At 44.7% G+C, this 112,583-nt stretch carries 125 protein-coding genes, 1 tRNA gene, 3 pseudogenes, 3 riboswitches and 1 other annotated feature (2 of these 133 only partly in view); of the genes and pseudogenes, 49 read left to right on the forward strand and 80 right to left on the reverse strand.

Annotation, left to right across the window (positions count from 1 at the left end; all coding sequences use genetic code 11):
- From NZD81_RS09585 to NZD81_RS09595, 3 genes are all read right to left on the reverse strand, one after another.
- Positions 1-76: the 5' portion of a phage antirepressor KilAC domain-containing protein gene (locus tag NZD81_RS09585; RefSeq protein WP_289860323.1), read on the reverse strand. It extends 692 nt beyond the left edge of the window; only the first 76 of its 768 coding nucleotides appear in the window; its start codon is at positions 74-76; its stop codon lies off the left edge, out of view.
- A 64-nt stretch (positions 77-140) separates the two neighbouring features.
- Complete coding sequence (locus NZD81_RS09590; RefSeq protein ID WP_010329848.1) at positions 141-332, reverse strand: helix-turn-helix domain-containing protein; 192 nt, start codon at positions 330-332, stop codon at positions 141-143.
- A gap of 11 nt (positions 333-343) precedes the next feature.
- Entirely contained in the window at positions 344-571 is a 228-nt protein-coding gene (locus NZD81_RS09595) for a helix-turn-helix transcriptional regulator (protein WP_044445043.1), read from the reverse strand.
- A 165-nt stretch (positions 572-736) separates the two neighbouring features.
- On the opposite strand from NZD81_RS09595, the gene NZD81_RS09600 reads away from it, so the two are divergent.
- The 5 genes from NZD81_RS09600 (at position 737) to NZD81_RS09620 (ending at position 5,067) form a co-directional block, all read left to right on the forward strand.
- Positions 737-1,114: a helix-turn-helix domain-containing protein gene (locus NZD81_RS09600; protein ID WP_256766792.1), complete on the forward strand. Its 378-nt coding sequence runs from the start codon at positions 737-739 to the stop codon at positions 1,112-1,114.
- Positions 1,115-1,294: 180 nt separating this feature from the next.
- Positions 1,295-2,335, forward strand: coding sequence for an SHOCT domain-containing protein (locus tag NZD81_RS09605; RefSeq protein ID WP_289860329.1), 1,041 nt, complete (start codon positions 1,295-1,297; stop codon positions 2,333-2,335).
- A gap of 18 nt (positions 2,336-2,353) precedes the next feature.
- Positions 2,354-3,289 (forward strand): hypothetical protein, encoded by a 936-nt coding sequence (locus NZD81_RS09610; protein ID WP_289860332.1) that lies wholly within the window; start codon positions 2,354-2,356, stop codon positions 3,287-3,289.
- 69 nt (positions 3,290-3,358) lie between these two features.
- On the forward strand, positions 3,359-3,853 hold the full coding sequence (locus tag NZD81_RS09615; RefSeq protein ID WP_289860334.1) for an ImmA/IrrE family metallo-endopeptidase: 495 nt from the start codon (positions 3,359-3,361) through the stop codon (positions 3,851-3,853).
- Between the two features lie 2 nt (positions 3,854-3,855).
- Positions 3,856-5,067 (forward strand): tyrosine-type recombinase/integrase, encoded by a 1,212-nt coding sequence (locus NZD81_RS09620; protein WP_069703694.1) that lies wholly within the window; start codon positions 3,856-3,858, stop codon positions 5,065-5,067.
- A gap of 114 nt (positions 5,068-5,181) precedes the next feature.
- On the opposite strand, the gene NZD81_RS09625 is transcribed toward NZD81_RS09620, so the two are convergent.
- Positions 5,182-5,254: transfer RNA gene (locus NZD81_RS09625), tRNA-Val, on the reverse strand.
- A 172-nt stretch (positions 5,255-5,426) separates the two neighbouring features.
- On the opposite strand from NZD81_RS09625, the gene NZD81_RS09630 reads away from it, so the two are divergent.
- Positions 5,427-6,617 (forward strand): DUF819 family protein, encoded by a 1,191-nt coding sequence (locus NZD81_RS09630; protein ID WP_289860337.1) that lies wholly within the window; start codon positions 5,427-5,429, stop codon positions 6,615-6,617.
- A 68-nt stretch (positions 6,618-6,685) separates the two neighbouring features.
- Complete coding sequence (locus NZD81_RS09635) at positions 6,686-7,231, forward strand: GNAT family N-acetyltransferase (RefSeq protein WP_014663569.1); 546 nt, start codon at positions 6,686-6,688, stop codon at positions 7,229-7,231.
- Positions 7,232-7,457: 226 nt separating this feature from the next.
- On the opposite strand, the gene metC is transcribed toward NZD81_RS09635, so the two are convergent.
- Together metC and metI are read right to left on the reverse strand one after the other, a co-directional pair.
- Positions 7,458-8,630: a cystathionine beta-lyase gene (gene metC / locus NZD81_RS09640; RefSeq protein ID WP_014663568.1), complete on the reverse strand. Its 1,173-nt coding sequence runs from the start codon at positions 8,628-8,630 to the stop codon at positions 7,458-7,460.
- On the reverse strand, positions 8,623-9,744 hold the full coding sequence (gene metI, locus NZD81_RS09645) for a cystathionine gamma-synthase/O-acetylhomoserine thiolyase (protein ID WP_040083807.1): 1,122 nt from the start codon (positions 9,742-9,744) through the stop codon (positions 8,623-8,625). The genes metC and metI overlap by 8 nt, the downstream gene beginning before the upstream one ends.
- Before the next feature lie 67 nt (positions 9,745-9,811).
- Positions 9,812-9,932, reverse strand: a riboswitch (SAM riboswitch).
- A 167-nt stretch (positions 9,933-10,099) separates the two neighbouring features.
- On the opposite strand from metI, the gene NZD81_RS09650 reads away from it, so the two are divergent.
- Genes NZD81_RS09650 through NZD81_RS09660 form a run of 3 tightly spaced genes read left to right on the forward strand, consistent with a single transcriptional unit; the run spans position 10,100 to position 11,800 of the window.
- Complete coding sequence (locus tag NZD81_RS09650; RefSeq protein WP_014663565.1) at positions 10,100-10,822, forward strand: esterase family protein; 723 nt, start codon at positions 10,100-10,102, stop codon at positions 10,820-10,822.
- A gap of 36 nt (positions 10,823-10,858) precedes the next feature.
- Positions 10,859-11,374 (forward strand): YjcG family protein, encoded by a 516-nt coding sequence (locus NZD81_RS09655; protein WP_014663564.1) that lies wholly within the window; start codon positions 10,859-10,861, stop codon positions 11,372-11,374.
- A gap of 3 nt (positions 11,375-11,377) precedes the next feature.
- Positions 11,378-11,800: a GNAT family N-acetyltransferase gene (locus tag NZD81_RS09660; RefSeq protein WP_069838988.1), complete on the forward strand. Its 423-nt coding sequence runs from the start codon at positions 11,378-11,380 to the stop codon at positions 11,798-11,800.
- Positions 11,801-11,871: 71 nt separating this feature from the next.
- On the opposite strand, the gene NZD81_RS09665 is transcribed toward NZD81_RS09660, so the two are convergent.
- Positions 11,872-12,126 carry a hypothetical protein gene (locus NZD81_RS09665; RefSeq protein WP_289860343.1) on the reverse strand — a complete coding sequence of 85 codons (255 nt, stop codon included), beginning with the start codon at positions 12,124-12,126 and terminating at the stop codon, positions 11,872-11,874.
- 116 nt (positions 12,127-12,242) lie between these two features.
- On the opposite strand from NZD81_RS09665, the gene NZD81_RS09670 reads away from it, so the two are divergent.
- A complete protein-coding gene (locus tag NZD81_RS09670; protein WP_289860345.1) occupies positions 12,243-14,522 on the forward strand; it encodes an ATP-dependent helicase in 2,280 nt (759 codons plus the stop codon).
- Positions 14,523-14,595: 73 nt separating this feature from the next.
- Here NZD81_RS09670 and spoVIF read toward each other — a convergent pair whose 3' ends face one another.
- The 4 genes from spoVIF to yjcA all read right to left on the reverse strand — a co-directional run bounded on the left by spoVIF (position 14,596) and on the right by yjcA (position 16,076).
- A complete protein-coding gene (gene spoVIF / locus NZD81_RS09675) occupies positions 14,596-14,850 on the reverse strand; it encodes a sporulation-specific transcription regulator SpoVIF (RefSeq protein ID WP_014479471.1) in 255 nt (84 codons plus the stop codon).
- A 145-nt stretch (positions 14,851-14,995) separates the two neighbouring features.
- Positions 14,996-15,151 carry a YjcZ family sporulation protein gene (locus tag NZD81_RS09680; RefSeq protein ID WP_040083431.1) on the reverse strand — a complete coding sequence of 52 codons (156 nt, stop codon included), beginning with the start codon at positions 15,149-15,151 and terminating at the stop codon, positions 14,996-14,998.
- Between the two features lie 81 nt (positions 15,152-15,232).
- The gene (locus NZD81_RS09685) at positions 15,233-15,439 is read right to left on the reverse strand and encodes a hypothetical protein (protein ID WP_040083432.1); all 207 of its coding nucleotides are present in this window, start codon (positions 15,437-15,439) and stop codon (positions 15,233-15,235) included.
- A gap of 280 nt (positions 15,440-15,719) precedes the next feature.
- Positions 15,720-16,076: a sporulation protein YjcA gene (gene yjcA, locus NZD81_RS09690; protein ID WP_014476457.1), complete on the reverse strand. Its 357-nt coding sequence runs from the start codon at positions 16,074-16,076 to the stop codon at positions 15,720-15,722.
- Positions 16,077-16,235: 159 nt separating this feature from the next.
- Between yjcA and NZD81_RS09695 the strand changes: the two genes are divergently transcribed.
- The 5 genes from NZD81_RS09695 (at position 16,236) to cotZ (ending at position 18,809) form a co-directional block, all read left to right on the forward strand.
- Positions 16,236-16,622, forward strand: coding sequence for a spore coat protein (locus tag NZD81_RS09695; RefSeq protein WP_014663556.1), 387 nt, complete (start codon positions 16,236-16,238; stop codon positions 16,620-16,622).
- A 39-nt stretch (positions 16,623-16,661) separates the two neighbouring features.
- On the forward strand, positions 16,662-16,985 hold the full coding sequence (locus NZD81_RS09700) for a hypothetical protein (RefSeq protein WP_014663555.1): 324 nt from the start codon (positions 16,662-16,664) through the stop codon (positions 16,983-16,985).
- 94 nt (positions 16,986-17,079) lie between these two features.
- Positions 17,080-17,589, forward strand: coding sequence for a spore coat protein CotX (cotX, locus tag NZD81_RS09705; RefSeq protein ID WP_014663554.1), 510 nt, complete (start codon positions 17,080-17,082; stop codon positions 17,587-17,589).
- 151 nt (positions 17,590-17,740) lie between these two features.
- Entirely contained in the window at positions 17,741-18,229 is a 489-nt protein-coding gene (gene cotY, locus NZD81_RS09710; protein WP_014663553.1) for a spore coat protein CotY, read from the forward strand.
- Positions 18,230-18,356: 127 nt separating this feature from the next.
- The gene (cotZ, locus tag NZD81_RS09715) at positions 18,357-18,809 is read left to right on the forward strand and encodes a spore coat protein CotZ (protein ID WP_040083433.1); all 453 of its coding nucleotides are present in this window, start codon (positions 18,357-18,359) and stop codon (positions 18,807-18,809) included.
- Positions 18,810-18,905: 96 nt separating this feature from the next.
- Here the strand turns inward: cotZ and cotO are convergent, their stop codons facing one another.
- From cotO to NZD81_RS09765, 10 genes are all read right to left on the reverse strand, one after another.
- Entirely contained in the window at positions 18,906-19,589 is a 684-nt protein-coding gene (gene cotO / locus NZD81_RS09720) for a spore coat protein CotO (protein WP_289860357.1), read from the reverse strand.
- 100 nt (positions 19,590-19,689) lie between these two features.
- The gene (fabI, locus tag NZD81_RS09725; RefSeq protein ID WP_003232896.1) at positions 19,690-20,466 is read right to left on the reverse strand and encodes an enoyl-ACP reductase FabI; all 777 of its coding nucleotides are present in this window, start codon (positions 20,464-20,466) and stop codon (positions 19,690-19,692) included.
- Between the two features lie 134 nt (positions 20,467-20,600).
- Complete coding sequence (thiD, locus tag NZD81_RS09730; protein WP_069149385.1) at positions 20,601-21,416, reverse strand: bifunctional hydroxymethylpyrimidine kinase/phosphomethylpyrimidine kinase; 816 nt, start codon at positions 21,414-21,416, stop codon at positions 20,601-20,603.
- Positions 21,417-21,434: 18 nt separating this feature from the next.
- Entirely contained in the window at positions 21,435-22,445 is a 1,011-nt protein-coding gene (gene thiF, locus NZD81_RS09735) for a thiazole biosynthesis adenylyltransferase ThiF (RefSeq protein WP_289860369.1), read from the reverse strand.
- A complete protein-coding gene (gene thiG, locus NZD81_RS09740; protein ID WP_014663548.1) occupies positions 22,442-23,212 on the reverse strand; it encodes a thiazole synthase in 771 nt (256 codons plus the stop codon). The genes thiF and thiG overlap by 4 nt, the downstream gene beginning before the upstream one ends.
- A complete protein-coding gene (gene thiS / locus NZD81_RS09745) occupies positions 23,209-23,409 on the reverse strand; it encodes a sulfur carrier protein ThiS (RefSeq protein ID WP_289860551.1) in 201 nt (66 codons plus the stop codon). The genes thiG and thiS overlap by 4 nt, the downstream gene beginning before the upstream one ends.
- Positions 23,409-24,518 carry a glycine oxidase ThiO gene (thiO, locus tag NZD81_RS09750; protein WP_289860373.1) on the reverse strand — a complete coding sequence of 370 codons (1,110 nt, stop codon included), beginning with the start codon at positions 24,516-24,518 and terminating at the stop codon, positions 23,409-23,411. The genes thiS and thiO overlap by 1 nt, the downstream gene beginning before the upstream one ends.
- The gene (gene tenI / locus NZD81_RS09755) at positions 24,502-25,119 is read right to left on the reverse strand and encodes a thiazole tautomerase TenI (protein WP_289860375.1); all 618 of its coding nucleotides are present in this window, start codon (positions 25,117-25,119) and stop codon (positions 24,502-24,504) included. The genes thiO and tenI overlap by 17 nt, the downstream gene beginning before the upstream one ends.
- Positions 25,094-25,804: a thiaminase II gene (gene tenA, locus NZD81_RS09760; RefSeq protein WP_148342946.1), complete on the reverse strand. Its 711-nt coding sequence runs from the start codon at positions 25,802-25,804 to the stop codon at positions 25,094-25,096. Before tenA ends, tenI begins: the two co-directional genes overlap by 26 nt.
- Before the next feature lie 78 nt (positions 25,805-25,882).
- Positions 25,883-25,991: riboswitch (TPP riboswitch) on the reverse strand.
- 61 nt (positions 25,992-26,052) lie between these two features.
- Complete coding sequence (locus NZD81_RS09765) at positions 26,053-27,897, reverse strand: monovalent cation:proton antiporter family protein (protein WP_148342945.1); 1,845 nt, start codon at positions 27,895-27,897, stop codon at positions 26,053-26,055.
- Positions 27,898-28,131: 234 nt separating this feature from the next.
- On the opposite strand from NZD81_RS09765, the gene prpE reads away from it, so the two are divergent.
- Positions 28,132-28,866 carry a bis(5'-nucleosyl)-tetraphosphatase PrpE gene (gene prpE, locus NZD81_RS09770; RefSeq protein WP_289860378.1) on the forward strand — a complete coding sequence of 245 codons (735 nt, stop codon included), beginning with the start codon at positions 28,132-28,134 and terminating at the stop codon, positions 28,864-28,866.
- 11 nt (positions 28,867-28,877) lie between these two features.
- Here prpE and NZD81_RS09775 read toward each other — a convergent pair whose 3' ends face one another.
- Genes NZD81_RS09775 through NZD81_RS09790 form a run of 4 tightly spaced genes read right to left on the reverse strand, consistent with a single transcriptional unit; the run spans position 28,878 to position 31,643 of the window.
- Positions 28,878-29,777: an RluA family pseudouridine synthase gene (locus NZD81_RS09775; protein WP_282374186.1), complete on the reverse strand. Its 900-nt coding sequence runs from the start codon at positions 29,775-29,777 to the stop codon at positions 28,878-28,880.
- 14 nt (positions 29,778-29,791) lie between these two features.
- Positions 29,792-30,592, reverse strand: coding sequence for an NAD kinase (locus NZD81_RS09780; protein WP_003232918.1), 801 nt, complete (start codon positions 30,590-30,592; stop codon positions 29,792-29,794).
- 18 nt (positions 30,593-30,610) lie between these two features.
- Positions 30,611-31,246: a GTP diphosphokinase gene (gene yjbM / locus NZD81_RS09785; RefSeq protein ID WP_003245294.1), complete on the reverse strand. Its 636-nt coding sequence runs from the start codon at positions 31,244-31,246 to the stop codon at positions 30,611-30,613.
- A gap of 28 nt (positions 31,247-31,274) precedes the next feature.
- Positions 31,275-31,643: a UPF0738 family protein gene (locus NZD81_RS09790; protein ID WP_014663540.1), complete on the reverse strand. Its 369-nt coding sequence runs from the start codon at positions 31,641-31,643 to the stop codon at positions 31,275-31,277.
- A 123-nt stretch (positions 31,644-31,766) separates the two neighbouring features.
- On the opposite strand from NZD81_RS09790, the gene NZD81_RS09795 reads away from it, so the two are divergent.
- The 5 genes from NZD81_RS09795 to NZD81_RS09815 all read left to right on the forward strand — a co-directional run bounded on the left by NZD81_RS09795 (position 31,767) and on the right by NZD81_RS09815 (position 35,115).
- Complete coding sequence (locus tag NZD81_RS09795; RefSeq protein WP_289860387.1) at positions 31,767-32,339, forward strand: CYTH domain-containing protein; 573 nt, start codon at positions 31,767-31,769, stop codon at positions 32,337-32,339.
- A gap of 14 nt (positions 32,340-32,353) precedes the next feature.
- The gene (gene cwlQ / locus NZD81_RS09800; protein ID WP_289860389.1) at positions 32,354-33,088 is read left to right on the forward strand and encodes a bifunctional muramidase/murein lytic transglycosylase; all 735 of its coding nucleotides are present in this window, start codon (positions 32,354-32,356) and stop codon (positions 33,086-33,088) included.
- Positions 33,089-33,339: 251 nt separating this feature from the next.
- On the forward strand, positions 33,340-33,738 hold the full coding sequence (locus NZD81_RS09805) for a globin domain-containing protein (RefSeq protein ID WP_003232928.1): 399 nt from the start codon (positions 33,340-33,342) through the stop codon (positions 33,736-33,738).
- The gene (spxH, locus tag NZD81_RS09810; protein ID WP_041521296.1) at positions 33,735-34,634 is read left to right on the forward strand and encodes a protease adaptor protein SpxH; all 900 of its coding nucleotides are present in this window, start codon (positions 33,735-33,737) and stop codon (positions 34,632-34,634) included. Before NZD81_RS09805 ends, spxH begins: the two co-directional genes overlap by 4 nt.
- A gap of 313 nt (positions 34,635-34,947) precedes the next feature.
- Positions 34,948-35,115 carry a hypothetical protein gene (locus NZD81_RS09815; RefSeq protein WP_003244944.1) on the forward strand — a complete coding sequence of 56 codons (168 nt, stop codon included), beginning with the start codon at positions 34,948-34,950 and terminating at the stop codon, positions 35,113-35,115.
- 38 nt (positions 35,116-35,153) lie between these two features.
- Here NZD81_RS09815 and pepF read toward each other — a convergent pair whose 3' ends face one another.
- Both pepF and NZD81_RS09825 read right to left on the reverse strand, forming a co-directional pair.
- Entirely contained in the window at positions 35,154-36,983 is a 1,830-nt protein-coding gene (pepF, locus tag NZD81_RS09820) for an oligoendopeptidase F (RefSeq protein WP_289860400.1), read from the reverse strand.
- Between the two features lie 229 nt (positions 36,984-37,212).
- Positions 37,213-38,334 (reverse strand): competence protein CoiA, encoded by a 1,122-nt coding sequence (locus tag NZD81_RS09825; protein WP_483298465.1) that lies wholly within the window; start codon positions 38,332-38,334, stop codon positions 37,213-37,215.
- Positions 38,335-38,407: 73 nt separating this feature from the next.
- Between NZD81_RS09825 and NZD81_RS21265 the strand changes: the two are divergent.
- Positions 38,408-38,527, forward strand: a pseudogene (locus NZD81_RS21265) (hypothetical protein).
- Here the strand turns inward: NZD81_RS21265 and mecA are convergent.
- Positions 38,522-39,178 carry an adaptor protein MecA gene (gene mecA / locus NZD81_RS09830; RefSeq protein WP_069149371.1) on the reverse strand — a complete coding sequence of 219 codons (657 nt, stop codon included), beginning with the start codon at positions 39,176-39,178 and terminating at the stop codon, positions 38,522-38,524. The pseudogene NZD81_RS21265 and the gene mecA overlap by 6 nt on opposite strands.
- Positions 39,145-39,285, reverse strand: coding sequence for a hypothetical protein (locus tag NZD81_RS09835; protein WP_134975725.1), 141 nt, complete (start codon positions 39,283-39,285; stop codon positions 39,145-39,147). Before NZD81_RS09835 ends, mecA begins: the two co-directional genes overlap by 34 nt.
- Positions 39,286-39,454: 169 nt before the next feature.
- Here NZD81_RS09835 and NZD81_RS09840 point away from each other — a divergent pair, with 169 nt between their 5' ends.
- Positions 39,455-40,111 (forward strand): TerC family protein, encoded by a 657-nt coding sequence (locus NZD81_RS09840; protein WP_040083448.1) that lies wholly within the window; start codon positions 39,455-39,457, stop codon positions 40,109-40,111.
- A 42-nt stretch (positions 40,112-40,153) separates the two neighbouring features.
- On the opposite strand, the gene spx is transcribed toward NZD81_RS09840, so the two are convergent.
- The 8 genes from spx to oppA form a co-directional block, all read right to left on the reverse strand.
- Positions 40,154-40,549: a transcriptional regulator Spx gene (spx, locus tag NZD81_RS09845; protein ID WP_003245483.1), complete on the reverse strand. Its 396-nt coding sequence runs from the start codon at positions 40,547-40,549 to the stop codon at positions 40,154-40,156.
- Between the two features lie 180 nt (positions 40,550-40,729).
- Entirely contained in the window at positions 40,730-41,308 is a 579-nt protein-coding gene (locus NZD81_RS09850) for a GNAT family N-acetyltransferase (protein ID WP_003244921.1), read from the reverse strand.
- A 166-nt stretch (positions 41,309-41,474) separates the two neighbouring features.
- The gene (locus NZD81_RS09855; RefSeq protein ID WP_282374338.1) at positions 41,475-42,689 is read right to left on the reverse strand and encodes an MFS transporter; all 1,215 of its coding nucleotides are present in this window, start codon (positions 42,687-42,689) and stop codon (positions 41,475-41,477) included.
- Positions 42,690-42,794: 105 nt separating this feature from the next.
- Positions 42,795-43,712 (reverse strand): oligopeptide ABC transporter ATP-binding protein OppF, encoded by a 918-nt coding sequence (oppF, locus tag NZD81_RS09860; protein WP_103031877.1) that lies wholly within the window; start codon positions 43,710-43,712, stop codon positions 42,795-42,797.
- A 1-nt stretch (position 43,713) separates the two neighbouring features.
- Positions 43,714-44,790, reverse strand: coding sequence for an oligopeptide ABC transporter ATP-binding protein OppD (gene oppD, locus NZD81_RS09865; RefSeq protein WP_080488797.1), 1,077 nt, complete (start codon positions 44,788-44,790; stop codon positions 43,714-43,716).
- A gap of 4 nt (positions 44,791-44,794) precedes the next feature.
- The gene (gene oppC / locus NZD81_RS09870; protein ID WP_003232954.1) at positions 44,795-45,712 is read right to left on the reverse strand and encodes an oligopeptide ABC transporter permease OppC; all 918 of its coding nucleotides are present in this window, start codon (positions 45,710-45,712) and stop codon (positions 44,795-44,797) included.
- Between the two features lie 3 nt (positions 45,713-45,715).
- Positions 45,716-46,651 carry an oligopeptide ABC transporter permease OppB gene (oppB, locus tag NZD81_RS09875; RefSeq protein WP_003245554.1) on the reverse strand — a complete coding sequence of 312 codons (936 nt, stop codon included), beginning with the start codon at positions 46,649-46,651 and terminating at the stop codon, positions 45,716-45,718.
- Positions 46,652-46,758: 107 nt separating this feature from the next.
- On the reverse strand, positions 46,759-48,396 hold the full coding sequence (gene oppA, locus NZD81_RS09880) for an oligopeptide ABC transporter substrate-binding protein OppA (protein ID WP_289860413.1): 1,638 nt from the start codon (positions 48,394-48,396) through the stop codon (positions 46,759-46,761).
- Positions 48,397-48,867: 471 nt separating this feature from the next.
- Positions 48,868-49,082: a binding site (T-box leader), on the forward strand.
- A gap of 58 nt (positions 49,083-49,140) precedes the next feature.
- Here oppA and trpS point away from each other — a divergent pair.
- Positions 49,141-50,133, forward strand: coding sequence for a tryptophan--tRNA ligase (trpS, locus tag NZD81_RS09885; protein WP_289860414.1), 993 nt, complete (start codon positions 49,141-49,143; stop codon positions 50,131-50,133).
- A 37-nt stretch (positions 50,134-50,170) separates the two neighbouring features.
- Here trpS and NZD81_RS09890 read toward each other — a convergent pair whose 3' ends face one another.
- The 9 genes from NZD81_RS09890 to fabH all read right to left on the reverse strand — a co-directional run bounded on the left by NZD81_RS09890 (position 50,171) and on the right by fabH (position 60,027).
- Positions 50,171-50,923 (reverse strand): YjbA family protein, encoded by a 753-nt coding sequence (locus NZD81_RS09890; protein ID WP_014663526.1) that lies wholly within the window; start codon positions 50,921-50,923, stop codon positions 50,171-50,173.
- Positions 50,924-51,127: 204 nt separating this feature from the next.
- Positions 51,128-52,039: an oligopeptide ABC transporter permease AppC gene (appC, locus tag NZD81_RS09895; protein WP_014663525.1), complete on the reverse strand. Its 912-nt coding sequence runs from the start codon at positions 52,037-52,039 to the stop codon at positions 51,128-51,130.
- A 16-nt stretch (positions 52,040-52,055) separates the two neighbouring features.
- Positions 52,056-53,006 (reverse strand): oligopeptide ABC transporter permease AppB, encoded by a 951-nt coding sequence (gene appB / locus NZD81_RS09900; RefSeq protein WP_289860415.1) that lies wholly within the window; start codon positions 53,004-53,006, stop codon positions 52,056-52,058.
- A 75-nt stretch (positions 53,007-53,081) separates the two neighbouring features.
- Positions 53,082-54,713, reverse strand: coding sequence for a peptide-binding protein (locus NZD81_RS09905; protein ID WP_014663524.1), 1,632 nt, complete (start codon positions 54,711-54,713; stop codon positions 53,082-53,084).
- 87 nt (positions 54,714-54,800) lie between these two features.
- A complete protein-coding gene (appF, locus tag NZD81_RS09910) occupies positions 54,801-55,790 on the reverse strand; it encodes an oligopeptide ABC transporter ATP-binding protein AppF (protein WP_289860416.1) in 990 nt (329 codons plus the stop codon).
- A complete protein-coding gene (appD, locus tag NZD81_RS09915; protein WP_040083455.1) occupies positions 55,787-56,773 on the reverse strand; it encodes an oligopeptide ABC transporter ATP-binding protein AppD in 987 nt (328 codons plus the stop codon). Before appD ends, appF begins: the two co-directional genes overlap by 4 nt.
- A gap of 191 nt (positions 56,774-56,964) precedes the next feature.
- Positions 56,965-57,750, reverse strand: coding sequence for a DUF2268 domain-containing putative Zn-dependent protease (locus tag NZD81_RS09920; protein ID WP_289860417.1), 786 nt, complete (start codon positions 57,748-57,750; stop codon positions 56,965-56,967).
- A 74-nt stretch (positions 57,751-57,824) separates the two neighbouring features.
- Positions 57,825-59,066 carry a beta-ketoacyl-ACP synthase II gene (fabF, locus tag NZD81_RS09925; protein WP_014663520.1) on the reverse strand — a complete coding sequence of 414 codons (1,242 nt, stop codon included), beginning with the start codon at positions 59,064-59,066 and terminating at the stop codon, positions 57,825-57,827.
- Between the two features lie 22 nt (positions 59,067-59,088).
- On the reverse strand, positions 59,089-60,027 hold the full coding sequence (gene fabH / locus NZD81_RS09930; protein WP_014663519.1) for a beta-ketoacyl-ACP synthase III: 939 nt from the start codon (positions 60,025-60,027) through the stop codon (positions 59,089-59,091).
- A gap of 164 nt (positions 60,028-60,191) precedes the next feature.
- Here fabH and yjzB point away from each other — a divergent pair, with 164 nt between their 5' ends.
- The gene (gene yjzB / locus NZD81_RS09935) at positions 60,192-60,419 is read left to right on the forward strand and encodes a spore coat protein YjzB (RefSeq protein WP_080478200.1); all 228 of its coding nucleotides are present in this window, start codon (positions 60,192-60,194) and stop codon (positions 60,417-60,419) included.
- Between the two features lie 29 nt (positions 60,420-60,448).
- On the opposite strand, the gene comZ is transcribed toward yjzB, so the two are convergent.
- The 4 genes from comZ to NZD81_RS09955 form a co-directional block, all read right to left on the reverse strand.
- Positions 60,449-60,640: a ComG operon transcriptional repressor ComZ gene (gene comZ / locus NZD81_RS09940; RefSeq protein WP_003224559.1), complete on the reverse strand. Its 192-nt coding sequence runs from the start codon at positions 60,638-60,640 to the stop codon at positions 60,449-60,451.
- Between the two features lie 14 nt (positions 60,641-60,654).
- Positions 60,655-61,608: a transcriptional regulator Med gene (med, locus tag NZD81_RS09945; protein WP_069149366.1), complete on the reverse strand. Its 954-nt coding sequence runs from the start codon at positions 61,606-61,608 to the stop codon at positions 60,655-60,657.
- An 89-nt stretch (positions 61,609-61,697) separates the two neighbouring features.
- Positions 61,698-62,255 (reverse strand): hypothetical protein, encoded by a 558-nt coding sequence (locus tag NZD81_RS09950; protein WP_014663516.1) that lies wholly within the window; start codon positions 62,253-62,255, stop codon positions 61,698-61,700.
- Between the two features lie 81 nt (positions 62,256-62,336).
- Positions 62,337-63,071 carry a hypothetical protein gene (locus NZD81_RS09955; RefSeq protein ID WP_040083462.1) on the reverse strand — a complete coding sequence of 245 codons (735 nt, stop codon included), beginning with the start codon at positions 63,069-63,071 and terminating at the stop codon, positions 62,337-62,339.
- Between the two features lie 250 nt (positions 63,072-63,321).
- Here NZD81_RS09955 and NZD81_RS09960 point away from each other — a divergent pair, with 250 nt between their 5' ends.
- Entirely contained in the window at positions 63,322-63,507 is a 186-nt protein-coding gene (locus NZD81_RS09960) for a YjzD family protein (RefSeq protein WP_003245236.1), read from the forward strand.
- A 46-nt stretch (positions 63,508-63,553) separates the two neighbouring features.
- Here NZD81_RS09960 and NZD81_RS09965 read toward each other — a convergent pair whose 3' ends face one another.
- The 13 genes from NZD81_RS09965 to NZD81_RS10025 form a co-directional block, all read right to left on the reverse strand.
- A complete protein-coding gene (locus NZD81_RS09965; RefSeq protein WP_003245356.1) occupies positions 63,554-63,733 on the reverse strand; it encodes a YjzC family protein in 180 nt (59 codons plus the stop codon).
- An 85-nt stretch (positions 63,734-63,818) separates the two neighbouring features.
- A complete protein-coding gene (gene argF, locus NZD81_RS09970; RefSeq protein WP_069149363.1) occupies positions 63,819-64,778 on the reverse strand; it encodes an ornithine carbamoyltransferase in 960 nt (319 codons plus the stop codon).
- A complete protein-coding gene (locus NZD81_RS09975; protein ID WP_289860425.1) occupies positions 64,766-67,858 on the reverse strand; it encodes a carbamoyl-phosphate synthase (glutamine-hydrolyzing) large subunit in 3,093 nt (1,030 codons plus the stop codon). The genes argF and NZD81_RS09975 overlap by 13 nt, the downstream gene beginning before the upstream one ends.
- Positions 67,851-68,912, reverse strand: coding sequence for a carbamoyl phosphate synthase small subunit (locus NZD81_RS09980; RefSeq protein ID WP_289860426.1), 1,062 nt, complete (start codon positions 68,910-68,912; stop codon positions 67,851-67,853). The genes NZD81_RS09975 and NZD81_RS09980 overlap by 8 nt, the downstream gene beginning before the upstream one ends.
- Before the next feature lie 72 nt (positions 68,913-68,984).
- Positions 68,985-70,142 (reverse strand): acetylornithine transaminase, encoded by a 1,158-nt coding sequence (locus NZD81_RS09985; protein ID WP_289860427.1) that lies wholly within the window; start codon positions 70,140-70,142, stop codon positions 68,985-68,987.
- Positions 70,139-70,915, reverse strand: a complete 777-nt coding sequence (gene argB / locus NZD81_RS09990) for an acetylglutamate kinase (protein ID WP_289860428.1) — start codon at positions 70,913-70,915, stop codon at positions 70,139-70,141. Before argB ends, NZD81_RS09985 begins: the two co-directional genes overlap by 4 nt.
- Before the next feature lie 14 nt (positions 70,916-70,929).
- Positions 70,930-72,150 carry a bifunctional ornithine acetyltransferase/N-acetylglutamate synthase gene (gene argJ / locus NZD81_RS09995; protein ID WP_147771748.1) on the reverse strand — a complete coding sequence of 407 codons (1,221 nt, stop codon included), beginning with the start codon at positions 72,148-72,150 and terminating at the stop codon, positions 70,930-70,932.
- A 19-nt stretch (positions 72,151-72,169) separates the two neighbouring features.
- Complete coding sequence (gene argC, locus NZD81_RS10000; protein ID WP_069839024.1) at positions 72,170-73,207, reverse strand: N-acetyl-gamma-glutamyl-phosphate reductase; 1,038 nt, start codon at positions 73,205-73,207, stop codon at positions 72,170-72,172.
- Between the two features lie 204 nt (positions 73,208-73,411).
- Positions 73,412-73,951 (reverse strand): MFS transporter, encoded by a 540-nt coding sequence (locus tag NZD81_RS10005; protein WP_069149356.1) that lies wholly within the window; start codon positions 73,949-73,951, stop codon positions 73,412-73,414.
- Entirely contained in the window at positions 73,951-75,381 is a 1,431-nt protein-coding gene (locus tag NZD81_RS10010) for an FAD-binding oxidoreductase (protein ID WP_289860429.1), read from the reverse strand. The genes NZD81_RS10005 and NZD81_RS10010 overlap by 1 nt, the downstream gene beginning before the upstream one ends.
- Positions 75,382-75,443: 62 nt before the next feature.
- Complete coding sequence (locus tag NZD81_RS10015) at positions 75,444-75,614, reverse strand: YqaE/Pmp3 family membrane protein (protein WP_003232996.1); 171 nt, start codon at positions 75,612-75,614, stop codon at positions 75,444-75,446.
- 64 nt (positions 75,615-75,678) lie between these two features.
- Complete coding sequence (locus NZD81_RS10020) at positions 75,679-75,987, reverse strand: metal-sulfur cluster assembly factor (protein WP_014663505.1); 309 nt, start codon at positions 75,985-75,987, stop codon at positions 75,679-75,681.
- A 63-nt stretch (positions 75,988-76,050) separates the two neighbouring features.
- The gene (locus tag NZD81_RS10025) at positions 76,051-76,818 is read right to left on the reverse strand and encodes a prolyl oligopeptidase family serine peptidase (RefSeq protein ID WP_071582236.1); all 768 of its coding nucleotides are present in this window, start codon (positions 76,816-76,818) and stop codon (positions 76,051-76,053) included.
- A 119-nt stretch (positions 76,819-76,937) separates the two neighbouring features.
- On the opposite strand from NZD81_RS10025, the gene yitU reads away from it, so the two are divergent.
- The 3 genes from yitU to NZD81_RS10040 all read left to right on the forward strand — a co-directional run bounded on the left by yitU (position 76,938) and on the right by NZD81_RS10040 (position 78,204).
- Positions 76,938-77,750, forward strand: a complete 813-nt coding sequence (yitU, locus tag NZD81_RS10030) for a 5-amino-6-(5-phospho-D-ribitylamino)uracil phosphatase YitU (protein WP_282374173.1) — start codon at positions 76,938-76,940, stop codon at positions 77,748-77,750.
- Positions 77,751-77,853: 103 nt separating this feature from the next.
- The gene (locus tag NZD81_RS10035) at positions 77,854-78,006 is read left to right on the forward strand and encodes a hypothetical protein (RefSeq protein WP_003239346.1); all 153 of its coding nucleotides are present in this window, start codon (positions 77,854-77,856) and stop codon (positions 78,004-78,006) included.
- Positions 78,007-78,204 (forward strand): DUF3813 domain-containing protein, encoded by a 198-nt coding sequence (locus NZD81_RS10040; protein ID WP_003233010.1) that lies wholly within the window; start codon positions 78,007-78,009, stop codon positions 78,202-78,204.
- A gap of 30 nt (positions 78,205-78,234) precedes the next feature.
- On the opposite strand, the gene NZD81_RS10045 is transcribed toward NZD81_RS10040, so the two are convergent.
- Both NZD81_RS10045 and NZD81_RS10050 read right to left on the reverse strand, forming a co-directional pair.
- Positions 78,235-78,690, reverse strand: a complete 456-nt coding sequence (locus NZD81_RS10045) for a BsuPI-related putative proteinase inhibitor (protein ID WP_345774687.1) — start codon at positions 78,688-78,690, stop codon at positions 78,235-78,237.
- Positions 78,691-78,708: 18 nt separating this feature from the next.
- Positions 78,709-79,551: a YitT family protein gene (locus NZD81_RS10050; protein ID WP_003245017.1), complete on the reverse strand. Its 843-nt coding sequence runs from the start codon at positions 79,549-79,551 to the stop codon at positions 78,709-78,711.
- A 138-nt stretch (positions 79,552-79,689) separates the two neighbouring features.
- Here NZD81_RS10050 and NZD81_RS10055 point away from each other — a divergent pair, with 138 nt between their 5' ends.
- Positions 79,690-80,541 (forward strand): DegV family protein, encoded by an 852-nt coding sequence (locus NZD81_RS10055; protein ID WP_069149351.1) that lies wholly within the window; start codon positions 79,690-79,692, stop codon positions 80,539-80,541.
- 46 nt (positions 80,542-80,587) lie between these two features.
- Here the strand turns inward: NZD81_RS10055 and nprB are convergent, their stop codons facing one another.
- The 4 genes from nprB to NZD81_RS10075 form a co-directional block, all read right to left on the reverse strand.
- On the reverse strand, positions 80,588-82,204 hold the full coding sequence (gene nprB, locus NZD81_RS10060; protein WP_282374172.1) for a neutral protease NprB: 1,617 nt from the start codon (positions 82,202-82,204) through the stop codon (positions 80,588-80,590).
- 135 nt (positions 82,205-82,339) lie between these two features.
- Positions 82,340-82,633 (reverse strand): DUF3784 domain-containing protein, encoded by a 294-nt coding sequence (locus tag NZD81_RS10065; RefSeq protein WP_003233021.1) that lies wholly within the window; start codon positions 82,631-82,633, stop codon positions 82,340-82,342.
- A gap of 18 nt (positions 82,634-82,651) precedes the next feature.
- A complete protein-coding gene (locus NZD81_RS10070; RefSeq protein ID WP_103031860.1) occupies positions 82,652-83,239 on the reverse strand; it encodes an HAAS signaling domain-containing protein in 588 nt (195 codons plus the stop codon).
- On the reverse strand, positions 83,236-83,583 hold the full coding sequence (locus NZD81_RS10075) for a PadR family transcriptional regulator (protein ID WP_003245674.1): 348 nt from the start codon (positions 83,581-83,583) through the stop codon (positions 83,236-83,238). The genes NZD81_RS10070 and NZD81_RS10075 overlap by 4 nt, the downstream gene beginning before the upstream one ends.
- Before the next feature lie 177 nt (positions 83,584-83,760).
- Between NZD81_RS10075 and NZD81_RS10080 the strand changes: the two genes are divergently transcribed.
- From NZD81_RS10080 to NZD81_RS10090, 3 genes are read left to right on the forward strand one after another with little or no spacing between them, the layout of a single operon-like run.
- Positions 83,761-84,297 (forward strand): SdpA family antimicrobial peptide system protein, encoded by a 537-nt coding sequence (locus NZD81_RS10080; RefSeq protein ID WP_040083475.1) that lies wholly within the window; start codon positions 83,761-83,763, stop codon positions 84,295-84,297.
- Positions 84,282-85,211: a sporulation-delaying protein SdpB family protein gene (locus tag NZD81_RS10085; protein WP_040083476.1), complete on the forward strand. Its 930-nt coding sequence runs from the start codon at positions 84,282-84,284 to the stop codon at positions 85,209-85,211. Before NZD81_RS10080 ends, NZD81_RS10085 begins: the two co-directional genes overlap by 16 nt.
- A complete protein-coding gene (locus NZD81_RS10090) occupies positions 85,208-85,792 on the forward strand; it encodes a sporulation delaying protein family toxin (RefSeq protein WP_003244950.1) in 585 nt (194 codons plus the stop codon). Before NZD81_RS10085 ends, NZD81_RS10090 begins: the two co-directional genes overlap by 4 nt.
- Before the next feature lie 52 nt (positions 85,793-85,844).
- Here NZD81_RS10090 and NZD81_RS10095 read toward each other — a convergent pair whose 3' ends face one another.
- A complete protein-coding gene (locus tag NZD81_RS10095; RefSeq protein WP_040083477.1) occupies positions 85,845-86,693 on the reverse strand; it encodes a CvfB family protein in 849 nt (282 codons plus the stop codon).
- Positions 86,694-86,839: 146 nt separating this feature from the next.
- Here NZD81_RS10095 and NZD81_RS10100 point away from each other — a divergent pair, with 146 nt between their 5' ends.
- The 7 genes from NZD81_RS10100 (at position 86,840) to NZD81_RS10130 (ending at position 94,103) form a co-directional block, all read left to right on the forward strand.
- Complete coding sequence (locus tag NZD81_RS10100; RefSeq protein ID WP_014663495.1) at positions 86,840-87,331, forward strand: YajQ family cyclic di-GMP-binding protein; 492 nt, start codon at positions 86,840-86,842, stop codon at positions 87,329-87,331.
- 106 nt (positions 87,332-87,437) lie between these two features.
- Positions 87,438-87,555: riboswitch (SAM riboswitch) on the forward strand.
- An 89-nt stretch (positions 87,556-87,644) separates the two neighbouring features.
- Positions 87,645-89,483 (forward strand): bifunctional homocysteine S-methyltransferase/methylenetetrahydrofolate reductase, encoded by a 1,839-nt coding sequence (locus tag NZD81_RS10105; RefSeq protein WP_282374170.1) that lies wholly within the window; start codon positions 87,645-87,647, stop codon positions 89,481-89,483.
- Positions 89,484-89,572: 89 nt separating this feature from the next.
- Positions 89,573-90,022 (forward strand): GNAT family N-acetyltransferase, encoded by a 450-nt coding sequence (locus NZD81_RS10110; RefSeq protein WP_289860432.1) that lies wholly within the window; start codon positions 89,573-89,575, stop codon positions 90,020-90,022.
- 4 nt (positions 90,023-90,026) lie between these two features.
- Positions 90,027-90,875 carry a GNAT family N-acetyltransferase gene (locus tag NZD81_RS10115; RefSeq protein WP_282374169.1) on the forward strand — a complete coding sequence of 283 codons (849 nt, stop codon included), beginning with the start codon at positions 90,027-90,029 and terminating at the stop codon, positions 90,873-90,875.
- Between the two features lie 111 nt (positions 90,876-90,986).
- Positions 90,987-92,255, forward strand: coding sequence for an MFS transporter (locus tag NZD81_RS10120; RefSeq protein WP_134975713.1), 1,269 nt, complete (start codon positions 90,987-90,989; stop codon positions 92,253-92,255).
- A gap of 8 nt (positions 92,256-92,263) precedes the next feature.
- Entirely contained in the window at positions 92,264-93,379 is a 1,116-nt protein-coding gene (locus tag NZD81_RS10125) for a mandelate racemase/muconate lactonizing enzyme family protein (RefSeq protein ID WP_289860433.1), read from the forward strand.
- A gap of 94 nt (positions 93,380-93,473) precedes the next feature.
- Positions 93,474-94,103, forward strand: coding sequence for a YitT family protein (locus NZD81_RS10130; RefSeq protein ID WP_009966972.1), 630 nt, complete (start codon positions 93,474-93,476; stop codon positions 94,101-94,103).
- A gap of 44 nt (positions 94,104-94,147) precedes the next feature.
- Here the strand turns inward: NZD81_RS10130 and NZD81_RS10135 are convergent, their stop codons facing one another.
- Together NZD81_RS10135 and NZD81_RS10140 are read right to left on the reverse strand one after the other, a co-directional pair.
- Positions 94,148-94,906, reverse strand: coding sequence for a phosphosulfolactate synthase (locus NZD81_RS10135; RefSeq protein ID WP_014663488.1), 759 nt, complete (start codon positions 94,904-94,906; stop codon positions 94,148-94,150).
- Complete coding sequence (locus tag NZD81_RS10140) at positions 94,903-95,589, reverse strand: 2-phosphosulfolactate phosphatase (RefSeq protein WP_014663487.1); 687 nt, start codon at positions 95,587-95,589, stop codon at positions 94,903-94,905. The genes NZD81_RS10135 and NZD81_RS10140 overlap by 4 nt, the downstream gene beginning before the upstream one ends.
- A 185-nt stretch (positions 95,590-95,774) precedes the next feature.
- Between NZD81_RS10140 and NZD81_RS10145 the strand changes: the two genes are divergently transcribed.
- The 3 genes from NZD81_RS10145 (at position 95,775) to cysC (ending at position 98,364) form a co-directional block, all read left to right on the forward strand.
- Positions 95,775-96,485: a phosphoadenylyl-sulfate reductase gene (locus NZD81_RS10145; RefSeq protein WP_040083484.1), complete on the forward strand. Its 711-nt coding sequence runs from the start codon at positions 95,775-95,777 to the stop codon at positions 96,483-96,485.
- A gap of 113 nt (positions 96,486-96,598) precedes the next feature.
- Positions 96,599-97,768 (forward strand): sulfate adenylyltransferase, encoded by a 1,170-nt coding sequence (gene sat, locus NZD81_RS10150; RefSeq protein WP_014663485.1) that lies wholly within the window; start codon positions 96,599-96,601, stop codon positions 97,766-97,768.
- Entirely contained in the window at positions 97,765-98,364 is a 600-nt protein-coding gene (gene cysC / locus NZD81_RS10155) for an adenylyl-sulfate kinase (RefSeq protein WP_282374167.1), read from the forward strand. The genes sat and cysC overlap by 4 nt, the downstream gene beginning before the upstream one ends.
- A gap of 26 nt (positions 98,365-98,390) precedes the next feature.
- Here cysC and NZD81_RS10160 read toward each other — a convergent pair whose 3' ends face one another.
- On the reverse strand, positions 98,391-99,197 hold the full coding sequence (locus tag NZD81_RS10160; RefSeq protein ID WP_103031851.1) for an alpha/beta fold hydrolase: 807 nt from the start codon (positions 99,195-99,197) through the stop codon (positions 98,391-98,393).
- A 204-nt stretch (positions 99,198-99,401) separates the two neighbouring features.
- Between NZD81_RS10160 and NZD81_RS10165 the strand changes: the two genes are divergently transcribed.
- The gene (locus NZD81_RS10165) at positions 99,402-100,040 is read left to right on the forward strand and encodes a pentapeptide repeat-containing protein (protein WP_014663482.1); all 639 of its coding nucleotides are present in this window, start codon (positions 99,402-99,404) and stop codon (positions 100,038-100,040) included.
- A 7-nt stretch (positions 100,041-100,047) separates the two neighbouring features.
- Here NZD81_RS10165 and NZD81_RS10170 read toward each other — a convergent pair whose 3' ends face one another.
- Positions 100,048-101,502 carry an aminotransferase-like domain-containing protein gene (locus NZD81_RS10170; RefSeq protein WP_282374337.1) on the reverse strand — a complete coding sequence of 485 codons (1,455 nt, stop codon included), beginning with the start codon at positions 101,500-101,502 and terminating at the stop codon, positions 100,048-100,050.
- 79 nt (positions 101,503-101,581) lie between these two features.
- Between NZD81_RS10170 and NZD81_RS10175 the strand changes: the two are divergent.
- Positions 101,582-102,231, forward strand: a pseudogene (locus NZD81_RS10175) (LysE family transporter).
- Between the two features lie 49 nt (positions 102,232-102,280).
- The gene (locus NZD81_RS10180) at positions 102,281-102,790 is read left to right on the forward strand and encodes a DinB family protein (protein WP_282374164.1); all 510 of its coding nucleotides are present in this window, start codon (positions 102,281-102,283) and stop codon (positions 102,788-102,790) included.
- A 49-nt stretch (positions 102,791-102,839) separates the two neighbouring features.
- On the opposite strand, the gene iolX is transcribed toward NZD81_RS10180, so the two are convergent.
- The 3 genes from iolX to NZD81_RS10195 all read right to left on the reverse strand — a co-directional run bounded on the left by iolX (position 102,840) and on the right by NZD81_RS10195 (position 105,954).
- The gene (iolX, locus tag NZD81_RS10185; protein ID WP_282374162.1) at positions 102,840-103,868 is read right to left on the reverse strand and encodes a scyllo-inositol 2-dehydrogenase; all 1,029 of its coding nucleotides are present in this window, start codon (positions 103,866-103,868) and stop codon (positions 102,840-102,842) included.
- Between the two features lie 191 nt (positions 103,869-104,059).
- The gene (degA, locus tag NZD81_RS10190; protein WP_282374161.1) at positions 104,060-105,073 is read right to left on the reverse strand and encodes a transcriptional regulator DegA; all 1,014 of its coding nucleotides are present in this window, start codon (positions 105,071-105,073) and stop codon (positions 104,060-104,062) included.
- Positions 105,074-105,090: 17 nt separating this feature from the next.
- Complete coding sequence (locus NZD81_RS10195; protein WP_069149336.1) at positions 105,091-105,954, reverse strand: AraC family transcriptional regulator; 864 nt, start codon at positions 105,952-105,954, stop codon at positions 105,091-105,093.
- Between the two features lie 123 nt (positions 105,955-106,077).
- Between NZD81_RS10195 and NZD81_RS10200 the strand changes: the two genes are divergently transcribed.
- Positions 106,078-107,445 carry an MATE family efflux transporter gene (locus tag NZD81_RS10200; RefSeq protein ID WP_014663475.1) on the forward strand — a complete coding sequence of 456 codons (1,368 nt, stop codon included), beginning with the start codon at positions 106,078-106,080 and terminating at the stop codon, positions 107,443-107,445.
- Between the two features lie 30 nt (positions 107,446-107,475).
- Here the strand turns inward: NZD81_RS10200 and NZD81_RS10205 are convergent.
- Both NZD81_RS10205 and asnB read right to left on the reverse strand, forming a co-directional pair.
- A pseudogene (locus NZD81_RS10205) lies at positions 107,476-108,305 on the reverse strand (phytoene/squalene synthase family protein).
- Positions 108,306-108,386: 81 nt separating this feature from the next.
- Entirely contained in the window at positions 108,387-110,231 is a 1,845-nt protein-coding gene (asnB, locus tag NZD81_RS10210; RefSeq protein ID WP_282374157.1) for an asparagine synthase (glutamine-hydrolyzing), read from the reverse strand.
- Positions 110,232-110,376: 145 nt separating this feature from the next.
- Here asnB and NZD81_RS10215 point away from each other — a divergent pair, with 145 nt between their 5' ends.
- Entirely contained in the window at positions 110,377-110,958 is a 582-nt protein-coding gene (locus NZD81_RS10215) for a DUF2777 domain-containing protein (protein WP_147771727.1), read from the forward strand.
- 31 nt (positions 110,959-110,989) lie between these two features.
- Here NZD81_RS10215 and wprA read toward each other — a convergent pair whose 3' ends face one another.
- A protein-coding gene (wprA, locus tag NZD81_RS10220; RefSeq protein ID WP_147771726.1) for a cell wall-associated protease WprA crosses the window boundary here: on the reverse strand, positions 110,990-112,583 show its 3' portion. It continues 1,091 nt past the right edge of the window; the window shows 1,594 of its 2,685 coding nt (coding positions 1,092-2,685); its start codon lies off the right edge, out of view; the stop codon is at positions 110,990-110,992.

A 112,583-nucleotide genomic window follows, 5' to 3' on the forward strand; every position in this document is an offset into this window, starting at 1 on the left:
CAAAAAGGATTTGGTCATTTTCAATCTTGGCAGCAACTTCGAATAAATCATTCTTGAACGTTTGCAATTGATTCATTCATGAACCTCCTTAATAGAGTTGTCATTCACTAAACGGAAATTTTCGTTCAGTAGGTCCTTTGCTATTGCGCTTGTTTCATATTTGCTTGTTCCTGTGCTTCGATCCACGCATCTATGTTGTGCTTAGTGAAGAAAATACGTGTGCGTACTCGGAAGTGAGGAATTTCTTTTTCACGAACCATTGTGTAAATCGTGTCGTGGTGAACACCGAGGTATTCAGCAGCTTCCTGCACGGTCATTGTGTTACGCGTCATTTCTATGCCTCCTATGCTGTAGTCTTATTACTCATATCGTGTAACTTTTCGTCAAAAAAAAGCTCTTTTACATCTCCATTTAGCAGCTCAGAAATTTGTTGTGCTTTCTCTAAGCTTGGCTTAGTACGACCCATTTCGATATTCGCATAACCGCTGGCATATCTGTATCCCAATTGTTTAGCCATATATGTTTGTGTTTTTCCCTGAGAAATTCTAGCTGCTCGTAATTTTTCAAGCATTACTGTAACACCACCTTACTCTTTTTGTGTAACTCGTTGTTAAATCCATAATAATATACACATATAGGGTAAGTCAATAATATTTTATTCTTTTTGTGTAACTATTTATCTTCACTGTGTAAAACGTGATAAAATTTACACACCAAATGAAAAAGGTGTTTGAAAATGGAAAATATAACAGGAAAAATCTTAACTGAATTAAGAGAGAAAAAAGGTTGGAGTAAATCATTAGTTGCTAAAAAACTCGGCATTAAAACTATGTCCACCTATGCAAATTGGGAATATGGTTTAAGGAAACCTGATGGAGAAATGCTGGTTAAAATTGCTGAATTGTATGGAGTAACAACTGACTATATTCTAACTGGCAAAAAACCAAATGAATTTAATCATGACCTTTTTGACGATCCTGATTTGCAAATCGCCTTTAAAGAAGCTTCGGACTTTTCGGAAGAAAGTCGAAAGCAAGCTATCGATTTCATTAATTATTTGAAAGAGAAAGAAAAAGCAAAAGGTCGTAAATCTCCAAATGCGGAGAGCGATTGATATTGCTTCAAACAAAAGTATTGCAATGATTAATCTATATTGATTTAGTTACTCTTTAGTTATTTAGTTATTAATAGAAGTTTCCTAAAAAAGTCTAATGGTAACTAATGTAATTCCATCCGTATACCAATGTTAAAAATTACAAGTGGTTAACCCCTTCTGTATCAAGGGGTTGAAGAAATGCTCGTCTCCCAATGGTGTACCACTGGTTTCCCAACCGTATCCCATTGGTGTACCAAAAAACGGGTATCTTCTTTTAATTTTCTGATGACATTTTTTTATAAAAAGGGAAAATTACAGTTGGCATTTTTATTTGAAAATGGTGAAGTTTATAATTGTCAGTTTAAAAAAACGATGAAAGCCTCTAAAAACTTTGTGAAAACATATGAGGCAGTAAAAACCATTCTTGATGAAAAGAACGAGACTATTAATGAACTTGTATGCGGGTGCATGAAAGGTGACTCATCTTGGGGGCTTTTTGTCGCAACTGAAAACCTCGTATATTTCATTGTTTTGAAGAAAAAGCAACCTGTTGTAACGCAATGGTCATATGAAGAGATTATAAAGATTTCAATCAGCCGAAAACCTATGATTGGATATAAAATCGATTTACAAACAGTTGATGGCACTATAAACATAAATTCAATATCAGAAGGCGACATTGAAGGACTTCATAAGTTTGTGGAGTCAAAAATTGCTGGCAATGAAGAGAAACACCAACAGCAGCAAGAAGAACTCAAGAAGAACATTAAGGAATACTACTTTAAATCTGCCAAAACAACAGTTACTTTGGATGGCAACTTTATAAGAGTTGCCAGAAAAGGTGCAGTCAACACCATTACACGTGGTTACAGTGGTGAGAAATCATACAGAATTAGTGAATTAACGGGGATTCAAATTAAAAAACCTGGTTTAGTCACATCTGGTTATTTTCAATTTTTGACCCCGGCTGCAAATGAAACAAGTGGATTATGGGATGCTATTCAGGACGATAATTCTTTTGTATTTATAAAAGATGAATTACCAATGGTTTTAGAAATTCAAAAGTATATCGAGGAACATCAGTCTGCGCCAGCACAATCGGCAGCAACTGCGGCATCTGTACCATCACCAAGTATTTCAGCAGCCGATGAGTTGAAAAAATATAAAGAATTATTGGACATGGATGCTATCACTCAAGAAGAATATGAAATCAAAAAGAAACAGTTACTGAACCTATAATAAAAGGGTGGTATTCAAGTGTTAGAAGAAAATACAAAAGCCTTGGTTAGATATCATATGGAATTATATAGTGATATAATTGACTCCCTATTTCAAACAGCCTACTCTACTAATCCCGAAGCGTTTCGTTTAAAAGACCCTTTAAATATAAAAATATATGTTATTAAACTATCTTCAATTCTTGGGGATCTTAACACACTTCACCTTTACCTTGTACTAGATAAGAATAAGGAGTTAGATCTTGAAGTAATTGACTTAACGAATGAAAAGCATTATGAAGAATATTCGAAATTTAATACTACTAGCGACTTTGTTTTACACATCTTGCAAAAAAACGGGATTTTCACAAAAAGTGACTTAATTTATCACTACAACATGTCTGCAATAGAGGATAAATTATCTGAATGTGACTTACAAGAATTTTTAGAATTTATTAATGCAAAAACTTGGAGAAGAAACTTTTATTCTAATATGTTAGATCTGGCCTCTTTTGAAGGAAAAAGTTTTATTAAACACGTCAACCATCCAGTTAGTTATTATGCAAAAGATGCCGCAAAGAAATATGTTTATTCTCTTTTAGATTTGAAGGCAATTATAGAAAAAGTAAACGATGAGGATTTTAGTTACCAAATGGATCAAGCCATTGCAGCATACGAGAATTCTTTATACCTAGCCTCTTGTGCTACTTTAGGTGTATGTCTTGAAACACTATGTAAATTATTACTCAAAGATAATGGCGTAAAAGTAAAAGACAGTGATGGCACAATGTTAGACAAGCTCGGTGAACGTTTAAGAGAGCATAATATTATAAGCTATAAATTCAAAAGTCGCATAGACGTCTGTTATAAAGTAAGAAATCTCTCTTCTCATACAAGCCCGGGTAAAGTCTTGCAAGGAGATTGTCACTTTATTATTGCTACAATAAATGAAATTGTTGATACCTATTTCAAATGAGAAAGTCCGTTCAGGGCTTTTCTTTCACACCAAAAACAGAACATACATTCCCATACGGCGGTGTTTATTATGACAATCCAGTTATCGCATCTTGAAGAAGAAGTAAAAAAGATTTATACAAAATTAAATATGCTTACTCCTGAAAACATAGATCTTGAACGCATTGCCGCTGCTTTTAAGATATGGATTCATTATGAGAAAGCTAATAGCAGCATGTTTTGTATCAATGGTCTTTACAGCATGGTTTTGGATATTCGGGCTTCTCCACAAGAGCAATGGCAAGACTTCGTTCACGAACTCGCCCACGTGCTGAAGCATGCCGGAAACCAATTTAATATGAACAGAATGTTTAGAGAGCTTCAAGAATATCAAGCCAATAGTTTCATGTATCACTTTTGTGTACCGACATTTATGCTCGAAAAGATTTCGTTGCCGCGCATGCAATCGGAGGCTATAAAGTTAATTGGGGATACCTTTAACGTCACATACCTTTTTGCAGCTAAACGGCTTGAAATGTACAAAAGAAAACTGTTTTCAGAGAAACTTTATTTAGTGAGGTGTTAATCATGGGTCATTGGATGGCTAGAGGTCAAAAATCATTTTTATTAGTTGTTGAGAACGGTTATGATTCAAAAGGCAAACGCAATAGGAAGACTAAAACAATCAAAATTGAAGATCCAAAAATTCTAAACAGCGTTAGAAAGCGAGAAAAATATTTATCACAGCAACTCCTAATGTTCGAAATGGAAGTGACGTCTGGTGAATATATATCGCCCGAAAAAACAACCTTCGAGTCTTTTGCAAACGAATATAAAGAACGAATTTTATATAAGAAATTTGCCCACAGAACATCTGAAATGCATGAGAGTCATATTAAAAACTATATTCTTCCAGCGATCGGTCACAGGAGATTAGATCAGATCAAAACAATGCATATTGTTGACTTTATGGATTCACTTGAAAAAGACGGAATTCGAAAAGACGGCAAACCAGGAGGTTTATCAAGTTCAACCAGATACGACATATTCAAAGTTCTAAAGGCAATGTTCAAAGTTGCTGTTAAGCAATGGAAACTAATCAAAGTAGATCCAACCGAAGATTTAGATCCCCCTTCTGTTGAAACCAAAGAAATGCAATTTTATGATTCAGAAGCAGCTAAAGAATGCATTGAAGCTCTTTATCAGATTGATATAATGTGGAGATTATACTTTTTGGGTGCAATGATTGGCGGTCTAAGAAGAGCAGAAGGATTAGCCTTTGAATGGCATTTAGATGTTGATTGGGATGCAGGAGGTTTTTATGTAAATCGTTCAATTCCAAAAACAATTGACGGAAAACCACTTATCAAAGATCCTAAATCAAAAAAGTCCAAGCGCTTTGTAAAGATGCCTGATTGGTACATGGATGAGCTTGAGAAATACTATAGAATGTGGAAAAAAGAGAAACTAAGATTAGGTGATGCTTGGGAAGGTGGAGAACATCAATACATTTTCCATAGTGGGAAAGGTAAGCCCTATTATTACACAACCCCCACGGCAAAATGGTCCAAGTTCACTAAAAAGTATGGACTGAAAAAAATACGACTTCATGAGTTGCGTCATACAATGGTTACTTTATTAATCGAAGCTGGTGCAAATTATAGAGCGATTCAAGAACGAGTTGGACACGCTAGCTATCGAACTACATTCGATAGATATGGCCATGTAACAAAAAAATTAGCTGATGAGACAGCTGAACTATTCAACAATTTTGACCCTAAAAAGAGATACGGTCAATGAATTTCGAAGCCAAAAAATCAAGTTCGCCAACAGTTTGCCAACAACTCGCGAATTTGATAAACCGGCTTTATTAAAGTAAAGTAAAAAACCCTTGCTATGCAAGGGTTTAAGCTATGATTCCGACTGGGCTCGAACCAGCGACCTCTACCCTGTCAAGGTAGCGCTCTCCCAGCTGAGCTACGGAATCATGATATGTATGTGTTGCTGGGTATGCTGTTGTCTTTCTGACAAGTTCTATTATATAACCTTCCCTTCTATTCGTCAACTACTTTTTCAGAAAAACTTTTTTCGGACTTGCTGTTCCGTTCCCCGGCTATTATAATATGTCTTAATTTTCTAACAATAGGGGTGATGGGGTTTTGCATTCTTTGATTTCTTCTGATGATGTATGGGTATTATGGGGGTTTATTGCGGTATGGGCGGCAGTGAGCATCGGGCTGGAGCAGCGCTTTAAGTGGGCGTCCGCTGTGTCGGGCGCTATTATCGCGCTTGCAGGTGCTATGGTGTTTACAAATGTAGGAGTGCTTCCTGTTGAGTCACCTGTATATGATACCGTATGGTCTTATGTAGTGCCGTTGGCGATCCCTCTTTTGCTGTTTCAGATCAATGTGCGGCAGATTTTTAAGGAAAGCAGGCGTTTGCTGTTTATTTTTCTGATTAGCTCTGTCGGCACTGTGCTTGGGAGCATTCTTGCTTTTTTTCTTCTCAAACAGCATATTCCTTATCTCGATAAAATTGGCGGGATGATCAGCGCCTCTTATATCGGCGGCGGGGTCAACTTTGCGGCGATGGCGGCAAAATTTGAGACGCCTGGTGAATATGTGTCAGCTACCGTTGTGGCTGATAATTTTATGATGGCACTTTTGTTTTTTATTTTAATCAGCATTCCTGCACTCAAATGGTTTCAGCGGCATTATGCCATGCCGTTTGAAGAGAAGGTAAAAGCCGATGGAAACAGCGGAAACAGTGCTGAAAGCTATTGGAAACGGAAGGATATTTCCTTAAAGGACATTGCTTATAATGCCGGCGCTGCTTTTGCGCTTGTTGCGGTTAGTGTGAAGGTTTCCGGCTATTGTAAAAGCGTTTTTTCTCATCCACTGCTGACCGGTACGCTTGGCGATCAGTATCTAATGCTTACGTCTTTAACTGTTCTTATCATTTTTCTTTTCCCGCGTTTTTTTGAAAGGCTCAATGGATCTCAAGAGCTTGGAACCTTTTTGATTTATTTGTTTTTTGTGGTGATTGGCATTCCTGCAGATCTGCGCTTAATCGTTACCAATGCGCCTCTTATTCTATTATTTGTGTTTATCATTGCGATCAGCAATTTAGCGGTTTCCTTAGCTGTCGGAAAATTGTTCCGCGTTCGGCTTGAAGAAATTCTGCTCGCCGTCAACGCTGCTGTCGGGGGACCGACGACTGCGGCTGCGATGGCAATTGCCAAGGGATGGCGGGAGCTTGTCGCTCCGATCATGCTTGTCGGTACGCTCGGCTACTTAATCGGCAACTATGTTGGCACTTTTATGGGAAATTGGTTTTCTTCCTTCTTATAAAAAGGATATTTGCATTTCCCTGAGAATAATGTAAGAGGAATCTGACATGAGAACGGAGAGGTCACTGTATGCTAAAAGGAAAAACCATTTATGTTAGACCTTTAGAAGTAACGGATGCCGAAGAAAATCTGCGGCTGCAAAGCGAAAATCGAGATTTCTTCGAACAGTTTTCTATGATACGCGCAGACGATTATTATACGGTTGAGGGGCAAAGAAAACGAATAACCGAGTATCAGCAAAGACTTGAGAAAGATGAAGAATATCATTTTGGCATTTTTACAGTGTCAAACGAAAGATTAATCGGAACGGTTTCACTCTTTCAGATCCTCCGCGGATCGCTGCAAACTGCGTTCGTCGGGTATTTTTTAGACAAGGCTCATAACGGAAAGGGAATTATGACAGAGGCTGTCAGATTGGTTGTTGATTATGCGTTCCGCGAATTGAGACTTCATCGAATTGAAGCCGGTGTGATGCCCCGTAATCTCGGGTCCATGCGTGTTTTAGAAAAAGCGGGATTTCATAAAGAAGGCATCGCCCGAAAAAACGTAAAAATTAATGGCGTTTGGGAGGATCATCAAGTCCTCGCGGTTTTGAATCCTGATGATGAACAATAAAAGAAGCCGGGCCATCCCCGGCTTCTCAGCGTGTCGCCGAACCCTCGCATTCGTTGTCAGTCCTGCGCGTTAGTGCTCACGAATTATAACATTCGCTCCGCTCCAATGCTCGTCCTTCCTAGACTTCAAAGGTTTTCAATCACGCTGAAAAGATGACAAAATCCTAAAACAGAAACCGTTTTAGGACTTTGTCTACAATCTGAGAAGCCGGGCCACCGGCTTCTTTTTAACGAACTGCCACTGGTGCAATTTCTTTCAGCGCTTGTTCGAAATCGTGCTCTAAATCGTCTGCATGTTCGACTCCCACACTAAGACGGAGCAGGCCATCAGTAATGCCGCGTTTTTCACGCTCTTCCTTAGGCATTGCCGCATGAGACATCGTTGCCGGATAGGACAAAATCGATTCCACTGCGCCAAGGCTGACAGCGAAGACCGGAAGTGACACATTCTCGACTAATTTCTTAACGGCCTCTTTGCTTTCAAGCTCAAAAGATAGCACTGCTCCCGCTCCCTTCGACTGGCTTTTATGGGTTTCAGCGCCGGGATGATCAGACAGTCCCGGATAATACACGCGCTTGACCGCCGGATGCTTCTGGAAAAACTCCGCAAGCCGCTGGGCTGTTTGGCTCGCTTTCTCTAAACGGACCTGTAATGTTTTTAATCCGCGCAGGACAAGCCAGCAATCCTGCACGCCAAGGACGGCACCGAACGCGTTTTGCAGCTTATATAGCTGCTTTCCAAGCTCTTCATCCTTGACAGCAGCCAAACCTGAGAGCACATCGCTGTGTCCGCTTAAGAACTTTGTCGCGCTGTGAAGTACAATATCCACGCCGAGATCAAGCGGACGCTGCAGAGCCGGCGTCATAAATGTATTGTCCAGAAAGGTCAGGCAGCCGTTTTCTTTTGCAAGCTGAACAACTGCTTTAATATCCGTAATTCCAAGTGTCGGATTTGATGGTGTCTCCATATAAATGACCTTTGTGTTCGGCTTGATATTCCGCGCCACTTCATTACGATCCGTCATGTCGACAAACGTATGCTCAATGCCAAACCGAGTCAGCACCTCTGTCACCATACGGAAGGTTCCGCCGTATACATCTTCTGTCACAAGAACGTGATCACCCTGTGAGAGCAGTAAAAAGGCTGTTGAGATGGCAGCCATGCCTGAACTGAAAGCAAATCCTCTCGTTCCGCCTTCCAGTGCGGCAATTGTTTCTTCAAGAGCTGTTCTTGTCGGCGTGCCAGAGCGGCTGTAATCAAATGCGCCGAATTCTTCAAATGAAGATTGATGAAAGGTCGAGGCGTGCTGAATCGGCACACTGACCGCCCCGGTTGCGCCGTCTGTTTTAAATGGATTGTGCACGAGCTGGGTTTCCAGCGTCCAATTGTGATTACTCAAATGAAACAGCTCCCTCTTTGACCTGAGATAATGCCTGTTTTAGGTCCTCTTTTAAATCTTCCGCATGTTCAATTCCGACAGAAAAGCGCAGCAACCGATTGCAGACCCCGTTTGCGATACGGATCTCTTCAGGAATATCCATGTGCGTCTGGGTCGCAGGGTATGTAATGAAGCTTTCCACCCCGCCGAGGCTTTCTGCAAAACAAATGGTCTTCAGCGCTTTTAAAAATGGGTTGACCCACTCTTCTTTTTGCAGACGGAAGGACAGCATGCCGCCTTTTCCGGGATACAGTACATCTGAAATTTCTTCCTGCTCTTCCAAAAACGCCGCAAGCTCCTGCGCGTTTGCCTGATGCTGACGCATTCTTAGGCTCAGCGTCTTCATTCCTCTCATCAAAAGCCACGAATCAAATGGCGGCAGAACGGCGCCGATCGCATTTTGATGCTGAAACATTTCCTCTCCGAGCTGCTCATCCTTTACCACGACAAGTCCCGCAAGCAGATCGTTATGCCCGCCTAAATACTTTGTTGCGCTGTGAATGACAATGTCTGCTCCCAGCTCAAGCGGACGCTGCAAGACCGGTGTATAAAATGTATTATCTACGATCAGCAGAAGACCGTGCTCCTTTGTAATCCGGGCAATACGTTCAATGTCCGCCTCCTGCATGAGCGGATTTGTCGGCGTTTCCACAAACACCGCTTTTGTATTCGGCGTTATCTTAGAGCGTAAACAGTCCTCATCGCTAAAATCATCATAATGAAAGGTCAATCCGTATTTTTTCCATTCATTTTCAAACAGACGGTACGTGCCGCCATATAAGTCCGATGAAACGATCAGTTCATCTCCGCTTTTAAACAGCGCCATAATCGTTTGGATAGCAGCCATTCCCGAACTAAAGGCAAGCCCTCTCGCGCCGTTTTCTAAGTTAGCGATCGCGTCCTCAACAAGCTGGCGTGTCGGATTTTTTGTGCGGACATAATCAAATCCGGTTGATTCTCCGATCCCTCTGTGGCGGTATGCTGTTGATAAATAAATAGGAGCACTCACTGTCCCCGTGACTTCGTCGCTTCGGTTCCCAATTTGGGCTAATTTCGTTTCAACGTGCTGTGACATATAGCTGACACCTTCCCTTTTCAAAATAAAAACCCCTTCTTCATAAGAAGAAGGGGTTTAACGCTTCTTCTTATCTTCCAAGCATAAAAAACGCTTGCTGGATTTAGCACCTTGGCGCTTTGCACATGCAAAACAAGCCGGTTGCTGAGGTTTCTAAGGGCCAGTCCCTCCACCTCTCACGATAAGAAATATCGATTTCAATTTTCTGATTGTTTTATATTAGCGCAATTCACAGTTTATTTCAACACTTTTTTCTTCGTGTGCCGAACCGTTTAAAGAGAGAAATTTCTAATAATTCATGGTACAATAATTGAAAATGCAAGAAAGTATAGTGATGTCCTGGAGGAATGTTTTTATGGCACCGAAAAACGGCACAGTGCAAGAAAAGAAATTCTTTTCAAAAGAGCTTAACGAGGAAATGACCTTACTTGTTTATCTGCCGTCCAACTACTCCCCGCTTTATAAATACCATGTCATTATCGCGCAGGACGGCCACGATTATTTCAGGCTGGGGAGAATCGGCAGACAGGTCGAAGAATTGCTGTCGAAACACGAAATAGACCGGAGCATTATTATCGGTGTTCCTTATAAGGATGTAAAAGAGCGCAGAAACACCTACCATCCGGAGGGTTCAAAATTTTCGGCGTATAAACGGTTCATCGCCCATGAGCTCGTTCCTTTTGCAGATGATGAGTATCCAACCTATCAGGTCGGTTACGGCCGAACGCTGATCGGTGATTCGCTCGGAGCAACCGTGTCACTTATGACAGCGCTTGATTATCCGAATATGTTTGGCAACATCATCATGCAGTCTCCCTATGTTGACAAACACGTACTAGAAGCCGTGAAACAGTCTGACGATATCAAACACCTCTCTATTTATCACCAAATCGGAACAAAAGAAACTGACGTCCACACGACAGACGGGAACATTCTGGACTTTACAGAACCGAATCAGGAGCTGAAACAGCTGCTGGAGAAGAAGCTTTCCGATTATGATTTTGAGCCATTTGACGGAGACCACAAATGGACATACTGGCAGCCACTCATCACCCCGGCGCTGAAAAAAATGCTTTAACACTCTATCATACTTTATTTCCAGGAGGGACAAAATATGAAATACGGAATCGTTTTATTTCCATCAAAAAAGCTCCAAGACCTTGCAAACTCTTACAGAAAGCGCTATGACCCAAGCTACTCTCTGATCCCGCCACATTTGACGCTGAGAGCATCGTTTGAATGTGCGGAGGAGAAAGCGGATCAGCTCGTATCGCATTTGAGAAACATCGCAAAAGAGTCCCACCCAGTCGTTCTCAAATTGACAAAATACAGCTCATTTGCGCCTGTCAATAATGTCATTTATATTAAAGCAGAGCCGACGGAAGAGTTAAAAACACTCAATGAAAAGCTATACACCGGTGTGTTGGCCGGCGAACAGGAATATAATTTCGTTCCGCATGTGACGGTCGGCCAAAATCTTTCCGACGATGAGCATTCAGATGTGCTGGGACAATTAAAAATGCAGGAAGTGTCGCATGAAGAAATTGTTGACCGTTTCCACTTGCTTTACCAGCTGGAAAACGGATCGTGGACAGTTTACGAAACCTTCTTGTTAGGCAGAGGAGAATAATGTTTGGAAGCAGTGATCGCAAAAAATGAAGAACAATTGAAAGATGCTTTTTATGTAAGAGAAGAAGTCTTTGTCAAAGAACAAAACGTGCCTGCTGAAGAAGAAATTGACGAACTTGAAAATGAGTCGGAGCATATCGTCGTGTATGACGGCGAAAAGCCTGTCGGCGCCGGAAGATGGCGTATGAAGGACGGCTACGGCAAGTTAGAGCGCATTTGCGTATTGAAAAGCCACCGCTCCGCCGGTGTCGGCGGCATCATTATGAAAGCGCTCGAAAAAGCCGCTTCAGACGGCGGCGCTTCCGGTTTCATTTTAAACGCGCAAACACAGGCTGTGCCGTTTTACAAGAAACACGGGTATCGCGTGCTTTCGGAAAAAGAATTCCTCGATGCCGGCATTCCTCACTTACAAATGATGAAAGACTAAACAGCATCCGGGTCTATTAAGATCCGGATTTTTCCGCATATAAAAAACCGTTCTCTCGTATGAACGGTTTTTTATACATATCGATTAATATATGTGCCCATTCCTTTTTCTCGCAATCTCTTATAAAGAGAGCGCTTACGTTTTGCCTCGTTTACTTTTCTTTCAGCAGCCGTTTGATTCTCCTGCTGTTTTTCAAGTTCTTTGTATATCCGCTGAAACGGGACATAGCTGATTTTTTCGGTTCCGGCATAATCCTGCTTATGTCCAATCGTTCTATTAGCATATTGAGCGTATTGCTGGTTTTGAATGTGACCTGCATATATCATACGATACCCACCCCTCTGCTGTCTCTTTTCCCTTAAACTTACTTTTTGAAACACATTTCTTTTGATATGATAGTCATTGTCTGTAATGAACACCTTTTGATTGGGAGGACCCCTTTTTGAAATGCGCCCGACTGAATGATCGAATTATACATTTACATACATATTCGAGAGAACATTATCAATTCCTCTTTGAAGAAGGAATAAAAGGACATTTATTTTGTTCTCATTGCGGAAAGCCCGTGTTGTTACGGCTTAACATCGCCGATCCGCCAGAGTTTATCCATCGCCAGCCAGGCGATTTCCCGGCATGTGAGGAGGCGTGTGTTCCGAAGCCCGCCAAAGAGGAAAAAAAAGAAGATGATCAGGAATCTGGTGTTATTCGTTTGCCAAAGGGAAAAGCGATCGCCGCTGACTCGTCCCCAGCTGTCACGGAATGGCACCGTCCAAGAAGCATTAAACCAGGAACACCATTTGTGCCAAAAACAATAGAACCCGATACGAGCCTTTTTCCGTCTGTCGGTTTAAACACGGATCAGCTGAAAGCTGTCACGGAAACAGAAGGCCCGCTGCTTGTGCTTGCAGGTGCGGGGAGCGGAAAAACACGGGTGCTGACAGCCCGTGCCGCCCACATGATTGAACATTTGGGCATACCGCCGGAAAACATGCTGCTTGTCACCTTTACAACAAAAGCTGTCGCTGAAATGAAAGAGCGTATGGCGAACCAGTACGGATTACAGCAGGCAAAAGTCAGAAGACTGGTCACAGGAACATTCCACAGTCTGTTTTATAAAATCTTGTATCACTATGATTCTGCTAAATGGAACGGTGAGCATCTGCTAAAAATGGAGTGGCAGCGGGAACAATATATCAAAAAAGCACTCTATGAGGAGAGCATCGATGAGAAAGAGTTCCCGGTTGACCAAGCTCTGCAGCAGATCGGTTTTTGGAAAAACACTTATGTCCCAAATGAACGCATCCCTCTAAAAGATGAGTGGGAAAAACAAGTTTATCGTTTATATGAACATTATGAACGCCAGAAAAAAGAACATAGCCAATTTGATTTTGATGACATGGCTTCAGCCTGCTATGAATTGTTTATCGAGCGGCCTGACCTTCTGGAACAATATCAATCTCGGTTTACGTATATCTTAATCGATGAGTTTCAGGACATTAATCCGGTTCAATACAAAATCATGCAAATGCTCGCCAGCCCGGAGCAAAACCTGTGCTGTGTCGGAGACGATGACCAGTCCATCTACGCGTTTCGCGGCAGCAATCCGTCTTTCATTCTTGATTTTCAAAAGGATTATCCCGGAGCGAAGACGATCTATTTAACTGCGAACTACAGATCTACGCATCCGATCGTCTCTAGTGCTGACATCGTCGTGAAAAAGAACAAAAACAGATATGCCAAAACGCTTGAAGCCGCTCGTGATGACATTCATGTCCCTGTGCTTTTTTATCCTTACGACGAAGAGGAAGAAGCCACAATGGTCGTTTCCGATATCAAAGAAAAAATTCAAAACGGCGCCAGTCCAGAAGACTTTGCGGTTCTTTACCGCACAAACAGCGGAGGCCGCGCTATATATGAAAGGCTTCATCAATCGTCAATTCCGTATACAGCTGACCGCGGCGTCCAATCGTTTTATAGCAGACGGATCGTCCGTCAGATTCTCGCCTACTTGTATGCAAGCCAAAATGAGGATGACACTGAGGCGATTAAGCACTTGTTTCCCGCCTTGTTTTTAAAGCAGTCCGCTTTGAATACGCTGAAGGCGCTCTCGATTACCGAGGACTGCTCGATGATTCAAGCGCTGGCCAAACTGCCTGATCTGAAGCCGTTTCAGCTTGACAAAATCAAGAAAATCGTACCGTTTTTCGCAAGCCTGCGCACGATGAAGCCTGTAGAAGCCATCACATTTGCAGAAGGAAAAATGGGCTTCTCCGAGTATCTAAAAAAACGGGGCAATGAGGGCAACAAGCTAGAAAAAGGCTCCGATGACCTGCGCGATATCAAGGTCGTCGCCAAGAAGTTCAAAACGATTCCTGACTTTCTTGCCCACGTGGATCATATGAGGGCCGCTGAGAAAAACAGAACGGATGAACATGGTGTTCAGCTGATGACCATTCACCGTTCAAAAGGCCTTGAATTCAAAACAGTCTACGTGTTAGGCACTGTAGACGGCTCAATTCCGCACGATTTCTCATTAGAAACGGCAAGAAAAGGAGACGAGGCCGCTCTTGAGGAGGAAAGACGCCTTTTATATGTAGCGATGACCCGGGCGAAACAGCATTTATATTTGTCTTGCCCCGCCAACAGGCGCGGCAAAACAGCCAACCGCTCAAGATTTTTGTATCCCCTTCTACAAAAAGCAAGACAGCCCTTACATCATTAACAGCCCGGCAGATTACTGCCGGGTTTTTACTGTAAAAAAAGGCCTGCTGCAGTGAATCAGCCAGGCCATCTGCTTATTTATTATCCATCATTTTAGAAATCGTGCCAAAATCAAGCTTTTCTTTTCCGCTTGTAATAGATTCCACGATTTTATCTTCTAATTCTTTTGGCACGCGTCTGTTTGCCAGCTGCGCTACGCGGTTAATGACACTGCGCACTGTATTTTCATCTTTAAAATTAGCGTTTTGGAGTGATCCGGCAAGATTCATTACATCCTGCATCTTCACACCTGTTTTCTTTTCGATGTTCTTAAAAAATTGATTATCCATAATGCGCCTCCTTTTGGCGGAGTAATACAGTATTGTATGAACACCCAATGAGTAGTGTGCCTATTTAAAGTTGATTTTCTGACATTATGTTTTGTTGGCATAGTGTAAGGAAGCGCGGGACATTCCCGCACTTCCCTCTAAAGTTTTAGCAGAAATAAGATGCACCTACGATGATAAGAAGGATGAACAATACGACTAAAAGAACAAATGTTGAACCGTAGCCGTAGCCGCCTCCGTAACCGCCGGCATAGCCACCGTAGCCGCCGCAGCAGCCACCACCGAATCCGTATCCAAAGCCCATAGATAAGCACCTCCTTTACTCTCTATACACTATGTGAGCTGCTTGGATTGGCTTGGATATTCGCATAGGGCGTTTGCGGATTTACGATTGATCATATTGAGCTTGATGTTTTTTAAGTAAGGCCTCTGTTTTTTCAGCCAACGCTTCAATCTCATCTTCAAATTCCTTACCTGCTTTATCAAATGCATCCAAGTCTTTTCTGATGCTGCCCATCGTGTCTTCATGCTCTTTTTGCTTTTGTTCGTGCGGTTCATACCTTCCTTCTATCCATTTTTCAAACTCATTCACTTTGATCCCCCCGCTTATGATATATGCCGGTTGAGTCCGCCCTGTTAAAAAACAAAAAACCGGAGTTCTCCGGTTTCTTTGCCAGGCTATTGAGGCTTTTTCTTTTTATTTCCGCACCCGCAACCCTTCTTTTTTATCTTTTTTGATTGATACGATGAATCTGTATATGGAGATTTTTGGGAAGGTTTATTATATTGATTCATTTTTGCTCCCTTCCTTTCCTTATGTCATATATGCTACTTTATGCGTATCCTGACGGAAAGTTGCTGGTGGGAATGCCTCATTCCTGCAACCATTTTGATACAAGCGTTTCTATGATGCCGGCAAGGCCCGCGATCGCCAAAAGTAAAATCAGCCACTGCGCTGCTTGCGGGATCAACGCCTGGCATAAAATCAAAAAGCCGGCGCACCATACGCCTGTGCACCAATAGCAGCTCAGCAATTCACCTATAAACGCCCTGACACCAGTTCCCTTAATCACGATATAAGTTTCAATGTTCCCGTCCGCATCCTTTTCCTCCTTCTCTTCATGAAACAGACTGCGAAGCGGCGCCATAATCGTGTCAAACACCAGCAGGCGGGCGAGCCGAAAGACCGCAAGCGATAGAAGTACAATTGTCAGCCCATTAATAACCACTCGTTCACTCCTTTGCCAATCATGATCCCTTCACATATATGCCAAAACCCTATTCTTCATGAATTGTATCTTGTCCGGCGGAAAATTGGTTATTTTTATTATTCCGCTCTGCACCCCATTTGCATTATATAGAGTATGGATAAGAAAGGAGTGAAGGTTATGTCATTTGAAACAAAAATTGAATCCCTGCATCCTGACATATTGGAGCAATTATCAAGCGAATTCGAGCAGCAGATCGAAGTGATTGATTGCGAAAATATCACAATAGATACATCACATATAACATCTGCCCTTTCTATACAAGCCTTGGTTACAACATTGATTATCCTGCTGACACAGCTCGTTATTGCCGACGAGGACTTGGCCGACACAGTAGCAAGCGAAATACTCATTCTTGATAACTCTCAAATCAAAAAAAGAACCATCATTAAAATTATCAACAGCCGAAACATCAAGATTACTTTGTCTGCAGACGAAATAATAACCTTTGTACAAATCTTGCTTCAGGTGTTAAACAGTATGCTACTTGAATTCGACATCCTTTAATCCTTTCTTTTCACAAACTAAAAGTTGAGGTGAGAACAAATGTCAGATAACGATAAAATCAAAGAAGAGCTTGAAAAGCTCCCAGAAGTTGATCCAATGATGAAAATGCTGGTCCAAAACATATTTCTAAAACACGGCATCACAAAAGACAAAATGAAAAAAGTATCAGATGATGAAAAAGAAATGCTTTTGAATATGGTAAAAGACCTGCAAGCGAAATCAGCGGAGCTAGCTGAAAAACACAAGAAGAAAAAAGAAGAAGAAGCCGCACAAGAGCAAAAGAGCGATAAACCGCTTAGCCGCAGAGAACAGCTCATTGAACAGCTCAGACAAAGACGACAAAACAATAACAATTCAAATTAATCATAAAAAATAGGGCACATCATCAAGATAAATGCCTCAGTCAAAGTAAGAGGCTCGCTCATTTAATAAAAGTAAAAGTAAAGGAGGAATAGAAATGGAAAGCAGACCATATTCTTGGGTTGCACTTGATCCTGACTGTGACCATCCATTAGAGCACAAAGAGAAAGAAAAAGAAGAAAGAAAATGCAATTGCGATATTTGCTGCAATAACAATGGGTTTGGCAATGACAACGCCTTTATCGACCAAGATCTAGCTCAGGCAAACCTCAACAAACAAGTCTCAGATGAGACGATTATTATTAGAGACTCTTGTGACATCAACGTTTCATCTACAGACGTTCAAGCCGTAACATCTATTGTAACCGCACTTAATGCAGCTGTCCTGACAGTAGCCCTCACCTCCATTGCAGACGGCGTTATTGCTGAATTAGTCGCACAAGATTTATTACAGCTTACAGCCAACAAGCAAGTAAACCGCCAGAAACTTCTTATCGAATGCTCCCGCGGCGTAAACGTCACAACAGTAGATGCCGATATCGCAACCCTTGTCTCTACAGCTACAAACGTTCTGATCGCCGTCCTAGTCATCACTCTTGTCCTCTAGGACCTAAAAGCAGAGCCAAAAACGCTCTGCTTTTTCTTATTTTCCAAGCATATGATGAATATATAGACGTTCACCCACACCAAGTGGGGCACGGGTACATATGTTGTTAAGGACTAAAGTCAAATACCCTATAAAGAAGGAGCTGAAATCAATGAGCTGCGGAAAAACCCATGGCCGGCATGAGAACTGTGTATGCGATGCAGTGGAAAAGATTTTAGCAGAGCAGGAGGCAGTTGAGGAACAGTGTCCGACTGGCTGCTATACAAACCTTTTGAATCCGACAATTGCAGGTAAAGACACAATTCCGTTTCTCTTGTTTGATAAAAAAGGCGGATTGTTCTCCACATTCGGAAACGTGGGGGGATTTGTGGATGATATGCAATGCTTTGAGTCCATTTTCTTCCGCGTTGAAAAATTATGTGATTGCTGTGCAACCCTGTCGATTCTACGCCCGGTCGATGTTAAAGGCGATACCTTAAGTGTTTGCCACCCTTGTGACCCGGATTTCTTCGGGCTAGAAAAAACGGATTTCTGCATAGAAGTGGATCTCGGATGCTTCTGTGCGATTCAGTGCCTGTCACCAGAGCTAGTTGACAGAACATCCCCTAACAGAGAGAAAAAGCATCATCACAATGGATAAACACTTGTAAAGAGGAATCCCCTTCCAAACTCTATTACGGGTGTAAATCATTCAGCTGCTTCCAGCGTGAGGCAGCTGACTCTCCATCATTTCGCCAGTCTCAAATTTATAAGGCAGGAGGGATAATATGAGCCAGAAAACATCATGCTGCGTGCGTGAAGCAATAGAAAATATTGAAGAACTGCAAAACGCTGTTGAAGAGGATTGCCCGACAAGCTGCCATTCAAAGCTTTTGTCACCAACCCATTCGCTAGGCGATACAGTGCCTTTCGTGCTATTTACATCAAAATCAAATCCTTTGGTCGCTTTCGGAAATGTCGGCGAACTCGATAACGGCCCTTGCTTTAATACAGTATTTTTCAGAGTAGAAAAAGTTCATGACAGCTGCGCAACTCTGTCATTATTAATCGCATTCGACGAACACAAACACATTTTGGACTTCACCGATAAGGATACGGTTTGTGAAGTGTTCAGACTTGAAAAAACGAACTACTGTATTGAAGTAGACTTAGACTGCTTCTGCGCAGTCAACTGCTTAAATCCTCGATTAATCAATCGTACACATCATCATCATCATTAATCATAAGCTGGAAAAGCTTGCAGGCCTGCAGGCTTTTCTCTATGTAAAAAAGCTGCCCGGAACATCAGCCGGGCAGCTTTTTTCTGTTCATTTCCATTAAAAACCGAGTGGGTGCAAAGAGGTGATTTCATCGATTGCCAGCTCGGTCGGGGCTCCGTTTCCGGTTGTTCGAAGCAGGACGGAATCATTTCTTCTTCCGACAATCACGCCTCTATACGTTCTTCCATTGGCTTCAATCAAACAAAGCGCTCTCGGCATGTTATGAGGCAGCTTTGTTAAAAAGTCAATTTTTTCGTGAATCGTCATCTTGCTCATTGGTTTTTTCACTTTTCGTGCCGGCGGTGCTTTTTCCTCCGCTTTATCAGCACTATGGACAGCTTCCGGTTCTTTCTCAGGCTTCCTGGCCTCAAGTGCATGCTCTTCCTTTTTTTCTGCTTTCGGGGGCTCGTGTTCGACGGGATCTTCTACGGCCTGCGGCTCTGCTTTCTCCTCCGGCTGGTTCTTTATGTTCTCTGGCTCCCTCACCTCTTGTGTATACTGACTCACTGGTTCGGCTGCAGGCTTTTGGTCTGCTTGCAGGACATCCTGTGCCACGGCTTCCTCCTGCTGCTTCTCATGGTAAGCCGGCTTTTCCTCAGCTTTTGGCGGAGCGGGTTTGTCGGCCTTTCTTTTGATGACAATCTCCTGCATGGATGACCTTGTGGTTTCTGCATAATCCGGCTGAACAATATACATGAGCGGTTTTTTATCCGCGTTTCTTTTCTTATTAGACATCTTCATCCCTCCGATTGTGTCATATTCTATCTATATGACAGAAAGCTGAAAATCAGAAGAAATAAAAAAGCAATCCCTATTCGGGATTGCTTGATATAGATCCTGCTTAGCGGGCAGTGATATGGAAACCTGAATCAACGTGAAGATTTTCACCTGTAATCCCGCGGGACATATCGCTGAATAAGAACGCAGCTGTATCGCCCACTTCTTCAGGTGTTGTCGTGCGGCGAAGCGGCGCACGCTCTTCGATATCTTTTAAAATGGAGTTGAAATCGCTGATGCCTTTAGCAGATAATGTTCTGATCGGACCGGCAGAAATGCTGTTAACCCGGATATTTTCTTTTCCTAAGTCAGCAGCTAAGTATTTCACACTTGCATCAAGAGAAGCTTTCGCTACACCCATGACGTTGTAGTTTGGCATTACAAGCTCTCCGCCCAGGTACGTCAAAGTGACAATGCTTCCGCCTTCAGTCATCATCGGACGTGCCGCTTTAACAACAGCAGTCAGAGAATATGAGCTGATGTTATGAGCCAAAAGGAAGCCATCACGATTTGTGTTTAAGTATTCGCCGACAAGCTCTTCTTTGTTGGCAAACGCGATACAATGCGCGATACCGTGGATTACACCGACCTGCTCCTTAATGCTTGCGAAGCAAGTTTCGATTTCTGCGTCGTTTGTTACATCGCAAGGAAGGATGATGGAATCGTTGCGGTCTAACGTTCCGGCAAGCTCATGAACAGATTTCTCCAAGCGTTCGCCTGCATATGTGAAAATCAAACGTGCACCCGCTTCATGCAAGGAGCGCGCAATGCCCCACGCGATACTGCGTTTGTTGGCTACCCCCATTACAACAATGTTGCGGCCTTCAAGTGAAAAATTCATATGTATAAAGCCTCCTATATTTAATAAAGACATAGTATTAGTACCTGATCTTAATTCCTATCATATCATAACCTTGTCCAGATGAAAAGCGCATACCGTAGCAAAGCGAAAGAGATCACCATCAGCTGGTGATCTCAACGGCTTGTTTTTAAGCTGTTTCGTTTAAAAGCGAAATGGTTTGTCGGCCCGTGTCCCGATCCGATGCCGAGCGTATTTTCCACCGCTTCGCGGACAAAGTTGGCCGCAACCTCAAATGCCTGATGGATGCTGTCTCCTTTAGCCGTTTGGGCCGTTAAAGCCGCAGCAAAGGTGCAGCCCGTGCCATGCGTATGCTTCGTATCAATATAAGGATGGGTGATTTGCATAAACATGCTGCCATCAAAAAGAAGGTCAGTAATGTGATTGTCCTCAGGCTGGTGCCCGCCTTTGATAATGACATGCTCCGCACCCATCTTGACGAGCTGCTCCGCTGCTTTTTTCCGGTCATCCAGCGAACTGATTGTCATTCCTGTCAGCGTTTCTGCTTCCGGGACATTCGGTGTAATCGCGTAGCTTCTTGGAATGAGCAATTCCTTTAAGGTGGCAACTGATTCATCATGCAGCAAGGATGCACCGCCCTTTGCGATCATAACCGGATCAACAATTATACGATTGAATCCGTACTCGTCAATTTTTCTCGCCACTTCTTCAATCATGTCGGCATTCCAGAGCATTCCCGTTTTTACTGCGTCCGGTCTTAAATCCTCCGCAACAGCATCAATTTGCTGTCTCAGCGCCTCTACAGTCAGCGGATGCACCCCATGGACGCCAAGCGTATTTTGAGCGGTTACCGCCGTAATCGCAGACATTCCGAATACATCAAGCTCTTGAAAGGTTTTAATATCTGCCTGTATCCCTGCGCCGCCGCCTGAATCGGATCCGGCGATTGTCAATGCTTTATATATACTCATTACACTACACTCCTTTTATTACCCGATCCATTTATGATAAATGGATTTTGCCCGGGCAATATCATTCGTTCCATGGATCAAAGCTCTGCCGTCCCGGAACAGCACCATTTTCATATCATCCGATCGGCAGGAAATCAAATACGGGTTCGCGGCTACTTCAAGCCCGGCCTGTCTCAGCTGACCGGCAAGCACTTCAAGATCCGCTTCTTTTGTAATGGATGATCTGATCTGCACCGTGTTCCTGCCGCACAATACAGCCGCTTTTGTTTGATTTTCATATGCCAAAAACGGAAAATCCCTTGTGCCGCAGCTTGGGCAGGCGTCATGTTTGAGACTCGTCACACTCACTTCTGACCGCTCGTTTTTCCACAAGTCAAAGGAGCGCAGCACCGGCTCGCACTCTTCTCCCGCCAGCAGCTTCAGCGCATCTGTTACCTGAAAGACTGCTACCTGCAAAACAGCCGGACTGATGATGCCGGCTGTGTCACACGTTGCTCCGCCAATCGGAAGTGTATCGAGCAAGCAATGCAGGCAAGGGGTAGATCCCGGCACCACGGTAAAGGTGAGGCCGTAGCTCCCTACACAGGCACCGTAAAGAAAAGGAATCCCTTCTTTGACCGCAGCATCATTTACGATCAGGCGGGTTTCAAAATTATCAGCCGCATCCACAATAATGGAGGCGTCCTTAATCAGCTCGAAGACATTCTCCGCTGTCACATCCATGACAAGGCCAGTCACATCGACATCGCTGTTAATCGAACGGAGACGATGCTCCGCCGCGGCTGCTTTCGGCATTTCTTTTTTGACGTCATCTTCTGTATAAAGCTGCTGGCGCTGGAGGTTGCTCCATTCCACATAATCTCTGTCGGCAATTTTCACAGAGCCGACTCCCGCCCTCACCAGCATTTCTGCACTTGCAGTTCCGAGTGCGCCGGCGCCGATAATCACGGCGCGCGCTTCCTTCAATTTTTTCTGGCCGGATGGGCCGATCGGAGCAAATAGCTCCTGCCTGGAATACCTGTCCGTCATACAGGAAGACCTTCTCCCGGACTGCTTGCCGTTCCGTATTGCTTAAGCGGGATTCGGCCCGCCTCATAAGAAAGGCGTCCTGCTTCCACCGCGAGCTTCATGGCACGAGCCATTTTCACAGGATCGTTTGCGCCTGATACAGCCGTATTGAGAAGCACGCCATCCGCTCCAAGCTCCATTGCATATGCCGCATCTTTAGGCGATCCGATCCCCGCATCCACGATGACAGGCACTTTCGCCTGTTCAATAATAAATGACAGATTCAAAGGATTTAAGATTCCTTGTCCCGATCCAATCGGAGATGCACCCGGCATGATGGCATGAACGCCAAGCTCCTCCAGCTTTCTCGCCAGCACAACGTCATCCGACGTGTACGGGAGCACAATAAAGCCCTCTTCAAGAAGCTGTTCAGACGCTTTCAATGTCTCAACAGGGTCAGGCAGCAAGGAACGGCTGCATCCGATGACCTCAACTTTAATCATGTCACAAAGGCCTGACGCTTTCGCCAGACGCGCAATCCGAACAGCTTCTTCAGCAGTGCTAGCGCCCGCTGTATTCGGCAGAAGCGTATATTTGGATAAATCAAGCTGTTCCAAAAAATTCGGCTGAGATGCTTCAAAGATGTTCATTCTCCGCACAGCAAAGGTTAAAATATCAGACTCAGAAACAGCTACTGCTTCCTTTTGAGTTTCAAACGATGGGTATTTCCCCGTGCCCAGCAGCAATCTTGATTGAAATGTTTTTCCGCCAATTGTTAACATGCTCATCCGCCTCCTACAAAATGGACAATTTCAATGACATCGCGATCACAAAGCTCAACCTCGTGATAACATTCTTTCCCGATTATTTCTTTATTTCTTTCCACGATAACGATTTTATTTTCGAGCTGATAAGACGCCAGCAGGTCTTGAATTGTACCTGAGTCTTTTTCCCACTTCACGTCTTTACCGTTCAGCTGTAGCATCATATCTGAACCGCCTCCTTGCGATCAATTCGGAATGCGTGCAGCCAGTCTTGGTTGACCTCTTTATCCATGATGAGATCACTGATCAAAGCGCCAGTTGCGGGAGCAAGCAGGATCCCATTTCTGAAATGGCCCGCCGCAAATAAAATACGGCTGTCCTCAGGATGTCTGCCGATGTACGGTTTTCCATCATTTGTTCCCGGCCGGAGTCCCGCCCAAAAACGATCCACCTTCATATTTTGTATAGCGGGCAGCATCGTTTTCGCTTTTTTCATAACCGACTCCAATCCGCCAAGATCAGGTGTTTCACTCCAGTCCCCAGGCTTCATTGTCGCGCCGACAACCAGTCTGCCGCTTTTTCTCGGTACGATATAGCAATGGTCATGATAAAGCGTTTTTGTCAGCGGGATAAGATGATTCCAAACGGACAGGCACTCCCCTTTTACAGGAAAAAATGTATTGCTCAGCCCGAGCTGTTTAAAAAACATCCCGCTCCACACCCCGCTGGCAACGACAACATGATTAGCCCATACATCTCCGCTCGGGGTCTTGATGGACAGAGCTTCACCGTCACGTTCGACATGCAGGACGGGCGTATGCTCAAAAATCTCCGCCCCAAGCGCTTTCGCTGCTTTCGCATATGCCTTGCAAACGTAATAAGGCTCAACATGCACATCATCCTGAATAAAAGATGCACCCAAGATGTCATCAGACGCATGCGGCTCTTTTTCTAAAACCTCTTCTTTTGTATACCAGCTGACAGAGTCCAAATCGTCCATCTGTCTCAGCCGCAGCACATCTTCTTCAGAAAATGCAAGCTTAAACATACCGCCGTTATGCTGCCTGATGTCCACACCGGATAATGCATAAAGCTCTTCTTCCAGGCCTTTGTACAGACGCTGGCTGTGCATAGCGAAATCAAAAAATGCGTCACGTTCCTCGCATTCGGCATGGGCGCCCAGCATTCCGGCAGCGGCACTTGTCGTTTTGCCGCCCACTGTTCCGCTTTCAAATAATGCGGTGCTTTTGTTTTCCTTTGCCAAATGATAAGCAATCGCGGAACCGATAATTCCGCCTCCAACCACCACTGCTTCATAATGCCTTTTCATAGCGCATCTCCTTTAGCTTGCGGGAATATCGTCTGGCTGCTTTCAAGGGCTCAGCGGAAGAGAAAATTCCTGACATGACAGCGATGCCGTCCGCCCCTGCTTGTTTTACGTCTCTTAACCTTTCCGGTGTCATCCCCCCGATGGCTATAACCGGGATGGAAATCCGCTGTTTGATATCTGACAGCAAAGATACTCCTCTTCCTTCAAGGCCCTTTTTGCAATCCGTTTCAAACACATGGCCGAACAGTACGTAGTCTGCGTCTTCCTTTTCTGCTTGAACCGCTTCCTCCAGTGAATGCACCGACCTCCCGATATGAAGGTGTGGAAACCTGGCTCTGACCTGCTTCGGTGAAAAGCTGGTGCTTGGCAGCTGTACGCGATGAATGGTAGAAAAAAGTGCAATATCCACGCGCCCGTTCATCACCAGTTTTCGTTTATCTATACCGCCTTCAAAAATAATCTCGAGCAGTTTCAAAATATCCGCCGCCGATTTTGAGCGTTCCCGAATGTGAATAAAATCAACTTCATTCTGAATCGTAATGATGTTTCTCGCTAACTCTTCTACCGGCTTGCTGTCATCCGTTATGGCGTGAAGCTTCACATTCCTCCACCTCTTTTATGGCGCTGTCAGACCAGCCTTCTTTTCGATAGGCCATTCCCCAAAATTGATATTCATAGTAGCTGGAGATGACAAAATTCTCTTTCATCTTGGCACGCACTTCCTCCGTGCTGTTTTCCGCCAGCTCATCAAAGCGGTTGATTTGCTCCTCGACCTGTTGTCTAAACCAATCACCGCCATATGTGCCAATCCACTTCTGATAAATTGGATGCCCCGGATCACAATGCAGCAATTTCTCACCAACCTCGTAATAGAGCCAATAGCATGGCAGCAGGGCCGCTAAGATTTCTGCGAAATTCCCACTCAAAACCGAACGGTACATATGGGATGTATAAGAATACGCAGTAGGAGACGGCTTAAACGCCTTACGCTCTTCCTCGCTGATTTCCAACAGCTCGGCAAACTCCCGATGAAGCGCCATTTCCGCCTCATATGTACCTTGGGCATGGCTTGCCATCCGCCCCGTTGTATAAAGATCCTTCGCATAAGCGGCGCCAAATGACTGCACCTTTGCAAAATGCGTTAAATAATAGGAATCCTGAAGCACGTAGTATTTAAAACGGTCAATCGGAAGCGTTCCGTCACCGATTCCTTGAACGAACGGATGGACAAAGCTCCCCTCCCACCATTCTGCGGCTGCACTGCGGCATTCTTCTGAAAACTTCACAAATCATTCCCCCTCTGAAAATAAAAAAACCACTTTCCCGCAAGGAAAAGTGGTTTGGAATTGGCATAGTAAAATAACACAAATACCGCTCCACTTCCCTACGCAGGTCTGAACCTGTTCAAGTTATGAGGGTCTAAAAGTCACACTTTTATCTCAGCCCTTATGAAGGACACCCCTAGTGGTTAAACGAATACATATTGAATTGTTCTGCACCTCTATATTAACACGAATCCTTATTTGGTCAAGATTTATCCTTCCAATGTTTTCTTAAGATCCGTTACGTACCCCCGAGATCCGGTGACAATTAAACGGTCTCCAAGTTTCAGCCTTGTATCCCCATGAGGAACAATGCTGTCCACACCTCTGAAGATCCTGACAAAGATGACGTCACCTGTTAAAGGGAATTCCCGTAAAATGACACCATCATATTTACTGTTCTCCATATTAATTTGATACAGCGAAGACTCTTGGTTCGTGAGCAGCTTCATGACGCCAGGCGCTTCAATCAGTGCGCGAAGCAGCGTTTTTGTCGACAGCAGAATAGAAAAGATGCTGATTCCCTGCTCCTTCAGAGCTGCTTCATGCTCCGGTGATCCTACGCTTGCAATGACTCTTTCTGTGCCTTTTTCTTTTGCAAGTAATGCAATGTCTGCATTCATATCTTCATTTCCTGTCGCCACAACGAGGATATCCGTTTCAAAAATGCCGAGTGATTCAAGCGTCTCGTGTTCATAGTCGGAAATTGTTTCAACAGCAAACACTGATTCTGACAGCTTTTCCTCTGCATTCTCTTGATAGACGTGTACTACACGCACGTCATACTCTTCCTCTGGCAATTCAAGTGTGACAGGCAAAGTCATTTGGTTGGCGCCGATGAACGTAATCATTCTTTTCTCCTCCGGCTGCTCTTCCCGTTTGTATAACTTTTTAAAACAGATCGGCGTAAAAATACTTGCGATGACGGCCACTAAAATGAGCGCTCCCGACATATTTGCGCTGATCACGTGAAGCTGCTGGCCGATTGTTGCAGCGGCAATCACGAGCGAAAGCGTTGATGTCAGCAGGAAACCGGACGCGAAAATGGTTCGGTTATCATACCACTTCTTTAGGTACATGACAGGAATGATTTTGCTCACTAACAGCGCCAGAAGCAAAAGCGGGATCATGATTAAAATTGTTTTATCCTGGAAAAGAGTCCAAATATCAAGCTTCACACCGACCATCACGAAGAAAATCGGTATTAAGAACCCATAACCGAATGAGTCCAGCTGCTGAACAAGTTCTTTGTTTGGCGAAAGCAGGGAAACAAGAACCCCCGCTAAGAAAGCGCCGAGAATATTTTCCGCCCCAAGTGATTCAGACAGGGCAACGAGTACAATAATTAACGTAAAAATGGCACGCGTCCCAATCTGGATCGTCCCTTTTGACATGGATTGAACAAAAGAGCGATGTTTGAAGACCCTGCCGAAAAAGTAAAGCACCACTCCGGCCGCAAACAGGATCATCAGGAGCCACATGTTTCCGCTGTCCTCTCCGTATAAAGAAGAAAAAACAGCAAGAAGAATCATCGTAGCCAAATCAGCAATAACAGCAACGAGCAAAATAATCTGCCCGATATTCGAATTCATGATCCGTTCTTCTTTTAATGTTGGAACAACAACGCCTAACGAAATCGTTGAAATAATAAGGGTCATCAAAAATGCATTTTGAATAAATCCCGCCAAGACGAAGCCATAGGACAGCAGCAATGATAAAATAAAAATACCGACGAAAATAATAGATGCCGCAGCAAACGTATTAGGCGCTTCCTTGCCGTTCGGCAGGAGCTGCTTTTTCTTCCCTTTCTCAAAAGATGAAAAATCAATTTCAAGCCCGCTTAAAAACATTAAAAAGATAAATCCGAGCATAGAGAGTGTTTGGAGCCAGGTGTCACCCTCCACAACTAAATTAAGGCCGCTTTTCCCAATAATCAGCCCCATAATGATTTCAGCAACAACAACCGGGATGCTGAGTTTAAACCGATGCAAAAGGATGGGTGTCAAAAATGCAACGATAAGTACAACAACTAAAGATGCGACAGATGTATGCGCCATAATCAGAACCTCCTTTTTTAGTCAGGGTTATGCTAGTTCTCAATCAAAGAACAAAACCTCATTTTTAAAAAACATAACGCGATTTTAACAAGGGTCATGATGAAAAATAAAGTGATAAGGTCTTAATCCTGTTTAGAAAATGATTCTTCTTCTATAATTTGCACATAAAAGCTTGTGATGACTCAAAACACTTTGCTTCATAATAAATAAAACAATCGGTAAGGAGGATACCGCATGGCTTACGATATCATCAGCGATATTCATGGCTGCTATAACGAAATGACTGCATTAATCCAAAAGCTTGGTTATACAATTAAAAATGGAGTACCTGTCCACGAAGAAGGCAGGGTGCTTGTTTTTGCCGGAGATTTAACTGACAGAGGGCCCAAATCGATAGAGGTCATCCGATTTGTAGCCAGCGCTTACGAAAAAGGCGCTGTACGTTATGTCCCGGGAAACCATTGCAATAAGCTGTACCGCTACTTAAAAGGCAATCCGGTAAAAGTGATGCATGGTCTCGAAACAACAGCGGCAGAGCTTGAGGAACTTTCCAAGGATGAGAGAAAATCAGTCAGCGAACAGTTTATGAAGCTGTACGAAACAGCGCCGCTTTACGACATCTTACATAATGGAGAATTGGTTGTCGCCCATGCTGGCATAAGAGCTGACGATATTGGCAAATATACCCGCAGAGTGAAGGACTTTGTGCTTTACGGTGATGTGACAGGTGAAACATATCCGGACGGCAGACCCGTCAGGCGTGATTGGGCGGCAGCCTATAACGGGAAGGCTTGGGTGGTATACGGCCATACACCTGTGAAAGAGCCTCGGAAGGTTAATCGCACCATCAACATTGATACAGGCTGCGTGTTCGGAAATAAACTGACAGGCTTTCGCTTTCCAGAAATAGAAACCGTCTCTGTTCCAAGCTCCCTGCCTTACGACGAATCAAGGTTTCGCCCCATATAAAAAGGAGAGAATCAATGATTCTCTCCTTTTATCAGTTCTCTCATATCCTGAGGCAATGAAGCATGAAACGTCATGTTCTCCTGTGTCAGCGGATGGATAAACGAAAGATGCTCGCTGTGCAGAGCCTGCCGGCCAATGTCCCGTCTCGTTCCGCCGTACAGTGTATCGCCGCACAATGGGTGCCCGAGATAGCTCATATGAACACGAATTTGATGGGTTCGTCCAGTCTCAAGCTGCAACGTCACCGAGCTCATATCGTCATGTGCACATGTGACATAAAAATGCGTAACAGCCTTCTGGCCGTCTGGTGTTACCGTCCGTTCAATTATACTGTCAGGATGTCTGCCGATCGGGGCATCGACTGTTCCCTCCATCTGCGCCATCCGCCCATGAACCACTGCCGCATACCGGCGTTTCACGAGTCCGTTTTTTTGCGCTGACGATAAAATGGAGTGGGCAAGTCGATGCTTGGCAACAAGCATGACTCCCGATGTATCCCGGTCTAGCCGGGTGACAAGATGAACTGTGGCCTTCACTCCGTTTTTTTGATAATGATGAATAATTCCATTGGCAATGCTGCCAGAGGGGTGCTCTCTCGAAGGAATTGATGACACATACGGTTGCTTGTTTATCACAAGCACATGTTCATCCTCATAAAGAATATCGAGCTGAACAGGCTCTGCCAGCAGCGTCTCGCTCACCTGTTCCTCAGGAAACTTCACGATAAGAAGATCTCCCTCTTTCAAAATGGCTTTAACCGTCACATGCTCGCCGTTGATCAGCAGGTCTCCCCCGCCAAACTTAATATCGGTCAGCAGACGTTTTGAAATTCCGAGTTCACCGGCATATTCTTTTACAGTCATACCATCCTCGGCGGAAGTAATGTTCTTTCTGATATAAAAATGCTCCACGATACGTCCTCTTTCTATTCACCTTTTCCAATAAACGAATCCTGGACTCTTTTCCAAAATGGAAACGGGCGGAATCTCGCAAACCGCACTTTTTCGGATGCAACCTGGCAGCGGATCGACTTCACATCCTTATGAAGAAGGGTTAAATGGTCAATCGTCACTTGAAAGTCAACTTCGTTTCTCGGCTTAATCATGCAATCATGATGGGATGGGAGAAGCAGAGGTGATCCGACCGTACGGAACACGCGGTTATTAATAGATGCCATTTCCGCAAGCTGGATCGCCCTGATAGACGGATGGATTATCGCTCCGCCCAGCGCCTTATTGTAGGCTGTGCTGCCTGATGGCGTTGACAGGCAGAGGCCGTCGCCCCTGAAGGTTTCAAAGAGCTGCCCCTTGATTTCCACATCAGCAACAAGGCTTCCTTCTATGCTTTTAATCGTACATTCATTCAAGGCTAAGTATCTTTCTTCCCGCTCGTTTTCGTGATAGGTCACAATGACTTCGAGAAGCGGATATTCGACAGTATGATACGGCGTTTTCGCAATTGCGAGAACAAGTTTTTCAATTTCATGAGGAACCCAGTCGGCATAAAACCCCAGATGACCTGTGTGAACACCAACAAATGCTGTTTTGTCCAAGCGGTCGCTGTATCTGTGAAAAGCATACAAAAGCGTTCCGTCGCCTCCGACTGAAATAACGATTTCCGGTTCATTTTCATCCAGTTCCATATCAAAATCCAATAAATACGCCTGTATTTTGCTTTTCAGCGTATCAGAAACTTGATCTCCTTTTGATGATACGGCAAATTTCATGCTCTTCTTCCCCTTTACCTATTGTTGCTCGCTTCCTTTTTTCTTTCTTGAAAAGGCAGCTTGAGCTTCCTGTACTTCACCCCTGATCTCCGACATCTCTTCATCAAGCCGGGAAGCCGCTTCAGAAGCGCGCTGAAGCCTTAGTTTCACTTTTTCAGGAATGTTTCCGCTGTATTTATAATTCAATGAATGCTCAATGGTCGCCCAAAAATTCATCGCCAGTGTACGGATCTGTATTTCCACGAGAACATGCTTTTCCCCGGACACCGTCTGCAAAGGATATAGTACAACAAGATGATAAGACCGGTATCCGCTCTCTTTATGTTCCGCAATATAATCCCTCTGATCCACAACGGTGAAATCTTTTCTGGCAAAAAGCATCTCTTTTACGATTTGGATGTCATCGACAAATTGGCACATGATTCTAAGGCCAGCGATATCCTGCATGGTTTCAATTTCATGCAGCGGTATGCTTTTCCGTCTCGCTTTTTCAAGTATGCTTGCCACAGGCTTGACGCGTCCGGTCACAAATTCGATCGGTGAATGGTCGTCCTCGTATTCATATAGTGTGCGGATCCCCTTGAGCTTCACTTTCAACTCTTCGACAGCCTGGCGGTACGGCACTAAAAAACGCTCCCATTGTTTGTCATCCATCATACATCCCCCAATTCCGAACCAGTTTCTATAAAAACACGCGTTTCACTTTTTCTTCCATCTCTTCTCCATAGTTTGCGTTATCTTTTATATTTTCTAAAAGATATTCCAGCTCCTCATGCAGGCCTGCCAGTTCAATCGTTTGGTCTCCTGCCTCTAATAAGACCGGTATTTTTTGTGCATGGGCCTGCTTCAATTCCGGCCATATATGTTCCTTTATAATGACATATTCAAAAGAATCAGCTAATTCAATTATGTATACAAAAGCAAAGTGGTCAGAATCAACAAGCATTTGACCTGACGGCTTGCGTTCCGCTTCGTTTCCTTCTGTCTGACAGGCAAGGCGAAGCTGATCATCCGATAATGTTGCGTTCAAAATTTCGATTCTGTTTTGCATAATGCTCTCCTTTTTAAACAAAGTTCAGATTCATTTTATCATATCAAGCTCGATATTGATAAACCAAACATCTAAAGAGATAATAGTAAAAATAAGATTTACAGGGCGGAAAGGAAGATCATCATGACCCAAGAAATTGAAATCGAATTTAAAAATATGCTGACCAAACAAGAATTCAAAAACATAACAGCGGCACTCCAGCTGACAGAAAAAGATTTTACAGATCAAAAGAATCATTATTTTGATACAGACAGCTTTGCGCTGAAACAAAAACATGCAGCGCTTCGCATCCGCAGAAAAAACGGAAAGTATGTCCTTACATTAAAAGAGCCGGCTGATGTGGGGCTTCTGGAAACGCACCAGCAGCTTTCAGAGGTATCAGATCTAGCAGCATTTTCAGTTCCCGAGGGCCCTGTGAAGGACCAGCTGCACAAGCTTCAGATCGATACGGTTGCCATTCGATACTTTGGATCTTTAGCAACAAACCGAGCGGAAAAAGAAACAGAAAAAGGCTTAATAGTTTTAGACCACAGCCGATATTTAAATAAAGAGGACTATGAAATTGAATTTGAGGCGGCGGATTGGCATGAGGGCAGACAAGCCTTCGAGAAGCTGCTTCAGCAATTCAGCATTCCTCAGCGCGAAACCAAAAATAAAATTCTGCGTTTTTATGAAGAAAAACGAAAGTCTATATAAGGTGGAATGACATCGTGAATGTAACGAATTGGGCAGCTTTACTTCAGCTTCAGGCACTACAGTCCATATCTAATGCACGCAGCAGCTCGGACACTCAGAATACGGAAAGCCCGCTTTCAAGTTTCAGCTCTTTGCTCAGCCAATATACAAACGGTCTGGCATCTCAGCAATCAGCACCTTCTTCATCGCCAAGCCCGCTCAGCATGCTGAACAGCGCGAATACAACAGCGCCGTCACTGCTTTCAGCGTATGGGCTCAACTCATATACGAGCAGCAATTCAGGTTCAATCACAAAAGCGGCAGAAAGCACCGAAACAGCTGTTGCAGATTCAGCTTCAAACAAACATGAAGCAAATCAGATCAGTTCGGGAGACTTCTCCGTTGACAGTGCGATTAAAAAAGCCGCTGATAAATATGGCGTCGATGAAAAACTGATTCGTGCCATCATCAAGCAGGAATCAGGCTTTAATGCAAAAGCGGTCAGCGGAGCAGGTGCGATGGGCCTCATGCAGCTGATGCCATCAACAGCAAGCTCACTAGGCGTTTCCAACCCGCTTGATCCGCAGCAAAATGTGGAGGGCGGAACAAAATATTTAAAACAAATGTTGGATAAATACGACGGCAATGTGTCTATGGCATTAGCGGCTTACAACGCCGGACCGGGGAATGTTGACCGGTACGGAGGTATTCCTCCTTTCCAAGAAACGCAAAACTATGTAAAAAAAATAACTTCAGCTTATTACGCGTAACCAGAGGGCTCCCCCTCTGGTTTTTTTGCGAAGTGAAATCTTACGCATTCCTGATTTTTATGTGATATGATATGAAATACAAACCCCGGCTGTCAGCCGAAATGAGTTATCATACGCAAAAAAGGCAGTTTGTTTGTAGAAATGATGCCTTGTTGCTAAAATAAACCTAGATGAAACAATGAAATACAGAAAATTACTTTTTGCAATAGGATTTATGATTCCTATTAGCCATATTTAAAGGAGTAGTCAACATGGGACAATCGTTTAACGCACCTTATGAAGCGATTGGAGAGGAACTTCTATCGCAACTTGTTGATACTTTTTATGAGCGTGTCGCGTCTCATCCTTTGCTGAAGCCGATTTTTCCGAGCGATTTGACAGAAACCGCCAGGAAACAGAAGCAATTCTTAACTCAGTATTTAGGCGGGCCTCCTCTTTATACTGAGGAACACGGCCATCCTATGCTCAGAGCAAGGCATCTTCCCTTTCCAATTACAAACGAGAGAGCTGATGCGTGGCTCAGCTGTATGAAGGACGCAATGGACCATGTAGGGCTGGAGGGCGAAATTCGCGAGTTTTTGTTTGGCCGGCTGGAGTTGACAGCAAGGCATATGGTGAATCAAACGGAAGCGGAGGATCGATCATCTTGACAAACTATCAGCATGAGCTATACTTCGCCCATTGCCACGGTCATCCAAAAAAACCGCTTGAGATTTATATGTTTGTAGACCCTTTATGTCCTGAATGCTGGTCCTTAGAGCCCGTCATCAAAAAGCTGAAAATTAGATACGGACGTTTTTTCACCTTACGTATTATCGCTTCCGCAAGCCTTACCGCTTTAAATAAAAAGCGAAAAAAGCATCTTCTCGCAGAAGCATGGGAAAAGATCGCGAGCCGCTCAGGCATGTCGTGTGACGGCAATCTCTGGTTCGAGCAAGATCAGCCGCTTTCATCACCTTATATGGCTGCTCTCGCTTTTAAAGCAGCCGAATTGCAAGGAAGAAAAGCCGGTATGCAATTTCTCAGAAATATGCAGGAGAGCCTATTTGTTTCAAAGAAAAACATCACCGATGAAAATGTGCTTTTGGAGATTGCTGAAAATACAAGTCTCGATCTTGAAGAATTTAAAAAAGATCTGCATTCTCAAAGCGCGGTCAAGGCGCTTCAATGTGACATGAAAATTGCTGCTGAGATGGATGTTTCTGTTAATCCGACACTGACGTTCTTCAATACGCAGCATGAGGATGAAGGGCTTAAAGTTCCTGGAAGCTACTCATATGATGTATATGAAGAAATTTTATTTGAGATGCTTGGCGACGAGCCGAAGCCGTCGGAAACACCGCCTTTAGAATGTTTTATTGAATATTTCCGCTTCGTTGCCTCGAAGGAAATTGCTCTTGTATATGACCTGAGCCTTGAAGAGGTAGAAAAAGAAATGAAAAAATTGGCGTTTGCTAAAAAGGTTGCCAAAGTGGAGGCCAAACACGGAATGTTTTGGAAGTCTCTCAGCACTTATTCTGATGAATATCAATCATGTGAAAAATAGCCGCAGGCGTGCATATGCTTGAGGCTGTTTTTTTGCGCCAAAACCAAACGTATGTTCTAAATTTAATACTAAAGAAACCGCGCCGGGATAAGCGCGGTTTCATATGTCTTAACGACAACAAAGGGGATGGGAGAAATTTTTCACGGTCAAACAAAGGGGTAATGTTTGTTTGTGATCAATTTCACATCCTTATGATAACAAAAGATGTCGACTTTTGACAACCTCTATGCTTAATGTTCATATTTTTGTCACAAAACATAACGGAGTCCATTCACTCATATCCTTATAAGGAAAAAGGACGAGGAGGACCGCCATGATGTCTACTTTGATCTCGATTGTGTGCATTGCCGTTTTTTTCTGTCTGAATATCTTAGGCATGATGCATATGCTGCCGCTTTATATTACCTCTCCTCTGCTGTTTCTGTCTATTTTGTTTACCCTCTACCGCTTGAATCACCGGAAAACCTTTAAAGGGTTTTAAAAAAGCCTGTGCGTCATTTCCGCACAGGCTTACTTTTTTTAAGACTGCTTGACTTTCATCAGCAGCTCTTCCATTTCATCGAGTTTTTCTTCAAACATTTTGCAAGCAGCTTCGATTGGCTCTGGAGACGTCATATCAACGCCCGCTTTTTTCAGGACATCAATCGGGTATTGTGAGCTTCCCGCTTTCAGGAAGTCAATATAACGGTCAACCGCAGGCTTCCCTTCCTTCAAAATCTGGCTGCTTAATGCTTGGGCAGCGCTGTACCCCGTCGCATACTGATACACATAGTAATTGTAATAGAAGTGCGGAATCCGCGACCATTCAAGGCCGATTTCCTTATCAATCACCATGCCGTCTCCGAAATACTTTTTATTCAGATCGTAATAAACATTTGTCAGGAGCTCAGGTGTAAGCGGCTCGCCTTCTTGCGCCTTTGTATGGATCAGATGTTCAAACTCGGCAAACATCGTTTGTCTGAAGACCGTTCCCCTAAAGCCTTCAAGCATATGGTTGAGGATATATAAACGCTGCTTTTCATCCTCTAAATTATTCAGCAGATATTCGCCAAGAAGCGCTTCATTTGTCGTAGAAGCAACTTCTGCGACAAAGATGCTGTAATTGCCGTATGGATATGGCTGGTGCTTTCTCGTATAGTAGCTGTGTACGGAATGTCCAAACTCGTGCACGAGCGTAAAGAGATTATTGACGTTATCATGCCAGTTCATCAAAATATACGGATTCGTGCCGTAAGCTCCTGATGAATAAGCGCCATTGCGTTTTCCTTTATTTTCATAAACGTCCACCCAGCGGTTTTCCAGCCCTTCTTTTAGGATAGAGGCATATTCCTCCCCTAAAGGTGCGAGGCCTTTCAGCATGTAATCTTTGGCTTCCTCGTATGTCACCTTCATGCCCGCATCCTTCACAAGCGGTGTATACAGATCATAGATATGCACTTCATCAAGCTCTAGCACTTTCTTTCTCAGCGCGATATATCGGTGAAGAAGAGGCAAATGCTTATTAATCGTCTTCACGAGGTTATCGTATACTTCCTCAGGAATGCTGTTGTTAGAAAGCGCAGCCTCACGCGCTGAATTGTACTTTTTCACTCTCGCGTAGAAGTTGTCCTTTTTCACAGTGCCGCTTAGTGTCGTGGCCATTGTGTTTTTATATTGTCCGTACGTTTTATACACTGCGTCAAACGCATTTTTGCGGACTTCGCGGTTTTCACTTTCCAAGAAGTTAATAAAGTTGCCGTGAGTGATCTGTTTTTCATTCCCATCTTCGTCTTTAATGGACGGGAACGTAATATCTGCGTTATTTAACACGCTGAATGTATTTGAAGATGACCCTAATACCTCGGAAGCCTCAGCAAGCAGCGCCTCTTCCTTCTCGCTCAGCACATGCGGACGTTCCTTTGTAATCTCCTCAATCGCATGAGAGTACAGCTTTAATTCTTCTTTTTCAAGAATGAACTGCTGTAGTTTGTCTTCTTCTATGGATAAAATTTCAGGAACCAAATAAGCTGTCGCGCTTGCGGCCTGTGTATACAGGTTTCCCGCCTTGTCATTCAGCCCCTGGTAAAAGGAGTTCCCGGTATCCTGGTCAGAGCGCATATGCGCATATGTGTACAGCCTTCCCAGCCGCTCCATCACTTTATCTTGGTACGTAAGAGCCTCGTATAAATGATCAGCTGAATCGGCCAGCTTTCCTTTATACTTAGATAAATTCGGAATTAATTCTTTTACAGCTTGAAATTCTTTATTCCAGGCCTCATCACTAGGAAAAATATCCTCAAGTTTCCATGTGTCTTCTGCCTTTACCTCACTTCTGTCAGGCAGTTGATTTGCTTTTTTTTCCTCAGCCATGGTGATCCCCCTCGTCTTCTTTGATTCAAGCCAATTGAAAAAGCAACTGTTTCCCAATAAACTTGTGTTGTGAATATCTTCCGGTTTTTCACTGCCTTTTGTCAAATCATATGCAGTAATGAAGAGAACGAATGCCAAAAAAGCAGTAAAAACACGAAAAACCTTTCCTTTTGTGCCGTTCACAGCCAGCCCACCACCTTTGTCTTAGGGTGAGCCAAATCAGACAAACTCATTCTATAAAACAGCTGCGGTCTCTTTCTATGAGATCCTGCATTGAGCGAATGCCATCTGCAGGCTGGTTCAGCACATATACTTCTTTCTGAGTCTCCCTTAAAAATCCCTTCTTGCACAAAAAATCAATGTACTGTTTAACAGCTTCAGAAAGACACTCTTCGCTGCATTCGCATCTGAGTGCAATGTTCTTTTTATGAATGTGCAGTTTGCATTGCTGTAAAACGGCTGAAAAACGAATTGGCGCATGTTTCTCTCCAAGATCCGTGATAAACAGGTAAAGAAACCCCTGCCACACAAAAACCGGACTCTTAAAAACTGCCCCTTTTACAACAGGAACAAACACTTCAGTCGGCAGAAAAGAAAAAGGCGTCTGCCGCTTCTCATAAAACAGCTGCTTAAGGCGGTTTGTTTCCTTTGAGCTAAACCGATGGGGTTTATGGCGAAAACGGTGAATCGCTTTCGCCCAGCCTGAATATTGAATTGGGGATTTCGATTTTGTGAAAAAAAGATCGTCTATACCTGCCCGATGGATAGGGATCGTTTGGACTGAGGAATAAGAATGGGTTGTGTAGAATGGAATGATGTGGCTGAGCCGGAGAAAAGAACGCCTTTCCGGACAATAAGATATCAGTTCTCTGTATGGGTTTGCATTGATAAACTGCCAATGAAAAGCTGAAAGCTGATAAAAGGACGAAGCAGTCCGTTGTAAGCGGCTGCGGCCCATAATCCACTGCGGGATGATTCCTGCTTGTTTGAAGCCCTCTGTCCGCTTTTGAAAAGCATCCGGACTGATCGTGGCGCATTGATATTCAACAGCAAGCATACGCTCCTTGATCCTTGCCAAGACGTCCGGTCTTTGGTTGATTTCCCTTATATACGGTTCCAATACGGGAGAAGCCTTTTGCGTTTTCAGCCATACGTACAGCTGTCTTTTTCCTTCTAAATGGTAGGCGCTTTCCGGTTCTATGTCTATGGAGCAGGACTTGTTCTGTTTATGGGCGAAATGCGGCGCTTTTTGAAGTCCGAGCTTCACAGCAAGCTCTTCTCCGCATACCGGGCAGAAGAATCGTTTCCGCTTTAATTTTTGGCTTTGCTGAGCGCCTAAAAGGTGAAACATTTGACCGTCTTCAGTCACAGCACTAAACAATTGTCATCTCTCCTTTCCAGATGAGGTATACTTTCTGGATAAATTGATCAACTCCTGTTCGCTGTATTTTTGCTTGTACGTATGTTTTCGATTTTTCACATCTTAAAATGGCATTTTAGTGCATAAAAAAACCGATTTCCGGAAAGAAATCGGTTTGCTATGATGCAAAGTGTTTTTTTATCGTTTCTAGAGCATGCTCTGAAATAATCAGCTTGCCGTACTCTTCAAGACGGTGTATGCTGATTGAGGATTCATTTGCGTACTCCAGCAGGATGCTTAGCTGATTTTCAACCTCTTCATCAGTCATATTGCAAAAATCCACATATAAATAATATCGGTTCTCAAACGAATATAAAGTCGTTTTGCTTCCGTTAACGTTCAAATTAGATAGAGAAATAACATCCTCAAAATCGCCAAATCGCAAGACAAATTGAAGCTTTTGCTCCTTCTCTTCCTGATTGATGGCCTGCTCTTCTTTCTGGAAATCATCCAGCAAGGCGTCAAGGTCCTCAGATGCTGGTTCTTGCTTTTTATCCTCAGGAATCGGCAGTTCGAGCTTTTGTCCGTCTTTGGAAAGCTGGGCTTTTGTGACGATGATTTCTAATCCTTTGTCAAGCGCCTGAACTTGAATCCAAAGAGGGCCTTCCACAGCGAATTCCTCTTCTTCATGAACTTCATCCATGACTTCCCAGAACAGTTCTTCACTGCGCTCACGGTTATACCAAATTTCTTCTCTGTCAAAACCGCGATCTTCAATATCTCCGTAAGACATATAAAATTTTACTGTATGCTCGTTAATTCTTTCAATTTCCATTTGCCAACCTTCCCTTCTATATAAGATGTTGAAGGGACATCTAAGCTCCCGATTAATTGTACTTTACTACACTTTACCCATTCCGTCCACATCTTAACCTTAAGCAAGGCCAGTGTGAATTCCTTTGTATTTCTATTTTATGATAAAACAGTCACAAAAGAAATAAAAATGCACCTTTGCCTAAAAAACGGCAGTTCAGGCTGCTGATATCATAAAATACGGCCTGTCTCATATAGTAGTAGTACAAGCGAAGGACTGAAAGCGAGGTGCCGATTCATGGAGCATGACTATCTGATTTCTCTGCTTGTTATTGTTGGGATCGACCTGATCCTCGGCGGAGATAATGCGGTCGTCATTGCCATGGCCAGCAGACATTTGCCGGACAAGCAAAGACAGCAAGCTATTATTCTCGGAACATTTATAGCCGTTGCCATGAGAATCGGATTAACAAGTGCAGCAGTATATCTTTTGAACATTCCGTTCTTGCAGTGCGCCGGCGGAATTTTCCTGCTGTATTTAGGATATCAGCTGCTGATCGAAAAAAAGGATACGCAGCACATTAAAAGCAGCACCTCTTTGTGGAGAGCGATACGAACGATTGTGCTTGCAGATCTCTTTATGTCGCTGGACAATGTCATCGCAGTTGCAGGAGCATCACACGGTGAGTTTTCTCTCGTCGTCATAGGTTTGTGTGTATCGGTTCCGGTTATTATTTGGGGCAGCAAACTCATCCATTTTGCACTAGGAAAAATACCGCTTCTGATTTACGCGGGAAGCGGGCTGCTTGCTTATACTGGCGGAGAAATGATTGTCAGAGACAAAAAACTGTCTCTTTTTATGGCGCAGCACGGCACAGTCGAAACACTCCTCCCCATTTTGACGGTTGCGTTTGTCATTCTTGCGAGCATTTATTACCAGCAGGTTGAAAAATAAAAGAAGGCTGATGACTCAGCCTTCTTTTGATGATACGATCTATTAGTTTGCCAAACGCTGTGCTTCTCTTAATTGGAAAGAGCGAACTTTTCTTGGCAGGAAACGTCTGATTTCGTCTTCGTTATATCCGACTTGCAAACGTTTTTCGTCGATGATGATCGGACGGCGAAGCAAACCTGGATGCTCGTTGATCAAGCGGTACAAATCTTGCAGCGGCATAGATTCAACGTTCACATTGAGTTTTTGGAATACTTTTGAACGGGTTGAGATGATTTCATCTGTTCCGTCCTCAGTCATTCGAAGAATTTGTTTTATTTCATCAATTGATAAAGGTTCAGAGAAAATGTTTCTTTCTACAAATGGAATCTCGTGCTCCTCGAGCCACGCTCTCGCCTTTCTGCATGAAGTACAGCTTGGTGATGTGTATAGTGTAACCATTCATCTTCACTCCTCTAATTAGTAGGATGAACATCTATTTTATTCTTAAATTGAAATTACTCTAAAAAAGGAATCTTTACAGGTATTATACTATAAAAAAGTAAGTGTGAACAGTATCCTAAGAAAAAAATGTGTCAATCCAGCAAATTTTTAATGTTCATGATATGTTCTTATTCTCAATTAGCTTAACTGATCGAAAATATTTTTTTGTTTTTCTTCATCGATGATTTCCAAGACCTCATCCGTTTTTTCGTACGATTCTCCGTACCATTTCTCATCTTTATAAGTATGAATGTTTTCATATGTCTGTTTCATGGCTTCAAGAATTTCTTCTTCTGATTCTGTTTTCGGTGACCAATACAGAATCTCCATCTTGTTTACTTCATTCGTAGCCAATGACCGGCGACGGTACCCAATTGATTGAGCATGCTTGAAATGCTCTCTTTGATAAAACCTCAGGCGTTTTTCTGTATCAGTATCATCTTCATCAACAGGTTCCACCTCGAGCAATATGGGCTTATTTTTCTTTTTCAGCTTTGCGATCAATTTGCCGCCAAGCCCCTGCCCTCTTGCATCCTTAGACACATACAGATAATCAACGAAAATAAAAGAATCGAATTCCGCAAACATTAAAATATGATGTTTGCCTTCATCTTTATGGTAAATATCGCTTCGCTCTTTCAGAAGAGCTTCCATATGCGCTTTTGATTTCATTTCTTCAATTGGAAAGTACTCGCTAAGCTTTTCATACCAGTTCATTGATTTGCTCCTTATGAGTTCATTGTCTTCATACTTTTAGATATACCCCATTTCTTCTTGTTTAAACAGCCTTACATCTATAAAGACGTACGAACTTCCGCCATGGTTTCATTTTTTTTCAGAATGAACGGAGCCAACTGCTCCGTTTATTCTGAAGTGCATCTCATTAAACCCGGTTTTCTCGCCTGTAATGAACAAGGCGGGGCTGTGCCAGTGCAATCAGAAACGTTATGATATATAATGCAGCAGCCGCAATAAAAGCTGTTTTCGCACCAGCCGCATCAGCCACTAACCCCATAATGGAGTAGGTGACGCCTGACCAAGGAGTTAAAATTGCATTTTTCGCAGCCATGATCCCGATACGTTTCTGTTCGGGAATAACCTCCTGCAGCATGGTTTCCTGACAAATATCACGCACCTGATAAAAAGGCCCCATTGCGGCACAAGCCAGCGCGCATAAAAACGGGATAGTAGAAATTGAGAACAGAAGGGTCAGCGCCGCCATCACAAGCGAGCAGAAAATAATAGCGCAGCCCATGTTCCGCTCAAAAAAAGCAGAAAAACGAATGGCAATCACACTGCCGACAATGGCACCTATAAAATAAGAAGCGTTAAACATCCCCCACCACGCTTCTGTTTCATGTAAAACAACCGCAGTAAAGGCGAGAAGAATAGCAGACGACCAAACAGAACCCGCCAAAGCTTCTATCATGTCCATAAAAGTAATGTCTCTTACAATAGGAATAATCATTAAATCCTTCCATATACTTCTGCCAGATGCTTTTTCATCTGTTTCATCAGTCGTTTTTTCATTTATATGAAGCCCATTGAGGGAAACTCCCGAAAGAACAAACAGACAAATGGCTGCACCGACAACGACTTCAAAAGGGACGGCGTACGTCAGAAGGCCTCCAAGGCCCCAGCCTGCTGTTAAGAACAATTGATTCGAAAGGGAGATCACGCCATTCGCTTTTACATAGTGCTCTTTTGGAACAATAATCGGCAACAGCGCGAATCTTGCCGGCTGAAAAAAAGCGCCCGCGAAGGAAAAACAGAACACAAACAGCAGCGTAATCCAAAAGAATGCCTGTCCATGATGAGTGACACTGTATGCCATCAGGATTGTAAAGAACGCTCTCAGCAGATTTGCGCCCGCAAGCACCTTTTTAAAACCGAGATTGCGAAGCACCGGAGAGACGCAAAAGCTTGCAGCTATACTTGCAAATGACATGAACGATAATACGAGTCCAGCAAAAAAAACGGAGTCAGTCATTTGATAAACACGGACCATTAAAACGATTGTGACAAGGACTCCTGCTAAGGATTGTAGAGATTGAGACAGCAATAGCGCAAAAACATTTTTGTTATGCAAAAATTGAATCGTATTTCGCCTCCGCTTTTTCCTCTAATTGTAAATGTTATCATTCTCACTTTCTATGGAGACGCAAAAAAATCCTTCAAGAGATTCTCTTGAAGGATTGATGAATCATGAAAAAGCTTTAAATTCGGCTTCCGTGCACATCACAAAATGTCCCGGTTTGACTTCACGGAATTCCATCGTTTCCCCATCTTTTAATTGATGGACGGACGGATCATATTTCTGGCGGACGCGATTTCTCTCATAGTCCGGATCTGGAAGCGGAATCGCAGAAAGCAATGATTTTGTATACGGGTGAAGCGGATTTTCATAAAGCTCATCTGCCGGCGCAAGCTCAACCAGTTTCCCGAAATACATAACTCCAATGCGGTCGCTAATGTATTTGACCATCGATAAATCGTGGGCAATAAACAGGTATGTGAGCCCTTTTTCTTTTTGCAGTTCTTTCATTAAATTCACGACCTGCGCTTGAATGGATACATCCAAAGCGGAAATCGGTTCATCTGCGATAATAAATTCCGGATCAACAGCAAGCGCTCTGGCAATCCCGATTCTTTGGCGCTGGCCGCCGGAAAATTCATGGGGATAGCGGTTCGCGTGTTCCTTGTTCAATCCCACTGTTTCCAATAGTTCATGGACCCGCTGCATCCGCTCTTTTTTCGTTTTCGCCAGCTTATGAATATCAAGCCCTTCAGCAATAATATCAGCAACTGTCATTCTCGGATTCAGGGACGCATATGGGTCTTGGAAAATCATCTGCATTTTGCGGTTGAATTCCAGCAGCTTTTTCCGCGATTTTTTCCCGTGCACATTTTCGCCGTTGAACAGCACCTCACCATCGGTTGCTTCGTACAGCCGGATAATGCTTCGGCCTGTTGTCGATTTACCGCAGCCAGATTCACCAACCAGCCCTAATGTTTCACCTTTATAGATATCAAATGATAAATCATCTACAGCCTTAACCGTTCCTCTCGGTGTGACAAAGTGCTGTTTTAAATGTTTGATTTCTAATAGTTTTTCAGCCAATTTATTCACCTTCTCTCACTAAGACAGGTTTTTCATACGTATTTGCCAGCTTACGCATTTTCGCTTTTACCGCTTCAGGCGGCTCTACCTTTGGCGCGTCGGGATGAAGCAGCCATGATTTGACATAATGAGTATCAGATACCTTAAACATTGGCGGCTCCTGTTCAAAATCGATTTTCATCGCATAAGGGCTCCGCAGGGCAAAAGCATCTCCTTTTGGCGGGTTTGTCAAATCAGGCGGCGTGCCCGGAATGGCAGTCAGCTCTTCCTCTCCTGAACTTTCCAGTGTCGGCATGGATGCAAGAAGCCCCCAAGTATAAGGATGTCTCGGATCGTAGAAAATTTCGTCTACCGTACCTGTTTCTACAATCTGTCCCGCGTACATGACAGCGACCCGGTCAGCAACGTTTGCCACAACACCAAGATCGTGTGTGATAAAGATGATGGACGTGTCAATTTTCTTTTGCAAATCCTTCATCAATTCCAGAATTTGCGCTTGAATCGTTACATCAAGTGCAGTGGTCGGCTCGTCGGCGATCAAAAGCTTCGGATTCGCCGCAAGCGCCATGGCGATGACAACCCGCTGCCTCATACCGCCTGAAAATTCGTGCGGAAATTGGTTCACCCGCTTTTCCGGCATTGGGATACCGACTAATTCCAGCAGTTCAACCGCGCGTTTTTTAGCCGCTTCCTTTGAGATCTTTTCGTGTTTAAAAAGCACTTCCGTAATTTGTTTACCGACCTTCATCGTTGGATTTAAGGAGGTCATCGGATCTTGGAATATCATGCCGATCTCTTTTCCCCGGACATTTTGCATTTCTTTTTCGGACAGCGGCACCAGATCCTTCCCTTCAAACAGGATTTCACCGCGTTTGAAATAACCCGGAGGCATTGGAATCAGCTTCATAATCGCCTGAGAGGTTACACTTTTTCCGGAACCTGATTCTCCGACGATAGCCAGCGTCTCTCCTTTTTCCAGATGGAAATTCACTCCGCGGATCGCTTGGACCTCTCCGCCATATGTTTTAAATGAAATTGCTAAATCTTTTACTTCTAATAGGCGTGTCACCCGTATCACTCCCTTATTTACGTAACTTAGGATCCAATGCGTCTCTTAATCCGTCGCCGACAACGTTAAAGCCAAACATTGTAATGCAGATAAATCCGGCAGGGAAGAATAAACGCCACGGATAATAGGTCAATGCAGGCAATCCGTCAGAAGCCATCGTTCCCCAGCTTGCCAGCGGAGCCGGGACACCGAGTCCCAAATAGCTTAAAAAGGCTTCTGTGAAAATCGCAGTAGGAACTGTCAATGTCATCGTGACCAAAATGGAACCCATTGCGTTTGGCACGATATGTTTAAACAGCAGACGGGATGTTTTTGCACCCAGTGTCTGTGAAGCAAGCACATACTCTTGATTCTTCAGCTGCAGCACTTGTCCGCGCACGATTCTGGCCATGTTAATCCAGCCCGTAATCGTCATGGCAATAATAATCGTAAATAGCCCTTTCGGAAGAACAACCATCAGTAAGATAACCATTAATAATGAAGGAACTGCCCAAAGGATATCAGCGATACGCATCATAATTTCATCTGTTCTTCCTCCGCGGAAGCCTGAAATGCTCCCCCAAATGACGCCGATCAGCAAATCAAGAACAGCGGCTGCGACACCGATAAAGATTGAGATTCGCGCTCCTACCCAGGTACGGACGAAAATGTCCCGTCCAAGATCATCTGTGCCGAACCAGTGATCTTTTGAAGGCGGCTTATCCGCATTTAAGAGATTAGTAGTTGAATAATCATACCTTGAGAACATCGGCGCAAAAATGGCCATAAGGATAATGAGCACGATAATGATAAGCCCGACCATTGCAAGCTTATTGCTGCGGAAGCGAAGCATCGCATCTTTCCAGAGGGAAAGGCTCTTTTTACTTATTTTTTCTGCATCGCCGGCATTCGCTGCGGCTGGTTCAAACATGTTTTTCGGAATGTTCTGCATGGCCTAGGCTCCTTTCTTTGCTTTGGAAAGCTTGATTCTTGGATCAATAATGCCGTATAACACATCAACGATTAATACACACAATAGCAGGATGACACTGAAGAACACCGTTACACCCATAATGACCGTATAATCACGGTTTGTAATACTGTTGACGAAGTGTGCACCAAGCCCCGGGATCCCAAAAATGGTTTCAATAATGAAGCTCCCCGTTAAGACCTGTGCGGCCATCGGGCCCATATATGTAACAACCGGCAAAAGCGCGTTTCGGATGGCGTGCCGCACAGTAACCGCTGGGCGGGACAGCCCTTTCGCTTTCGCTGTGCGGATATAATCACTGTTTAACACTTCGATCATGCTTGAACGGGAAAGTCTGGCAATAAACGCCATCGGCATGGAAGCAAGTGCGATTGAAGGCAAAAAGGTGTATGCCCAGGAATCCCACCCCGCGACCGGAAATAGCCCAAGCTTCATGGAGAACACATATTGCAGAACAGCCGCCATGATAAAGCTCGGAACCGAAATACCAAATATCGTTAAAATCGCGACGGTATAATCCTGCCACTTATTATGGTAAAGGGCTGCAATGACCCCAAACAATACACCTAACGCTAAAGCGAGGAGAATAGCTTCTGCTCCAAGAGTAAATGAAACGGGGAAACCTGAACTGATCAGGTCGTTAACACTCTGACCTTTATATTTAAATGACGGTCCGAAATCCCACATTGCAACTGATTTCAAATAACTGACATATTGTACAAACAGCGGCTTGTCCAAGCCATAATGCGCATTTAAATTTGCTTCAATTTCAGGCGGAAGCTTTTTCTCACCTGAAAATGGCCCGCCCGGTGCTGCTTGCATTAAGAAGAATGTCACAGTTACAATCACAAATAGTGTGATAATCATATAGACTAAGCGTCTTCCGATATATTTTAGCAAGGGGGAACACCTCCATGGTTTTTACATTTTTATACTCCATCAGTAAGAAAGGTATATGGGGCTTTTCTCCCCATATACCTTGAGGTCTTTTATTTTCAGACATAGCCTTATTTAAAATATGCGTTTCTGAAATAAACCTCACCAGTACCTGGCATGATAACACCTTTTAGGTTTTCATCCTGTACCCAAGTATCAGTATAGAAATAGATTGGGGCAACCGGCATTTCATCAATGAAAATACCTTCTGCTTTTTTCAGCAGCTCTGCACGTTTTGTTTTATTTGTTTCAGTTTGTGACTGGTTCAGCAATTTTTTGAATTCTGGATTTTCCCAGCCCGTATCGTTATTTCCTCCGTCTTTGTCACGGAACAATTCTAAAAAGTTAATAGGATCGTTAAAGTCGCCAAGCCAGCCCATGCGGCCGATTTGATAATCTTGGCTGTGGAGCTTATCAATATAGACATTCCATTCTGAATTATCAAGCTCAACATCAACGCCTAAATTTTTCTTCCACATTTCTTGTACGGCTTGAGCGATTTTCGCATGTGCATCATCAGTGTTATAAGACAATTTGATTTTCGGCAAGTCAGATGCCTTGCTTAAGCCCATTTCTTTTAGGCCTTTTTCAAGGTATTCTTTTGCTGTTTTGATATCGTTGTCTTTGAAGTAGCCTTCTTTGTTATCCTCAAATCCCTTCATTGTCGGCGGCACCGCAGCCATTGCCGGGATTTGCTCTCCTTGCGTAACGTTTTTAACAATCGACTGACGGTCAATCGAATATGTTAATGCTTTACGGATATTGACGTTGTCTAGCGGCTTAGCTTCAGTGTTGAATTTGTACCAATACACACCTGCGATCGGCTCAACATGTAAAGAACCGTCTTTTTTCAAGGAAGGGAGAGATTCTGTCGGAAGCTGCCCGAGCGGCATACCGGCCCAATCAAGTTCGCCAGCTTGGAATTTTTTCAATTCCGTATTGTTATTGTTGATCATAACCATATTGATTTTCTTCAGTTTGACTTTGTCTTTATCCCAATACTGGTCATTTTTTTCGAGAGTAATAGAACCGCTGTGTTTCCATGCTGTCATTTTGAACGGCCCGTTTGATACATAATCATCCCCAGCATTTGTATTCCACTTTTTATTTTTCTCTGCAATTTTCTTGTTGATCGGCATATACGTATAGAACGCAGTTAATTCAGTGAAATATGGAGTCGGGTTATTTAATTCAACCTTCAGCGTTTTATCATTCACGGCTTTTACTGCCACATCATCTAGGCTGCCTTTGCCTGTATTCGCCGCTTCAGCACCTTTTATGTAGTAGAGCTGGTAAGCGTATTGTGATTCATTATTAGGGTCAAGCGCCCATTTCCAAGCATATTCAAAATCTTGTGCTGTTACAGGGTCTCCATTAGACCATTTCACACCATCACGAATAGTGAATGTATATGTTTTACCGTCCTTGCTTGTTTCGATTTTAGATGCCATGCCTTCTTCAGGCTCCCCATCTGCATTAATGCGTGTCAATCCTTCAAAAGTCTGACGGATGACACCGCCTGAAACTGAATCATTTGCCAATCCCGGATGTAAGGAGAACGGCTCAGTTTTAATATTAATGTTAAGTGTTGTCTTTCCTTTACTGTCCTTTTTCCCTTCACCGTTTGATCCGCTGCCGCCAAAGCCGCAAGCGCTCAGCACGAGAGTGAAAATGAGCATCAACGTGACAATCGACCAACGTTTTTTCATATTCGCAAACCCCCTAATAAGAATTTTTCAGCTCCTTACGGCTAAATCCTCAGAAATATCAGACAAATGAACCTAAGTTTCCATAACTTTTATTCTGTTCCGTCTTTTCTGATTATTTTTGTAAAAAAGCTGTAACAATAGAGTGAACAAGTTCATTATAATGAAACAAATAATTTATTGCAATATTATTTTATCAATTTAAAATATTTAAACTTCGTTAGTTTTTCTTCCACGAACATAATATCCTTCTACCATTTAAAGCATAAATTGATTAAAAACTTTTTCATGAGTTTTCTATCCATATTGCTTTTTACATATAATATCTGCCTGTTTTCACACTGATAGCAGTTATCATTTAAGGGTTTTACAGCACCCATGTTATTTATATCATTACAATGTTACTGGGAAAAAGAATGTTTTTTCATGATGACAATTGGTTATAATTGATTTATAATGAAGCAATCAAAAGAAAAGCGTGCTATGAAGAAGAGTAGTACACATTTCACCTGTTTGAAGAGAGTCTGCGGTGCTGGGAGCAGATAACGGGCAATGTGGAATGGACTTTGGAGCAGCTGACCGAACCCGAAAAAAGTAGGCTCAGCCGGAGCAGACTCCGTTACAAACGTCAGAGTGATTCCATTTTAATGGAATAATCAGGGTGGTACCACGGTTCATTCGTCCCTTTTTTATAGGGGAAGAATGAGCCTTTTTTATTATGTTTTAAGAAATGAGGTTGATGTTTTCATGAAACAAACGATTTTTTCAGGCATTCAGCCAAGCGGCTCTGTTACGCTTGGCAACTATATCGGTGCAATGAAGCAGTTTGTCGAACTGCAGCATGATTATAACAGCTATTTTTGCATCGTCGACCAGCATGCAATAACCGTTCCTCAAGATCGGCTCCAGCTAAGAAAGAATATCCGCAGTCTGGCGGCGCTTTACTTAGCTGTCGGACTTGATCCGGAAAAAGCAACATTGTTTATTCAGTCAGAGGTTCCCGCGCACGCACAGGCCGGATGGATGATGCAGTGTGTCGCATATATCGGCGAACTTGAACGAATGACTCAATTTAAGGACAAATCCAAAGGCAATGAGGCTGTCGTCTCCGGCCTGTTAACATACCCGCCGCTGATGGCCGCTGATATTCTGCTGTACGGAACGGATCTTGTGCCTGTTGGTGAGGATCAAAAGCAGCACCTTGAGCTGACGCGGAATCTCGCAGAACGCTTCAACAAAAAATACAACGACATCTTCACGATTCCGGAAGTGAAAATTCCAAAAGTCGGTGCACGCATCATGTCTCTGAATGATCCGCTAAAGAAGATGAGCAAATCTGATCCGAACCAGAAATCTTATATTACACTGCTGGATGAACCGAAGCTTCTTGAAAAGAAAATCAAAAGCGCTGTGACAGATTCCGAGGGCATTGTAAAATTTGACAAAGAAAACAAACCGGGTGTTTCCAACCTTCTTACGATTTATTCAATCCTCAGCAATACGACAATTGAAGAGCTTGAAGCAAAATACGACGGAAAAGGCTACGGCGAGTTTAAAGGTGATTTGGCAGAAGTCGTGGTGAACACATTAAAACCAATCCAGGACCGCTATTATGAGCTGATAGAATCTGAAGAATTAGACCGGATTCTTGATGAAGGCGCGGAACGGGCGAACCGGACAGCAAACAAAATGCTGAAAAAAATGGAGAATGCCATGGGTCTTGGAAGAAAAAGACGCTGATCAAAAAACCGCTCTTTGCAAAGAGCGGTTTTTTATTTCAGTTTACCTTTGATTCATTTTCCATTTCCCACAGCTTTTCGAAAAAAGGCTGTCCTTTTATTAGGTTTTCGCAAAAAGCCAGGTGCTTGTCCGACCAGCCTTCAATTGTTTCGTTATACAACATGTCCCAAATCTCTTCAAAGCTCATCCGTTTGATTTGTTCATACATATGCGGATTCCACTCTGTATACCAATAGCCGATTTCAGCGCGGTTTTTCAGCCCTTTTAATTGGTCAAGCGCCATAAACATCAGCTGCTTGATTTGCCGTTCTTTTCTTGTCAGACCCCTGACATGTTCTGGTGCTAATGATAAGATGTGATATTCTTTAGAGGATTCCAGTTTCTTTGGTTCAAATTCATACGCTTCAGGCTCTACATCTTTTACCATTTCATAAACGAGCTGCTCTTGTCTTGGGATCAGACGGCTTTTCCTGACAGGGATTGTATAGCCGATCGTGTCGACAGCCAAAATGCCGATTCCGTCTGTTACAACAAAACAATATTCAAGCTTTGTCCGCTCATGATTTTTCCGAATGTACGATTTCTGATGTACGTCTTCAAGCAAACCTTTCGGAAGCTCTGACAAATCGTTTTCTATGTAATGAAACAGTACTGACGGCACCCTTAACAAAGGCACCTGATCCAAAAGCTCAACCGTATCTTCCTTGCGCCATTCGTGAAAGTGGCATACATTGTAGCCATTTTCTTCCCCTTCAAACCAATTGACCCACACATCATGAAGAAATAACATCTCTAACCCCTCACTTTATAAAAACTGTTGTCCACAGTATAGGCAAGGGACAGAGAAATTATTCCAAAGAGATTGAGGAAATCTGGAATCACTGGTTTTATGCAAGAATCACAAAAAGCAGATCTCTTTGTATATTTTCTGACAAAGGGAGACCTGCTTTTTTTCTGATTTGGTGATATTTTATAACAGATTTTATATTCATTTTTATTTAATATTTTTTGGGTCAAGTGCATCCCGCAGGCCATCACCGACAAAGTTGAAGCATAAAACGGTCATTAAAATAAATAGCCCGGGAAATAACGGGTACCACCATGCTTGAATCATTACTGTGAAATTCTGTGCATCTTGAAGCATGTTCCCCCAGCTAGCGATTGGCGGCTGAATTCCAAATCCCAAGTAGCTTAGCGCCGATTCAGCTAGAATAACAGACCCTACTTTCAGCGTAGCTGACACAATAATCGGCCCTAACGCATTGGGCAGGATATGAGAAAAAATAATTTTGTGCGTCTTTGTTCCAATTGTTTTAGCAGCAAGAACATATTCCCTTGAACGAAGCGATAAGAATTCTCCCCTTACTAATCGTGCTGTTGTGGTCCATCCTGTGAGACAGAAAATTAAAATCAGTTTGTCCACACCCGGCTTGAAGATGGTGACCAGCGTGATCAACAAGAAAATATCAGGAATGGATAACACAATGTCAACTACACGCATAATGACAGCATCCACTATTCCTCTGAAATATCCAGCTAATGCTCCTAAAACCGTTCCGATCAAAATCGAACCGACTACGGACGCAAATCCAACCAATAAAGAGACACGCGCTCCATATAGGATCCGGCTGAAAATATCACGTCCAAATTTATCCGTTCCCATCAGATGTTCAAGGCCCGGCGCCTTATATTTATCAAGCAGGCTTTGCTGCTCTTGGGGATAAGGTGCAATGAAAGGGGCGAAAACAGCCGACATGATAATGATAAAAAGAATAACGGCACCTAAAATGGCCAGTTTGTTTTTCGAGAATTTTTCCCAGAAAATCTTTGTCATTGTTTCTGGTTTTTTCGAAATATTTTCTTTCAGCCTGATCTCCGGCGTGGGAGTTGTTTGCAGCTCTGACATCTCTGTTTCCCTCCTTTTAATATTCGATCCGCGGATCAACAATCGCGTAAAGGATGTCTGCAATGAGGTTTCCCACAACGACAAGAACCGCCGAGATCACAGTCATTGCCATGATAACCGGATAATCGCGCTGGAATGCTGAATCGACAAACAGCTTTCCTAATCCCGGCCAAGTGAAAATTTGTTCGACAACGACAGATCCGCCGATAAATGAAGGAATCATCAAACCGAAAATTGTAATGACGGGTAATAATGCATTCCTCAATCCATGTTTAAATAGCACTTTGTTCTCTTTAAATCCTTTTGCTCTCGCTGTGCGAATATAATCTTGATTTAATACATCAAGCATATTGGATCTCGTGTATCTCGTCAGTCCGGCCATGTCAGCTGTAGCTAGAACGAATGCAGGCAGAATTAAATGATGAATCCGGTCAAATATATTGAATTCGGTATTCAGTGTCTCGACACCCCCGGTAGGAAACCAGCCGAGATTTACCGATAACACCATAATCAAAATTAATCCAAACCAAAAGTTTGGAATAGCCAGACCTATAAACGAGGTAAATGTAATGCTATAGTCGATTTTTGAATACGGCCGCTTTGCCGACAGGACACCGAACGGAATAGAAATCATAAGAGCCAAAATCGTTGAAACCAGCATCAGCAGGAGCGTATTGGGCAGTCTTGCCATAATCAATTCTGAAACAGGCGTTCCTTTTCTGACAATAGACGTTCCGAAATCACCCTGCACCATGTTGCCTAGCCACTTTAAATATTGAACGTACTGAGGATCATTCAGACCGTATTTTTCAATAAACTGCTCTCTGTCAGCCTGGCTGATTTTCGGGTCCATCATTAATGTCATCGGATCTCCGGGCGCGGCTTTCATGATAACAAATGATAAAATCGTAATTCCCAATAAAATCGGGATAGACATTAAGGTTCTTCTGATAATATATGCAGCCATATACTTGTCCCCCTTTACTTTCCTTATTAAAAACAGAAGAGGGAGAAAACGTTCTCCCTCCCCTTTAAGGGAAATTTATTTTGCAAGCCACCATTTTTCAATATTATACAAATCACGTTTCGGATGATATTTGTATCCTTCAAGATTTTCCGGCATTGCCATATGGTTGTTAGGATAATACAAGAACGTATACGGCTGATCTTCCGCAATTTTTTGATAGATCTGCTCATATTCTTTTGAATACTGCTTTCTGTCACTGATTGATTTTGCATCTTTCATGAGTTTATCCGCCTCGGCATTTTTATACCAAACGTAGTTCAAACCCTTTTTAATCTGGCTTGAATGGAAGATATCATATTGATCCGGGAATGTGGATAAACTCCATCCCATGACCATTGCATCAAAATCCCAATTCGGAGGATTCATTTGTTCAACGAGAGCGCTCCATTCAACGATCTGGGTTTTCACTTCAATGCCGATTTTTTTCAGCTGTTCCTGAACGACGACAGCGATGTCTTCACGGACTTTGTTTCCTTGGTTCGTTTTAAGGGTAAACGAGAATTTCTTTCCGTCTTTATCCAGAATGCCGTCACCGTTCGTATCTTTCCAGCCGGCTTCTGCAAGCATCTGTTTCGCTTTTTTCTCGTTGTACTCAAATTTCGGAACATCTATATCTTTAGGATAGTTCCAAGATAAAGGGCTTTCCGGAATGTAAGCTACTTCGCCGTCTCCATCTAATACTTGGCTGACGATTGACTCGCGGTCAAGAGCGGTTGTCAGCGCTTGACGAACCTTTTTATCCTTGAATAATTCATTTTTTTCATTCCACCCGATGTACACATAACTTAATGCCAAATCAGTAACGATTTTTAGGTTGTTGAATTTTTCAGCCGTTTTGTAGTCAGTGGCGGGCACATTAAAGAAATTAATATCGCCTGCCTGTAGCTGAGCAACGGCAGCATTTGCGTCAGGAATGACTTTATACGTCACAGTATCTAAATACGGTCTTCCTTCAAAGTAATCATCATTCGCTTCGAGCTTAATATATTGGCCCTGCTTCCATTCCTTAAACTTAAATGGTCCTGAACCGATTGGTTTCTTTCTGTTAAACTCATTTTCTTCTAAATCGGCAATCGGAACATTACCGAGAATATGTTTCGGCAGAATAGCTGTGCTGTCTAACGCATTGTTGTAGAAATTACCGTCTTTATATTTCAGCTTAAACAAGACTTCGTAATCGCCTTTTTTTTCTACGGATTTCAGCATTTCATATGTTGAACCGCGTTCTCCCTTGTAATCTTTGCTTAAAGGGACACTGTACGTAAATACGACGTCGTCTGCAGTCAGTTCTTTTCCGTCATGAAACTTAACGCCTTTTTTAATTTTCACATCATATGCAAGGCCGCCGTCTAATTCTTTAATACTTTCAGCGAGTGACAATTTCACATTTAGTTTTTCATCCGTTTTCGTTAAAAAGCTGTACAGCATATTTTCAATATCCGTACTTGCGTCGTCCGTAGAATACAGAGAGTTAAAAAGTGTGGGTTCTCCGATTGAACCGACAACCAAATCCCCGCCTCGCTGAGGTTTGCCTGCTGATTTTTTCTCACTGCTGCTGCTCGATTTTGAGCCCGAGCAGGCTGATAAAAAGATGGCCAGGACCATCAATACACTTAGCATCATCAGTGCGGTTTTCCGTCTTTTCATTAGATATTCCCCCTTTTAAAATGTTCGTTCTTCTCAGCTGTTGTTTATGTAGTATGCATACCCCCTCTCAAAGCTGTGCGGGCAACATTAGCTATAAAGGTGACAAGCCACAAAGTGGCTGGGAGCAGCTTCTTTAAATTCTGGTATTTGTTCCTTGCATATCGGTTTTGCAACAGGGCATCTTGTGTGGAATACGCAGCCTTTTGGCGGGTTGGCCGGACTTGGCAGCTCTCCCTTCAGGACAATGCGTTCACGTCTGACAGATCCTTTTTTTCTTGTAACCGGAACGGAGGATAAAAGCGCTTGGGTATATGGGTGAAGCGGGTTGTCATAAAGCTCATGCTTGCCGGTCAGCTCCATCATTTTGCCAAGATACATCACTCCGACTCTGTCGCTGATATGGCGGACGACACTTAGATCATGGGAGATAAATAGATACGTAAGATCAAATTCCTCCTGTAATTCCTCCATCAAGTTAATCACTTGGGCCTGGATGGATACATCAAGTGCGGAAACCGGCTCATCAGCAATGATCAGCTCTGGATTTAAAGTGAGTGCTCTGGCAATGCCGATCCGCTGACGCTGTCCGCCGGAAAACTCATGGGGATAACGTCCGGCAAACGACGGGTGAAGGCCAACTCTCGCAAGCAGCTCTTCGACTTTCTCGTTTCGTTCACGCATCGTATACATGTTGTGCGTATTAAACGGCTCCTTTATGATAGACCTCAGTGTCTTTCTCGGGTTTAACGAGGCAAATGGATCTTGGAACACCATTTGAATATTTTTGCGGACACTCTTCCGCAGCTTCTCCTCTGACAGATTGGAAATATCCTGCCCTTTAAAAAGAATTTGGCCTTCTGTTGGTTTGTACAGTCTGATCATCGTTCTGCCGGCAGTCGATTTTCCGCAGCCCGACTCTCCAACGATTCCGAGTGTCTCTCCTTTTTTTAACGAAAATGACACACCATCCACCGCTTTTACATCACCAACTTTTCGTTGAAAAAGGCCTGAGCGGATCGGAAAGTATTTTTTTACGTCACGAAGCTCTAAGATTGTTTCTTGATTAGCTGCTGTCATGATTGTTCTGCACCCTCTTCCTCATATAAAAAGCATCTCACCGTTCTTCCGCTTTTGTGTGTCAAAAGCGCAGGCTGATTTGTCCAGCACTTATCCATAGCTTTCGGACACCTTGGGGCAAAACGGCACCCCGGCGGCAGATTATCAGGTGTAGGCACGCTGCCTTTAATTGCATTTAATTTATCAATCTCTCCATCTATAACAGGAATTGACGTAAGCAGGCCTTCTGTATAAGGATGAAGCGGTTCTAAAAATAAGTCATCAACAGTGGCGTTTTCTACGACTTGTCCGCAGTACATGACAATCACTCTATCAGCCGCTTCGGACACGACACCTAAGTCGTGTGTGATCAGAAGAATCGATGTGTTGAACTTCTGGCAGAGATCTTTCATGAGCTCCAGCACCTGGGCTTGTATTGTCACATCCAGCGCTGTCGTCGGTTCATCGGCAATGAGCAATTTAGGATTACAGCTTAGTGCGATGGCAATCATCACCCTCTGTCTCATACCGCCTGACAGCCGATGCGGGTACTCCTTCATTATTTGCTCCGCCCGGGAGAAACCGACCATCTGCAAGAGTTCAACAGCTCGCTGACAGGCTTCTTTTTTCTTCATGTTTTTATGGTAAATCAGCACTTCGGTAATTTGTTCTCCGATTGTTAACACCGGATTAAGGGAGGTCATTGGTTCTTGAAAGATCATGGATACTTCGTTTCCGCGGATTTTGCAATAATCGTTTTCAGTGAATGAGGTGAGGTCTTTGTCTTCGAGTTTAATAGAGCCGTCCATGATTTTTCCGCCTGAGCTTTGGACGAGGCCCATAATTGATAAGGAAGTAATGCTTTTTCCGGAGCCCGATTCACCTACAAGCGCGACGGTTTCGCCTTTGCTGATGTGAAAATCGACTCCGTCAACCGCAGGGATCGGCTCCTTTTTCCGGAAAAAATAAGTCTTTAAATTATTCACTTCTAATAGTGTGCTCATGCTAGCTCCCCTTTCCCCCCTCTTGTGGTCAATCGTTTTCAAGAGAAAGCAATCCCTTTATTCAGAAATAATAAATAATATTGAATTATCGAAAAATTTTATAGTTGTATATTATTACAATCATTTTGCAAAATCAAGAATTTTTTAGGATAAATGTAATATTATTAACGAAATTCCATTATTTTATCCTTTTAAAGCATTGCATCCAAAAAGGTTTCAGCAGGAATGGAAAGTCCGTCTGCGGCGCTTGCCTTATTGGCAGTTAAATACTTTTTTACAATATTGAATCCAACTGCGTATCCAAGCATTTTCGGCTGATATCCTTTGCCGAATAACAGCTGGGGAAATAATCGATCATCCCGTTTGATATCCTGATGGGGCGCAATCTTTTTTTCATATAAAGCCTGAAGCTGCTCTAGGGTATACCAAGTCGTCCATTCAGCCGTTTGACTTCGGCCGAACCTCTCATAAACAGCATATTCCGCCAGCCCTTCCATGATGATTGTATCAAGTAATGTGACATCCTTTTCCTCTTTTGTGAGATGACCTAACCGGCAAACATGATGATACTCATGCGTCATCAGGGCAGATACTGATCCAAAATCTAAATCTGACGAAAGAAAGAGGAACATTTTGTCTTGAAACGCGAGTCCTGATTTTGATCCAAATTCTAAACGAATTCTCCTATTTCGTTCATCAACCGGCAGCGGAACAATTGGTACATCAGGACCTTGCCATTTGTTTTTAAGATACTGTTCTTCCTTTTGGATATGCTCGTAAAAACCTTTTTCCTTCAGCTTGGAAGCAGTCTGAATACCCTCTGTCATGTTTTTAAACATCCCATGATGCTGAAGATGCCCCAAAATGCCCTTCCAGTTCTTTTTCCCCGTACCTGAAAAAAGCGGGATAATGTAAGGTGCCAAATCATCTATTGAAGCAGCCTTCCTGAGCCAGCTATATGTTTGTTCTACACTCATGTGATCGCCTCCTCTTTTAATCTATGCACACAAAAAAAACCGGCTACCCTCTAAGGGCAGCCGGTTTGGCTTGATTATGATTGATATTTCTTAAAGATTAATGTCGCATTGTGCCCGCCGAATCCTAATGAGTTGCTGAGAACATAATTGAGCTCCTGTCTGCGAGCTTCATCAGGCACATAATCCAAATCGCATTCTTCGTCAGGTGTTTGAATATTGATTGTCGGCGGGATCACGCCTTCTTTAATGGCAAGGATAGAGAAAATGGCTTCAATACCGCCAGCTGCACCTAAAAGGTGGCCTGTCATTGATTTTGTAGAGCTTACCGCAAGTTTATGCGCATGCTCGCCGAAAACGGTTTTAATCGCCATTGTTTCATATTTGTCGTTGTAATACGTGCTTGTTCCGTGAGCATTGATATAATCAATTTCTTGTGGCGCAATGCCCGCATCTTTAATAGCTTCTTGCATCGCTCTCGCTCCGCCTTCACCATCTTGGGCCGGCGCTGTGATATGATAAGCGTCTCCTGTTGAGCCGTAGCCGACAATTTCTCCGTAGATTTTAGCACCGCGGGCCAGGGCATGCTCAAGCTCTTCAAGAACGATAATCCCTGCACCTTCACCCATGACAAAGCCATCACGGTTTTTATCGAACGGGCGGCTCGCTGTTTTCGGATCTGGATTAGTAGACAGTGCTTTGTTGGCACTGAAGCCCGCGAATGACATTCTTGTCAGCGGCGCTTCTGTTCCGCCTGTGACCATCACATCTGCATCACCGCGCTGAATGACTTTAAACGCGTCACCGATAGAGTTCGTTCCTGTAGCACATGCTGTAACCGTACAAGAATTGACTCCTTTCGCTCCTAGCGCAATAGAAATCTGGCCTGTCGCCATGTCAGGAATCATCATTGGCACGAAAAACGGGCTTACCCGTCTCGGGCCTTTTGTTAGGAAGATTTCAAATTGAGATTCTAGTGTTTCAAGTCCTCCGATACCGGAGCCTACCCAAACACCGACTCTCGGCGCGATCTCATCCGTAATGTTAAGATCTGCGTCTTCAACTGCCATTTTCGCAGCTACAACCGCATATTGTGTAAAGCGGTCCATTTTTCTGGCTTCTTTTTTATCCATATAATCTTCAACATTGAAGTCTTTTAATTCAGCGGCTACTTTTGCCGGATATTCTTCAGCATCAACACGAGTGATCGGACCGATTCCGGACACACCGTTGATTGCGTTATTCCAACTTGTATCGACGTCGTTGCCAAGCGGAGATAATGCTCCAAGTCCTGTAACAACTACTCTTTTTTTAGTCATCTTGTGTGCACCTCACCTTTTTTTATCGGCCCCAGCGGATTGCAATGGCGCCCCATGTTAGTCCTCCGCCGAACCCTACCATAACGACCACATCGCCGTCTTTGATTTTACCGGCTTCCAATTCTTCTACAAGAGAGATCGGAATGGATGCGGCAGAAGTATTTCCATATTTATGAACGGTTTTAGACATCTTTTCGACAGGAAGCTCTAAACGCTCGCGTGCAGCTTCCATGATGCGGATGTTCGCCTGATGCGGAATCAAAAAGTCGACATCCTCTTTTGAAAGTCCAGCTTTTTCAATGACATTTACGCATGATTCTCCCATTTGGCGGACTGCAAATTTGAAAACTTCTCGTCCATTCATGATTGTATGTCGTTTTTCATTCAGATACAAGTGCTGACCGCCTGTACCGTCGGCTCCTAGCTCAAATGAAAGGATTCCTCTGTCATCACTGACTGGTCCGACTACCGCGGCGCCTGCCCCATCTCCAAACAGAACGGCAGTATTGCGGTCTTCCCAGTCTGTAATGCTTGAGAGCTTCTCTACACCGACAACTAGAACATGTTTGTAGGTTCCGGATTCAATAAATTGTTTTCCGGTTACAACGCCGTACATAAAGCCCGCACAAGCAGCGCTAATATCCATAGCACACGCTTTTTTAGCGCCGAGCTGTTCTTGAATCATACAAGAGACCGTAGGAAATGACTGATCAGGTGTAACAGTTGCAACCAGGATCATATCCAAATCCTCAGCAGCCACTTCAGCTTGTTCCAGCGCATGTTTCGCTGCCGCAACAGCCATATGTGATGAATACACATCATCTGCGGCAATTCTTCTTTCTTCTATTCCAGTTCTTGTACGAATCCACTCGTCAGAAGTTTCAACCATTTTTTCAAGATCATGATTTGTTAAAACCTTCTCAGGAATGTAACGTCCAACACCAAGTATTCCAGCTTTCATAAGGGAAGACTCCTTTATATCTTAAATTTAGAAGATCAATCAGGTTGTGATCAATTATTAGTATCAGGTACTAATTCTATCCTATTTTTTTTCGCATGGCAATATATTCGTCTAAACTATCAGTTCAACTTACTCATAGAGTATTGTATATAGAAAGGAGGCGTATGCAGTTGGATGTATTTTCAAAAATGATGTTCGGCGATTCCGCAAAACCAACAGAAGAGAAGGAGGAACAGCAAGAGGAGGTTTCTCAGACCAACGACGAAGAGACGATTCATTACATGCATATTATGGACCAAATCGGTTCAATTATGAACTCTCTTGATCAAATCAAGCCCGCTCTAAAGGAGCTTGCGCCCATGATCACCGCGATTAAAAAGAAAATCATGTGAAAAGCCACTTTCGCAAAAGTGGCTTCTTTTTATTCGGTTTCAGATTTAGCATCAGACTTGCCAAGCTCGTAAGCTTCCGCCATTACCGTTGTAAATAGATTCATAAACGGCTGTATGGCCTCCATTGAGAGCTCAATGCCTGATTTCTCAAGCTGTTCTTTCGCTTCAGGGAGGTATTTCATGGCAATTTGCAAGAATTCAAGTGATTTTTCGTGCTGCATGTGACGTCACTCCATTACTCGTTTTTTGGCAGCTCGCCTGTTTTGTTGTACGTTTTGATCAGCTTGGCGATTCTTTGCTGAAAGTCTTCATCGACGAGCGGGCTGAATGTTCCCATCTCGACTACTCCCGTATTCAGGTCGTAGTAATGATCGCCGCCTTCAAGGGTGCCTTTGTTGAATTGCTCAGCAATGATTTCATAGGCCTTGTCCACATTTTGCACCGTGCTGGTTAATACGGTATTCTCGCCCAGGTCCGATTGATCTGTAACGTAGCCAATGGCATAAAGCCCGTCTTTTTTGATTTGCTGAATAACAGGAACATTATACCCGTCTCCAGCGGGATACACAACATCCGCGCCTTCGTTCTTCATTTTCTGATAAAGCTTTACTGCTGTCGTATCATCATCCCAATGGTCCGTATATTTCGTGTTTACTTCTATATCTGGATTTTCATACTTGGCTCCTTTGATAAAACCGTCAACCTCAGGCTGCCACGTAAAGGAAGCAATGACACCGACCTGATTCGTTTTCGACATATGGGCAGCAGTCATTCCTCCAAAAAAGCCCATTGCTTCCCCGCTAAAATGGACACTCGTCACATTGTCAGCTTTCGCTTTCGCATTGGAAATGACGAATTCCATATCTGGATAATCTTCGCCGACCAAGTTAAACACCTCTGCATATTCACTCCCATGGCCGTAGAGCAGATTGACGCCCCTCTTATGAAAATCCTCAATCGCATTTATGATATCTTCTTCTGTTTTAACGCCTTCTTTATAGTAGACGTCCACATTGTATTTGGATTGTATATTCAGTAATCCTTTATACCCTTTTGTGCCCCATACGAGGTCATTAATCGTATCAGGAAAGAGCATGCCGACCTTCTCAATTTTTCCTTTGAACGGAGTTTGTCCACATCCACTCAATAAAAGGAGGACAGAAAAGATCATGACAAGCCTTGTGATCAAGTCATGTTCAACTCCTTTTGACAAGCTATAACATGTATTGTTTTATACGTTTATTGTATCTAGAAAACTCGAAACATGGAAGGTTTTTCTTAATATTTGTCGAAAATTGATGAAAATTGTCTTTTCCACTCGATAATTTTTGTTTTTGCTTCTTCTTTTGAGGTTTTTTCTGATACTTGTAATTCAAAAAACTGATCTTTGCTATGACGGCCTTGTTCTAACAGGAATTTCAGCAACTCGTCAGCCACATCGTCTGTGTAATAGCCTTCCTCCTCTGTTTCTTCTTTCCATGGCCCATACATTTTCGGAAGGAATACGGCTTTTTCCGAGCCTGTTTTTTCACGCTTCTCCCATTCTTTCCGGTCTTGTTCATATACTAAAATATAAGAAGAATCATATTGCTCCAAAGGCAAAGAAACTCCAAACTGGATACAAATTGTATCATACTTTTGATCTCCAATGCGTTCAAGCTGGCGAAAGAGTTCATTTCTCCCAAGCCACATGAGTCTTTCTTCTAAGTACATTTGTCTCATTTTATCTTCTGTTTCCGCCAGAATAACGTCAACATGTATGCCTTCATCCATCATTCGTTCACATAATGAAAGGCCGAAAAATTCGTCCGCACCTACAATCAGCGTTGATTCCATTACATCTGCCGCCCTTCCGGTTTTTCATTTCCCAAAACAAAACAGCCTCCGCAAAAGAGAAGGCTGTTGTCATTATATTCTCTATAATTCTTTTTCATGACTATGAAAGAATTTGCAGATTGATGCATAAATTCTGCTCGGATGCTCAAATAAATGAAATGTCATGTCGACCGGTGAGCCTTGCTTTTGCTGTTTTTCCTTGAAAGCTTCCGCATGTACGCTGTAGGGATATGGAGCTCCGGTCATACGCTGCCATATATGAACCGGAACGCCGCTCGGATAGCTTTGAATGGTTTTGTAACGAAGCGCTTCCGCTTCTTTTTCAGAAATTCCGTAGCTTTTCGATACTTCTTTCAAAAATTGCTTATAGAAAAATTTATTTTCTTTTTCTGATTCATAATGTGCCTGAAGATCGAGACAAGGATTCAACATTGCGGCTGAGCGGATATGATCCGGGGAAAAACGAAGCAGTTCATCGGCCACGAGAGCACCCATGCCTTCTGCTAAAATATGAATCTTCGGATTGAGGATTTCCTGCTTCATCACGGAATGGATCAGCTGTTTAGCATAGGTGACTGCTTTTTCCGCCCCCCAATGCCTTCCGAACAGATTGCTGTTAAAAAGAGTATATCCTTCATTCCTCAACATATTCAGAAGCTGATTTCTGCCGTAATGCTGCAGCCAAAAGCTTGAATCTTCCCCGACAAAGTGGGTTCTGTCCCCCAAGATAAAGATGCCGAAGCCGTTCGGGCGATAGGGCAAATGAATGACATTATGCTCCGTTCCCAGTTGAAAGTATCTTTCCGTTATTCCCATCGCTTGCCCGCCTCCTTTCACACTTCATCTCACGCTATCTTATGTAAATAGAAAAGAAACGAATAAGGTAAAGTCCTAGCCTTTTACATTTTTGGCTATTACACTGATTGACGTTTTTTATATTTTACCATTAAAGTGTGACGAATCAGATTCTTTTGTCACTTCACTTTCTGCTAAAATTGGATTCCCCCTTCGCTTTTTGTATGGTATGATAGCTTTTAGAATAGAATGAGAAGGACGAGGTGGAAACGTGCGATATATTATTGCCTTTATTTGGACGTTCCTTTTATCACATATGGCATGCTACTTGGTTGCAAGCATGAACAGCGTTACGTATAATTTCAAAACATCATCTGTCATTGCTGTTGTACTGTATGTCTTAATCATGGTTTTAGCAGAAATCATGCCTATGAACAAAAATGCAAGCCAGCATTAAGAAGCACAAAAACCCAAAACATTGATTGTTTTGGGTTTTTTAGTGGTCACGGCTTTCTTTTGTATGTCCACAGCCGGTTGTGATTTGATGTTTCGGGGAACATTTCCCCTGCTGACAGATGGACCTTTTGAGGGTTTTTCACCATGCTCCCTGTCTCGCCGATCTCTACGTAGACACCGTTATTAGGCGCTTTCTGTCCGGGCCGGAATTGATGCTGCTGTCCCACAGTTTTTCCTCCTTTTCCTTTTTGCTGTAGTATGCGCCTAAGCGGCTGTGAATATGTTGCCATCAAAAAAACTGCTGAGTTTGACTCAGCAGTTTTTTGATGATTCCCCATTGTATAAAATGGCCTTCAACAGTGCTTTTTGCACATGAAGACGATTTTCCGCCTGCTGGAACACTGCAGAATTCGGCCCGTCAATAATCTCCGCAGTCACTTCTTCCTCGCGATGCGCAGGGAGACAATGTAAAAATGTATAGTCAGGCTTGGCATGGCTGACCAGCGCCGCATTCACCTGATAAGGCGCAAAGACAGCAAGACGTTCTTGCTCTTCCGCTTCCTGTCCCATGCTTGTAAACACATCAGAATAAATCACGTCCGCGTCTTTTACCGCTTCAATCGGATCTTCTGTCAGCGTGATGGAAGAGCCGGATTGAAGCGCATATGTTTTTGCCGCTTCAGCTGCTTCATCTAACACTTCATATCCCTTTGGGGAAGCGATTGAGATATCACAGCCCATTTTCGCGCAGCCGATCATCAAGGAGTGCGCCACGTTATTTCCGTCACCGATGTATGCGACTTTTACGCCTTTAAGCTTTCCTTTTATCTCCTTAATCGTCAAGAGATCCGCGAGCGCCTGGCATGGGTGGTATTTATCCGTCAGCCCATTGATCACCGGAATATCAGCTTCTTTGGCAAGCTCCTCCACCTTTTCATGTTCAAAGGTCCGGATCATGATGGCATCCACATAGCCTGACAGCACTTTTGCCGTATCAGCGACAGTCTCACCGCGCCCCAGCTGCAGATCTTTCTGGCTTAGGAAGAGGGCGCTCCCGCCGAGCTGCGCCATGCCCGCTTCAAATGAAACACGGGTCCGCGTTGATGATTTTTCAAAAATCATCGCCAAGGTTTTGCCATGGAAAATAGGCTGGATTTTGTTTTGCTTCAGCTCACCGGCTTCTGCAAGCAAGGCGTTTATATCCTGTTCACTAAGATCTTTTAACGTTAATAAATCTTTTCCGTATAAACTGGTTTGCGTCACTGTGTGCATGATGCCACTTCCTTTTTATAGAGATCTTTGAGAGATACAGGCTGCGGATGGCCTGAACCGCTTTGTAAAAACGCCCGCACGGTTTCTTCTTCTGTAAAGACGGTGATGCCGTGCGTCATGGCTTCCAGACGTTCTTTGCGCGCTTCTTCAGAACCGCTCAGATTGATGTGGAGCGATTTTCCTGTCTGTTCCATCCAAGAGGCAAATGTCCCTTCATGAACGGTGAAACCGGCGTTTTCCGCTAATTCCTTCACATCTTCCGGACCGTTTTGCAAGTATATGCTTCCTTTTTGATTCCAGACACGTGTATAGATTTTTTTCAAGGCGCTGTCGGCATCATATGCGACACACATGCCTTCTCCCGTTGATTTCATTTCCGGTCCAAGCTTCACATCCACATCCTGTATCGCATGAGAAGAAAAAACAGGGAACTTCACGGCAACTCCATGATGATTTTGAACGGCCGGGTTTAGATCTTTTAAGGACGCACCCGCCAGCAAACGTGTGGCAAGCGGAATCATCGGCACGCCCATTACTTTGCTGACGACCGGAACCGTGCGGCTCGCTCTCGGATTCACTTCAAGCACGAGTATGTTTCCATTGTCGATCACAAATTGGATGTTCATGATGCCTTTAAATGAAAGTTTTCGGGCAATTTTTTGTGCGGCCTCTTTCATGCCCTGCTGCAGCCCGCTTGTGATTGATGGTCCCGGAAGGATGGCAAAGCTGTCTCCCGAATGGACACCCGCCCGTTCAATATGCTCGGTATATGTCGGGATAAAGACATCCTTGCCGTCGGAAATCAAATCAATTTCGACTTCTTTTCCAGACACATACTGATCAATTAAAATCGGATATGGCATACTGTCCTCATCATTCAGCAGCTGAGAAAGCTGGTCTTGCGAGTCAACAATGATCATGCCCATTCCGCCGATAACGTAAGATGGACGAATTAACACCGGATAGCCAATCTCACTGGCTTTTGAAGCGGCTTCTTCTTTTGTATAGGCAATTTCTCCTTTTGCGTGCTTCAATCCTAGTTCATCAAGAAGCTGATAAAACTGATCACGATCCTCTAACACATCGAGCGTTTCAAACGAAGTGCCGAGAAGGGTAATGCCGGCTTTTTCAAGTGCTTCAGCAGCATTGATTGCAGTTTGGCCGCCGAATTGCACGATTGCAAAATCAATATTTTCCTGCTCCGCCACGTTTACAATATGCTCCGTTGTCATCGGTTCAAAATACAGGCGATCCGCAATTTCATAATCTGTGCTGACCGTTTCCGGGTTATTGTTAATCATGATGGTTTCGAACCCAAGTTCTTGCAGTGTCAGCACGCCGTGAACCGCACTGTAATCAAATTCAACGCCTTGGCCGATCCGAATCGGACCCGATCCGATAATCAGCGCGCGTTTTTTCTCTTTGCGGCTGATATCTCCATCGGTCTCTCCGAAATATGTGGAGTAAAAATAGTTTGTTTTCGCATCAAACTCAGCCGCGCATGTATCGACAATTTTGAAGGAAGGTGTAATGCCCATCTCCTTGCGAAGCGCGCGCACCTCTTCCTCTGTTTTGCCGATCAGCGAGGCAATCGTTGCGTCTGAGAACCCCTTTTCCTTCGCTTTTTTCAATAAGTCAAAAGAGAGATCGCCGCCCTCTTCCATCAGGCGGTTTTCCAATTTGATGATGTTGTTAAAGGTATACAGGAAAAACGGATCAATTTTTGTTTTCGCATGAATGTCATCAATCGAGACGCTGCGGCTCAACAGCTCCATGACAACGAAAAATCTGCGGTCATCCGGAATGACTGCCAACTCCCATAGCGCATCAATTGACAAGCCGCTGAGCTCTGGAAGGTGTGTGCCGATATTTTTTAATTCAAGGGACGCGGCTGCCTTCTGTATTGCTGCTTCTAAATTCCGTTCAATCGCCATCACTTCACCGGTGGCTTTCATTTTTGTGCCAAGCTTGCGGTCTGCGTTTTTGAATTTATCAAACGGCCAGCGTGGAAATTTGACGATCACATAGTCCAGTGCCGGTTCAAAGCTTGCGTAAGTTGAGCCTGTGAGCGGATTTTTCAGCTCATCAAGTGTGTATCCGACTGCCAGTTTCGCAGCCATCTTTGCAATCGGATAACCGGTCGCTTTAGATGCGAGAGCCGATGACCGGCTGACACGCGGATTCACTTCGATCACGTAATATTGCTTGCTGAAAGGATCAAGCGCGAATTGAATATTGCAGCCGCCTACGACATCAAGTGCTGAAATGATGGTCAGACTAGCCGTCCGCAGCATTTGATAGTCTTCATCTGTCAATGTTTGTGAAGGCGCCACAACGATAGAGTCACCTGTATGCACGCCGACCGGATCGATATTTTCCATGTTGCAGACGGTAATGCATGTGTTATTGCCGTCACGCATGACTTCATATTCAATTTCTTTAAAGCCCGCAATGCTTTTTTCGACAAGGCATTGATTGATCGGACTTGCTAATAGCGCCTGTTTAATCATAGCTGTAAAGGCTTCTTTATCAGGGGCGATTCCTCCGCCCTTTCCGCCTAATGTGTAAGCAGGTCTGATAATAACGGGAAAACCGATGGATTCCGCAAACCGGAGGGCGTCGGTTTCATTATCAACAATTTCACTCTCTGGCACGGGCTGGTTCAATTCATTCATTAACGAACGGAATTTTTCCCGGTCTTCTCCTTTTTGTATCGTTTCAACGGATGTGCCGAGAAGCTTGACGCCGTGCTCCTTTAAAACACCCGTTTCTTCAAGCTCCACTGCTAAATTCAACGCGGTCTGACCGCCTAAATTGGCAAGAAGCCCATCAGGCTGTTCTTTCTTAATGATGGCTGTCAGGCTTTCTGCTGTCAGAGGCTCAAAATAAATCTCATCAGCGAAGGCTTCATCGGTCATAATTGTCGCCGGATTGCTGTTGACGAGAATTACCCGGTAGCCCTCCTCCTTCAGCGCGATGCACCCTTGAGTGCCTGAATAATCAAATTCTGCCGCCTGCCCGATGATGATCGGGCCTGATCCGATTACTAATATGCTTGAAATACTGGTGTCTTTAGGCATGCGCGATTTCTCTCCTTGCTGGTATCACATTCTTTAGATAATCATCAAAAATCCATTCGCTTTCCGCCGGTCCGGGATGGGCTTCCGGATGGAATTGAACACTCATGACTGGCAGTTTTTTATGAGCAAGCCCTTCAACTGACGTATCATTGACATGATGAAATCTGATCGTGAGCTCTTTTTCATTAATCGACTGTTCGTCAACCACATAGCTGTGGTTTTGGCTTGTCATAAAGACCCGTTTCGTTTCACGGTCGATGACCGGATGATTTGCTCCCCTGTGTCCGAATGGCAGCTTGAATGTATTCCCTCCGAATGCGAGCGCGATCAGCTGATGCCCGAGACAAATGCCGAGAGTCGGAAAGCGGTTGATGATGCTTTTGATTTTCCCTAGATATGGATGAATGGCTTTCGGATCTCCAGGGCCGTTCGACAGCACAATACCGTCCGGCTTTATATTGTATACAGCTTCCATTTGCTGATACGGCACCACGGTGACCTTGCAGCCCCGTTTGACAAGTGATGATGCGATTGACTTTTTATAGCCAAAATCAACGAGAACGATATGTTTATTCCCGTCGCCAAATGTGCTGATTTCCTGTGCGGAAGCCTGCTCTGCCACATTCTCTGGTTGGAGGGCAATCTCAGCTCCTTCTTTGGAGGCTGTGACTGTCGCACCCATCGTTCCATTTACCCGGATTTTTTTCACGACAGCCCTTGTATCAACATGGGTCAACAGCGGAATGTTCCATTTCTGTAGATACTCCTTGAGGCTGTATACCGCTTCATGATGAGAAAAATGATCACACGCCTCATAGACAACCACGGCTTTTACTTGCGGTTTCTTGCTTTCAAAATCCTTTTCATTAATGCCGTAGTTGCCAATCAGCGGATAGGTAAATACGATAATCTGCCCTTTATATGATGGATCTGTCAGCACTTCCTGGTAGCCTGTCATACCTGTGAAAAAAACAGCTTCTCCCGTGCAGTTTTCATGACCGTCCAGCTCGCCGCTAAACGATGTCCCATCTTCTAACACTAAATAACCTTCCATCTAACAGCCCACCTCTTGATGAATAATTAATTATAAAAATGAATTTTTATACCTTTATATCAAAAAAAAAAATCACTGGTTTACAGCGGTATGATGAGCGATTGCCTGTTTCAGCTTGCTGACAGCTTCTGCTATTTCATCCTTAGTCACGGTGAGCGGCGGCAGCAGACGAATCACTTTCGGGCCGGCCGGCAATACAAGCAAGCCTAATGTCTGCAATTCTGCAATAATGTCAGCAACCGGGCCATCACACTCAATTCCAAGCATTAATCCTTTACCGCGGATTTGTTTAACAAAAGGGCTTTTTAGCTCCGCCTCAAGCTGTTCTTTTAAAAACGCTCCTTTGTCAGCAGCCTCTTGCAAAAAGTCAGGCTCGAATACAATTTGCAATGTGGCATTCACAGCAGCCATCGCCAGCATATTTCCTCCGAAAGTCGTTCCGTGAGAACCAGGGGTAAACGCTTCTCCAAGCTGTTTCTTTCCGATGACAGCGCCGACTGGAAAGCCATTTCCCAATCCTTTGGCGGCTGTGATGATATCCGGTGAGAGTCCAAAGTGCTCATATGCGAAGCCTTTTCCCGTCCGTCCGATGCCGGTTTGAATCTCATCAACAATCAGAAGAGCCTCTTTTTCCTTGCAAAATGACTGAACGGCTGTTAAAAATTCAGCGCTCGCTGGATTGACTCCGCCTTCTCCCTGCACTGTTTCAAGCATCACCGCGGCAATATCGTCTTCCGCCCCAAGAGCTTCAAAAACAGAAGGATCGTTGTATGGCAGGTAGTGAAAGCCTTCAAGCATCGGGCCGAAGCCTGTTTTGATTTTATCCTGTCCGGTCGCCGCCATCCCTGCATACGTGCGGCCATGAAAAGACTGAAGAAAAGTGATGATTTTTGTTTTTCCAGTTGCTTTTCGGGCGAGCTTTATCGCACCTTCATTCGCCTCCGTACCGCTGTTGCAGAAAAAGACGAGATCACCCGCACTGTGTTTCGCCAGTTTCTGTGCCGCTTGCTCTTGGAGATTGTTCTGAAATAGGTTGGATACGTGCCATACGCTATCGAGCTGTTTTTTGACTGCCTCTGTCACCGCCTCATGGCAGTGGCCTAGATTTGATACCGCAATCCCCTGAATGAAATCGAGGTACGTTTTGCCGTTCTGATCCTCAACATGCGTTCCCTTTGCTTTTTTAATGTCAATATCCCAGCGGCCGTAGGTTTGAAACAAGCTGCTCATGAAACAGCCTCCTTTGCTTTGACGATTTTTGTCCCTTGAAAAGTTTGTTCTGCGAAGAATGATCCTTTTCCGTTTACGATCATGACTTCAGATACCTGATCTGATAAAGCTGACAAGGCTGAATTGACCTTCGGGATCATCCCTCCTGTGATCACTTCCTGCTCGATTAGCGTCTGAATCTCTTCAGAGGTCAGGACGTCCAGACGCTGCTTTTCCTTCATGATTCCATCAACATCTGTGACGAACATCAGCTTATCGGCTTCAAGTGCTCCGGCAACTGCTGAGGCAGCCAGATCGGCATTTACATTCAGCGTTTTGCAGTCGCTTGTCATAGACAGCGGCGCAATAACGGGGATGATGTCCTTTTCCATCAGCGCGTTCACCATGGACGCATCGACTTTTTTGATTTCTCCGACTTCTCCGTATGCTTCCGAATCGAGATAATCAGCCTCCAAAAGACCGCCGTCCTTACCAGAAATGCCTGCGGCTCGCAGTCCGTGTTTGGCAAGCTCTGCAACGAAAAATTTATTGACAGAACCGGATAAAACCATTTCCGCCACTTCCAGCACCGGCTTCGTTGTTTTCCGCTGTCCGCCTGAAAACTCTGTTTTGATATTTAACCGCTTCAACATATTTGTGATTTCCGGGCCGCCGCCATGTACGATCGCCAGTTTCCAGCCTGACGCCGTCAGTTCTTTCAGATTTTGAAAAAATTCCTCCGACAGCTCGCGGATGACACTTCCCCCGCATTTAAAGACAATTGTTTTCTTCATAATGCTCCCCTTTATTACGTGCGATAGCTCGCGTTAATTTTGATATAGTCATAGGTCAGGTCACAGCCCCACGCTCTTCCGTTCCCGTCTCCTTCATCCATCTTGATGACAATGGTGATTTCATCTCCTTCAAGGTATTCCTTGGCGAGAGATTCAGAGAATGGCTGAGGCTCGTTATTCTTAAACAGGCATTGGCCCCCAAGATAAACCTCTACTTCTTCTGCCGTCACTTGAGCTGCGGAGTGTCCGATGGCTCCGATGATCCGCCCCCAGTTGGCATCTGTTCCGTATACTGCCGTTTTCACGAGATTTGAGCCGACAATCTTTTTGGCAATGACGTTTGCATCAAGATTGTTTTTCGCTCCCTGTACTTGGGCTTCAATTAGTTTTGTCGCGCCTTCTCCGTCTCTGGCAATCTCTTTAGCCAGATCCTCACAAGTGAGCAAGAGCGCTTTTTTAAAGACCGGCCAGTCTGGATGATCTTCTGACAGGCACTCGTTTTCGGCGCAGCCATTCGCCATAACCAGTACCATGTCGTTCGTGGATGTTTCTCCGTCAACTGTGATTTGGTTAAATGAAACGTCAGTGATTTCCCGAAGCGCCTTTTGCAGCGCTTTTTCTTCGATTGCCGCGTCAGTTGTCACAAATCCCAGCATCGTGGCCATGTTCGGGTGTATCATCCCTGAGCCTTTAGCCGCTCCGCCGATCGTGACTGTTTTGCCGCCGATTGCCAACTCATAGCACGTCTGCTTAATCACCGTATCGGTTGTTAAAATCGCTTCTTCAAAATCTCCTGATCCCGCAGGTGTTTCTTTCAGCAGCCCGATCCCCGCCTGAATTTTTTCCATGTCTAAATGTTCACCGATGACGCCCGTTGAAGAAACAGCGACAAGCTCCGGCTCAATGCCAAGCTGTGAAGCAAAGCTCTCCCGCATTGTGTATGCGTCCTTTAGTCCCTGTTCTCCCGTGCAGGCGTTGGCAATGGCGCTGTTGACGATGACGGCTTTCAAGGCCGGCCCATGCTTTAAGCTGTCTTGTGTCACTTTGATCGGAGCGGCCTGAAAGTGGCTTTGGGTATAAACCGCTGCACTCACGGCCGGTGTCTCACTGATAATGACGCCGAGGTCTTTTTTCGAGTAGCGCAGCCCGCAATGCACACCCTTTGCCTGAAATCCTTTTGGCGAGGACACATCACCTGTTACTTTTACAATTTGATCTTCACTTAACTGAATCATGGTTCGATTCTCTCCCGTTCTATGGATAAATTGGCGTGATGGCGAGACCGGTCTCTTCATTCCAGCCATTCATCAAATTAAAGTTTTGCACTGCCTGACCGGCGGCGCCCTTCATTAAATTATCGATGACCGAGACGATCGTGACTCTGTTCGTTCTCTCGTCGTGGGTCACGGCGATATCACAGAAATTGCTGCCGTACACTTCCTTCGTTTGCGGATAATAGCCTTTTGGCCTTACTCTCACAAAATATGAATCTTGGTAAAATTCCGAATATAGGTTATGCAGGTCATCTGCGGATAGATCACAGGTTAACTGCGTATACATCGTCGCCATGATGCCCCTTGTCATCGGAACCAAGTGAGCCGAAAATGTAATGGGCCCGAGACCTGGCTGCCATTCATTCAGCGCCTGTTCAATTTCCGGCGTGTGCTGATGTTCATTGACTTTATAAATTTTAAAATTGTCGTTCAGCTCAGAAAAATGAGTGCCCATGGATGCTTTTCTTCCCGCTCCGGAAACCCCGGTCTTCGCGTCAACGATAACGAAAGATTCATCGAGCAGTTTCTTTTGGGCCAAAGGCGCGAGGCCAAGCAAAACAGCTGTTGGAAAACAACCCGGATTGGCAATGAGTTTCGCCTGTTGAATTTGCTTTTGATTCAGTTCTGCCAGACCGTATACCGCCTCTTGAATCACCGCCTTCGGTGCCGCTGCCCGTTTATACCATTTTTCATATTCAGCGGGCTCTTGTATCCTCAGATCACCTGACAGGTCAATAACCGGAATTCCCGCATCTGCCAGCTTCGGAGTCAATTCACTTGATACTCCGGGGGGCGCAGCAAGAAACATGATATCTATTTCGTGTTTGATCGTATTCATATCAATTGGCTTCAGCCTCTGATCCGCTAAGCCGATAAGATGAGGATAAACCTCGCTATAGACATTTCCTTCTCCGCTGGATGAATAAAGTATGCATTCCTCTGCATGAGGATGATGCGAAAGAATCCTGACAAGTTCAGTGCCTCCATACCCTGTAGCACCTACAATTCCTATTTTCAAAACAAGTTCACCCTCTTGGTCTTTGTGAAATTATTTAACATTATAACATGAATAAAAATTAATTCAATCGTATATTTAATATTTTTATTCATTTATAAATTTTCTGTTCAATGGAAATTCTGCTCAAAAAAATCAACACATCCACACCAAAAAATGTTGATATGACGCCTCTTTTCAGCCGCATAAAAAAACAGGCTGACGCGGTCAGCCTGTTTTCATCATCATCAATCCACTCAAAAAATATAGAATAGAGCTTGCATAAAAAATCATTTGCACTGTGAAAAAGTCAGCGAGAAAACCCCCGAGCATAATGGCTGCTGCTGAAAAGACAGCTGTCCAAAAATGGTAATTCCCGATCTTCTTTCCACGTTCTCCGCTGTCTGTAAAATCAGCGATCAGCACTTTTTCTCCATGCTTTTGCATCGCTCCAAAGAGCCCTAACAGCACTTGGACGATATACACTTGAACGACGCTTCCGATATGCGGGACATATAAAAGCAGAACAGCCATCCCCCAAGAGTTCGCAAGCAGAAAATAACGGCTGTCAAACCTTTCAGACAGCCGTCCGAGGAGCGGATAAATGAGCGCGCCGCTAAGTCCGAACAATCCGTAGGAAAAACCGAACTGCGTGTAGCTTGAGCCGATATTTTTCACAAACAGTATATAAAACGGAAAGATTAAGCTGCTTGCGAAAAATACGCTACTTTGTGATAATGTCAGCCATTTTAATTTGTTTTTCCCCATTATTTATACCTCTGATAAAAGTAATTCATAAAGCGTTCATCCGGGTCATAGGTTCGTTTTTTCTGAAAAAACACTTCGCTTTTCGGATATGCCTGTCTCATTTGCGCCTTTGTCTGGTAGGTCATATAAGGCAGATAATAGCTGCCGCCATGCTTGATAGCAACGTCTGTCATGCGCCTGATGATTCGAGCAGTATCTGCCTGGTCTTCTTTTGAAAAGCCCTCATTTATTAATAACACGAGCGAAAACATATCATCCTTCGCATAGGAAAGGTCGGCCTTTTCATTTTTCTGCACGTAGCGGATCGTAATGTTCAGCAGGTTGAGATCTTCGCCCGACAGCGTTTGTCTCAGATCGTCTATATAAGCCGTATACTCCTTCACAGGCACAAAGTATTCTTGCAGAACATCTGTGTTGTCATTGTTTTCATACTCAAGAAATTTTGATTCGGACCGCATGACATTATTGCGTGAGATCTCTGTGCCGTTTTGGCTTAGGAAATAGGATTGCTGCGTGCCCCACAGCCAATTCCTGCCCCATTCATACCGCCTTGACAAACCGAGTGCAAACTTTGTGGCTCCCGTATATTCATCTTCTTTGAGATCGCTGTATGAAGTCAGCTGATCCTGTTGATCAGCCAATACGTAATTCGTGACATACATGTCTTTCAGAAATCCTTTTTTCGCTGTTGATATTCGCGCCAGATGCATTCGGACTTCTGGATTTCCTTTTACGTGCTTTGTAAAATAGTCTGCGTATGCGCTGTAATTCATTTTTTCAGTCTGCATGACATACAGCTCATCATCCGTCAGTTCAAGCGTTACATCAAGAATCACACCAAAAAGACCGTACCCTCCGATGACTGCCGTGAACAACTCGTCTTTTGGAGTGACGGTGATAATTGTCCCATCAGCTTTTAAAAGCCGAAATGATTTGACTGTATCAATCAGCGAGCCGTAGCGGATATCACGTCCATGGGCATTAGCGCTGAGAGAGCCGCCAATTGTAAAGATGTTTTGTGACTGCATGACTTTTACCGCGAGTCCGTATGGATTCACGTATTTCTGGATGTCATTCCACGTTGCACCGCTTTGCACTCTGATGGTTTTCTTCTCTTTATCGAGTGACAGGATTTTGTTGTAGCCTGTCATGTCGAGAACGATGCCGTCCTCATAATATGTATGGCCGCCCATGGAGTGCTGAGCACCGGCGATTGAAATTTTTATGTTTTTTCGGTTTGCCTCTTTGACTGTGTCAAGGAGCGTTTCCTCTTCCTGCCCTTTCACTGTCTGCTTTATTTTCACAGGCATCAGGCGGCTGACATCCGTCATCTCGCTTGTGTCTGTTTTTTGCTCTGAGTGCACAGAGTACGCAAACAGGGCCGCATACGCGCCAATACAAAGCGCGAATGCAAGCAATTTCTTTTTCATAGTGCTCTCCCTGCTGTTTTTTTACAACCATTATACCATGTCTGCGCCCTCATTTTTCCATATTATCTTCTTGCCCGTTTTTCGGCACGGCGGTCGGCAACGATAAAGCAGGCGTGAATCGCGCCCGGCAGCCAAAAGATACAGGTCAATATGAGATTCAGCAAGGCCTGAAACGGTTTTCCCGAAAACAAAACAGCAAGCGGCGGGCACAAAACAGCAAGCAGGTACATCATTTCCTTTCACTCCTTTCAGCTGTAAAAAAGGACAGCCTCACATGTCAGGCTGTCCTTTTTTGTTTTATTGAATGCCAAGCGCAATTTTTGCGTATCTGGACATTTTATCTCTTGTCCATGGCGGATTCCATACAATGTGAACCTCTGTCTCTTTCACTTCAGGAAGGTCCGCTAATGCTTTTTTCACTTCATCCACGATAATCGGCGCTAAAGGGCAGCCCATCGATGTCAGCGTCATCGTCACGTGCGTTAAGCCGTCTTCATCCATATCAACGTCATATACCAAGCCAAGATTCACGATATCAACGCCAAGCTCAGGATCGACAACCTGTTCCAGGGCGCCCATGATGTTTTCTTTTAATGCTTCTTCCACGTTCCCTCACTCCTTTTTTCTACAGTATAACGTAAATTAAGCCCTTGTTAATAACGTAGTGCTTTATAAATACGTTTCAAACCATTCAATCGTTTTTAACACTGCTGTCCGCGGGACTTTATGGTCGGCGTTTTCATCTCCGATAAATTGCAGGCGTTCCGGCTGCTCGCTGTAATGGGATTTAATCGTTTCATAAAATGTCCGGGTCGGCGCGTAAGGCACGACTTTATCTTTTTCACCGTGCCAAAATAAAAGCGGCCGCTGGCGCAGTTTCTCGGGCTGAAGGCTGAGATCCCGCAATTCGAGACGTTTCATCAGCTCCTGTACCTTCTCTTCCGGCACGTCGATATCAATTCCCTGAGATTGAATATGATCAATCTGCCGCTGAAACAGCTCCACGTAATTCGGGCTTCCCATCAGGCTGACGCCGGCTTTTATCCAATCATATGCAGTCAAAGCGCCAAGCGTTGTGATGCCGCCCATTGACGTGCCTGCGAGTCCGATGCGGCCGCCGTCTACAAGGTCCTCGTTTTCAAAATGGTTTTTAAGCACGCCGATCTCTTCAATCTCGTTGAGGACGATGTCCCAAAAATGGCCAGCCAGCTCTTCAACAGCCATTTCTTCTCCCCGTTCACCATGGTGCAGAGCCTCCGGCAGAACGGCTCTGAAGCCCTTCTCCGCAAGCAGGTAAGCAATATGAAGGTTGTGTTCCTTCGCGCTTGTAAAACCATGGATAAAGAATACGAGAGGAACAGCGCGGTGCCTGTTCTCTTCCTTTACAATATGTAAAAAAGGAATACCGGAAACGGTTTGATTCTCAATTTGTATCACAATGTGCCCTCCTTAGGATAACCATAATCATAAGTGTAACATGTAGACAATAAAGATGGTAAAAAGCTACACTGTAAGTAAGGGAAAACAAGCAAAATCTAAGGTTAAAGGAGCTTTTCATGGAGACAAAACCCTATTTAATCGCATTAGATTTAGATGGAACGTTATTAAAGGATGATAAAACCATATCAGAAAACACTCTTCGGACGATACAGCACCTAAAAGATAGCGGGCATTATGTCTGCATCTCAACAGGGCGTCCGTACCGTTCAAGTTCTATGTACTACCAGCAGATGGAATTGACAACGCCGATTGTCAATTTTAATGGAGCATTTGTCCATCATCCGCTGGACGACAGCTGGGGACGGTATCATACGTCACTCCCGCTTGATGTTGTCAAACAGCTCGTGGATATCAGCGAGAGCTACAACGTACATAACGTGCTTGCTGAAGTCATTGATGACGTATACTTCCATTACCATGATGAGCACCTGATTGATGTCTTTAACATGAACACAACAAATGTAACGGTCGGAGACTTGCGGGAAAATCTCGGTGAAGATGTGACGTCCGTACTTATCCATGCAAAAGAAGAAGATGTGCCGGCAATACGCTCTTATTTATCGGATGTTCATGCCGAGGTGATCGACCATAGAAGATGGGCCGCTCCGTGGCATGTCATTGAAATTATCAAAAGCGGCATGAATAAAGCGGTCGGCCTGCAGAAAATCAGCGATTTTTACGGCGTGCCGAGAGAGCGGATCATCGCTTTCGGAGATGAGGATAACGATTTGGAAATGCTTGAATTTGCCGGCTGCGGCGTCGCAATGGGAAATGGAATTGACGCGGTCAAGCAGATTGCCAACCGAACAACGGCTGCAAATGAAGAGGACGGCGTGGCAAGATTTTTGAAAGAATATTTCTCACTTTAAAGACGGTCCGTATTAATTTTTCCCACTCATAAACCTTACTTTACCCCACCATACTATTGAAGACGACTCATCTCGTCAAAGTATGGAAGGGGGCAGTCTCAAAATGGGTAAACGAAGCAAATCCAGAAGGTTTATTCAGCAGGGTAAAGACTCCATCGGGCTACACGCCGCAAGATTTCCATATCGGTCTACTTTAGAAGAAGCTCACCAGCATGCCGCGGCACGAGACTCGGCCGAAAGACAGGTTGAATATTAAATGAGAAACGAACTGTTTCAGCAGGCAAAATCATTTGTTCAACAGGCGGTCATGGTGACAAACGGCTTTGAGGAGGGCGATCAGGAGCAAGCGATTCTGAGAGCCAAAAATGCTGTATCTTCTGCGTATGCCAATTCGACAGATGCGGAACGTCGCCAGCTGCATCAATTCCAAAATCAGCTGGACAAACTGCAATAAAAAAAGGCTATGGCGATTCGCCATAGCCTCTTATTTGACTTCAAACTGCTGAACAGCCTGAACTTGCTTTAGATTTTCCGCCCTGCCCTTAAATGTCACCTTTACCTCATAGGTTCCGGGCTCAGGGACTTCCTTCCACACATCAGAGAAATCATATGTTTCTCCGGGTTCAAGTGTCAGGTTTTGAAAAGCCTGCGTAAACATTTTGTCTTTCGAATAACGGTATCTTTCTTTGTGCCCAGAATCATACACGACAAGTTCAAATTTTTGCCCTGTGCTGAATTGAAACTCGACAGCACGTTCGCTTTGGTTCTTCAGCGACATGTTAAACTTGATTTGTTCAGGCTCCTGAATTGCGTCAACAGATAAAACAACCTCTTGATTCTCCATTCCGCCTGATACCTCCTTATCGGGTTCTGTCTGCTCATCTTTCCCGCAGCCTATCAAAAACAGCACGGGGAGGAGCATCACAAGCAGCCGTTTCACGACTTCCACCTGCTTTCGTCAGTCTTTTCTAAAGAAACCAAAAATCCCTGTCGTTTGAACAATGTTCGTAAATGCTTTCGGATCAACTTCTTTGACGATTTTCTCTAAATCGTACAGTTCGTACCTCGTAATGACGATAATCATCATTTCCTTCTGTTCGTTCGTAAAAGCTCCTTTTGCCGGAACAGTTGTGATGCCGCGCACCATTTTTCCGTAAATGGCTTCCTTAATTTCGTCCGCTTTTTTCGTCACGATCATCGCCGTGAGTTTCATGTGGCGGGTGTGAATGGCGTCGATCACCCTCGTTGTCACATATAGTGTAACCAGGGTATATAATGCTTTCTCCCAACCTTGCAATAATCCTGCCGTCAAGATGATAATCCCGTTTAGAATGAAGAAATACGTGCCGACGGGTTTATCCTTCCACTTTGCAAGGACCATGGCGACGATATCAAGCCCGCCTGTCGAAGCCCCGTATTTTAATGTTAAGCCGATACCAACCGCTGAAATGACGCCGCCGAACACCGCGTTCAGCAAAATATCATGTGATAAGCTTGTTTCCGGCAGGATCCCCATAAACAGAGTAGTGAGTGCAACACTTAAAATGCTGTACACCGTAAACGATTTGCCGACCTTCAGCCATCCTAAAATACCGACCGGAATATTTAAGAGGAACAAGAGCGTTCCCGTCGATATGTAAAAGGGGGCATATTGATCAACGACGCTTGATAAAAGCTGGGCGACACCTGTAAATCCGCTGGCATATACATCTGCCGGAATCAAAAATAAGTTCAGCCCGGCTGCATTGAGTAAAGCGCCGATGATGACGATGAGTAATTTTTTTGTTTGATCTAGTACCATGGCATGTTCCTCCGCTCTTTCTTCTTTATTATGTTTTCCCTTAAAACAAATATTTGAACACGATTTTGGCAAATTAATATGATATAGTTGGCTTAAACTCTCATGATAACGAGCGATAACGGAAAGAAGGGAAGCAATATGACAGTTCATCTCATCGCTGACAGCGCAGCTGATTTGCCTCGTTCTTATTTTGAAGAAAAAAGCATTGGCTTTATTCCGCTCAGGGTTTCACTCGGCGATAAAGAATTCGAAGATGCAGTCACAATTCATGCTGATCAAATATTTGAAGCGATGCAAAATGGAGAAACGCCCAAGACGTCCCAAGCCTCACCGCAAACGATTAAAAATGTATTTTTGCAATATGCCGAAACAGGTGATCCCGCTCTTTACATTGCCTTTTCCTCAGGTCTCTCCGGCACGTATCAGACAGCTGTAATGATCGCCAATGAAGTGAAGGAGGAATTCCCTGATTTTGATTTGCGGGTCATTGATTCCAAATGCGCTTCATTAGGATACGGCCTGGCTGTCCGGCATGCTGCCGATCTCTGTATCAACGGGAATACAATACAAGAAATTGAAACGTCTGTAAAGAACTTTTGCAACCAGCTTGAACATATTTTTACCGTTGATGATTTAACATATCTCGCAAGGGGTGGCCGGATATCCAAAACATCCGCTTTTGTCGGCGGCCTGCTGAATATAAAACCGTTGCTTCAAATGGAGGACGGCAAGCTTGTGCCGCTGGAAAAAATTCGCGGACAGAAGAAACTTTTCAAACGGATCATCGAGCTTATGAAAGAGCGCGGGGATGATTGGAGCAATCAAACCATCGGGATCAGCTACGCCGCGAACAAAGAAAAAGCCACGGACATGAAACACTTGATTGAGGAAGCCTTCAAGCCGAAAGAAATCATTATGCATTCTATCGGTTCTGCAATCGGCTCCCACGCCGGTCCAGGTACATTGGCAATATTCTTTTTAAGAAAATGAGCAAACAAAAACAGTCAGACTCTGTGCCCTGACTGTTTTTGTTTGCTTATAAAATGCCGACAGCCTCATACGCTTTTTCGACTGAAGCTGATTGCTTCGATCCTTCACCGTATAAATCATTGGCGGCTTCAATCGCCGCTTGCTTCATCATGCTAAAATCTGTAGATGCCGTTACATAATATGTTAAAGCCCGATAGTAAATTTGTTCACATGCTTCACGCCCTATCCCTTCAACCTGCACATTGTGGTGCACGCCTCCTTCTGCCAGAAGGTAAGCTGCTTTATTGTGGATGGACGAATTGATATGGACTCCGCCATAATCCTCTGTTCCTGTGTAGCGGTTCGAGTAATGATCTGGATTTCCCTGCTTAGATGGGTCCTCTAACGACCGCAATGAATCTCCTGCAATATCCGGAGTATAGACATCCTCGCCGATTTCCCAATCATCACGGTCAGCCATTGCGCCCATAATATCGGAAATGGACTCATTTAATGCACCGGGTTCTCCTTGATATAATAGGCCGGCGGAATACTGTGTGACTGCGTGTGTGATTTCATGCGCGACAATGTCGAGCGATCCGGACAGCGGCTTAAATTTTGAACCGTCTCCATCACCGTACACCATCTGGACGCCGTTCCACGCTGCATTGTTCCATTGTTTGCCGACATGCACGGTAGACGTAATCCTTGCTCCGTTTTGATCAAAAGAATCACGGCCAAATGTCTTGCTGTAATAATCGTAAACGGCTTGCGCATTTGCATGCGCGTCTACAGCCGCAGGTTCATTAAATACGGAAGTGCCACTGACTATTTCTTTGCCCGAATATCCGATCAGTTGAGACAAAAGCGTAAACAAGGTTTCGTTCAGGTTCTCCGCGTCAAACGTATTGATCCCTTTTCCCCTTGTTTCGTCGGCCAAATAAAAGCGCCCATCCTGTACTGTGACGTCAAAGCTTTTTTCATCGCCTGACACGCCGATTCCTGTACCTGCCGCTTCATGAATGGCATTAAAGGACTCGATGACCTTTCCGCTATTGGCATCGATGACATAATGCCAATAGCCAGGCTCAGGTTCAGATGTCGAGAGTCTCACAAGATAGGCAAGAGCGAATTTCCCGTCGTGTGGATAGATATATAATTCGCCCTTTGGTTCCCCATCAAGATATTTGATTTTCCCAATGGCAGCCTCGAGCTCACGCTGCGCTGTACGTATTGCTTTTTTCTCAGAAATAGACGGTGTGACAGAGACGTCCTTGATTTGCGGGTGCACCTTTCCAAAGAAACTTGTCACTTGTTTGTTATCCTTCATCGCGACCGCTTGTTCAAAGCCGTAAATCGGAATTCCTTTGTAAACCTCCGTTAATTTAAAAAACGTTTGTTTTGTTTTTGGATCCTTTATGGTTTTCGAAATACGAAAATGGCTGTTCGCATTCCCTTTGAGCTTAAAATGCGATTGATGTTTATCAAGATAGGAAAATAACGATTCTTTCTGAGTTGTGTTTTGTACCGGCTTCTGTGATGGCTTTTCGATGATGTATGAAGGGGTTTGATACGTATGGTCGTATTTGATGCTTTGATCAGCTGAGGCATGTGTTACAAAAACCATTTGGGCCGCCGTGCAGAAGCCGGCCAGTAATAGAGATGTCTTAGTCAGATTGCGCAAAACACCACATCCTTCCTATTTTGGAATCTATTATTTTTCTTCATCCTATCAAAAATACAAAAACTTGTATGTGGTGCTTCGTTCTTATTTTCCCAAAAAAGAAGGGCAGAGATATTTCGCTCTGCCCTTCTTTTTCTACTCTACTAATTTTTTATTGACATAAATAATAACCCCTGCGCCATATGCCAGTATAAGCGGTGGTATGAGCTGCTCCTGGCCTTGAAATGAGATAAAACTATTCAGCAAAATAAACAAACCGGAATTCAGGAAAAAGTAGCCTGCTATTCTGGCCAGCCGATCTTTATCCCGTATGCGCGCCTCGTTAAATCCGGCCAGCATCCAGGTTTGTTTTTTGATCCCGACAAAATAGGCAACCACAAAGAATAAGAGCGCGATGACGATTAATAGATAATTGATGCTGATTTCCATCTTACAGCCTCCTACACATTACTTGATGTTAAGAAAAAGAAAAAAAGCGGCGCAGCTTACTGCAATCAGCAGCAGGACGACAAACGCCTTGAGGAACGGGCTTAAAAGAAGCAGCACTGCTAAAAACAGCAGATAAGCCGCACCGACTCGCGAAATCGTGACAATCTCCTTTTGAGAGCGCATTTTGTTTTTTCTGACGCCGGCAAACATCATCATTTTTTTCCGCTTCCATACATATCCGGCGAGCACCGCTAAATAAACAGCCAGCGGCAGATGTCTGAAATCGGGCGGCAGCAGCGGCAGGGCGATTATCGCGACAACGAGAAGAACTGAAAGCCAGCTTTTGTCCAATAAAGACCTCCTCCTATTCAGCTCTTTCCCATCACCCATCATCACTTCGGCAAGCTCCTTCGGATGAGAAAATTCAGATTCAATAGCTTCCTGGAGTTCCTCTTCACTATGGCCGGCTTTGATTCTGTCTTGAACGAAAGCGGTGATATGCCCCTTTAATTCGTCGATAGCGTTTTCTCTCTCTACATCAGGCATATTCGCCAGCTCTGCATTTAGTTCCTCCATGTACCGGTCAATGATATGCTGGGCATTCATAGCAAATCCCCCGATAAAGACAGTAAGGCTTGATGGGTTTCCAGGTATTTTTCCAGCCGTTCTTTTAACATTTCTTCTCCTTTTTGCGTCATTTTGTAATACTTTCTTTTCGGGCCGTCCAGTGAATCTTCCCAAAAAAATTCGATCCATCCCTTCTCGGTCATTCGTTTCAGAATCGGATATATCGCTCCCTCAGAAATAGCGAGCGCCGAGGTGGTTTTTAAGGATGACGTCAGCTCATAACCGTACATCGGTTTAGATCGCAGAAGGGAAAGGATGGCCAGCTCAAAAATCCCTTTTCGAAATTGAACTATCCAGCGGTCATTCACTTGATTCGTTTTCATGGTTTCAATATATCGAAAAAACCACTATATATCAATCATATATAGCAGTGTAAAATGTCCTGTTTTTTCTTTTGGAAAAAATGGAATTTCTCATACTTTTTAACCTTTTTATTACATAAATGTTTTTATATTATGAAAAGTGTAAAAACGATTCTTCAGGTTAAAAGGAGCAGTCGAATGCAGAAATCGATATCATTTTTTATCATTTTTTCAGTCCTTTGGGGTTCGATATTTCTGTTTTCTATTATTGGCAGCTTAGGGACAACCCCGATCCCGCTGACAAAGGACTCCAAATTTCTCATGTCCAGCATCCTTCCTCAGGGCTGGGGCTTTTTCAGCAAAAATCCGCGCGATACTTCGATCGGCTTATATGAGGCTGAAGATGCCAGCGCCAAGGTCAGATGGCCCAATATGAGGGCTGATAACCTATTCGGCCTGTATCGGTATGGGCGGTCACAAGGCGTTGAAATGGGCGTGATCTACAGCCAAGTCGGCAAGGAACAGTGGACCGCATGCAAAGAAAAGAACCTCGGCGCATGCAAAAGCAAAGCAAAAACCGTGCAATTAAAAACACCCGCTCCCCGCCCGCTGCTTTGCGGCAGCTACTATTTGACGAAAGAGGATATTGTACCTTGGAGCTATTCTAAATACACCCCTTCGTCTTATCAGGTAAAAAGCATAGTCAAGGTTGTGATCTCATGCTCGAAAACATAAAAAAGACCATCACCAGTTGGGACGATAGAAACCCGTGGACGAATGTATACGGCCTCGCGCGAAGCATCATTGCGCTATCCAGCCTGCTGACGCTGCTCATCAATCACCCGAGCCTCATTATGAAGCCAGCCAGCGGAATCAGCAGTTATCCTGCTTGTAAAATGAATCTCAGTCTCTTTTGCCTCGGCGAAAATAACTATATGATGTTAAATCTTCTCAGATGGGTCTGCATTGCCATTCTGGTGCTTGTTGTCATTGGCTGGCGCCCCAGAATCACCGGGGTTCTGCATTGGTATGTCAGTTACAGCCTGCAGTCATCGCTGATCGTCATCGACGGAGGCGAGCAGGCAGCAGCTGTCATGACCTTTTTATTGCTTCCCATCACGCTGACCGATCCGAGAAAATGGCATTGGAGCACGAGACCTCTAGAGGGCAAAAGAACACTTGGAAAAATAACAGCTTTTATTTCGTATTTTGTGATCAGAATTCAAGTGGCGGTGCTTTATTTTCACTCTACCGTCGCTAAGCTGTCTCAGCAGGAATGGGTGGACGGAACAGCCGTCTATTATTTCGCCCAGGAAAAAACCATCGGCTTCAACGGCTTTTTTCAGGCGTTAACAAAGCCAATTGTAACAAGCCCGTTCGTGGTGATTCCGACATGGGGGACGCTGCTGGTTCAAATCGTCATCTTCGCGGCGCTGTTTGCGCCGAAGAAGCATTGGAGATTTATTTTGATTATCGCTGTTTTTATGCATGAGATTTTTGCAGTCATGCTGGGTCTGATCAGTTTCTCGCTTATCATGGCTGGCATTTTGATATTGTATCTCACACCTATCGATTCCACGATTCACTTTACATATATTCGCAGACTGTTGTGGAATAAAAAACAAAAGAAGGGAGAGGTTTCAGTTTGAAGAAGGCGTTTCTAGTATTTTTGTCGGTTGTATTGGTGACGACTGTGTTTTTGGTGAAGCAGCAAGAAAGTGTGGCCCAGGCAAAGCAGCTTGAGTATTCAGGTGAGGAAATTTTTAAAGGGTTTGTGTTTGCCCAAGGGGAAGTTGGCAAACAGCTTCCAGAGGTCTTTAATAAAGCGATGACAGACAAACTCAACACAAAACAGGCAAAGGCTTTTGCCAATCAGGTTGTCGCTGATATTAAAAAAGAGGATGCTGACTTTTTTGATAACCTGAAGAAAGCTGTTTACAGCAAAGATGCATTGAAAGTGGATGAACTGCTGAAAAAAGCAGGTCAAATCGTTGAAGAAAAAGTAGAAGCTGCAAAGGAAATCGCCGCTTCCAAGGATGATACATCCAGAGTTCAGGCCGAGCTTGTCAACACTGTTGATACCGCTAACTATTTCTATTATGTTTCTTATGTTGCTGCAGCCGGTGCCCTGATACTGATCATTCTCGCCATCGATATTACGCCGATTGCGATTTCAGACAATGTTGATCGCGAAATGGCAATCAGAACGCTTGTTGATGAATTAAACTAGACATAAAAAACGGCTCGCTCCGCAGTTCTGCTGCAGGCGAGCCGTTTTCATGCTATTTTTTCTCGTATGTCCATCCATCTTCCTGATACACTTTTCCGTTTTTCATTAAATGGCCAAGCGCGCGTTTAAAGGCGGCTTTGCTCATGTTAAAACGTTCTCTGATATCGTCAGGCTCGCTTTTGTCACTGTACGGCATGGCGCCGTTTCTCGTTCTCATGTACGTTAGAATGTACTCGGCATCAACAGACATTGCATCCTGTTTTCTTGGAAGCAGCGACAAGTTGACCGAACCGTCTTCTTTCACTTGAATCACCCGCCCTGTGACTCTTGAACCGAGTCTTGGCTCCTCTTTTCTTTCTGACGGGTGAATAAAACAGCGGATCCCGTCATCCGTAATCACGAATGAACCCGATGCGATCAGCCTGTACACCGTACCTGTCAGCTCTTTATTCATCAGATCTTCTGAAGCGTCGGTAAACAATTCGCTGATGATATCTTCCGGCGCTGGTTTCGCAAACATGCGCCCCCGGTTCGTCACTTTCAGCATACAGTAAAGCTTGTCCCCTTTTTGCGGCCAGACATCTTCGTACGGCGGCAAATGCTCAGTTGCGACTAGCGCGTCCTTCGATAAACCGACATCAACGAAAACGCCCATATCTTCCACTTTATCCACCACTTCAACCCAGCCATATTCATCCGCGCTGATGACCGGAATTTTCATCGTGGCCGCAAGCCTTTCCTGCTGGTCGACGTATATAAAGACTTCTACTTCCTCTCTGTCCTCGATATCCTCAGTCATTTCACTGTTATGTAAGAGAATCGTATCTTCACCGTCGGTTAAAAAGTAACCGAAGTCGGTTTGGTGATCTATACTCAAGGTTAATTGCTGCCCTGGTCTCATGCTATCGTCCTTCCTGTTCCGCTTATTTTATGCGGATTTTGTTAACATTTTTTCCAATCATCCCAAATTGATTCTTTGTTCTGTTGGAAGTTTCTCTTTATTCTACTATAATCAACACATAAGTTAAATGTTATGGAGGTTTTCATATGGCAAAAGAAAGTTCATTTGATATTGTATCAAAGGTGGAATTGCCTGAAGTGCAAAACGCGATCCAAATCGCACTGAAGGAAATCAGTACACGATATGACTTTAAAGGAAGCAAAAGCGATATTTCCTTAGATAAAGAGGAGCTGGTCCTCGTTTCCGATGACGAATTTAAATTAAGCCAGCTGAAGGATGTGCTGGTCAGCAAATTGATTAAACGCAACGTACCGACGAAAAACATTGATTACGGCAAGGTGGAAAATGCGTCAGGCGGAACGGTACGCCAGCGTGCAAAGCTTGTTCAAGGCATTGACAAAGACAACGCAAAAAAAATCAATACGATCATCAAAAACTCCGGACTGAAAGTAAAATCTCAGGTGCAGGATGATCAAGTGCGCGTCACCGGAAAAAACAAAGATGACCTGCAGCAGATTATTTCAGCTGTGAGTGGAGCAGATCTGCCAATTGACGTTCAATTTATAAATTTCAGATAAATTTTCTGATTCCTATTGATTATTATCTTTATTTTCGGTAAATTTGGAGAAAGGGAAAAACGCCAGGTATCTTTTGGCACTTCCTGACACGAAAATTTCATATCCGTTCTTATCAAGAGAAGCAGAGGGACTGGCCCGACGAAGCTTCAGCAACCGGTGTAATGGCGATTAGCCATGACCAAGGTGCTAAATCCAGCAAGCTCGAACAGCTTGGAAGATAAGAAGAGACAAAATCACTGACAAAGTCTTCTTCTTAAGAGGACTTTTTTTATTTCTCTTTTTTCCTTGCTGATGTGAATAAAGGAGGCAGACAATGGGACTTTTAGAAGATTTGCAAAGACAGGTGTTAATCGGTGACGGCGCCATGGGGACGCTCCTCTACTCCTATGGCATTGACAGGTGTTTTGAGGAGCTCAACATTTCAAAGCCGGAGGAAATTCAGCGCATACATAAAGCGTACGTTGAAGCTGGAGCCAACATTATTCAAACGAATACGTACGGGGCAAACTATATTAAATTATCCAGACACGGTCTTGAGGATGACATCAAAAAAATGAATCAGGAGGCCGTAAAGATCGCGCGGGCTTCAGCAGGGGATGCATACGTGCTTGGAACGATGGGCGGCATACGCACATTTAATAAAAACGCGTACAGCCTTGACGACATTAAGCGCAGCTTCCGCGAGCAGCTGTACCTGCTGCTGCATGAAGAGCCGGATGGCTTGCTGCTAGAAACGTATTATGATTTGGAAGAAGCCCGTGAAGTGCTGAAAATCGCGCGGAAAGAGACTGATCTTCCGATTATGCTCAATGTATCCATGCACGAGCAAGGCGTATTGCAGGACGGAACGCCGCTTTCTGACGCATTGCGCTCGATTGCGGATCTCGGAGCTGATATTGTCGGCATTAACTGCCGCCTCGGCCCTTATCATATGATTGAAGCGCTCAGCGAAGTGCCGATTTTTGATGACGTGTTCTTATCCGTTTATCCAAACAGCAGCCTTCCTTCGCTTGAAGAGGGACGGCTCGTCTATGAAACAGATGACACGTATTTTCAAAACAGCGCGTCCGAATTCCGTAAGCAAGGTGCGCGGATTATTGGCGGCTGCTGCGGCACAACGCCAAATCATATCCGGGCGATGGCGGAAGCGGTTGGCGGGCTGGCTCCGATTACGGAAAAAGAAGTCAAAACCCGGGCGAAAGAATTCATTTCTGTTCATCACGAGCGAACCGAGCCCGGCCTGAATGAGATCGCGGCGAAAAAACGCTCTATTATCGTAGAACTGGATCCGCCGAAAAAACTGAGCTTTGACAAATTTCTATCGGCGGCCGCTGAATTAAAAGAAGCCGGAATCGATGCCTTGACACTCGCCGATAATTCTCTGGCAACCCCACGGATCAGCAATGTTGCCTGCGGCGCCCTTGTCAAGCAGCAGCTCGATATGCGTTCCCTCGTCCATATTACGTGCCGCGACCGTAACATTATCGGCTTGCAGTCACATTTAATGGGCCTTGATACGTTAGGGCTGAATGACGTGCTTGCCATTACAGGTGACCCTTCTAAAATCGGGGATTTTCCTGGTGCGACGTCTGTGTATGATTTAACATCCTTTGATTTAATCAGGCTGATCAAACAATTCAATGAAGGTCTGTCTCTGTCTGGAAAACCGCTCGGCAAGAAAACAAATTTCTCAGTCGCCGCCGCATTTAACCCTAACGTCCGCCATCTGGATAAAGCGGTAAAACGGCTGGAGAAAAAAATAGATTGCGGCGCAGATTATTTTGTTTCTCAGCCTGTCTATTCCGAGCAGCAGCTTGTCGATATCCATAACGAAACAAAACATCTGAAGACGCCGATCTATATCGGCATCATGCCGCTGACAAGCAGCCGGAATGCCGAATTCATCCACAATGAAATTCCCGGCATTAAGCTGTCTGATACGATTCGCGAAAAAATGGCCCATGCCGGTGAAGATAAAGAAAAGCAAAAGGCGGAAGGCCTTGCAATTGCACGCTCCCTGCTGGATACGGCATGCGAGCTGTTTAACGGCATCTACTTGATAACGCCTTTCCTCAGATCTGACTTAACCGCTGAGCTCACTTCATATATTCAGCAAAAAGATGAGCAGCGCCAAAATATCTTTTTGCATTAATTCCCAAAAGATTGCCTGATCGAATCGGGCAGTCTTTTTCAACGAAATTCGTGTTACGATATAGAAAAACAATCATGAGGAGGAACATTATGCTCGAAGTCAAAACCATTTCTGCGGAAGATACATATGAAATCCGGCATCGCATTCTGCGTCCCCATCAATCCATCGAACAATGCAAATATAAAGAGGATCACGCAGAAGGCTCCTTTCATCTCGGCGCGTTTTATGATGGAACGCTGATCAGCATCGCTTCTTTTTCCCCGCAAAGTCAGCCTTTATTAACGGAAACCCCTGCGTATCGGCTGAGAGGCATGGCAACGCTCGAAGGATATCGCGATCAAAAAGCTGGAAGCACGCTGATCAAACACGCGGAGCACAAACTGGCGGAGAGCGGCGTTCAGGCGGTATGGTGCAACGCAAGACACCATGTCAAGGGCTACTATGCCAAGCTTGGCTGGGAGGAACTTGGCGAACCATTTGACATTCCCGGCATTGGCAATCATATTGTCATGTACAAAACACTTAGAACAAGCAGGTGATCTTATGGACATAGTGGATGAACTGATTGAGCTTCATGAAGAACACGTTTCCGGTTTATTGCGGCTTTGCAGGCAAGCCGGGTGGCCGGATTATGGCGAACAAGAGCTGAAACTGCTTGTTCAGCAGGGACGCTTTTTCGGTTATCAAAATGTCAGCGGTGAGATGATTTCCTGCATCGGCTTGTTTTTGTTTGGCCGTCTTGCTTCTATCGGTCTTGTTATCGTTGACAAGGAATATAAACGGCTTGGTCTCGGCAGGCGTATGGTAAACGCCTGTATCGCCCAAGCGGATGAAAACACCGCCATCAGGCTTTGCGCCACAAAAGAAGGTTTGCCGCTTTATGAAAAAGCAGGCTTTCATACGGCAGGAACAGTGCGAAAGTACAGCTGTCACAGTTTTCAACCTTATACAAAACAGCTTGACGCTGAACTGTCATTCTTTAGAGAACAAGACTTTCAAGACTTAGCGACGGCGGATCTGGCCGCCTTTGGCGGAGATCGATCAAGCCTTTTGCAGCAGCTTATTTCCACTTCATGCGAATGTGTCATCGCCAGAAAACCTGACGGACAGTTCATTGGGTACGGACTATCTGTACAAACACCGGCCCATTTGAAATTCGGCCCCATTATCGCTCCATCACCAGACGTTGCTGCACAAATAATCAACAGGCTGGCGGCCGGAAAACAAGGCCCGATGCGAATCGATATACCAGGTGAACACACGTCTCTTCATGACAGCCTGATAGAAATGGGATTTCATAAAGATGATGAACCTCCGCTTTTGTTCTATCAGAAAAAAGCGCCTATTCAAAATGGACACTTATATGCTTTGATTTCACAGGCTCTCGGCTAACCCTCTTTTTCCCGAACAGGTATCTTCTGTTCGGTTTTTTTGCTGTCTGATTACTGAATAAACGAAGCCATCAGGGACATTCTAAGCAGAAGAAAAGGAGTGTGCTCTGAGATGGAATCATCAAAACAAAATAACGGAATGACGATTGTAGCAATCGGTTCAATCCCTTTAATATTAACCCTCGGAAACTCGATGCTTATTCCGATTTTACCAAAAATGAAATCTGAACTTCATTTATCACAATTTCAAGTCAGTCTCGTGATCACAGTATTTTCCTTGATTGCAGCATTTACGATTCCGATCGTCGGTTATCTCGCAGACCGATTCTCAAGGAAAATCATCATTATTCCCTGCTTAATTTTGTATGGTGCCGGCGGTTTGTTAGCCGGGTTTGCGGCAGGTTTTTTTGACAATGCCTTTCCTTGGGTCATGGCAGGACGAGCGCTTCAGGGAATCGGGGCAGCCGGAACAGGCCCAATTGCCATGGCACTGACGGGAGATCTGTTTAAAGGCGCCCAGGAGAGCAAGGTGCTGGGCCTTGTTGAAGCTTCAAACGGCATGGGGAAAGTGCTTTCACCAATCATCGGCTCGCTTATCGCCCTGCTTGTCTGGTATGGCGCATTTTTTGCCTTCCCTGTGTTTTGTATCATTTCAATCGTGCTGACTTGGATTTTTATTAAAGAGAAGAAAAAGGAAAAAGAACCGCCACCTATCGGAAAATATGCGAAAGGGCTGTTAAGTGTTTTTAAACATGAAGGCAGATGGCTGTTTACCGCTTATTTAGCCGGTGCGACCTGTTTGTTTACTTTATTCGGCATCCTGTTTTACCTCTCAGATGTTCTTGAAAAAACATACGACACCGACGGCGTGAAAAAAGGCTTGATTTTAGCGATTCCGCTTTTGGTTATGTGTGTGACGTCTTATACAACAGGAAGCAAAATTGGGCAAAAGCAATCGTTAATGAAAAAGCTGATCGTACTCGGATTGGCGTTCATGACCGTATCTTACGCGGCACTGTCATTCATTGAAAATCTTGTCCTCTTTATCAGTGTTCTCGTGCTGAGCAGTATCGGCTCAGGTCTTGTTCTTCCTTGTGTGAACAGTTTCATTACCGGTGCTGTCGGCAAAGAAAGACGAGGATTTGTCACCTCGCTGTACGGATCTGTACGCTTCTTAGGGGTAGCAATCGGCCCTCCGATTTTCGGCCGCCTGATGCAATGGTCCAGACCCGGCATGTTTTTAAGCATTGCGGGATTGACTCTCGTTGTCGGCATTCTTGTGATGATGTTAATCCATGTGAAGCAAAATAATGAAGAAACAAAAGAGAAAGAAGACCCTAAAATGGCTGGCAATCGGCTGCAGCCCGCTGAGGAAAGGTAGCACCTAGTTTGAAGATTGTACGCATTGAAACCTTTCCGCTCTTGCACCGATTAGAAAAGCTATACGGAGACGCCAACGGGCTTAAACGATATCGGACTTGTTATCTGATCAGGATTATCACCGAAAGCGGGATAGACGGCTGGGGAGAATGTGTTGATTGGCTCCCTGCTCTCCATGTCGGTTTTACGAAACGGATCATCCCGTTTCTTTTAGGAAAACAGGCCGGCAGCCGCCTGTCATTAGTACGCACGGTTCAGAAATGGCACCAGCGGGCGGCCTCCGCTGTAAGCATGGCGCTGACAGAGATTGCGGCCAAAGCTGCGGATTGTTCAGTTTGCGAATTATGGGGCGGGCGATTCAGAGAAGAGATTCCTGTGTACGCCTCTTTTCAATCGTACTCAGACTCCTCGCAATGGATCAGCCACTCAGTCTCCAACGTTGAAGCCCAGTTAAAAAAGGGGTTTGAGCAAATCAAAGTCAAAATCGGCGGCACCTCCTTCAAGGAGGATGTCCGGCACATCAATGCGCTGCAGCATACAGCCGGCAATTCCATTACGATGATTCTGGACGCAAACCAAAGCTATGATGCCGCTGCGGCGTTTAAATGGGAGCGCTATTTCTCCGAATGGGAGAACATTGGCTGGTTTGAGGAGCCTTTGCCCTTTGATCAGCCGCAGGATTACGCTTTGCTTCGCAGCCGTTTATCTATTCCTGTTGCCGGTGGAGAAAACATGAAAGGCGCGGCGCAATTTGCGCCTCTCCTTTCACAGCGCTGTTTGGATATCATTCAGCCCGATGTCATGCATGTCAACGGAATCGATGAGTTTCGGGACTGCCTCCAGCTCGCCCGTTATTTTGGCGTCAGAGCATCCGCCCATGCATATGATGGATCACTTTCACGGCTCTATGCTTTATTTGCACAAGCCTGCCTGCCCCCATGGTCTAAAATGAAGAACGATCAAATTGAACCGATCGAGTGGGACGTCATGGAGAATCCTTTTACAGATCTCGTCAGCCTGCAGCCTTCAAAAGGAATGGTCCACATCCCGAAAGGAAAAGGCATTGGAACAGAGATCAATATGGAAATCATCAATCGCTGCAAGTGGGATGGCTCAGCCTATTAGCTGGGCCATTTCTTCATTTTGAGACATAAATCATGGACAGCCTCATAAAATGAAAACAGCGGACAAGTCTTTTCATAAAGGAGCAAATGACTTAATGGCTGAACTGCTGATGAAAGCAAAACTCACGTTTATGATTGTCGTAGGCGGCGTACTACAGGGACTCGGCATGTCCTTGTTTTTATTTCCGCATGATATTCCGACAGGCGGTGCAGCAGGTATTGCGGTGCTATTGCATTATCTGTTTCAAATTCCCCACGGCTTTTCAGTATGGGCTGTGAATGTATCAATGCTTTTTACTGCTTTAAAGTGGCTGGAGATGAGGACATTCACCGGCACCCTCGCTTCTATCACCGTCACCTCTGTCTCGGTATTGATCTTTGATGCGGTTTTTCCGGATATCACATCAAACCTGTGGCTTGATCTGGCAAGCGGCGCAGTGTTATTGGGACTCGGCATCGGACTTTTATACAAATATAAAATTTCGAACGGAGGATTCGGAGCCCTTGCTCTAATGATTTCTATCTACCGCGGCGGGAATCCCGGAACGATTCTGCTCATCATGAATTGCATCATTTTTATGGTCACCGCGTCTATTATTGATTGGGGCATCGTCATTCAAGCCCTCATATGCCAGGTGATATCGACAAGAGTCATCGACTTCATCTACAACATCCGCCTGACCTCTCTTCCCTATCTCACGCCTATGTACCGCCATAAAAAATAATAGGCAGAGGCTCTCTTCACAACGAGAGCCCCGCAGCCGCTGTTTTACAGAAAAAAGGTATCGGATCTTAGCCCTAAACGCAGCGTCTCCAACGCGATGGCATCATGAAATGGAATATTGGCCAGATTCACATTCGGCCCGATTTTTTGAATAAACCCTTGCTGAAGCGTTTTGTTAGGCGCTTCAAAAATCAGCCTGTTGATATCAATATCCGAGGAAATGATGTCGTCAACAATTTGAAACCTGACATCTCCGCTGCTGGAACAGATCCCTCCCGTCCCGCTTTCTCTGGCTTCTGTAATCACTTTTTCCGCGCCCGCTTCCAAATCCTCAACGATATATTCAAGCCATTCCTCAGAGCTTTGCCGGCTTGCTAATTCCGCATCCTTGCTGCCCACCTCACTAAGCACAAGAAATTCATCAGAAAAATCGGCAATGTAAGCCGCTTTCTCTTTATTTGTCATCGGGAGCGTACCGTTTGAAATCTCAATATATTCACAGCCGAAATAGGTGCAGTACCGATGAAATTCATTCACTTTTTTCTGGCTTACGTACTTTTCGAACAGTGTGCCGCCAAAGAAAAATGAAATGTCATGCTCTTTTAGCGTGCTGATTTTTTCTTCAAGATCTTTCGTAAGTAATGATGTGCCCCAGCCGAATTTCACAAAATCAATATAGTCGGACGCTCCAGCTATCGCATCTTTAAAAAATTGCAAGGGATAGCCGTTATCAATTAAAATGGACTGCCCGGTTTCTCTCGGCTTATTTGTTCTCACTGGCAATTCTAGTGAAAAATCATTCATATTATGACCCTCTCTATCGTTGGAACTTCTCCATCTTGTTTCACTTTCATCACAAAATCGCCCGTCAGTTCTTTTGCACAGTAAGCGATGTCCTCCGAATCAAATAATGGCTGGCGGCGGTCAAAAAATTTCTCTGCAACAGAAGAGCCTTTTATTCTTTGAATCGCCTCCTCAGCCGTTACCGCATTTGTCCCTTCAATGATGCCTTTGATATACTCCGCACACGCCATATCGTCATCACCGAATGGGTGGGAAGCCACAATGTTTATGACACAATCGTTTGCGGCGAGCTTTTTTACATGCTGTGCCGTTGTTTTGGCATTGGAAAATCCAGTTACGAACAGATGCTTTGCATTCAGCGCCCCCAACGCCGCTGTGACGCCATTAGTTGTTTTCTGGATCAGACGCTTATCCGCCATATCCTGCTCAGCCATGCGCTTAGGAGAATTATCTAAATCAAATCCGCTGATACCGACCCCCTTTTCCTCTCCCGTCAATACATAATCCGGATAGGTGCCTTTCAGCGCAAAGGCTTCATCAGCCGTCCGGACCAACAAAATCTCTTTCGCCCCGCCGATAAACGCATAATGGGCGACCGTAAAGGCTCTGATGACATCAATGACGATGTTAATATCCGCCGGGGCAAGCGAATGATGATGCCCCTGATAAATGGAAATCGGCATAATACCTCTCCTTGGGCATAAAACCATTTTGCTTAAAAGCATATTCAGCCGGGCTCTTAATGGTTCCGCTCCTCATTTTAGGCGGGCGCGGCACCTAAAAACCCTGAACCTTTATGCAAAAAATGAATAGTCTGCCTATAACTCGATCAATAGATAAAAAAGCAGATGCAAACGGGGGGAAAACGTTGAACGAAACCATCACGTATGACACATGGAACGACATGCTGTCCAAACAAATAACGGATCAATTGATCGATGAGCTCGATGTGTTGAAATGGGCTTACCGAACGTACGGAGAAAAGATTGTGTACGCCTGCAGCTTTGGCGCAGAAGGGATGGTGCTTCTCGACTTAATATCAAAAATCAACAAAAACGCACACATCATCTTTTTGGATACAGGGCTTCATTTTCAAGAAACATATGAGCTGATCGAGGCTGTCAAAGAGCGATATCCGGGATTTACAATCCAGCTGCTCGAGCCCGAGCTGAGCCTGGCAGAACAGGAGACGAAGTACGGCGGAGAGCTGTGGAAGCATAACCCGAACCTCTGCTGCCAATTGCGGAAAATCGAACCGCTCAAAAAGCACCTTTCCGGCATGACAGCTTGGATTTCAGGGCTGCGACGGGAGCAGTCGCCAACGAGAAAGCATATTCAATACGTAAACCTGGACCAGAAGTTTAAGCTCATCAAAATTTGCCCGCTCATCCACTGGACATGGGATGACGTTTGGACGTACATCCGCCTGCACAATTTGCCTTACAACAAACTGCACGATCAACATTATCCGAGCATAGGCTGTGAAATGTGTACATTGCCTTCCTCGGACCCGAACGATGAGAGGGCTGGAAGATGGGCCGGACGGGAGAAAACAGAATGCGGCCTGCATCAGGAATAGCGGATGGCAGGTTCTTGCTGTGAGAATCGAAATGATGTTAAGGCACTGATGTAAAACTTTCATTGAAGTGCAGAAAAGAAAACAAGGAAACGTATAAATGGAGGTTGAACACGTTGAATGGAAACGAGCCCCATGGAGGGGTATTAATCAACCGCTGTGATCCCGCATGCCGTTTTGAAGGGTGCACGTGCGAAGCGGAGCTGGATCAGCTTGCACTGAGCGACCTGGAGCTTATTGCGATCGGCGGCTACAGCCCGTTAACAGGTTTTTTGGGAGAAAAGGATTATCATCGTGTTGTGAAAGAAATGAGGCTGGCAAACGGCTTGCCGTGGAGCCTGCCGATTACGCTGCCTGTCGGAGAAGAAACAGCAAAACAGCTGTCTGCCGGAGATCACGTCAAGCTTGTGAAAGACAGCGTTACCTACGGCATGATCACAGTCACCGATATATACCGGCCTGATAAAACACTGGAAGCACTGTCTGTTTTTAAAACAACCGATCCTGCCCACCCAGGCGTAAAAAAATTGCTGGCGCGCCCGGATTATTATATCGGGGGGCCTATCACGGTCAGCCGCCTGCCTGACAAACCTTTCGAACAGTTTTATGCAGCGCCCGCAGAAACAAGAGCGGCCTTTCAAAAACTCGGCTGGCAAACGATTGTCGGCTTTCAAACCAGGAACCCTGTTCACAGAGCGCATGAATATATACAAAAAACAGCGTTAGAAACGGTCGACGGTCTGCTGCTTCACCCGCTTGTCGGCGAAACAAAGTCAGACGATATCCCGAGCGATATCAGAATGGAGAGCTACCAGGTTTTGCTTGATCACTACTATCCAAAGGATCGTGTCATGTTATCGGTTTTCCCTGCCGCCATGCGTTATGCAGGTCCGCGGGAAGCGATTTTCCATGCGCTCGTCCGAAAAAATTACGGCTGCACCCATTTTATTGTAGGCCGTGATCACGCAGGGGTCGGCAGCTACTACGGGACATACGACGCCCAAGATATTTTTCAATCATTCACAGAGGAGGAGCTTGGCATCAAGCCGCTGTTTTTCGAGCACAGCTTTTATTGCCGAAAATGCGGAAACATGGGCACCTCCAAAACATGTCCGCACAGCTCAAGAGACCACATCCACTTATCAGGCACAAAAGTGAGAGAGCTTCTCCGCCAAGGCAAAAAGCCGCCTAAAGAGTTCAGCCGGCCTGAGGTCGCAGCCGTGCTGATAAAGGGACTTCATCAACAGCCTGTTGCCATCCAGCAAAACAGCGGGGAATTAAAATGACACACAATCCGAACATTATTTGGCATCCCGCTGCCATCTCAAAGTCTGACAGACAGTCCTTAAACGGACACCAAAGCTGCGTCCTCTGGTTTACCGGCTTATCAGGCTCCGGAAAATCGGTGCTGGCCAATGCAGTCGATGAAAAGCTTTACCGCAGGGGCATTCAGAGCTATGTGCTTGACGGTGATAATATCCGCCACGGCTTAAACAAAGATCTTGGATTTCAGACTGGTGACAGGATTGAAAACATCCGCCGGATCGGAGAAGTGGCGAAGCTATTTGTCGACAGCGGGCAAATGATTTTAACGGCTTTTATCTCTCCATTCAGAGAAGACCGGGACATGGTTAGAGCGCTCTTTCCTAAAGATGAGTTCTTCGAAATTTATGTAAAGTGCCCGCTGCATGTTTGTGAACAGCGCGATCCAAAAGGACTTTATAAAAAAGCGCGAAACGGAGAGATCAAACATTTCACCGGGATCGATTCTCCGTATGAAGCGCCGATTTCACCCGATTTTATCATTGAATCGGACCAGATCTCTATTTCCGATGGAGCTGACCTCATCATTAACGAACTGCAAAACAAAGGGATCATATAAAAACCCGATGAATATCGGGTTTTTTCTTATGAGTCGGAGAACTTTGCAATCAAACTGTTAATCTTCTCTTTTTCCTCATAAAATGCTCCGTGCCCGCTGTTTGCAAACGGAACCAATTCTGACTGTTTGATGCCGCGCTTCAATTCTTTCGCAAAATCAAACGGCGCAATTTTATCTTTTCTCCCGTGCAAGATCAGCGTCGGCACCTTGATTGCAGTAAGTTCCTTTCTGAGATCCTCGTCTCTTAATGCAATGCCCGAGTGGATCGTCCCGTAGGAGGAGGCCTCCAGCATCAGATTGAGAAACCACTGTCTAAGCTCTGGGGACACTTTTTTCTCAAAAAACTGTTTCCCTAAATCCGCCAGTGTTTTGGGCCGATCCGTTTTGAACAGTTCAATCATATCGTCAATATCCTGTTTCCTCATGCCGTACGGATAACCCGGGCGTTTTGTAAACGCGGGTGCCGCTGCTGACAGTAATATCAGCTTATCAACATCGGCTCCCTCATGCCTTGCCATATAACGGACTGCAATGGCTCCGCCCATTGAAAAACCGGCAAGAATCGCATTCTCAAGCTGCAGCGTATAAATGACTGCTTTCACATCATCGGCCATCGTGTCATAATCATAGCCTTCCCAAGGGCGATCAGATAGTCCATATCCCCGTAAATCAATGCCGATAAAACGGAAGCCTCTTTTCGGAAGCTCATTCATTTGATATTCAAACATCTTATGATTCAACGGCCACCCGTGCAAAAAGATGATTGGCCTTCCATGTCCGATATCCTCTACAAACAGTGTCACATGCTCCTCGGTTTTGACGTAATGTCCCATTCCGCATTCCTCCTGTTCCCTTTGGCTTTCCCGGCCTGTAAACGCCTTGACGTACAGGAAGCTTTCCATTTATGCTTACAAAACAAGCGGGCTGCTGTACCAAGAAAGGCTCTTTACGATTTACTATATGTATCAAATTCCTTAACGATCTACTAAATTGAACCCGGAAGCCTCTGTTTTTCGGGCAGCAAAGGATGTCATCACATGAATAAAATTACAATTCAAAAACCGAATATACCGGAAAACCTGCAAACCGCAGATTTTCATGATGCCGTGACGCAGGATGATGTAATCAGCATGCATTTGTTTGAAGATTGTACAATCTTCGGCGAAGATATCGAAAGACTTTGTGTGGAAAAAACGATCTTTAGAAATGTCGTGTTTATCGATGTGTCTTTTCGGCATATTGAACTGACCGATGTAATCTTTGAAAAATGTGATTTATCAAACGCCGATTTCAGCGGAGCTGTCATTCACAGAACTTCTATTAAGCAGTCAAAAATGGTTGGAATGAATGTGGCGGAAGCAACGCTGCGGAATGTTTCATTCGAGGAATGCCACGGACATTTCAGCTCATTTTCGTATTCAAATATGAAACAAGTTCGATTTGATCACTGTGCTCTTATGCAAAGTGAGTGCAGCAATACGGTGCTCCAGCAGACACACTTTGACAGGTGCGAATTGGAAGGCGCCAGCTTTTCCGGCACGTCCCTTCAAAACATGGACATCAGCACGTGCCGTTTTGAACAGCTTCATGTCTCCCTCGACAAATTGAAAGGCTGCAAAATCGCACCTGAGCACGCGATTGCTTTCGCCAGGGCGCTGGGAGCTGTGATCGTATAACAAAAGCTTAGGACATCATCAGGCGGCGGGCTGTTTCGGCTGCCGCCTTAATGCCAGTTTCCAAATCCCCAAGAGATGCATAGGAATATGACAGCCTGATGCTGTTTCGGTCTTCGCCGTCATAAATGGAACCGGGATTCACAAGCACTTGCCGTTTCAGCAGTTCATAAAAGAAACGGCTGACAGGCAGGTTTTTATGAAATGTCACCCAAATATAAAAGCCGCCGGCAGGAATCCGCCACGAGGCAATGTCCCCCGCATATCGCTCGAGAAAATGAACGGCGGCGTCTCTCCTTTGTTTAAGCACCCTTCGCACCCAAGTCAGATGCTCTTCATAATACCCCTGCGACAGCCACTCGGCAGCCGCCCACTGGGACAGTCCGCTTGAACCGTAGTCTGTCTGCATTTTAATGTCCGACAGCCTTTCAATAACCGGTTCCGGACCGGCAATCCAGCCGATTCGCAGACCGGGACTAACCGTTTTTGAAAACGTGCCCAAGTACAGAATATGGCCCTCGTGATCCATTGCTTTCAACGGCTCCGGCGGTTTTTCTTCGAACCATAAATCACCGTACGCATCATCCTCAATGATGGGCAGCTGCTCTTTTTTTGACAGGCTGATGATCTCTTTCCTCCGCTGCTCTGACATGACTGTGCCAGTCGGATTTTGAAACGATGGAATCGTGTAAAGCAGCTGTCCTCCATATTGTTTTCGATAAGAAGAAACAAGCCCCGCCTTGATCCCTTCTTTATCCATCGGCAAGCCGCGAAGCCGCATCCCCGCTGATTGAAACACATGCAAAGATTGAAGGTAGGACGGCTTCTCCGTCAAAATGACAGAGTCTCGTTTTAAAAGTCCAATTGAGATGAGCTGAAGTGCCTGAAGTGCGCCGGACACAATTAAAATTGCAGACGGTGACACACGGATCTTCTTTCCTTTTAAATGGTCCGCCACCGCTTCCCTCAGCTGACGGTTTCCTTTCGGCTGCTCGTATCCTAAAGACAGAGCCTGCGGATTGATCTTCTGAAACATCCGGCGCATTGTATCAGCAGGCAGCAGATCCGGTGAAAGCTCTCCTGTGCCTAATCTGATGATATCCGTTCTTGGTTCGTTCTGATTAATAGCCTGAATGATGGAAGAGTTAGGGCGATGAATGCCCGAACGGACGTAATCGCTCCAATCAAGCGGAGGCTCAGCCGCCAGCACGCTCCAAGTACTGTTTACAACCTTCGTACCGCCGCCTCTTCTTCCCTCTAACAAGCCTTGAGACGTGAGTTCATCTATAGCTGCTGTGACTGTGCTGCGGTTGACTTGAAACATGTCGGCCAGCGTTCTCTGCGCAGGGATTTTCGTCCCTACAGCCCACTCTCCGTGAAGAATCTTGTCTTTCATATATTGTTCGATCTGCCGATGCAGCGGAACATCTAACTTTCGGCTTGGCTTCCATTGCGACAAGGTCATGCCCCCTTTTTTCACATTATACATTTGGCTGGGTCTAATCCCAACCAAATGGCTGGAGACTTTGGTAAACATCTCTTTTATGATTGAAAAAAAGATGTGAAGGGAGCTTTTATCAGCATGAATGCAATCATTCACGGAATTGTGCTCGCGTTTGGCTTAATTTTGCCGCTGGGAGTGCAGAATGTATTTATTTTTCAGCAAGGCGCGTGGCAAAAGCAAGTTTGGCGAGCACTCCCCGCCGTCATCAGTGCTTCAGTCTGCGACACCCTGCTCATTGTATTAGCTGTTGCGGGCGTATCTGTCATTGTGCAGCAGCTGCCCATGTTTAAGGCAGTAATGATGGCCGGCGGATTTTTATTTTTGCTTTATATGGGCTGGGTAACTTGGAACAGCCGTCCAAAAACAAGCCAAGATGAAAAACATACATTTACAGCAAAAAAGCAAGCCGTGTTTGCGGCCGCTGCTTCACTTTTAAACCCGCATGCCATTCTGGACACGATCGGTGTCATCGGCACGAGTTCTCTTCAATATTCGGGGCTTGAGAAATGGCTCTTTATGGCCGCCTGTATCGCTGTATCTTGGATTTGGTTTAGCAGTCTTGCAATAGCAGGCAGGCTGTTTCAAACAATGGATACGAGCGGCAGGCTAATGGTGATCGTAAACAAATGCTCTGCAGCGGTCATGTGGGCAGCGGCAGGATATTTTGGGGTGTCACTCTTTTGCAATTGAAGGAGAAACAGATGAAAAAAACGAATATCTTAGAAAAGGGGGCATGCTGATGACTGTTGCAAAACAGTTTTATGACTATCATTCTTGGGCAAACAAGAAAATATTTACCCATATCGAAAACCTGCCGGAGGAAACTGCCTATCAAGAAGTAAAGAGCGTATTTCCTTCTGTCAGCGACGTGCTGCTTCATATGTGCAGAGCTGACTACATTTGGCTGAATGTTATTTCGGGAGTGGCCTACCAAGAGATTATAGACAGCGCAGGCAAATTAGAGTCCGCGCAAGGTAATATGGCAGCGATTAAACAGCACGCTGCCGAGCTGGAGTCACAGTATCATGATTTCTTCAGCCGCCAGACGGACTTAGAACAGACCTTCACAATGCAGCATCCGAAACTAGGTACACTGGAATCAACCTATGCAGACACCATCCTGCATGTCGTCAATCACGGCACTTACCACAGAGGGAACGTAACCGCCATGCTGAGACAGCTGGGCCATTCAGGCATACCTACTGATTATATGTACTATTTATATGAGAAAAGAGAAAGCAAGGGCTAAAATGTCCTTGCTTTTTTTGCGGAAAGCCTCAAATGCAACATATTAGCTTTTACATACCTGTATAAGCACGCTTCACATCTAGCTGGACCAGCATGCCGCTCCGAAAGGAATTGGTTGCGGCGATACCCACTTCTAAATTGATCGTCGCATCGATATCAGTCACAATCGGTGTTTTTCCATTCCGGACACACTCGGCGAAATGCTGAAGCTCCAAGCAGTAGGCTTCATGAAAACGAGTTTGAAAGTCTGGAATGATATCATAACTGCTCCCTTTAGCCGATAGGATGGTCACATGTTGATTTCTCAATGTTCCTATGAAAATACTGCCCTCTGTCCCGATAATCTCCGCCCGGATGTCATGTCCGTATGGAGAGGTTCTGCTTGCCTCGACATCCCCCGCTGCGCCGGAGTCAAATTCAATATACGTCAGCGCCTGATCCACATCGCCATACTGCTCCATAAACGGATTGTTCAGAATCCTGCCGTGTCCTGAAACAGAAGTGATTTCCGCCCCTAGCAAATAACGGGCAATATCATAGTCATGGATGGAACAGTCAATAAAAATCCCACCGCTGTGTTTGATAAATTCTGCGGGAGGCGCGCCTTGGTCGCGCGTAAAGCCTTTATAATAGATAGGTTTGCCGATTTCTCCAGCGTCGATCCGCCGTTTGGCATCTGAGTATGCTGGATCGAACCGTCTCATAAAGCCGACTTGGCAGATGACACCTGTCTCTTTCACTTTTTCAGAAACTGCTCTTGATTCCTCAAGGCTTAATGTCAGCGGTTTTTCAACAAAGATCTGTTTGCCGTTCTCGGCAGCTTTGATGATCATATCACCATGTGTGCTTGTCGGCGTTACGATAATGACAGCATCAATATCAATATCTTCCAACACTTCATACGGGTCCTCTGACCATTTTTCGATACCGAGTTCTCTGGCAACCTGCTCCGCTCTCCCTTTCAACGGATCACTGACACAGACCAGCTTTGCCCCCGGTACACTGGTAACGAGATTTTTCGCATGATAATAACCGAGCCTTCCTAATCCCAATACTGCGCATCTTACTTGATGTTCCACTCCCCATCCTCTCCTTTGTCTCATTTCAGGATCGCTTGAAGAAAGCGCTTTCTCTTAACAGCTAAAAAAACAGCGGCAACTCCGCTTTCATTTTTGCGCAAGCGCTTTCTCAAAAGATGGTTTCATTTTACACTGCCTTTTGTTGACACGCAATATGTTTTTTAAATCAAAAAACCCGCTCATTAGCGGGCTTATGTGTTAGGCGGTGATGTAGAATGTCTGATTACAAGTTCAGGCGGGAGCACTATTTTATGTTTCGTCTTTCGTTTTCCCTCTATTGCTTCTGCCAGCAGTTCAATGACGCTTCGCCCCATATCTTTTATCGGCTGGGCTACGGTCGTCAGGGGCGGAGCCGCCATTTCTGCGAGTATCGTGTTATCAAAACCAATGATAGAAAGGTCGTCCGGCACTTTTATGCCTCTTATTCTTGCAGCTTGTATGGCGGCGCAGGCCAATACGTCATTGAAGGCAAAAATAGCCGTCGGAGCGTTTCTGTCGAGCAATTTACCCGCTTCTTCCTTGCCGCTTTCCAAGGAAAATCGTGTCGGGATGATCAGTGACTCATCAATGGGCACGCCCGCTTCCTCCATCGCCTGGCGGAAGCCTTTGATTCTATTTTTTTCACCTGTCGTTGACCCGTCTCCGACAATACAGGCGATGTTCGTGTGGCCGAGTGACAGAAGATGCTTGGCAGCCTCGTACCCGCCGCGAACATCATCCATGACGACAATATCCATCGGAAGCAGCGGTTTATCCTGAGAAATCATGGCAAGCGGAATCTGTTCACTGGCGATTTCCTCCAGAGCAGACATACTGTCATGGTTTTCAATCCCTGTCGCAAAAATAATGCCGTCCACCTTTTTCTGCTTCAGCACAGAAAAATATTTCGTTTCTTTTTTCGGATCGTAATCGGTGCTGCAAATCATCATTTGAAAACCAAGCTCATCCGCTCTTTCTTCAATGCTTTTGGCAAGTTCGCCGTAAAACGGATTTGAAATATCAGGCGCTACGAGAGCGATCATATTCGTTCGTTTTCCCGTTAACGCCGCGGCGTGGACATTGGGCGTGTATGCCATTTCATTCATGACATTCATGACCTTCTGCCGCGTTTTGTCGCTGATTCTCCCCGTATGGTTAATCACACGCGACACAGTTGTAATCGAGACACCCGCCGCCCTTGCCACATCGTAGATTGTTGTTTTCATGTTCATCCCTCGTTTGGTTATTGAACTTTACGGCTGACAATTTTCCGGTATTCAATTGGTGAAATCCCTTCTATCTGCTTAAACAGTTTTGAAAAGTATGTCGGATCTTCCATTCCAACCGTTTCTGCAATAACGCCCATTTTATCATTTGTAGAGGATAAAAGACGCTTCGCTTCTGTCATTCTCACCCGGTTCGTGTATTGTGCCGGCGTTACGCCGAGCACCTGCTGCATGCAGCGGCTCACATAATCCTGATGATAGTGAAGGGCGAGTGACAGATCCTTGATTGTCGTCTTTTCCTTATAATGCTCCTGTAAATACCGGGCCGCCTCCCAGGCTACCCGCTCTTTCGCAGACGGTATTTGGAACGCTTCTTTTTGCAGATGCAGCATCAGCTCCTCAAATAAGATTTGCTTTCTAAGCGGCAAATCGGAGTTTTCCGCGGAGTAATCAATCAGTCTTTCAAACTGCTGCGCCATAAACTGCGGGCGCTGCACCTTGCCTTTTCTCGGCAAAGCCAATCCGTAGCGGGCCGGCTCTTCGAAGCTCCCTTTTTCCTGCTGAAGCTCAGACCAATTGCTGCCTCCCTTAGCTGTAAATTCATAACGGTGTTCATCGAAGTGAAGCCAATAGTAGGAGGTTGCTTCATCACTGCCCTTCGTTCCATAGTGTTCGAGACCGGGAGAAAGCAGAATGTACTCGCCGCCTTCAATGGAGAATGATTTCTCATTTTCCGTAATATATAACGTTCCGTCTTTGACATATATCAGATCAAACACGGAGAATACACGTTTCACATGGGTTTCTCCCTTTTTAAAAACCCCTTCTCCGGCTGCGATAAATACCGGAAAAGGCGGGACTGTAAACAGGATGCGAGGCATTTGAATCATCCTCCTTTTTAAGTCGGATTTTTACAAGAAGTATCGTTTCTCTCCCTTTTTATTATAAGGAAATGGAGGTACACTTTAAAACGTTGATTTTATTTACGAAAGGGGTTAGACACGATGAAACAAGCTGTCTTCAAATCAACTGCTTTGAAAAAACCCGCTGACAAAACGTTCTCATTATTTTCGCTTACTTGGCCGATCTTTATTGAGGTCTCATTATATATGTTTATGGGTAATGCCGATACACTGATGCTCAGCCAATACTCGGATAACAGCGTGGCAGCAGTCGGCGTCAGCAACCAGATTTTGAATTTAATTATCGTGATGTTCAGCTTTATCGCCACAGGAACGACCGTTGTGATTTCACAATTTTTAGGCTCGCGGCAAAAGAAAGAAGCCATGGAAGTCGCTTATGTGTCAATCGGCGCCAACTTCTTCATCAGCCTTGCGATCAGTGCCATCATTTTTTTCGCGGCGGTCCCTCTGCTTCATATGATGGGATTATCAAACGAGCTGATGCCTGATGCGAAAGTCTTTTTACAAGTTGTCGGAGGTCTGTCCTTTATTCAGGCTTTAATTATGACATTCAGCGCGGTCTTAAAAAGCTACGGCTACACAAAAGATACAATGTTTGTCACTATCGGCATGAACATTTTAAACATTGCCGGAAACTTTGTGGTGATTTTCGGTTTGTTCGGCTTTCCTGTTCTCGGCGTTGCCGGTGTGGCGCTGTCTACATCTATCGCCCGCGTCATCGGATTAATCGCGATGATTGTGATAGTCAACAAACGCATTCAGCTGAAGATGTCGCTGAAAAAAGTATTTCATATGCATAAAGAGCATTTGCGCAAGCTGCTGAAAATCGGCATCCCTTCTGCGGGAGAGCAGCTGTCATACAACCTGTCGCAAATGATTGTCACGTATTTTATCGCGATCATGGGCGCGCAGGCGTTGACAACAAAAGTGTATACGCAAAATATTACGATGTTTATTTTGCTGTTCGGCACTGCCATCAGCCAGGGTACGCAAATTTTAATCGGCCGTTATATCGGCGGCAAACAATTTGATGCCGCTTATGAGCGCTGCATGAAGAGCTTATATTGGGCACTCGGAATTGCTGCGGCTACCTCAGTTTTAATGACGATCTTTTCAAAAGACCTGATTGGCATCTTTACACAAAGCCCTGACATTATTGCGACTGCGAGCCTTTTGATTGCCATGACGATTATCCTTGAACCAGGCCGCTCGTTTAATGTCATTATCATTAACTCCCTGCGTGCAGCGGGGGATGCGAAATTCCCGGTTTACATGGCAATGATTTCAATGTGGGGCATCGGTCTCCCGCTTGCTTATCTATTCGGCATCCATCTCGGTTTCGGTCTTGCCGGCGTTTGGATTTCCTTTATTGCGGACGAATGGGTTCGCGGAATCTTAATGTACAGAAGATGGCGCTCCCGCATCTGGATTCAAAAAGGTATGGCGTAACACCCGGCTCAATCATGACCGGGTGTTTTTTTATATGTCAGTCAGAATCCGCTTCACTTCATTCTCTGTGAGGGCGTATTGATGTTGAAATACATCATACTGCTCCGCCCGGATTTTTTCTAAAACAGCCCGGTACAAATGAAGAGCGGCTTTCATCGTTTTTTGTGAATACTGCGGAAATAACGGCAAGGCATCCTGACACTCTTCAAGATAGGCTTCCGCTTCAAAAGCGATATACTCCCATGTCATAGTAAACGCCTTATTCACGACGCCATTTTGAAGGTCGTCCTCTGTATATCCAAATTGCTGCATCACCTGCCGGGGGATGCGGTTTTTTTGCTGTTGGCCAGTGCCGATATCTCTCAGAATCCGAATCAGCTGAATCGCTAACCCGAGTGAACCGGCTGCATGTGTCAGCTGTTCCCGATGCCGGCGCGTCATGATCGGGAGCAGCATCAATCCGGCTGCGCCGCCCGTCTGGTATGCGTGCATGAGCAGTTCATCAAGATTTTCGAACGGTTTATCTTCCGCTTTCTGTGCGGCCATAAACTCACGGAATGGCTCACTGTCCAGAGTAAAGGTTTGGTACGCATGACCAAAAGCCTTCAACAAAAAGTGATTCCCGTTATACGTCCCGGAAAAAACATCTTCCGCCTCAGCTTCAATGGCAGATAACGCCTTCCCATCCGCATTGGCTGCCGTATGGCAAAACGCCACAACCGCCCAAGCTGCCTGCCTTTGCTTCAGTGGAAGAAACGAAAATGCTTTGTAGCAGGCTGGTTCGCGGGCGCTGACAATCTGGCCGCATTCAAGATAGGCTTCTTTTATCTCTTTCATTTCTTTTCACTCCTATGTATCACTGCTTCTTCAAGTCTATTATGTTTTCTCGCAATTGTATATGAAGAAAAAGCCGATTCCTTTTAGCAGAATCGGCTTTTTCTTTATCCTTCATCAATATCAATGCGATACGCTTCAAACCATGTATGAATTTGGGCAAGGTGGGCGATCAGCTGAGGCCCCTTCATGAGCTGCCCGAACCACGGAACCTTGAAGGAGGAACCTTCCGTTTCTAAAAGCTGATCTAATTGTTTTCTGTCCAGCAAGGTATGGAGCACGGAGTCCTTTTGGCTTCTGATCGTTTTCAGCCATTCGCTGACGCCTTTTGTATATTCGGGGTGGTGTGTTTTCGGATACGGGCTTTTTTTGCGATACAAAATGTCATCAGGCAAAATGCCCTCAAGTGCTTTGCGCAAAATGCCTTTTTCCCGGTTGTCATGCATTTTCATTTCCCATGGGATATTCCAAACATATTCCACAAGCCGGTGATCGGCGAACGGCACCCGCACTTCCAGGCTCGCCCCCATGCTCATGCGATCCTTCCGATCCAAAAGGTTCGTCATAAACCAAAGCATATTTAAATAGAACAGCTGCCTTCTTGCTTTATCCACACCCGTTTCTCCATCTAATAATGGCGTTTCCGCCAAGGTTTCTTCGTATTTGGCATTTACGTATTCTTTCAGATTCAATTTTTTCTGCCATGAGTCAGAAAGCAGCTTGATCCGCTCCTCTGTCGACCTCATCCATGGAAAGCCTGACTCGACATCAGCCATATGGAACCACGGATACCCGCCGAAAATCTCATCCGCGCACTCTCCCGACAGGCTGACGACAAAGTCCTTTTTGATTTCCCGGCAAAACCACAGCAGAGATGAGTCGACATCCGCCATTCCCGGCAAGTCTTTGACCAGTACAGCTTCCTCCAAGTGATCAACGAGATCCTTTTGGCTGATGACACATTTGTGGCGTGTTGTGCCGAAAGCGTCTGTCATTTTTTCAATCCATGGTCCGTCATCATTCGGCTGAAAAGCGCTTGCTTGAAAAAATTTATCGTTCTCTTCGTAATCAATCGAATAAGTATGAAGCGGTGCTTTTCCTTCCTTTTCAAAATGGCCCGCCGCAATCGCTGTAATCGCGCTTGAGTCCAGACCGCCTGATAGGAACGTACAAACCGGCACATCCGACACAAGCTGCCGCGTCACCGCGTCTTGAAACAATGATCTGACATTGGCAACCGTGTCATCAAAACTGTCCGTATGTCTTTCGCTTTCAACATTCCAATAACGCCAAATTTTAAGCCCGTCTTTGGAAAACGTCAGCGCGTGAGCCGGGCGGATTTCTTTTATGCCTTTAAATACGCCAGTGCCCGGGGTTCTGGACGGTCCAAGCCCGAAAATTTCAGAAAGTCCCGTTCTGTCCACCCGCGCTTTTATATCAGGGTGTGCGAGGATCGCTTTGATTTCCGACCCGAAGAGAAATGAAGAGCCTTCCTTCGTGTAAAAAAACGGCTTTACGCCGAGACGGTCTCTTGCGGCAAACAGCAGATTGCGCTTTTCATCCCACACAGCAAAAGCGAATATGCCATTGAGATGGTCGACACAGTCTTCCTGCCATTCAATGTAGCTGTGAAGAAGCACCTCGGTATCTGATGTGCGCTCGAATTGATGGCCCCGAGCCCGCAATTCTTTGCGCAAATCTTCCGTGTTATACAGCTCGCCATTATAAATAATGGTGTACGTATCGCCTTTATAGGTACACGCCATCGGCTGGCGTCCGCCTTCAATATCAACAACAGCAAGTCTTTTATGTCCGAATAAAACATGGTGCTCTCCCCAAACGTTAGAATCATCAGGCCCTCGTTTGGAAAGAGTGTCTGTCATTCTGTTCATCGTTTGTTTTTCCTGGACGAGCTGCTTTTTAAAATCGACCCAACCCGTAATTCCACACATGTGATATCAGCTCCAATCCCGTTTCTATCGTAACAATTTCGTTTCTTTCAGCACCTTAGTAAGTTTATGCATCTATAGGCAGATAGTTGATTTGTCCATAAAAGAGTTGTATGGGACAGGCTTGAATTGGAAAGAAAAGAGAGGAATGAAGAAAAAGGAGACAGCATGCATGAAACGGAAACAATTGATATATACAGGAGAACGAAAATGGGAATACGGCACCATCCTCATCGAAGACGGCATCTGTTTAATCGAAAACGGAGAAGGTGATATACTTTTGGCGGACACTCTCCAACACAGGCAAATCTGGGTCCATCATAAAGGAAAGTGGGAGCAAGCCGGCTTTCAGGATCAATTGGTTCTGGCATGCGGTGAAGAAAACATCTCCCTTTCCGGTGGAGAACGCATCCGCTATGAGAAATCAATCAAGCGGCCGCTTATGGCACTTTTGGATTCGCTTGACGACGAAACCTTTCTCGCATTTCTGCAGCACTTGCACAGCTTCGGCTTATCGGTATTCGATTGCGTCTTTTCTTATAATAAAGGAGTCTTTTCAAATACTTCGGAGGAGCAGGGTGTGTCCTTTTATCACTTTTCAAATGATGCCGCCCAATGCGCGATGCAGCATCACTACAGCAGCGAAGGGACAGGAGACCGGTTTGAATGGACGGCCTCAAACGGAAAGCGATCCATCATGTATTCAGCAGTCCAACGGGGGCGCAAATAAAAAAAGCGGTGCATCGAGCACCGCTTTTTGGTTACTTTTCTACGACAACTTTTGCTTCCTTGCTTTCTTTTTTATCTGTATCCGCAGCCGTGACGTACAGCACCGTTCCGGCTTTTTGTTTTTTTATTTTCACCGAAAACGCTCCTTTTGCGTCAGCCTTGGCAGAAGCAATGACTTTCTTTGATTTGTTTTTCACTCTGATCATTGCTTTGCTGTTCGCCTTCCCTTTTACTGCCGTATCCTTCGATTTGACCGCGTTTACTTTCGGTGTGCCGGAAGGTTTTCCTTTGACGACAACAACTTTATACGATGTTTTCGCATCGCCTTTTGTTGCTTTCACATACAGTACTTGATCCTGTTTTTGAGTCGCGATATTAACCTTGAACGCATTGTCTTTTCCGGCTTTGGCGCTGCCGAGTTTCTTTTTGCCGTTCATCACCTCGATCAGCGTGCCTTCCTTTGCGTTTCCTCTGACAGCTGTTTGAGTGCTTTCGAGCTTGTTGACCTTGAGCTGTAAATCAGCTGCGCTGACAGCCTTCATGACATTCAGACGCCCGTAGCCTGAGTGCCAGTCTACTCCAGGTGTCTTTGGAATTTCAATCGGATCGCCATAATCGTCATATAACTCTTCTTCTTCGCCATCGACACTTTCAAAGGAAATATCATCTGCAGTCTTTTTCAACATATCCTCTACTTCTGTTCTTTTCAGCTTAGGATTTTGAGCAAACAGCAGTCCCGCAGCAGCGGCAGCATATGGCGTCGCCATGGATGTTCCGCTCATATATGTGACATTTCCGTTCGGCACTAAGCTCGGGATATCAGACCCTGGAGCAGAGATGTCCAGGCCTTTTCCATAGTTAGAAAAATCCGCGGTCATATCCATGCGGTTTGTGGCGCCGACTGACATCACATATTTAGAAGATGCAGGATAAGATAAAGAATTGGCTCCGTCATTCCCGCTGGCTGCGGCAATCAAGACATTTTTGTCAGCTGCGTATTTCAAAGCAAATTCAAGCACGCGGCTGTAGCCTCCGCCTAAACTTAAATTAATTACCTTTGCTCCTTTATCAGCAGCATATTTGATGCCGAGTGCGATTTGTTCAGTATCTCCGGAGCCCGTGGAATCAAGCACTTTGACAGGGATAATTTTCGCTTTGGCGTTCAATCCAGTCATTGAGTAGCCGTTATCGCTTTGGGCGGCGATAATGCCTGCGACATGCGTTCCATGCCCCTGATCATCCATTGCGTTGTTATTCCGTCCGACAAAATTGCGTCCGAGATCGGTTCTTACTTTTCCTTTTAAATCGGCAAGCGTGCTGTCAACGCCTGTGTCTACTACTGCAATGAGTGTATCGTTAAGCTTGCGCTTGGACAGCAATGTGCTGGCAGGCTCGTATTTTACATCCGCGTTTTTAACACCGCCGTTTTCACCAGTGTTTTTAAGCGGCCATTGGTAAGGATACTGAATATCGTTTGCCAGGCTCTTGTATTCCTTTACAGGTTCCGCAAATTCTACGTTAGACATCTTGGATAATGTCGTGGCAGCGCTTTTGACCCGTTTGGCGCTTGCCGTATATGTGCCGTTCTGTTTCTCATCTTTTGGCAGTTCAAATGAATATAGATTG

This window comes from Bacillus sp. B.PNR1 (genome assembly GCF_030386235.1).
GTDB classification, from domain to species: Bacteria; Bacillota; Bacilli; order Bacillales; family Bacillaceae; genus Bacillus; species Bacillus stercoris.

What these genes read in the sequence shown, in the direction of transcription:
- cotO (WP_289860357.1), bottom strand. Translation starts at nt 19,589, where the DNA reads ATGAAGATGTCTAATAAGAAAAGAAACGCGGATAAAAAACCGCTCATG.
- NZD81_RS09765 (WP_148342945.1), bottom strand. Translation starts at nt 27,897, where the DNA reads ATGGCGCATACATCTGTCGCATCTTTAGTTGTTGTACTTATCGTTGCA.
- NZD81_RS10005 (WP_069149356.1), bottom strand. Translation starts at nt 73,951, where the DNA reads ATGGGGAAAAACAAATTAAAATGGCTGACATTATCACAAAGTAGCGTA.
- NZD81_RS10115 (WP_282374169.1), top strand. Translation starts at nt 90,027, where the DNA reads ATGGACATAGTGGATGAACTGATTGAGCTTCATGAAGAACACGTTTCC.
- NZD81_RS10050 (WP_003245017.1), bottom strand. Translation starts at nt 79,551, where the DNA reads ATGGTACTAGATCAAACAAAAAAATTACTCATCGTCATCATCGGCGCT.
- yjzB (WP_080478200.1), top strand. Translation starts at nt 60,192, where the DNA reads ATGCAGTTGGATGTATTTTCAAAAATGATGTTCGGCGATTCCGCAAAA.
- spx (WP_003245483.1), bottom strand. Translation starts at nt 40,549, where the DNA reads ATGGTTACACTATACACATCACCAAGCTGTACTTCATGCAGAAAGGCG.
- NZD81_RS10105 (WP_282374170.1), top strand. Translation starts at nt 87,645, where the DNA reads ATGGGACTTTTAGAAGATTTGCAAAGACAGGTGTTAATCGGTGACGGC.
- trpS (WP_289860414.1), top strand. Translation starts at nt 49,141, where the DNA reads ATGAAACAAACGATTTTTTCAGGCATTCAGCCAAGCGGCTCTGTTACG.
- NZD81_RS10215 (WP_147771727.1), top strand. Translation starts at nt 110,377, where the DNA reads ATGAAGAAAAAGGAGACAGCATGCATGAAACGGAAACAATTGATATAT.
- NZD81_RS09620 (WP_069703694.1), top strand. Translation starts at nt 3,856, where the DNA reads ATGGGTCATTGGATGGCTAGAGGTCAAAAATCATTTTTATTAGTTGTT.
- mecA (WP_069149371.1), bottom strand. Translation starts at nt 39,178, where the DNA reads ATGGAAATTGAAAGAATTAACGAGCATACAGTAAAATTTTATATGTCT.
- NZD81_RS10130 (WP_009966972.1), top strand. Translation starts at nt 93,474, where the DNA reads ATGGCTGAACTGCTGATGAAAGCAAAACTCACGTTTATGATTGTCGTA.
- appD (WP_040083455.1), bottom strand. Translation starts at nt 56,773, where the DNA reads ATGAGCACACTATTAGAAGTGAATAATTTAAAGACTTATTTTTTCCGG.
- NZD81_RS09650 (WP_014663565.1), top strand. Translation starts at nt 10,100, where the DNA reads ATGGCACCGAAAAACGGCACAGTGCAAGAAAAGAAATTCTTTTCAAAA.
- NZD81_RS09890 (WP_014663526.1), bottom strand. Translation starts at nt 50,923, where the DNA reads ATGTTATTTCTTCATGATGTGTGGGTCAATTGGTTTGAAGGGGAAGAA.
- argJ (WP_147771748.1), bottom strand. Translation starts at nt 72,150, where the DNA reads ATGATTCAGTTAAGTGAAGATCAAATTGTAAAAGTAACAGGTGATGTG.
- NZD81_RS10140 (WP_014663487.1), bottom strand. Translation starts at nt 95,589, where the DNA reads ATGCCGATTTCCATTTATCAGGGGCATCATCATTCGCTTGCCCCGGCG.
- yitU (WP_282374173.1), top strand. Translation starts at nt 76,938, where the DNA reads ATGGAGACAAAACCCTATTTAATCGCATTAGATTTAGATGGAACGTTA.
- NZD81_RS09780 (WP_003232918.1), bottom strand. Translation starts at nt 30,592, where the DNA reads ATGAAATTTGCCGTATCATCAAAAGGAGATCAAGTTTCTGATACGCTG.
- NZD81_RS09795 (WP_289860387.1), top strand. Translation starts at nt 31,767, where the DNA reads ATGACCCAAGAAATTGAAATCGAATTTAAAAATATGCTGACCAAACAA.
- NZD81_RS09825 (WP_483298465.1), bottom strand. Translation starts at nt 38,334, where the DNA reads ATGTTTCACCTTTTAGGCGCTCAGCAAAGCCAAAAATTAAAGCGGAAA.
- metI (WP_040083807.1), bottom strand. Translation starts at nt 9,744, where the DNA reads ATGTCACAGCACGTTGAAACGAAATTAGCCCAAATTGGGAACCGAAGC.
- NZD81_RS10010 (WP_289860429.1), bottom strand. Translation starts at nt 75,381, where the DNA reads ATGAAAAAGAAATTGCTTGCATTCGCGCTTTGTATTGGCGCGTATGCG.
- fabF (WP_014663520.1), bottom strand. Translation starts at nt 59,066, where the DNA reads ATGACTAAAAAAAGAGTAGTTGTTACAGGACTTGGAGCATTATCTCCG.
- appF (WP_289860416.1), bottom strand. Translation starts at nt 55,790, where the DNA reads ATGACAGCAGCTAATCAAGAAACAATCTTAGAGCTTCGTGACGTAAAA.
- thiS (WP_289860551.1), bottom strand. Translation starts at nt 23,409, where the DNA reads ATGCTACAGCTGAACGGTAAAGACGTGAAGTGGGAAAAAGACTCAGGT.
- NZD81_RS10035 (WP_003239346.1), top strand. Translation starts at nt 77,854, where the DNA reads ATGGGTAAACGAAGCAAATCCAGAAGGTTTATTCAGCAGGGTAAAGAC.
- fabH (WP_014663519.1), bottom strand. Translation starts at nt 60,027, where the DNA reads ATGAAAGCTGGAATACTTGGTGTTGGACGTTACATTCCTGAGAAGGTT.
- NZD81_RS09790 (WP_014663540.1), bottom strand. Translation starts at nt 31,643, where the DNA reads ATGCAAAACAGAATCGAAATTTTGAACGCAACATTATCGGATGATCAG.
- NZD81_RS09975 (WP_289860425.1), bottom strand. Translation starts at nt 67,858, where the DNA reads ATGCCTAAAGACACCAGTATTTCAAGCATATTAGTAATCGGATCAGGC.
- NZD81_RS09815 (WP_003244944.1), top strand. Translation starts at nt 34,948, where the DNA reads ATGATGTCTACTTTGATCTCGATTGTGTGCATTGCCGTTTTTTTCTGT.
- NZD81_RS10180 (WP_282374164.1), top strand. Translation starts at nt 102,281, where the DNA reads ATGACTGTTGCAAAACAGTTTTATGACTATCATTCTTGGGCAAACAAG.
- NZD81_RS09595 (WP_044445043.1), bottom strand. Translation starts at nt 571, where the DNA reads ATGCTTGAAAAATTACGAGCAGCTAGAATTTCTCAGGGAAAAACACAA.
- yjbM (WP_003245294.1), bottom strand. Translation starts at nt 31,246, where the DNA reads ATGGATGACAAACAATGGGAGCGTTTTTTAGTGCCGTACCGCCAGGCT.
- NZD81_RS09615 (WP_289860334.1), top strand. Translation starts at nt 3,359, where the DNA reads ATGACAATCCAGTTATCGCATCTTGAAGAAGAAGTAAAAAAGATTTAT.
- degA (WP_282374161.1), bottom strand. Translation starts at nt 105,073, where the DNA reads ATGAAAACAACAATCTACGATGTGGCAAGGGCGGCGGGTGTCTCGATT.
- NZD81_RS10040 (WP_003233010.1), top strand. Translation starts at nt 78,007, where the DNA reads ATGAGAAACGAACTGTTTCAGCAGGCAAAATCATTTGTTCAACAGGCG.
- argB (WP_289860428.1), bottom strand. Translation starts at nt 70,915, where the DNA reads ATGAAGAAAACAATTGTCTTTAAATGCGGGGGAAGTGTCATCCGCGAG.
- NZD81_RS10170 (WP_282374337.1), bottom strand. Translation starts at nt 101,502, where the DNA reads ATGACCTTGTCGCAATGGAAGCCAAGCCGAAAGTTAGATGTTCCGCTG.
- spoVIF (WP_014479471.1), bottom strand. Translation starts at nt 14,850, where the DNA reads ATGGATAATCAATTTTTTAAGAACATCGAAAAGAAAACAGGTGTGAAG.
- NZD81_RS09805 (WP_003232928.1), top strand. Translation starts at nt 33,340, where the DNA reads ATGGGACAATCGTTTAACGCACCTTATGAAGCGATTGGAGAGGAACTT.
- thiG (WP_014663548.1), bottom strand. Translation starts at nt 23,212, where the DNA reads ATGAGCATGTTAACAATTGGCGGAAAAACATTTCAATCAAGATTGCTG.
- cotZ (WP_040083433.1), top strand. Translation starts at nt 18,357, where the DNA reads ATGAGCCAGAAAACATCATGCTGCGTGCGTGAAGCAATAGAAAATATT.
- NZD81_RS10165 (WP_014663482.1), top strand. Translation starts at nt 99,402, where the DNA reads ATGAATAAAATTACAATTCAAAAACCGAATATACCGGAAAACCTGCAA.
- thiD (WP_069149385.1), bottom strand. Translation starts at nt 21,416, where the DNA reads ATGAGTATATATAAAGCATTGACAATCGCCGGATCCGATTCAGGCGGC.
- NZD81_RS09590 (WP_010329848.1), bottom strand. Translation starts at nt 332, where the DNA reads ATGACGCGTAACACAATGACCGTGCAGGAAGCTGCTGAATACCTCGGT.
- prpE (WP_289860378.1), top strand. Translation starts at nt 28,132, where the DNA reads ATGGCTTACGATATCATCAGCGATATTCATGGCTGCTATAACGAAATG.
- NZD81_RS09920 (WP_289860417.1), bottom strand. Translation starts at nt 57,750, where the DNA reads ATGAGTGTAGAACAAACATATAGCTGGCTCAGGAAGGCTGCTTCAATA.
- NZD81_RS09980 (WP_289860426.1), bottom strand. Translation starts at nt 68,912, where the DNA reads ATGGAAGGTTATTTAGTGTTAGAAGATGGGACATCGTTTAGCGGCGAG.
- oppA (WP_289860413.1), bottom strand. Translation starts at nt 48,396, where the DNA reads ATGAAAAAACGTTGGTCGATTGTCACGTTGATGCTCATTTTCACTCTC.
- pepF (WP_289860400.1), bottom strand. Translation starts at nt 36,983, where the DNA reads ATGGCTGAGGAAAAAAAAGCAAATCAACTGCCTGACAGAAGTGAGGTA.
- NZD81_RS09655 (WP_014663564.1), top strand. Translation starts at nt 10,859, where the DNA reads ATGAAATACGGAATCGTTTTATTTCCATCAAAAAAGCTCCAAGACCTT.
- NZD81_RS09985 (WP_289860427.1), bottom strand. Translation starts at nt 70,142, where the DNA reads ATGAGCAGCTTGTTTCAAACCTACGGCCGCTGGGATATTGACATTAAA.
- NZD81_RS10095 (WP_040083477.1), bottom strand. Translation starts at nt 86,693, where the DNA reads ATGAGACCAGGGCAGCAATTAACCTTGAGTATAGATCACCAAACCGAC.
- comZ (WP_003224559.1), bottom strand. Translation starts at nt 60,640, where the DNA reads ATGCAGCACGAAAAATCACTTGAATTCTTGCAAATTGCCATGAAATAC.
- NZD81_RS10015 (WP_003232996.1), bottom strand. Translation starts at nt 75,614, where the DNA reads ATGATGTACCTGCTTGCTGTTTTGTGCCCGCCGCTTGCTGTTTTGTTT.
- NZD81_RS10085 (WP_040083476.1), top strand. Translation starts at nt 84,282, where the DNA reads ATGCTCGAAAACATAAAAAAGACCATCACCAGTTGGGACGATAGAAAC.
- oppC (WP_003232954.1), bottom strand. Translation starts at nt 45,712, where the DNA reads ATGCAGAACATTCCGAAAAACATGTTTGAACCAGCCGCAGCGAATGCC.
- appB (WP_289860415.1), bottom strand. Translation starts at nt 53,006, where the DNA reads ATGGCTGCATATATTATCAGAAGAACCTTAATGTCTATCCCGATTTTA.
- NZD81_RS10200 (WP_014663475.1), top strand. Translation starts at nt 106,078, where the DNA reads ATGAAACAAGCTGTCTTCAAATCAACTGCTTTGAAAAAACCCGCTGAC.
- NZD81_RS10160 (WP_103031851.1), bottom strand. Translation starts at nt 99,197, where the DNA reads ATGGGACATTACGTCAAAACCGAGGAGCATGTGACACTGTTTGTAGAG.
- NZD81_RS09950 (WP_014663516.1), bottom strand. Translation starts at nt 62,255, where the DNA reads ATGGAATCAACGCTGATTGTAGGTGCGGACGAATTTTTCGGCCTTTCA.
- cotX (WP_014663554.1), top strand. Translation starts at nt 17,080, where the DNA reads ATGGAAAGCAGACCATATTCTTGGGTTGCACTTGATCCTGACTGTGAC.
- NZD81_RS09850 (WP_003244921.1), bottom strand. Translation starts at nt 41,308, where the DNA reads ATGAACTGGTATGAAAAGCTTAGCGAGTACTTTCCAATTGAAGAAATG.
- thiF (WP_289860369.1), bottom strand. Translation starts at nt 22,445, where the DNA reads ATGACGGACAGGTATTCCAGGCAGGAGCTATTTGCTCCGATCGGCCCA.
- NZD81_RS10120 (WP_134975713.1), top strand. Translation starts at nt 90,987, where the DNA reads ATGGAATCATCAAAACAAAATAACGGAATGACGATTGTAGCAATCGGT.
- NZD81_RS09840 (WP_040083448.1), top strand. Translation starts at nt 39,455, where the DNA reads ATGGAGCATGACTATCTGATTTCTCTGCTTGTTATTGTTGGGATCGAC.
- NZD81_RS10100 (WP_014663495.1), top strand. Translation starts at nt 86,840, where the DNA reads ATGGCAAAAGAAAGTTCATTTGATATTGTATCAAAGGTGGAATTGCCT.
- NZD81_RS10065 (WP_003233021.1), bottom strand. Translation starts at nt 82,633, where the DNA reads ATGGAAATCAGCATCAATTATCTATTAATCGTCATCGCGCTCTTATTC.
- cotY (WP_014663553.1), top strand. Translation starts at nt 17,741, where the DNA reads ATGAGCTGCGGAAAAACCCATGGCCGGCATGAGAACTGTGTATGCGAT.
- NZD81_RS09600 (WP_256766792.1), top strand. Translation starts at nt 737, where the DNA reads ATGGAAAATATAACAGGAAAAATCTTAACTGAATTAAGAGAGAAAAAA.
- NZD81_RS09605 (WP_289860329.1), top strand. Translation starts at nt 1,295, where the DNA reads ATGCTCGTCTCCCAATGGTGTACCACTGGTTTCCCAACCGTATCCCAT.
- NZD81_RS10110 (WP_289860432.1), top strand. Translation starts at nt 89,573, where the DNA reads ATGCTCGAAGTCAAAACCATTTCTGCGGAAGATACATATGAAATCCGG.
- NZD81_RS10135 (WP_014663488.1), bottom strand. Translation starts at nt 94,906, where the DNA reads ATGAATGATTTTTCACTAGAATTGCCAGTGAGAACAAATAAGCCGAGA.
- NZD81_RS10080 (WP_040083475.1), top strand. Translation starts at nt 83,761, where the DNA reads ATGCAGAAATCGATATCATTTTTTATCATTTTTTCAGTCCTTTGGGGT.
- NZD81_RS10195 (WP_069149336.1), bottom strand. Translation starts at nt 105,954, where the DNA reads ATGCCTCGCATCCTGTTTACAGTCCCGCCTTTTCCGGTATTTATCGCA.
- NZD81_RS09700 (WP_014663555.1), top strand. Translation starts at nt 16,662, where the DNA reads ATGTCAGATAACGATAAAATCAAAGAAGAGCTTGAAAAGCTCCCAGAA.
- asnB (WP_282374157.1), bottom strand. Translation starts at nt 110,231, where the DNA reads ATGTGTGGAATTACGGGTTGGGTCGATTTTAAAAAGCAGCTCGTCCAG.
- appC (WP_014663525.1), bottom strand. Translation starts at nt 52,039, where the DNA reads ATGTCAGAGCTGCAAACAACTCCCACGCCGGAGATCAGGCTGAAAGAA.
- NZD81_RS09635 (WP_014663569.1), top strand. Translation starts at nt 6,686, where the DNA reads ATGCTAAAAGGAAAAACCATTTATGTTAGACCTTTAGAAGTAACGGAT.
- argF (WP_069149363.1), bottom strand. Translation starts at nt 64,778, where the DNA reads ATGCACACAGTGACGCAAACCAGTTTATACGGAAAAGATTTATTAACG.
- NZD81_RS10055 (WP_069149351.1), top strand. Translation starts at nt 79,690, where the DNA reads ATGACAGTTCATCTCATCGCTGACAGCGCAGCTGATTTGCCTCGTTCT.
- NZD81_RS09680 (WP_040083431.1), bottom strand. Translation starts at nt 15,151, where the DNA reads ATGGGCTTTGGATACGGATTCGGTGGTGGCTGCTGCGGCGGCTACGGT.
- NZD81_RS09665 (WP_289860343.1), bottom strand. Translation starts at nt 12,126, where the DNA reads ATGATATATGCAGGTCACATTCAAAACCAGCAATACGCTCAATATGCT.
- thiO (WP_289860373.1), bottom strand. Translation starts at nt 24,518, where the DNA reads ATGAAAAGGCATTATGAAGCAGTGGTGGTTGGAGGCGGAATTATCGGT.
- NZD81_RS09905 (WP_014663524.1), bottom strand. Translation starts at nt 54,713, where the DNA reads ATGAAAAGACGGAAAACCGCACTGATGATGCTAAGTGTATTGATGGTC.
- cysC (WP_282374167.1), top strand. Translation starts at nt 97,765, where the DNA reads ATGACACACAATCCGAACATTATTTGGCATCCCGCTGCCATCTCAAAG.
- NZD81_RS09695 (WP_014663556.1), top strand. Translation starts at nt 16,236, where the DNA reads ATGTCATTTGAAACAAAAATTGAATCCCTGCATCCTGACATATTGGAG.
- NZD81_RS10075 (WP_003245674.1), bottom strand. Translation starts at nt 83,583, where the DNA reads ATGAAAACGAATCAAGTGAATGACCGCTGGATAGTTCAATTTCGAAAA.
- NZD81_RS09955 (WP_040083462.1), bottom strand. Translation starts at nt 63,071, where the DNA reads ATGGGAATAACGGAAAGATACTTTCAACTGGGAACGGAGCATAATGTC.
- fabI (WP_003232896.1), bottom strand. Translation starts at nt 20,466, where the DNA reads ATGAATTTTTCACTTGAAGGCCGCAACATTGTTGTAATGGGGGTAGCC.
- NZD81_RS10070 (WP_103031860.1), bottom strand. Translation starts at nt 83,239, where the DNA reads ATGAATGCCCAGCATATCATTGACCGGTACATGGAGGAACTAAATGCA.